The organism is Vreelandella vilamensis, assembly GCF_031451755.1.
Taxonomy (GTDB): Bacteria; Pseudomonadota; Gammaproteobacteria; order Pseudomonadales; family Halomonadaceae; genus Vreelandella; species Vreelandella vilamensis.
In genome coordinates this window covers 173014-268025 of sequence record NZ_JARWAN010000001.1, presented here as the reverse complement: position 1 = coordinate 268025, position 95012 = coordinate 173014, and the positions used below count along the sequence as shown (strand labels likewise).

Annotated in this window: 81 protein-coding genes (1 of these 81 running past the window's edge); 50 read left to right on the top strand and 31 right to left on the bottom strand. The window is 58.0% G+C overall.

The features are described from left to right. Window positions 1-205, top strand: a 205-nt coding sequence (locus QC823_RS01200; RefSeq protein WP_309654530.1) for a hypothetical protein, incomplete at its 5' end; no start/stop codon positions are given. Between the two features lie 48 nt (window positions 206-253). Here QC823_RS01200 and QC823_RS01195 read toward each other — a convergent pair. Continuing rightward, window positions 254-1276, bottom strand: a complete 1023-nt coding sequence (locus tag QC823_RS01195; RefSeq protein ID WP_422823547.1) for a LysM peptidoglycan-binding domain-containing protein — start codon at window positions 1274-1276, stop codon at window positions 254-256. A gap of 258 nt (window positions 1277-1534) precedes the next feature. On the opposite strand from QC823_RS01195, the gene def reads away from it, so the two are divergent. The 8 genes from def to QC823_RS01155 all read left to right on the top strand — a co-directional run bounded on the left by def (window position 1535) and on the right by QC823_RS01155 (window position 9779). Then, window positions 1535-2047 (top strand): peptide deformylase, encoded by a 513-nt coding sequence (gene def, locus QC823_RS01190; protein WP_309654528.1) that lies wholly within the window; start codon window positions 1535-1537, stop codon window positions 2045-2047. 3 nt (window positions 2048-2050) lie between these two features. After that, window positions 2051-3064 carry a methionyl-tRNA formyltransferase gene (gene fmt / locus QC823_RS01185; RefSeq protein WP_309654527.1) on the top strand — a complete coding sequence of 338 codons (1014 nt, stop codon included), beginning with the start codon at window positions 2051-2053 and terminating at the stop codon, window positions 3062-3064. Continuing rightward, entirely contained in the window at window positions 3064-4401 is a 1338-nt protein-coding gene (gene rsmB, locus QC823_RS01180) for a 16S rRNA (cytosine(967)-C(5))-methyltransferase RsmB (RefSeq protein ID WP_309654526.1), read from the top strand. The genes fmt and rsmB overlap by 1 nt, the downstream gene beginning before the upstream one ends. Window positions 4402-4473: 72 nt before the next feature. Next, window positions 4474-4680 carry a dodecin gene (locus tag QC823_RS01175; protein ID WP_309654525.1) on the top strand — a complete coding sequence of 69 codons (207 nt, stop codon included), beginning with the start codon at window positions 4474-4476 and terminating at the stop codon, window positions 4678-4680. A 94-nt stretch (window positions 4681-4774) separates the two neighbouring features. After that, the gene (gene trkA, locus QC823_RS01170) at window positions 4775-6148 is read left to right on the top strand and encodes a Trk system potassium transporter TrkA (protein ID WP_309654524.1); all 1374 of its coding nucleotides are present in this window, start codon (window positions 4775-4777) and stop codon (window positions 6146-6148) included. 13 nt (window positions 6149-6161) lie between these two features. Beyond that, entirely contained in the window at window positions 6162-7610 is a 1449-nt protein-coding gene (locus tag QC823_RS01165; protein ID WP_309654523.1) for a TrkH family potassium uptake protein, read from the top strand. Window positions 7611-7653: 43 nt separating this feature from the next. Then, window positions 7654-8886, top strand: coding sequence for a TraB/GumN family protein (locus QC823_RS01160; RefSeq protein ID WP_309654522.1), 1233 nt, complete (start codon window positions 7654-7656; stop codon window positions 8884-8886). Further along, the gene (locus QC823_RS01155; RefSeq protein WP_309654521.1) at window positions 8883-9779 is read left to right on the top strand and encodes a DMT family transporter; all 897 of its coding nucleotides are present in this window, start codon (window positions 8883-8885) and stop codon (window positions 9777-9779) included. The genes QC823_RS01160 and QC823_RS01155 overlap by 4 nt, the downstream gene beginning before the upstream one ends. Here the strand turns inward: QC823_RS01155 and QC823_RS01150 are convergent. After that, on the bottom strand, window positions 9756-10502 hold the full coding sequence (locus QC823_RS01150; protein WP_309654520.1) for a tRNA-uridine aminocarboxypropyltransferase: 747 nt from the start codon (window positions 10500-10502) through the stop codon (window positions 9756-9758). The two genes, QC823_RS01155 and QC823_RS01150, sit on opposite strands and share 24 nt — an antisense overlap. Before the next feature lie 447 nt (window positions 10503-10949). On the opposite strand from QC823_RS01150, the gene QC823_RS01145 reads away from it, so the two are divergent. Next, the gene (locus QC823_RS01145; protein WP_309654519.1) at window positions 10950-11528 is read left to right on the top strand and encodes an antibiotic biosynthesis monooxygenase; all 579 of its coding nucleotides are present in this window, start codon (window positions 10950-10952) and stop codon (window positions 11526-11528) included. Window positions 11529-11628: 100 nt separating this feature from the next. Here QC823_RS01145 and QC823_RS01140 read toward each other — a convergent pair whose 3' ends face one another. After that, entirely contained in the window at window positions 11629-12210 is a 582-nt protein-coding gene (locus QC823_RS01140) for a TetR/AcrR family transcriptional regulator (RefSeq protein ID WP_309654518.1), read from the bottom strand. Between the two features lie 71 nt (window positions 12211-12281). On the opposite strand from QC823_RS01140, the gene QC823_RS01135 reads away from it, so the two are divergent. Beyond that, the gene (locus tag QC823_RS01135) at window positions 12282-12416 is read left to right on the top strand and encodes a hypothetical protein (protein WP_309654517.1); all 135 of its coding nucleotides are present in this window, start codon (window positions 12282-12284) and stop codon (window positions 12414-12416) included. Between the two features lie 179 nt (window positions 12417-12595). On the opposite strand, the gene QC823_RS01130 is transcribed toward QC823_RS01135, so the two are convergent. Next, window positions 12596-13330, bottom strand: a complete 735-nt coding sequence (locus QC823_RS01130; protein ID WP_309654516.1) for a cytochrome c peroxidase — start codon at window positions 13328-13330, stop codon at window positions 12596-12598. Between the two features lie 213 nt (window positions 13331-13543). On the opposite strand from QC823_RS01130, the gene QC823_RS01125 reads away from it, so the two are divergent. The 4 genes from QC823_RS01125 (at window position 13544) to QC823_RS01110 (ending at window position 15672) form a co-directional block, all read left to right on the top strand. After that, window positions 13544-14095 (top strand): carboxymuconolactone decarboxylase family protein, encoded by a 552-nt coding sequence (locus tag QC823_RS01125; protein ID WP_309654515.1) that lies wholly within the window; start codon window positions 13544-13546, stop codon window positions 14093-14095. A 63-nt stretch (window positions 14096-14158) separates the two neighbouring features. Further along, window positions 14159-14764, top strand: a complete 606-nt coding sequence (locus QC823_RS01120; protein ID WP_309654514.1) for a sigma-70 family RNA polymerase sigma factor — start codon at window positions 14159-14161, stop codon at window positions 14762-14764. A 21-nt stretch (window positions 14765-14785) separates the two neighbouring features. Further along, complete coding sequence (locus QC823_RS01115) at window positions 14786-14986, top strand: zf-HC2 domain-containing protein (protein WP_309654513.1); 201 nt, start codon at window positions 14786-14788, stop codon at window positions 14984-14986. Beyond that, on the top strand, window positions 14983-15672 hold the full coding sequence (locus tag QC823_RS01110; RefSeq protein ID WP_309654512.1) for a DUF3047 domain-containing protein: 690 nt from the start codon (window positions 14983-14985) through the stop codon (window positions 15670-15672). Before QC823_RS01115 ends, QC823_RS01110 begins: the two co-directional genes overlap by 4 nt. A gap of 93 nt (window positions 15673-15765) precedes the next feature. Here the strand turns inward: QC823_RS01110 and QC823_RS01105 are convergent, their stop codons facing one another. After that, window positions 15766-17817, bottom strand: a complete 2052-nt coding sequence (locus QC823_RS01105) for a CocE/NonD family hydrolase (RefSeq protein WP_309654511.1) — start codon at window positions 17815-17817, stop codon at window positions 15766-15768. A gap of 49 nt (window positions 17818-17866) precedes the next feature. Next, window positions 17867-19168: an ATP-grasp domain-containing protein gene (locus QC823_RS01100; protein WP_309654510.1), complete on the bottom strand. Its 1302-nt coding sequence runs from the start codon at window positions 19166-19168 to the stop codon at window positions 17867-17869. 72 nt (window positions 19169-19240) lie between these two features. On the opposite strand from QC823_RS01100, the gene QC823_RS01095 reads away from it, so the two are divergent. From QC823_RS01095 to QC823_RS01065, 7 genes are all read left to right on the top strand, one after another. After that, window positions 19241-19393, top strand: coding sequence for a hypothetical protein (locus tag QC823_RS01095; protein ID WP_309654509.1), 153 nt, complete (start codon window positions 19241-19243; stop codon window positions 19391-19393). Between the two features lie 127 nt (window positions 19394-19520). After that, a complete protein-coding gene (locus QC823_RS01090) occupies window positions 19521-20375 on the top strand; it encodes a cyanophycinase (protein WP_309654508.1) in 855 nt (284 codons plus the stop codon). After that, window positions 20372-23008, top strand: a complete 2637-nt coding sequence (gene cphA, locus QC823_RS01085) for a cyanophycin synthetase (RefSeq protein ID WP_309654507.1) — start codon at window positions 20372-20374, stop codon at window positions 23006-23008. The genes QC823_RS01090 and cphA overlap by 4 nt, the downstream gene beginning before the upstream one ends. After that, entirely contained in the window at window positions 23005-24183 is a 1179-nt protein-coding gene (gene iadA, locus QC823_RS01080) for a beta-aspartyl-peptidase (RefSeq protein ID WP_309654506.1), read from the top strand. The genes cphA and iadA overlap by 4 nt, the downstream gene beginning before the upstream one ends. A 164-nt stretch (window positions 24184-24347) precedes the next feature. Then, window positions 24348-24908 (top strand): LemA family protein, encoded by a 561-nt coding sequence (locus QC823_RS01075; RefSeq protein WP_422823546.1) that lies wholly within the window; start codon window positions 24348-24350, stop codon window positions 24906-24908. After that, on the top strand, window positions 24908-25669 hold the full coding sequence (locus tag QC823_RS01070; RefSeq protein ID WP_309654504.1) for a TPM domain-containing protein: 762 nt from the start codon (window positions 24908-24910) through the stop codon (window positions 25667-25669). Before QC823_RS01075 ends, QC823_RS01070 begins: the two co-directional genes overlap by 1 nt. Before the next feature lie 60 nt (window positions 25670-25729). Then, a complete protein-coding gene (locus tag QC823_RS01065) occupies window positions 25730-26347 on the top strand; it encodes a TPM domain-containing protein (RefSeq protein ID WP_309654503.1) in 618 nt (205 codons plus the stop codon). A 183-nt stretch (window positions 26348-26530) separates the two neighbouring features. Here QC823_RS01065 and exaC read toward each other — a convergent pair whose 3' ends face one another. Then, on the bottom strand, window positions 26531-28051 hold the full coding sequence (exaC, locus tag QC823_RS01060; RefSeq protein ID WP_309654502.1) for an acetaldehyde dehydrogenase ExaC: 1521 nt from the start codon (window positions 28049-28051) through the stop codon (window positions 26531-26533). Between the two features lie 120 nt (window positions 28052-28171). Here exaC and QC823_RS01055 point away from each other — a divergent pair, with 120 nt between their 5' ends. Continuing rightward, window positions 28172-28882, top strand: a complete 711-nt coding sequence (locus QC823_RS01055; protein ID WP_309654501.1) for a response regulator transcription factor — start codon at window positions 28172-28174, stop codon at window positions 28880-28882. Between the two features lie 14 nt (window positions 28883-28896). On the opposite strand, the gene QC823_RS01050 is transcribed toward QC823_RS01055, so the two are convergent. The 5 genes from QC823_RS01050 to QC823_RS01030 all read right to left on the bottom strand — a co-directional run bounded on the left by QC823_RS01050 (window position 28897) and on the right by QC823_RS01030 (window position 35187). Further along, window positions 28897-30279 carry an ATP-binding response regulator gene (locus tag QC823_RS01050; RefSeq protein WP_309654500.1) on the bottom strand — a complete coding sequence of 461 codons (1383 nt, stop codon included), beginning with the start codon at window positions 30277-30279 and terminating at the stop codon, window positions 28897-28899. Further along, window positions 30260-31426, bottom strand: coding sequence for a nitric oxide-sensing protein NosP (gene nosP, locus QC823_RS01045; protein WP_309654499.1), 1167 nt, complete (start codon window positions 31424-31426; stop codon window positions 30260-30262). The genes QC823_RS01050 and nosP overlap by 20 nt, the downstream gene beginning before the upstream one ends. Window positions 31427-31770: 344 nt before the next feature. Further along, window positions 31771-31980 carry a zinc ribbon domain-containing protein gene (locus tag QC823_RS01040; RefSeq protein ID WP_309654498.1) on the bottom strand — a complete coding sequence of 70 codons (210 nt, stop codon included), beginning with the start codon at window positions 31978-31980 and terminating at the stop codon, window positions 31771-31773. Then, window positions 31970-33247: a sensor domain-containing diguanylate cyclase gene (locus tag QC823_RS01035; RefSeq protein WP_309654497.1), complete on the bottom strand. Its 1278-nt coding sequence runs from the start codon at window positions 33245-33247 to the stop codon at window positions 31970-31972. The genes QC823_RS01040 and QC823_RS01035 overlap by 11 nt, the downstream gene beginning before the upstream one ends. Before the next feature lie 131 nt (window positions 33248-33378). Continuing rightward, the gene (locus QC823_RS01030) at window positions 33379-35187 is read right to left on the bottom strand and encodes a putative bifunctional diguanylate cyclase/phosphodiesterase (RefSeq protein WP_309654496.1); all 1809 of its coding nucleotides are present in this window, start codon (window positions 35185-35187) and stop codon (window positions 33379-33381) included. Between the two features lie 769 nt (window positions 35188-35956). Between QC823_RS01030 and QC823_RS01025 the strand changes: the two genes are divergently transcribed. From QC823_RS01025 to QC823_RS00985, 9 genes are all read left to right on the top strand, one after another. Then, complete coding sequence (locus tag QC823_RS01025) at window positions 35957-37564, top strand: methyl-accepting chemotaxis protein (protein ID WP_309654495.1); 1608 nt, start codon at window positions 35957-35959, stop codon at window positions 37562-37564. 166 nt (window positions 37565-37730) lie between these two features. After that, window positions 37731-38690, top strand: coding sequence for a substrate-binding domain-containing protein (locus QC823_RS01020; RefSeq protein WP_309654494.1), 960 nt, complete (start codon window positions 37731-37733; stop codon window positions 38688-38690). Continuing rightward, window positions 38687-40522, top strand: a complete 1836-nt coding sequence (locus tag QC823_RS01015; RefSeq protein ID WP_309654493.1) for a sensor histidine kinase — start codon at window positions 38687-38689, stop codon at window positions 40520-40522. Before QC823_RS01020 ends, QC823_RS01015 begins: the two co-directional genes overlap by 4 nt. Beyond that, complete coding sequence (locus QC823_RS01010) at window positions 40506-40928, top strand: response regulator (RefSeq protein WP_309654492.1); 423 nt, start codon at window positions 40506-40508, stop codon at window positions 40926-40928. Before QC823_RS01015 ends, QC823_RS01010 begins: the two co-directional genes overlap by 17 nt. A 38-nt stretch (window positions 40929-40966) precedes the next feature. Beyond that, on the top strand, window positions 40967-42295 hold the full coding sequence (locus QC823_RS01005) for a GGDEF domain-containing response regulator (protein WP_309654491.1): 1329 nt from the start codon (window positions 40967-40969) through the stop codon (window positions 42293-42295). A gap of 31 nt (window positions 42296-42326) precedes the next feature. Then, the gene (locus tag QC823_RS01000) at window positions 42327-45296 is read left to right on the top strand and encodes a PhnD/SsuA/transferrin family substrate-binding protein (protein WP_309654490.1); all 2970 of its coding nucleotides are present in this window, start codon (window positions 42327-42329) and stop codon (window positions 45294-45296) included. Further along, window positions 45293-46648, top strand: coding sequence for a sensor histidine kinase (locus QC823_RS00995; RefSeq protein ID WP_309654489.1), 1356 nt, complete (start codon window positions 45293-45295; stop codon window positions 46646-46648). Before QC823_RS01000 ends, QC823_RS00995 begins: the two co-directional genes overlap by 4 nt. 12 nt (window positions 46649-46660) lie before the next feature. Then, complete coding sequence (locus QC823_RS00990) at window positions 46661-47086, top strand: response regulator (protein ID WP_309654539.1); 426 nt, start codon at window positions 46661-46663, stop codon at window positions 47084-47086. A 31-nt stretch (window positions 47087-47117) separates the two neighbouring features. Then, window positions 47118-48581, top strand: coding sequence for a sensor histidine kinase (locus tag QC823_RS00985; RefSeq protein WP_309654488.1), 1464 nt, complete (start codon window positions 47118-47120; stop codon window positions 48579-48581). 78 nt (window positions 48582-48659) lie between these two features. On the opposite strand, the gene QC823_RS00980 is transcribed toward QC823_RS00985, so the two are convergent. Genes QC823_RS00980 through QC823_RS00970 form a run of 3 tightly spaced genes read right to left on the bottom strand, consistent with a single transcriptional unit; the run spans window position 48660 to window position 50837 of the window. Continuing rightward, a complete protein-coding gene (locus tag QC823_RS00980; protein ID WP_309654487.1) occupies window positions 48660-49541 on the bottom strand; it encodes a glycine betaine ABC transporter substrate-binding protein in 882 nt (293 codons plus the stop codon). 18 nt (window positions 49542-49559) lie between these two features. Then, window positions 49560-50252, bottom strand: a complete 693-nt coding sequence (locus QC823_RS00975; RefSeq protein WP_309654486.1) for a cysteine hydrolase family protein — start codon at window positions 50250-50252, stop codon at window positions 49560-49562. A gap of 15 nt (window positions 50253-50267) precedes the next feature. Next, the gene (locus QC823_RS00970; protein ID WP_309654485.1) at window positions 50268-50837 is read right to left on the bottom strand and encodes a GbsR/MarR family transcriptional regulator; all 570 of its coding nucleotides are present in this window, start codon (window positions 50835-50837) and stop codon (window positions 50268-50270) included. 188 nt (window positions 50838-51025) lie between these two features. Here QC823_RS00970 and ftsH point away from each other — a divergent pair, with 188 nt between their 5' ends. The 5 genes from ftsH (at window position 51026) to QC823_RS00945 (ending at window position 58192) form a co-directional block, all read left to right on the top strand. Further along, entirely contained in the window at window positions 51026-52978 is a 1953-nt protein-coding gene (gene ftsH / locus QC823_RS00965) for an ATP-dependent zinc metalloprotease FtsH (RefSeq protein WP_309654484.1), read from the top strand. 86 nt (window positions 52979-53064) lie between these two features. Further along, complete coding sequence (locus tag QC823_RS00960; protein ID WP_309654483.1) at window positions 53065-53730, top strand: ABC transporter ATP-binding protein; 666 nt, start codon at window positions 53065-53067, stop codon at window positions 53728-53730. Beyond that, entirely contained in the window at window positions 53727-56222 is a 2496-nt protein-coding gene (locus QC823_RS00955; RefSeq protein WP_309654482.1) for an ABC transporter permease, read from the top strand. The genes QC823_RS00960 and QC823_RS00955 overlap by 4 nt, the downstream gene beginning before the upstream one ends. Then, window positions 56219-57355, top strand: a complete 1137-nt coding sequence (locus tag QC823_RS00950; RefSeq protein WP_309654481.1) for a lipocalin-like domain-containing protein — start codon at window positions 56219-56221, stop codon at window positions 57353-57355. The genes QC823_RS00955 and QC823_RS00950 overlap by 4 nt, the downstream gene beginning before the upstream one ends. A gap of 39 nt (window positions 57356-57394) precedes the next feature. Next, on the top strand, window positions 57395-58192 hold the full coding sequence (locus QC823_RS00945) for an SDR family NAD(P)-dependent oxidoreductase (RefSeq protein ID WP_309654480.1): 798 nt from the start codon (window positions 57395-57397) through the stop codon (window positions 58190-58192). Between the two features lie 47 nt (window positions 58193-58239). Here QC823_RS00945 and QC823_RS00940 read toward each other — a convergent pair whose 3' ends face one another. From QC823_RS00940 to pyp, 6 genes are all read right to left on the bottom strand, one after another. Further along, on the bottom strand, window positions 58240-61764 hold the full coding sequence (locus QC823_RS00940; RefSeq protein WP_309654479.1) for a response regulator: 3525 nt from the start codon (window positions 61762-61764) through the stop codon (window positions 58240-58242). Continuing rightward, window positions 61764-62765: a diguanylate cyclase domain-containing protein gene (locus QC823_RS00935; protein ID WP_309654478.1), complete on the bottom strand. Its 1002-nt coding sequence runs from the start codon at window positions 62763-62765 to the stop codon at window positions 61764-61766. Before QC823_RS00935 ends, QC823_RS00940 begins: the two co-directional genes overlap by 1 nt. Window positions 62766-62919: 154 nt before the next feature. Beyond that, a complete protein-coding gene (locus QC823_RS00930; protein ID WP_309654477.1) occupies window positions 62920-63291 on the bottom strand; it encodes a thiol-disulfide oxidoreductase DCC family protein in 372 nt (123 codons plus the stop codon). Between the two features lie 22 nt (window positions 63292-63313). Continuing rightward, on the bottom strand, window positions 63314-64876 hold the full coding sequence (locus tag QC823_RS00925; RefSeq protein WP_309654476.1) for an HAL/PAL/TAL family ammonia-lyase: 1563 nt from the start codon (window positions 64874-64876) through the stop codon (window positions 63314-63316). A 46-nt stretch (window positions 64877-64922) separates the two neighbouring features. Continuing rightward, a complete protein-coding gene (locus QC823_RS00920; RefSeq protein WP_309654475.1) occupies window positions 64923-66086 on the bottom strand; it encodes an AMP-binding protein in 1164 nt (387 codons plus the stop codon). Window positions 66087-66129: 43 nt separating this feature from the next. After that, window positions 66130-66507 (bottom strand): photoactive yellow protein, encoded by a 378-nt coding sequence (pyp, locus tag QC823_RS00915; protein WP_309654474.1) that lies wholly within the window; start codon window positions 66505-66507, stop codon window positions 66130-66132. A 391-nt stretch (window positions 66508-66898) separates the two neighbouring features. Here pyp and QC823_RS00910 point away from each other — a divergent pair, with 391 nt between their 5' ends. From QC823_RS00910 to QC823_RS00890, 5 genes are all read left to right on the top strand, one after another. Next, on the top strand, window positions 66899-68119 hold the full coding sequence (locus QC823_RS00910) for an ABC transporter substrate-binding protein (protein ID WP_309654473.1): 1221 nt from the start codon (window positions 66899-66901) through the stop codon (window positions 68117-68119). 89 nt (window positions 68120-68208) lie between these two features. Further along, a complete protein-coding gene (locus QC823_RS00905; RefSeq protein WP_309654472.1) occupies window positions 68209-69747 on the top strand; it encodes a fatty acyl-CoA synthetase in 1539 nt (512 codons plus the stop codon). After that, entirely contained in the window at window positions 69744-70898 is a 1155-nt protein-coding gene (locus tag QC823_RS00900) for an acyl-CoA dehydrogenase family protein (protein ID WP_309654471.1), read from the top strand. The genes QC823_RS00905 and QC823_RS00900 overlap by 4 nt, the downstream gene beginning before the upstream one ends. A gap of 48 nt (window positions 70899-70946) precedes the next feature. Next, complete coding sequence (gene bktB, locus QC823_RS00895) at window positions 70947-72134, top strand: beta-ketothiolase BktB (protein WP_309654470.1); 1188 nt, start codon at window positions 70947-70949, stop codon at window positions 72132-72134. A 28-nt stretch (window positions 72135-72162) separates the two neighbouring features. Next, window positions 72163-73815 (top strand): fatty acid--CoA ligase, encoded by a 1653-nt coding sequence (locus QC823_RS00890; protein ID WP_309654469.1) that lies wholly within the window; start codon window positions 72163-72165, stop codon window positions 73813-73815. 12 nt (window positions 73816-73827) lie between these two features. On the opposite strand, the gene QC823_RS00885 is transcribed toward QC823_RS00890, so the two are convergent. Continuing rightward, window positions 73828-74856: an AraC family transcriptional regulator gene (locus tag QC823_RS00885; RefSeq protein WP_309654468.1), complete on the bottom strand. Its 1029-nt coding sequence runs from the start codon at window positions 74854-74856 to the stop codon at window positions 73828-73830. Window positions 74857-75035: 179 nt separating this feature from the next. Between QC823_RS00885 and QC823_RS00880 the strand changes: the two genes are divergently transcribed. Next, window positions 75036-76679, top strand: a complete 1644-nt coding sequence (locus QC823_RS00880; protein WP_309654467.1) for a GMC family oxidoreductase — start codon at window positions 75036-75038, stop codon at window positions 76677-76679. On the opposite strand, the gene trxC is transcribed toward QC823_RS00880, so the two are convergent. From trxC to QC823_RS00855, 5 genes are all read right to left on the bottom strand, one after another. After that, window positions 76656-77096, bottom strand: coding sequence for a thioredoxin TrxC (gene trxC / locus QC823_RS00875; RefSeq protein ID WP_309654466.1), 441 nt, complete (start codon window positions 77094-77096; stop codon window positions 76656-76658). The genes QC823_RS00880 and trxC overlap by 24 nt on opposite strands. 89 nt (window positions 77097-77185) lie before the next feature. Next, window positions 77186-77671 carry a hypothetical protein gene (locus QC823_RS00870; protein ID WP_309654465.1) on the bottom strand — a complete coding sequence of 162 codons (486 nt, stop codon included), beginning with the start codon at window positions 77669-77671 and terminating at the stop codon, window positions 77186-77188. Window positions 77672-77788: 117 nt separating this feature from the next. Next, window positions 77789-78733, bottom strand: a complete 945-nt coding sequence (locus QC823_RS00865; RefSeq protein WP_309654464.1) for a 5-oxoprolinase subunit C family protein — start codon at window positions 78731-78733, stop codon at window positions 77789-77791. A 36-nt stretch (window positions 78734-78769) separates the two neighbouring features. Further along, entirely contained in the window at window positions 78770-79492 is a 723-nt protein-coding gene (gene pxpB / locus QC823_RS00860) for a 5-oxoprolinase subunit PxpB (protein ID WP_309654463.1), read from the bottom strand. After that, the gene (locus QC823_RS00855) at window positions 79493-80272 is read right to left on the bottom strand and encodes a 5-oxoprolinase subunit PxpA (protein WP_309654462.1); all 780 of its coding nucleotides are present in this window, start codon (window positions 80270-80272) and stop codon (window positions 79493-79495) included. 187 nt (window positions 80273-80459) lie between these two features. On the opposite strand from QC823_RS00855, the gene QC823_RS00850 reads away from it, so the two are divergent. From QC823_RS00850 to QC823_RS00830, 5 genes are all read left to right on the top strand, one after another. Then, complete coding sequence (locus QC823_RS00850) at window positions 80460-81212, top strand: SDR family NAD(P)-dependent oxidoreductase (protein WP_309654461.1); 753 nt, start codon at window positions 80460-80462, stop codon at window positions 81210-81212. A 248-nt stretch (window positions 81213-81460) separates the two neighbouring features. Continuing rightward, window positions 81461-82636, top strand: coding sequence for an efflux RND transporter periplasmic adaptor subunit (locus QC823_RS00845; RefSeq protein WP_309654460.1), 1176 nt, complete (start codon window positions 81461-81463; stop codon window positions 82634-82636). Continuing rightward, a complete protein-coding gene (locus tag QC823_RS00840; RefSeq protein ID WP_309654459.1) occupies window positions 82633-85728 on the top strand; it encodes an efflux RND transporter permease subunit in 3096 nt (1031 codons plus the stop codon). Before QC823_RS00845 ends, QC823_RS00840 begins: the two co-directional genes overlap by 4 nt. Then, a complete protein-coding gene (locus QC823_RS00835; RefSeq protein ID WP_309654458.1) occupies window positions 85725-87113 on the top strand; it encodes an ATP-binding protein in 1389 nt (462 codons plus the stop codon). The genes QC823_RS00840 and QC823_RS00835 overlap by 4 nt, the downstream gene beginning before the upstream one ends. 30 nt (window positions 87114-87143) lie before the next feature. Next, entirely contained in the window at window positions 87144-87836 is a 693-nt protein-coding gene (locus QC823_RS00830) for a response regulator (RefSeq protein WP_309654457.1), read from the top strand. Between the two features lie 3 nt (window positions 87837-87839). Here QC823_RS00830 and QC823_RS00825 read toward each other — a convergent pair whose 3' ends face one another. Beyond that, window positions 87840-88787, bottom strand: a complete 948-nt coding sequence (locus QC823_RS00825) for an alpha/beta hydrolase fold domain-containing protein (protein ID WP_309654456.1) — start codon at window positions 88785-88787, stop codon at window positions 87840-87842. 241 nt (window positions 88788-89028) lie between these two features. Between QC823_RS00825 and QC823_RS00820 the strand changes: the two genes are divergently transcribed. Next, on the top strand, window positions 89029-89424 hold the full coding sequence (locus tag QC823_RS00820; RefSeq protein WP_309654455.1) for a hypothetical protein: 396 nt from the start codon (window positions 89029-89031) through the stop codon (window positions 89422-89424). A gap of 214 nt (window positions 89425-89638) precedes the next feature. Then, window positions 89639-91690 carry a choline BCCT transporter BetT gene (betT, locus tag QC823_RS00815; RefSeq protein WP_309654454.1) on the top strand — a complete coding sequence of 684 codons (2052 nt, stop codon included), beginning with the start codon at window positions 89639-89641 and terminating at the stop codon, window positions 91688-91690. A 78-nt stretch (window positions 91691-91768) separates the two neighbouring features. Here the strand turns inward: betT and QC823_RS00810 are convergent, their stop codons facing one another. From QC823_RS00810 to QC823_RS00800, 3 genes are all read right to left on the bottom strand, one after another. Further along, window positions 91769-93982 (bottom strand): ATP-binding protein, encoded by a 2214-nt coding sequence (locus QC823_RS00810; RefSeq protein ID WP_309654453.1) that lies wholly within the window; start codon window positions 93980-93982, stop codon window positions 91769-91771. After that, a complete protein-coding gene (locus QC823_RS00805) occupies window positions 93972-94538 on the bottom strand; it encodes a putative pterin-binding protein (RefSeq protein ID WP_309654452.1) in 567 nt (188 codons plus the stop codon). Before QC823_RS00805 ends, QC823_RS00810 begins: the two co-directional genes overlap by 11 nt. A 134-nt stretch (window positions 94539-94672) precedes the next feature. After that, on the bottom strand, window positions 94673-95012 hold the 3' portion of the coding sequence (locus QC823_RS00800; RefSeq protein WP_309654451.1) for a DUF2189 domain-containing protein. The gene runs 479 nt beyond the window's last position; 340 of the gene's 819 nt are visible here — the last part of the coding sequence; the start codon falls outside the window, past its right edge; it ends in the stop codon at window positions 94673-94675.

The window sequence follows — 95012 nt, the reverse complement described above, 5'->3', positions numbered from 1 at the left end:
GACCGCGCTGAACCTGCTCAAGCTTGAGGATCGACAGCAACAATCAGGCGATAGGCGCGTGATTTCCATCGCCCGCTGGCGAACCCGCAAAGCCAACGCGCATCTGCTGGAGCGCTTTTCTTCTTACTTAGGTCTGGACTTCAATCGCATAAAATCCCGACCCGACTTTGACGAGATGTGCCACTACGGCGCTATCGCGTCATGAAACTGTCCTAACCATTGTTAGACGATCCTTGATAGACGACGTTTGCGCCTAGCGCGAGGTTCTCACGCGATCCCCTACCGCCAGCACGCGGGAGGCTTCCATCACTAAGGCGTAGCTTACGTGGTCATAGGGTTTAAATACCATCAGCGCCCCGGCTTCTTCGGCGGGCAGTTGTAACACCTCTTGAGTGCGCGGGTCGTTCACGCGCTCCCCTTGCTGATCAACACGCAACACATGCCCCGGCTGCAAGCCGTCTTGAGTGCCCAAATCAATCGCCACCACCTGCAACCGGCCAATAAAGCGCACGCCGCCGGGCACCGCAAGAATCACACCGCTCACGTCGTTGCGCGGCGCGCGGGGCGTGAAGGGATCATCCAATAAAAACGATTCCAACGGCAGCACGATGTCATCATTGCGCACCTCCTGCTCAGCACGGCGCACCTCTAGCCGCGCAATATCATCGTCGCGGCGCAGCAGGACGGCCTCTCCTACGCTGATCAACTCAAGCCCCAGCACGTCACCGTCGCCCCCCACATAGGGCTCACCTTGGCGATAGATACCCATCGGCTCACCGCGCACCATCGCGCTTTTATTGCGCGCTTGATCGGTTAAACGCACGTAGATCACATCGCCCGCGCCGCTGATCAACCGTGTGTCGTCGCCGGCAACCACATAGGCAAGCTCGTTCAGTACCTCGGTGCTATCGACAATCCGATGCTTGCGTAAAAACGCCTCAACCGCCTCGCGCGGCAGCGGCTCAATCGCCTCGCGATGGGGTAGCGTGCGTACTTCGGGAGAAAGCTTGACCACTTGCTTGCTGCGCTCAAGCTGGATACATGGCATGCCCTGGCAATCGCGCAGCGTCAACACATCGCCTGGGTAGATAAGATGCGGGTTTTCGATTTGCGGGTTTTCTCGCCACACCTCAGGCCACTGCCAAGGCGCGTGCAAAAATCGCGCGGCGATATCCCAAAGCGTATCGCCCGCCTGAACCGTGTAACGCTCAGGGGCATCGTTGCGTAGACGCTCCCAGGCATTGGCCGGTGCCGCGAGTAATACGCTGACAAGCATTACCCTGAAAAGTAATACACTGATAAGCGCTGCGGGGTGCTTTTGCCATACCCAATAGGCGCGTTGATACCTCGCGTTGTCATCCCTTGCCATGCGCTCTCCCGTTTGATTTGCCTGCGGTGGGCGCCCAATGCTCAAGCGCTTGCTGGCATGATATAATGAACGATAACAATGAACATAGACCATGCGACCAACGCGTCGGTCTTGTTCGCTTTAAACGCCTACATTAACGACTCCACTTAACGGTATTACTACGCCATGGCTATACGTCCGATCCTAGAGTATCCCGACGAGCGGCTACGCACTAAGGCCGCGTCGGTTGAAAACGTCGATGATGAAGTTCGAAAGCTTGTCGATGACATGCTTGACACCATGTACGACGCCCGCGGCATCGGCCTTGCCGCCACCCAAGTTGATGTTCATCGCCGCGTGGTGGTGATGGATGTCAGCGACGAAAGCGGCCAGCCGCTGGTATTAATTAACCCCAGCTATACGCCGCTTGGCGAAGAAAAAGAGCTGCTCTCCGAAGGCTGCTTGTCGATCCCGGAGTACTACGCCGACGTGCCGCGCTATTTAAAAGTGAGGCTCAACGCGCTCGACCGTAACGGTGAACCTTATGAGCTTGAAGCCGATGGCCTGCTCTCACACTGCATTCAACACGAGTTTGACCACTTGGAAGGCGTGCTATTTGTCGATTACCTCTCGCCGCTCAAGCGTAATCGCGTACTGAAAAAAATGCAGAAACGCCACAAACTGGAGCAGGACGCTTAACGCATGTCATCACTGCGCGTTGTTTTTGCCGGCACGCCGGACTTCGCGGCCGCAAGCCTAGAAGCGCTTTTGGCCAGCGAGCATAACGTCGTCGGCGTTTACACCCAGCCCGACCGCCCTGCCGGGCGCGGGCGTAAGCTCACCCCCAGCCCGGTAAAAAAGCGAGCCCTTGAGCACGATCTGCCCGTCTACCAGCCGGCATCGTTAAAAAGCGCTGACGCTCAAGCGGCGCTAGCCGCGCTAAACGCCGACGTCATGGTCGTCGTGGCGTACGGATTATTGCTGCCCCAGGCGGTGCTGGATATTCCGCGTTTGGGCTGTGTCAACGTTCACGCCTCGCTCTTGCCGCGCTGGCGCGGGGCAGCACCGCTTCAGCGTGCCATCGAAGCAGAAGATCGTGAGTCAGGCGTTGCCATCATGCAGATGGACGCGGGGCTTGATACCGGCGCGGTGCTGCGTGAGGCGCGCACGCCGATCACCCCCACCACCACTGGCGGCGAGTTGCACGATACCCTGGCCGCGCTTGGCGCCACCACCCTGATTGACACGCTGGATGCCATGGCCGCTGGCCAGGCGCAAACAAAGCCGCAGCCGGAAGAAGGCGTAACCTACGCGGCCAAGCTCTCCAAAGCCGAGGCGGAACTTGATTTCACCCAGCCGGCTGCGACACTCGCGGCAAAAATCCGCGCCTTCAATCCGTGGCCCGTCGCGTGGTGCGCGCTGGGCGATGAGCGCCTGCGCCTGTTGATGGCCAGCGCCGAAGAGGGCTCTGCCCCTCCTGCTCTCCCCGGCACCCTGTTAGCACCAGGGCGCGACTGCCTGCGCATCGCCTGCGGCGCACACGGCCACGAGGTGCTGCAAGTGACAAAAGCACAGCTCCCCGGTGGCAAAGCAATGCCAGTGCGGGAATTGCTCAACGCCCGCCACACGCATTTAGCCCCTGGCAATGTCCTGGGTAACGATCTTGGCAACGCTCTTGACAACGATGTTAACCACAAGCCGCAAGGAGACACTTGATGAGTTCACCGCGCAGCCCCCAAGCCGGTAGCGGTCAGGAAGTTCGTGCCGCCGCCGCCCGCGCGCTCACACCGGTGCTCAGTGACCAAGGTTCACTTGCCGGGCTGGATGAACACAGTGTGATTACCCGCGATCGCGCGCTGCTTAAAGAGCTTTGCTACGGCACCTGCCGTCGCCTGCCGCGGTTAGAGGCGCTTGCCAATGAGCTACTGAAACAGCCGTTCAAAAAGCGCGACATGGACGTGCAGGCCCTGCTGCTACTGGGGATTTATCAGCTGCTTTATATGCGCATTCCCGCTCACGCGGCAGTGGGCGAAACTGCCGGCGCGGCGCGGCTTATGGGTAAAGAATGGGCAACACGCGTCCTCAACGGCTGCCTGCGTCGCCTTCAGCGCGAAGCCGACGCCCTGCAAGCACATGTCGACCGCGACCCGTATATTGCCTTGGAACACCCGCCGTGGCTTTTGACCGCGCTGCAAGAAGCGTGGCCCGACCATTGGCGCGATATCGCCGAGGCCAATAATCAGCCCGGCCCCATGACACTGCGCGTCAACCAGCACCACAAAGACCGCGAAGCGTATCTAGCCCAACTCGCGTCGCAAGGGTTAGACGCGCATCTCTGCGCCCACGCACCTGACGGCATCACCTTAGAGACGCCTTGCGACGTCAGCACTCTCCCCGGCTTTGCGGACGGATGGGTAAGCGTACAAGATGAAGCCGCACAGCTCTCTGCCGCCCTGTTAGGCCCTGCGATTGCGCCGCGCCCCGGCGCCCACGTGCTTGACGCCTGTTGCGCGCCGGGGGGCAAAACCGCGCATTTACTGGAGCAGTTTGATATTGCTCTGACCGCACTCGATAACGATAACCAACGTCTCGCTCGTGTCGAGGACACGTTAACGCGCCTCGGGCTTGAGGCTGAGCTTTGCCACGGCGATGCCACGACCCGCGATTGGTGGCAAGGCACTCCCTTTGACGCTATTTTGCTTGATGCACCGTGCTCGGGCACCGGTGTGATTCGGCGTCACCCGGATATCAAAAAGCTGCGCCGCAAAGACGATATCAAACAACTCGCGAAGCTTCAGGCGCGCTTGTTAGATAATCTCTGGCCGCTTCTGAACGAAGGCGGCACGCTACTCTATGCCACGTGTTCAGTGCTTCCTGAAGAGAATACCGACCAAGTTGAGGCGTTTTTACAACGCACGCCTGATGCGCGTGTTACCACGCCAACGGGGGTCGCCTGGGGAAGAGAAAGCGGCGCGGGTCGGCAACTTTTTCCGCAACTCAACAGTCACGATGGCTTTTTTTATGCCAGACTAGAAAAGCGTATTGCTAAGTAAAGCCGTGGAGATTTCTCCGCACGGACCAACGCTTTACGAATCAACTCATGTAAGACCGCGAAGGAGGAACGTATGACACATCATACTTACAAGCATATTGAGCTAACCGGCTCCTCAGAGAAAAGCATGGAAGACGCCGTGCAAAATGCCATCGGCAAAGCCGCCGAATCGGTCAAGCACATGCGCTGGTTTGAAGTGGTAGAAACACGCGGCCATATCGACGACGGTCGCGTTGCCCACTGGCAGGTGACGGTGAAAGTCGGCTTCACGCTGGAATAACGCCCTCCCCTGCTTTTTTGCGGCGGCTGGTTTACACTAGCCGCCGCTTTCTATTGCAGCGCAGTGTTTGCGCACTAACGGGGACGGCAACCTGATGAAAATCATCATTCTTGGCGCCGGCCAGGTCGGCGGCACGTTGGCAGAACACCTCGCGCGAGAAGAAAACGACATCACCGTGGTCGACACCGACGCCAACAAGCTGCGCGAGTTACACACCAAGCTTGATATTCGCACTGTGACAGGCGCAGGCTCCTACCCCATGGTGCTACGCCAAGCGGGGTGTGAAGACGCCGATATGCTAATCGCGGTCACCAGCGCCGATGAAATCAACATGATCGCCTGCCAGGTGGCGCATACGTTGTTTCGCACCCCGACCAAAATTGCCCGCGTGCGCGCCACCGCGTATTTGACCCGCAAGGGGCTGTTCGCCCACGAAGCGATTCCCATTGATGTGTTGATCAGCCCCGAGCAGGTGGTCACCGACCATGTTCGCCGTTTGATCGAGCATCCCGGTGCGCTACAGGTACTGGAATTTGCCGGAGGCATGGTGCAGCTAGTGGCGGTGAGGGCCTTCTATGGCGGCCCGCTGGTGGGGCAAGACTTGGCTTTTTTGCGCCGCCATATGCCCAACGTTGACACCCGTGTCGCCGCGGTTTACCGCCGCAACCGGCCAATCATCCCGCGTGGCAGCACAGTGATTGAAGCCGATGATGAAGTCTTTTTTATCGCGGCACGGCGCGATATTCGCGCGGTAATGAGCGAGCTTCGGCGCGTCGAACGCGACTTTCGTCGGGTGGTGATTGCCGGCGGTGGTAACATTGGCGAGCGCCTTGCCGAACACTTGGAGCATAGTCATCAGGTCAAAATCATCGAGCATAGCCTGGAGCGCTGCACCCACCTTTCCGAGCGACTCGACCGTACCGTTGTGCTTCACGGCAGCGCCACCAGCAAGCGCTTGCTTGAAGAAGAGAACATTGAAGAGTGCGATATCTTTTGTGCGCTAACCAACGACGATGAAGTCAATATCATGTCATCGCTTTTGGCCAAGCGTCTCGGGGCGAAAAAAGTTCTCACGCTGATCAATAACGCCGCTTACGTCGATCTCGTGCAAGGGGGCGATATCGATATTGCCATCTCCCCCCAGCAGGCCACCATCGGCAGCCTACTGACCCACGTGCGCCGGGGCGATATCGTCAACGTTCACTCATTGCGCCGGGGGGCGGCGGAAGCGATCGAGGCCATCGCCCACGGCGACAAACAGTCGTCAAAAGTCGTGGGCCGTAGCATCGATGAAATTGACCTGCCTGAGGGCACCACCATCGGTGCTATCGTGCGCGGTAAAGAGGTGTTGATTGCTCACGACAACGTGGTGGTGGCGTCGGGCGATCACATTATTCTGTTTGTCATCGACAAGCGCCGTATCCGCGACGTGGAGCGGCTGTTCCAGGTCGGGCTGACCTTCTTCTAGGGAGTTGAGGTAAATGAGCCTGCGGGTAATTCTGCGTATATTAGGGTTACTGCTGATGCTATTCAGCCTGACCATGATGCCGCCCATTCTGATCTCACTGTGGTTTCGCGACGGCGTGTGGGATGCCTTTTTGATCGGCATCGCGATTACCGTGTTTACCGGGCTTTTGTTCTTCCTGCCTAATCGCAATGAGCGTAAAGAGCTGCGTATTCGCGACGGTTTTATTATCGCGGCCATGTTCTGGACGGTGCTAGCGCTATTCGGTTCATTGCCGCTGATGCTGTTCGGCGACGGCGCGTTGTCGCTTACCGATGCGGTGTTCGAGTCGTTTTCGGGGCTCACCACCACCGGTGCCACGGTGATTACCGGTATCAATTTCCTGCCCGAATCAATTCTCTACTATCGCCAACAACTGCAGTGGCTCGGTGGTATGGGGATTGTGGTATTGGCCGTGGCGATTTTGCCCACACTCGGGGTGGGCGGCATGGCGCTTTACCGCACCGAAATTCCAGGCCCATTGAAAGATTCCAAGCTCACTCCGCGTATTACCGAGACGGCCAAAGCGTTGTGGTACATCTACGCCTCGCTGACGCTCACCTGCCTAGCAGCCTATATGCTCGCGGGCATGAACTGGTTCGATGCGTTAGGGCACAGTTTCTCTACCGTCGCTATCGGCGGATTCTCCACCTATGACGCGAGTATCGGTCACTTTGACAGCGCCGCGATCGAATTGATTTGCATAAGTTTTATGTTAATTTCAGCGTTGAGCTACAGCCTGCATTTCGTCGCTTGGCGGCAAAAAAGCCTCACGCATTACTTCCAAGATCCCGAAGCCCGTTTTTTACTCTTATTTTTGCTCGGGTTAACCACCGTGACCGTGATTTCCCTGTGGTTGACGGGAACGTATGATACCCAGCTCGGCTTGCGCCACGGGCTGTTTGAGGTTGTCTCCGTGGCTACCACGGCAGGTTTTGCCGTCGCTGATTTTTCCGGCTGGCCTGGGGCACTGCCGTTTCTTCTGTTTGTTGCGGCCTTTGTCGGCGGTTGCTCAGGCTCTACCGGCGGCGGGATGAAAGTCATTCGCATTATTTTGATCTTGAAGCAGGGCATGCGCGAAGTCATGCGCTTGATCCACCCCAACGCGGTCATCGCCGTTAAAGTAGGCAAAGTGAGCGTGCCGGATAGTGTTGCCCAAGCGGTGTGGGGGTTTTTCTCGGCCTACGTCATGCTGTTCTTTTTGATGCTGGTCGGCGTCATGGCAACCGGCGTGGATCAGGTAACGGCTTGGTCGACCGTCGGGTCGGCGCTCAATAATTTAGGCCCGGCACTCGGCGAAGCCAGTGCCCACTACGGCGACATGCCGGTGCTTGCCAAGTGGATCTTAGTGCTAGCCATGCTGCTTGGCCGATTAGAAATTTTCACGATTTTAGTGCTGTTTACGCCCGCCTTCTGGCGCCGCTAAACGCTTTTATTTCCCGTTTTACCCTATTTTTATCGAGTGCTGAATGAGCCCAACTGATACCGCATCTATGCTTCCCACGACTAGCGGGCCGCTAAAAACCGTCACCGTTGGGGATACGCGCTATACCCTGCTGGGTACCGCTCACGTCTCCGCTGAAAGCGCGGACGACGTACGCAAGCTCATTGAGACCGGTGAATTTGATGCCGTCGCCATTGAGCTTTGCGATGCCCGCCATCACAGCATGGCCAACCCTAATGCCATGGGCGAGCAGGATTTGTTCCAGGTATTCAAACAGGGCAAGGCCGGCATGGTCGCCGCCAGCTTAGCGCTGGGGGCGTTTCAACAGCGCATTGCCGAGCAATCCGGTATTCAGCCAGGCGCTGAGATGCGCGCTGCCGTTGACGAGGCCAAACGTCTCGATTTGCCGCTTTTGCTGGTTGACCGCGACGTGGGCATCACGCTCAAACGCATCTACCGCAACGTACCTTGGTGGCAGCGTTTTTCGCTTTTCTCAGGGCTTTTGGGCAGCGTGCTGTCGCGCCAAGACGTCGCCCAGGAAGAGATCGAAAAGCTCAAAGAAGGCGACATTCTTGAGGCGACGTTTAGCGAGTTTGCCGCTGAGTCAGAGGCGCTCTACACGCCGCTAATTCGCGAACGCGACCGCTACATGGCGCTGCGCCTAGCCGAAGATGCCCCCCCTGGGCGCTACCAGCACGTGCTTGTGATCCTCGGGGCTGGGCACTTAAAAGGCACTGGCGAGCATTTACAAGCTCCCTTACCTGACTCGCCAACCGCGGAGCGTGAGTCGCTGGAAGCCACACCGCCACCCTCCAAACTGTGGAAAATACTGCCATGGGCGATCACCGCACTAGTACTCATCGGCTTTGCGATTGGCTTTTCGCGCAATACTGAGCTTGGCTGGCAGTTGGTGTTGGAGTGGTTTTTAATCAACGGCGTGCTTTCAAGCGCGGCCACCATCGCGGCATTGGCCCACCCGGTCACCGTCGTCGCGACTTTTTTCGCTGCACCGCTGACATCGCTCAACCCCACCATCGGTGCGGGCTTTGTCGCCGCCGGGGTTGAACTCTATATGCGCAAACCTAAAGTGCGCGATTTTTCGACGTTGCGCCACGATGTCGCGCACCTTAAAGGCTGGTGGAAAAACCGCGTCTCGCGCACCTTGTTAGTTTTCATGCTCGCCACCTTAGGCTCCGCCGCTGGCACTTGGATTGCCGGGTTTAGAATCGCCGGGGCACTGTTTGGCAGCGCGGCGTGAACACCCTGGTACGCTCCCCCTGGCAAGCGGATGCACTGTTATTACTGGTCACGCTGGTGGCCGCCGCGGGCTGGATTTTCTCTAAAGAAGCCCTCGCGGGCATGTCGCCATTGTGGTTTATTGGCACGCGTTTTTTGCTCGCGAGTGCAGTGCTCGCCTGCTTTGCTTGGCCTGCACTGCGCCGCTTACCGGCGCGACAGCTATACAACGGCGCAGCGGTTGGGCTGTTGTTCAGCGGCGCCATTGCCTTTTGGGTAATGGGGCTTGAATATTCTCATCACCTGGGCGAAAGCGCTTTCATCAATAGCCTGGGGATTTTGCTGGTACCAGTAGTGGCACGCTTGCTGTTTGGCGACCTGCCGCCGCGCACGACATGGGTCGCCCTGCCCATCGCACTCTTTGGTTTTACATTACTTTCGCTCAACGCCGGTTTTCGCCTTGAGCCTAGCCAGCTTTTTATGGTCTGCTCGGCGCTACTGTTTGCGCTACTGATCAACGTCAACACCCGCGTGGTGCGCCACCTTCCTGCCCTGCCGCTCACTACGTTACAACTGATGGTGGTGGGCGTGGTACTGACGACGCTTTCTGTGCTGTTCGAACGCGAGCCGCTAGCGCTTTCGCCGGCAATTATCGGCTGGTTTTTGGCCAGCGCCCTGATTGCCAGCTCACTGCGCTTTTTTCTCCAGGTGAAAGCCCAGGGCATGACATCGCCAAGTCATGCGGCGGTTATCTTAATGCTCGAAGCGGTGTGGACCGCGCTTTTGGCCGCCTTCTGGTTTGGCGAAAGCATGACGCTTTTGCAGCTACTCGGCTGCGGGCTGATTTTCACCGCGTTGCTCATCAACCGCTGGTATTGGGTGCGTCAGGTGTTATGGCGTTGGCTGCCGCGCTAGCAAACGTTGCATGGCGTCCGTGGGGGTTTTGATCTTATGGTACTGACGGCTTGCGGCATAGCTTGCGTTAAACGCATCGAAATAATCATCAAGCACATCGGCGGCATCAACATCACCGCCTTGACGCAGAAGCTCGGCGGCAACTTCAGCGGTGCATAAATGCGCTTTTGACGCCGGTTTACGCAGCCGGTAGCGGGTTTCCCGTTCGCTGCGAAGCGGCAACACCGGCAACGCATCGAGATAAGGGCTTTTGCGAAAAATCCGCCGTGCTTGGCGCCAGGTACCATCAATAAGAATATACACCGGCGTTTTACCGCTGGCTTTTGCCTGCGTCACGGCATCAATCGATACCACGCGGTCGGCGTAGTCGGGTTGGTCATCGGGGAAAACCACAAAAGGCGCAAAGCGCTCATCCGCGAGCAGCGCCAGCAAGCGGGGATCCGGTTCGGTGCGGTGCCAGGTAAACACCTCCGTTTGCGCCAGCACATCGCCAATCAAACGCCCGGTATTGGTCGGCTTATAATGCTCAATCCGATGGGTCAAAAGCCACACCTGTGCCTCGCTTTCGGCAGTGACTTTATACGGGCAGAGACAGTTCAGCACCGGTAAATTGCACCCTTCACAGCGCTCAACAAAGCTCCCCCGCGCCTTAAACTCACGCCGCGGTTTTCCCGTCGCCGGGTCAACCTCCGCGGGGGTATGGTTATCGAGTGGCGAAGGCATCTACGCTCCTAGATTGGAAAAACCCGCGAGTATAAAGCAAGTAGCGTGCAAACCGTCACCCCGAACCTGCCCGAATGACCCTTTCTTTTCTAGTTCGGCCTCTGCAATGCCTTTAAATACCCTCATGCGCACTTAAGTGATAATACTTTCACGAGCGCAACCCAGCAAAAACCCTGTCTACCCCATGTCTCGCTCTCTCGGCATTACCCTCGGTTTGTTGGCTGGCTTGGTCGCCCTCGGTCTGCTGTGACAATGGCTCGCCATGCAGGATGTGCTGATCCACGTGCCGCCGCAACAGGCGGCGCAAGCGATTCACTGGCTCCAGGCGGCTTAACCCCAAACGTCCCAACAAAATGGTATAGTTATTGCATAATTTATCACAAGGGCCTACCCGGCCTACGTGAAAGTCGGTGCCTTACCCTGGCGCCACGAACAAGGAGATACATTATGTCACCTAATCCTGTGACGTTAATGGTAGCGCGACGCGTACCCCCCGGCCGTTACCGCGACTTCACCGCTTGGCTGGAAGAAGGCCGTGAACTGGCCAGCGATTTTGACGGTTATCTGGGTTCCGGCGTACTAGAGCCGCCCCCGGGTGACGACGAGTATCAGATCATTTTCCGCTTTCGCGACGCGCAGTCTCTAGCGCTTTGGGAGCACTCGGCTTCGCGCCGGACCTGGCTTACCCGCGGAGAAGGGCTCTATATGGCGCCCCAAGAGCACCGTGCTATTGGTTTAGACGGGTGGTTTCAGGAGGCTACCGGCCAGACACCGCCGCGCTGGAAACAGGCCATCGCGATTTGGCTAGCGTTCTTCCCGGTGTCGTTAAGCTTTCAGATGCTGTTCGGCGGGCTACTTGCCGACTTAGCGATTGTGCCCAAAGTGCTGATCAGCACCTTAGCGCTAACACCGATAATGGTGTTCCTTTTCATTCCGCTTTCCATGCGCCTGCTGGGGCCTTGGTTGCGCGGAGAACAATCCATTATAAAGTGCCTGACTCGAATATTGCACCGAAATAGTGCGTAAAGCACCCGCATGAAACATCATTGCATTGAAAGCCATAACGCCACCGTGTTCATCATGCGGTGGCGATCTTTTACGACTTCCCTCCAGATGCCCGCAAGACTCAGCGTAACCCCTGAAGAATGTGCTCAACCGTTTGTCGCGCCTGAGATTTGGTCGCACCGTTTTTGTTCATAAGCCGTAACCCGGACATGGAAAGGGTTAAGAATTGCGCCGTGCTAGCCGGGTCGTAATCAGCGCTAATACTGCCCTCGCGTTGAGCTCGCGCGATGACTTGGGTGAAAAAAGCGCGAATGTCATCGACGCATTGACGAGCGTGTTGCCCTGGTGGTGAGGCCTCCCCCCCTAACTCGGTGGCCGAGTTAAAGATCAAACAGCCAAGCTCAGCCTGCTCGCTTTGCGCGTCTAACGCGGCCTGGGTCAGCAGGTGATCGATGAATGCCCACGCCGATGGTGCTTGATCAAAAGACGCCGCTAAATTAGCCAACAACTGTTCGCGGTAACGACTCAAAACCGCCAAGAAGAGCGCTTCTTTATTGCCATAAAGCTGATACAACGAGCTACGAGAAATTCCCATCGCCGCGAGCAGATCGCGCAGCGACGCATGGTGATACCCCAACCGCCAAAAGGTGTCCATAGCCGCTGTTAACGCCACATCGGGTTGATGTTGTAAGGGTCTGCCCATTGCCATCACTTATACCCTGCTTGGTCAATTTATGCTCAATCTAACATGCCAGCGTCTCTCAGGGGGAAAGCATGACAATAAGAGATACCGAACACACCCATGGCTTGCCTTTATGGCCACGCGCCCTTAAAACCGCCTTAGTCGTGGGGCCGCTGCTGACCATCATCAATCAATGCGAGGCACTATGGCAGTTAACTGGCCATTGACCATGCCACGGGTGCAGCCGATGAAACCACCAGCCACGGAATACAACAGGTCGACGTCACCCAGGGTGTGATTCGTGATTTAGCGCAAGTGCTGAACGACACCCCAAAAGCGATTACCTCCTAAAAGCGGCCCAAGCGTAAACACGTGGGCCGTTTAAGGTAAAAACGCGTTTTTGCCCTCACATTGTCACGTTGCAGTCGCCATCCGCTTCACCGGCAAAGCGTGCCCTAGCGTGTACCACATACGCCGCGAGCGCAGCCAAATCGTCGGATGCCCAGTCGAGTGGCTCGGCGGCCATGGGCGCGACCATGCAGAGTTGAACCATCTCATCGGCGTGCACGGTTTCCATGCCGAACTGGTTAACGCCCATACTCACCTGATGCGGATACGGCTGATTGAACGTGTCTTGAAAGCCCGACCGGCCATCAACGCCGTGGCAGCTGGCACACGATAGCCCGTTAGTGCTTAACGACGCGTCATTAAACAACGCTTTTCCGCGTTCAATGAGAGATTGCGGGTTATCGCCACTTTCATCGTAACCGGGCTCGTAACCGTCTGGGCGAGATACCAATGCCGTACGCGCGTTAGGCTCTGCGCTCCCTTCCGCTTCGCCCTCACCTTCTGCTTGCGCTTCGCCTTCACCTTCAGCTTGTGCCTCGCCTTCACCTTCAGCTTGCGCTTCGCCCTCGCCTTCTGCCTGCGCTTCGCCCTCGCCTTCTGCTTGTGCCTCGGCGTGGTTGCTGGCCAACAGTAACGTGCTCGGCACCTCACCGGACGTGGCATAAACGCTTTGATCGCTGGCCATCGCCTCTAGCGCGCCGCCGCTTGCCACCAGTACGAGTGCTGGCGCGGTATAACGCAGCTGGCGGCGGAGCTTGCCGAGTAAGTCTTGGCGTTGTTGATAGATCGACATAGTGTTGCCCCATTGGTAGTGGTTGATTGTTCTGTTACTCCACTATGTCAGTGAGCCACACCGCGAACTCCTTACAACGCGACGCCCGCACTTCGTCAGTCGATATCACTGACTCGCACAAGATTTTTCTCATCGCATTTGCTAATTATGGACTTATTGTTCCACAATCAATGAACTCGTTAACGCAACGCGACCATTACTTAGGAGTTTGACATGGCTGATTTCCCCCTTCACACCCTCGATAGCGCGCCGCAAGCGGCGAAAGAGAGCCTGCAAGCCGCGGAGAAAAAAATGGGCTTTCTGCCCAACATCTTCGGCAAAATGGCCGAAGCCCCAGCGCTACTTGAGGCTTACCTCACACTGGACGGTATTTACGCCAACACCAGCTTAAGCCCCGTTGAGCAACAGGCAGCACTGTTGGCCATTAGCGCCGACAATGAGTGTAGCTTCTGCGTAGCCGCGCACACCGGCGGCATCAAACAAGCAGGGGCTGACGATGCGCTGGTCAAAGACCTGCGCGAGCGCAATGCGCCAAACGATGCCAAAGTCGCAGCGGTCACACGCTTTGCTCGCCACCTCAACGCGCAGCGCGGTTGGGCCGAAAAAGCCGAATTAGACGCGTTTTTCAGCGCAGGCTTTACGCAGCAACATGCACTAGAATTAGTCATTGCGTGTGCCTTAAAAACCCTTTCCAACTACACCAACCACATGGTCGAGACCCCTCTTAACGAAGAGCTTAAACCGCTTGCATGGGAAGCGTCCTAACGCGCCCATGGGTGCCAACCAGCCTGTAGCACACGTTACGGGCGCTGATTTTGGGGATTCACCGTGACCACTGCCACGTCCTCTTCTCACGAACCCGCCATTAACGCCCATATCGCGGCACTGCGGCCGAAACTCGTCGCCTTTGCCCGCCTCCAGCTGCGTGACGGTGCGGCGGCAGAAGATGCAGTGCAAGACACCTTAGTCATCGCACTGGAAAAGCACGCCACCTTTGAAGGACGTTCGGCATTTGAAACGTGGGTTTTCGGCATTTTAAAGAACAAAATCCTTGAGCGACTGCGCCAACAAAAACGTTACGCGAACTGGCACGCTTTTGATGACCAAAGCGACGACGACGCCTTCGATACGCTGCTCCAGGGTTCTTTATTCCAACCTAATGGGCGCTGGCAGGCGGCGGCTCGCCCGCAGGCATGGGGTGAGCCTGATCAACTGTTGGAAAACCAAGGGTTTTGGCGCGTGTTGGATGCCTGCTTGATCGCCCTACCCGACAACATTGCGCGGGTTTTTACCCTGCGCGAATTCATGGGCTTCTCAACAGAGGAGATTTGTAAGGAAGTTGGGGTGACAGAAACCAACTGCTGGGTCATTCTGCATCGTGCGCGTTTACGGCTACGTAACTGCATCGAAAAAGGCTGGCTTGACTCCCCCTGACGCCAACGCGAAGAGACCGCTATGATGATCATGTGCCGCGAAGCTACCAAGCTGATGTCGCTATCGCTCGATCGCAATCTGACACGGCGCGAACGCTTAGCACTGCGTGTTCACACCATGATGTGTCGCCCCTGCCGGCGTTGCCAAGCGCAGTTTGAACTGCTCCACCGGCTAGGAGAACAGCCACCGACAACCGACGACGACCCAAACGCCACCCCATGAAGACACTCCTCCCCTCGCCACGCTGGCTTTTCCTCCCCTGGTTAGCCGTTGTCATCAGCCCCGGGATGGTGGAAAGCGCAGGAAGCGACCCCATAACATTCTCGCCTCTCCAAATGGAGCGCTGGCCTACCCGCAGCTTCGCCGGGGAAACCGATTACCGGCTCACCGAGAAAGATGGCGAGCGTGTGCTGCAAGCGCGTGCCAATGGCCAAGCCTCGGCGCTCTACCTGGAGCGTGAAATCGATCTCGCCCAGACGCCTTATCTGAAATGGTGCTGGCAAGTGGACCGTATTTACCCCGGTTTGAATGAAACCACCAAAGCTGGCGACGACTACCCCGGGCGTGTTTACGTCGCGCATAAAACCGGGCTACTGCCGTGGCAGGTGCAGTCGGTTAACTACGTCTGGTCCTCAACGCAAGCCCCTGATAGTACGTGGACCAACGCGTTTACTGACCGCGCGCAGCTTCTTGCCCTACAAGGGGGCGATGATAACGTCGGCCGGTGGGTCGCTGAGGTACGCCATGTTCGCGAGGATTATCAGCGCCTGTTTGGTGAAAGTTACGCCCATATCGATGGCGTCGCCATCATGAGCGATGGCGACAACGCGGGCGGCAATGCCACCGCTTGGTTTACCGGCTTGAGGTTTTCAGCAGACCCCACGCCGCCCGCGTGCCCATCACCATGATAGCCATTTACCCCCCCGAAAGGTTCCCTGAACACTTTGCTCAAGCCAGAACACGGGGCTCAAACAAGGTCATGGTTCAAACAAGATCATGGTTCAAACCAAATCCCGGGGGATTTCTTCGTCCCAACTCTTAGAAAACACCCGGCTATCGCCTTCAAAGGCATCTAGGGTCGCGCGCAGGCGAAAGTTAGTGGCGTTGGACGTCATCAGGGTGCGAGTCACGCTGCGCACTTCCCAGTCGCCGCGTCGGAAACTGCGCTCCCACTCGGTCCAGCCGCTCAGGCTGTCGTAGTTACCGTAGGAATAAGTATAGCGTTCAACGACCCGTGACGAGAGTTCGAGGTCGATGTCATCGAGACGGAAGATGCCTTCGTCATTGATAACTTCGAGCGTGGTCTGATCATTGGCCAGGTCGCGTATCACGCGCCACGCCTCCTGGCTCGGCTGGATCAGGGTCACCGCAAGCGGCGGCGCTGCCTCCGGCGGGGCAAATGCTGGCAGTGCCGCTTCTTCCTGAGGCTGAGGCTCACGGTTAGGCAGGATCAACTGGCAGCTGGCGGGGTGCACGGTCAGCTTGACGGGCACTGGCGACGGCCATGCCAGCGGCCAGTAACTGGTAGAGAGCGAAAGCCGTATGGCGTGGCCCACAGGAAAGTTTTGCGCGATATGTTTAAGCAGTACGCGCACGCGATAACGCTTGCCAGGCTCGAGTGGCTGGGGAAACTCGTCACTGTCACGGTGCGTCAGGTTCAAAAGCCCATAGGTAATCCGGGTCGCCTTATCATCTTCCGCAATATTGCTGAGCCTAACCGCCACCATCGCCACCGGCTGATCGGCTTCGATGTCAAGTTCGACAACGGGCTGCCCGCAAATCTCGATGTCATGATCGAGTCGCGCCGTCTGGAAGATCAGTGAACCGCCGTCCTCGTCACGCTGATCATGCGGCAAATCCGGCGGCGCATTATAAGAACACCATTTACCGGCATACAGCCCGACCGACAGCGGCGAACGCACACTAAGCGGCACTTCATCTTCGTCTTCGCCGGAGACCTGCGCGGCGGGTTTGCGCCCGGTAGGCACAAGATCGTGACCGCTGGTGAGGCGAAAATGCGTTGGTTCGATTCGCGGCGAAGGCCAGCTGGGTTCAGCAATCCAGCGGCCCGGTCGTTCCTCATAACGGGCCGAGGGCGGGACCGAATCCTGCATCCATACCCGCAGCATCGGCTCGTCCATGATCCCCGTTTCCTTGCCCTTCAACCAATGATCCCACCAGCGCAGCGATTCCTGCAAAAAGCCGATGGCCGGGCCCGGAACGCCCAGGTGAGGATACTTGTGCGACCAAGGGCCCACCAGGCCCTTACGTGGCACGTCGAGCCCATCGAGCAACCGGAACACGGCATTGCAGTAACCATCGGCCCAGCCGCTAACGGCATAGACAGGACAACGAATACGTGAGAAATCCTCGCACACCGAACCGTGCTTCCAATAATCGTCACGGCGCTGATGCTGCAGCCAGGTCGCCAGCCATAGCCCACTTCCCTCAAGGCGCTCCCTCCACATTTCTCGCCAGCGCTCACCCACCAGCTGCGGATCGGGGGGGCAAGTATTGCCATCGAACATGGTCGAAGCCCACGACAGGTTATCGCCGAGCAAACACCCTCCCATGTGGTGAACATCATCGGCGTAGCGGTCGTCGGTGGAACACAGCGTGATAACAGCCTTCAGCTCCGGCGGCTGAAGGGCGGCGATCTGCAAGCCATTGAACCCGCCCCAAGAGATGCCGATCATGCCCACATCCCCGGTACACCAAGGTTGCTTACCTAGCCATTGCAGGATTTCAACGCCATCATCGAGTTCCTGTTGCAGGTATTCGTCGGTCAGCACGCCGTCGGACTCACCGCTGCCGCGCATGTCGACACGCACCCCGGCGTAACCGTGGCCGGCCCAATACGTATGTGTTTGAGCATCGCGCATCGCGGTCAGGTCGCGCTTGCGATAAGGCAGGTACTCAAGAATAGCCGGTACCGGGTCGCTCTCGGCATCCACCGGGCGCCAGATACGAATGGCCAACCGGCAGCCATCGGCCAGCGTAATCCAATCTTCCTCCTCCCGTACGTTGCGCGGGAAATCGCTGACGATATGCATGAATTGCTCCTTATGATGTAACGCAATGTTCTTCCGTAACGCGAATACGTCAGCCGACGATATTTTCGAACGCGAAATGGAGCTGTTCGGCAAGACGCGCGTAGTTCTCTTCCAGGGTGACGTCGTCGTTTGCCCCCATCCACAAGTAAGCCAGGGCGTAACTGTAGCTATCCTGCTCGGGTAGGGAGGATAAGCGCATGCCGGCCTCGACCTGGAGCGCGATCACAGTGCCGGGAAAGGCTTGCTGAAGCGTCTCAATCTCTTCGGCACTGGGGACCTGGCTGACGATGGCGTCGGTGAAGAAGACTCGATAGAAGAACTTCCCGGCGACCTTGAAGGCCCCTTGGCGATGCGGCATGTCGGGCCGTTGGCCTAGCGCCAGATTCACCGTTACCTGCTGATGGCTGACACCGTCGACTTTTTCGAAAATGTCACAATGCGACTGTGCCACGCGGGTATTGATCTCCAGCAGCCAGATGCGGTCCTGCACTTCATCCCAGAAGTACTCGATGTTGAAGGCCGCATTGTCATAACCGATATGGGTCATGATCTGACGCGTCAGCTCCTCCATCTTGGCCTGAATGGCCGCGGGGAGGCGGGACGGGTAGCGATAGCAGAAAAAACTCAGCACCTGCGGGTAACGAATCGAATCGACAATACCGTAAGGCACGACATCACCCTGGAACACATAGCCCTCGACCGTACATTGCCAGCCGCCGATAATCTCTTCCGCCATGCAGTGGCCGCCATCCACCGAGCGCACATCGTCAGGCAGGTTGGCGTGATCAAGCACGTAATTGAAAGGCTCTGAAATCGTCCCGATACCGTCGCACAGCCGTTCTACCGCATGGGCAAAATCTTCGGGGCTCTCGATGCGAAACCCCAGTCGTGAGCCTGAGGATTTGATGGGTTTGACGAAAAAGGGCATATAAAGCCCCGCTTCGCCTATACGCTGCAGCGCTTGTGGGTCGAAGGGATCAAAGGCAGTAAAACGGGGAATATAATCGGCCATGACCTCACGCTGAACGAGCCGGCTCCAGTACTTATGCTCGCATTTGAGCAGGCTTTCGAGACTGGTAGACGGCGTGCCGATTCGCTTGCAGAGCAGCGGCAGCATGGTCGAAACGGGAAAATCCATGTAGCCCACGATAGCGTCGATAGGCTCACCAAACGCTTTCAGCTGGGCTTCAGCGCGGAATAGCATGTCTTCGATAGGAAAAATTTCCGTATCATTGACTTCGGCTGGCTCGATCACGCCATGAAACCGATAGTTCTCAGCGCCACGCAAATGCTCCAGGCGTTGACGATTATGTTCATCCATTCCAACAACAAAAATATTCCGCACGCTCATGAACACCTCCCGGTATAAGCCCGGTTGCGTCAGCTATCACTACAAAAGCACAGCCCGCTAGGCGAGCCGCACATGAAGAAAAGCCGTTTATCGCAGTATAGCGGGTTATCGTGGCGGCGCTGGGCCAATATACAAGAGCGCATGCGTGCCGCTGCTCTACCGTGGAAACGCCAGTTGGCGAAAGGGCATGATTCATCTGGCGAGGGTGGTTTTCAGCTGTTATAAGTGAAACACGGGTTGCACATTACGGGTTACAACATTACCGGTTACAACATTGATTGCGCGATACGACATGGCCGCTACGGGTAATGTTGTAGCGCTCCCAGAAGCGTCGCTAGGCGGCGAAAGGAATATGGTCTCTCCCCTTTTCTCGGCATCCGGCCACCTTGTCGCCATCGGCGGTGCCGAGGACAAGACCTCCGATCTTGAGATTCTCAAGAAAGTGTTCTCGCTAGCCCCCGAGGGCAACCAAGAGGTCGCGGTCATTGCCACCGCGAGCAGCATCCCTGATGAAGTGCTACCCGACTACGAGGCGGCTTTTTCTCGCCTGGGCGCTAGTCGTATCCATTCGCTGGGCATCCGCGACCGCCAGGAAGCGGCCGATGCCAATACGGTACGCCTGATCGAACAAAGCGGCGTTATCTTTCTCACCGGCGGTGACCAGTTGCGCCTGACCCACGTGCTGGGCGGCTCGCCGGTACTGACGGCCATCCGCCAGCGCCTCGAAGACGGCGCCGTTGTGGCGGGCACCAGCGCAGGCGCGGCGGCCATGCCCTGCACCATGATCTACAACGGTGCTGCCGCCGACGCCCTGCGCAAAGGCGCCGTCAACATGACCTTTGGCCTGAGTTTTATCGATGACCTGATCATCGATAGCCACTTCCTTGAACGTGGGCGCTTCACTCGGCTGATGGAGGTTGGCGCCAGCAACCCGGAGCATCTAGGTGTCGGGTTGGGTGAGGATGCTGGGGTAATCATCCATCCTCACGGTATTCTCGAAGCCATCGGTACGGGGCATGTGATTCTCATTGATAGCCTCGACCTGGCGAGCTCAAACATCGCCGACCTTGAGATGGGTGAACCAGTGGCCGTCGAGCACATGATTCTCCATGCGCTGGTCAGCGGCAACGGCTTTGACGTCGAGGCCCGCCGCTACCTCGTTGCGGATGAGCTCCAGGCCATGCTCGCGGGGAGGGTTGGGCAGTGAAGATTCTTGAGCATCGGGCCTTGCGTGGCCCTAACTACTACAGCCGGTACCAGGCTATTTTCATGCGACTGGATATCGCTGAGCTCGAAGAGCGGCCGAGCGATCTTGTTCCCGGCATTGTCGAGCGGCTGACAACGCTGCTACCCACCCTGCAGGAACATCGCTGCTCGGTGGGGCGCCCTGGCGGCTTTCTGGAACGGCTTGAGCGCGGCACCTGGGCCGGTCATGTCGTCGAGCATGTCGCTATTGAGCTGCAAAACCTGATCGGGTTTTCGGTGGGCTACGGTAAGACGGTCGACTCCTACGAAACCGGCATCTACCACGTCATCTACCGTTACCGAGACGAAGCTTGCGGCTTAGTCGCTGGCGTTGAGTCGGTCGACCTTGTCGCGCGATTGTTCCACGGCGAGGCGGTCGACTTGCCCGCGATTGTTGAACGCCTAACGCAGGTGCGCGACGCAAACCTGCTCGGCCCTTCCACAGCGGCCATTGTCGAGGCCGCCACCCGGCGGGGTATTCCCCATGCCCGCTTGAGCGAGGAAAGCAGCTACCTCCAGTTCGGTCACGGCCATCGGCAGCAGCGTATTCAAGCGACGGTGACCGGGCGTACCGGCCTGATCGGCTACGGTATCGCCGACGACAAGGAATGGACCAAGCAGATACTCGGCGATGCCGGGATTCCGGTGCCGCGCGGGCAAGTGTGCAGCTCCTTCGACGAAGCGCTCGACGCCGTCCGCGACATCGGCTACCCCGTCGCAGTGAAGCCGGTTGTCGGCAACCATGGCCGCGGCGTGAGCACTAATATTGAAGACGACCAAGCGCTGAGTGATGCCTTCAATATTGCCTCCCGCCGCCATCCCTCCGTGATCGTTGAGCAGCATATCCGCGGCGAGGATCATCGCCTGCTGGTCATCAATGGCAAACTTGTGGCCGCCGCGCGACGTCGCCCGGCCCATGTTGTTGGCGATGGGCATGCAACGCTGCAAGCGCTGATCGACGAGGAAAATCGCGATCCGCGTCGCGGTATCGGCCACGAGAACCTGCTGACCCAGATCCAGCTGGACGAACAGTCGCACCGGCTAATAGCCGACCAGAACGTGACCTTGGCGAGTGTTATCGCGAAAGACAAAATCGTCTATCTGAAGTCCACCGCGAACCTCAGCACCGGCGGCACGGCCACGGACGTCACCGACAATATTCACCCGGAAGTGCGCTACGCCGCGGAGCGCATCGCGCGGCTGGTAGGGCTGGATATTATCGGCATCGACCTGCTGGCCGAGACCCTGACGCGGCCATTGGAAGAACAATCCGCCGCCGTGGTCGAGGTCAACGCCGGCCCTGGCTTTCGTATGCACCTCTCGCCCACCCACGGGGAAGGCCGCGATGTGGGTCATCACGTCATCGAGATGCTCTTTCCCGATAGCGAAGACACCGGGCGAATACCGATCGTCGCGGTCACCGGCACCAACGGCAAAACCACCACGGTGCGGTTGCTCTCGCACCTGCTGCGCCAGGCCGGACGCGGTGTCGGCATGGCCTGCACCGGGGCCATCGAAATCGACAACCACGTCATTTTGCGTGGCGACTATAGCGGCCCTCAAGCGGCCGCGATTGTGCTGAGCGAGCCGACGGTTGAGTGTGCCGTACTGGAAGTCGCCCGCGGTGGCATCATGCGCCGCGGCTTGGGTTTTGACGAGTGCGAAGTGGGAGTGCTGCTCAATATTGCCAGCGACCATCTGGGCGAGCATGACATCCATACGCTTGATGAACTGGCGCGCTGCAAGACGGTCGTCATCGATGCCGTTCGCCCAGGCGGAACGGCGGTGCTCAATGCCGACGACCCAAGAGTGCTGGAAGGTCAGCAGTGGGCTCGGGGCGATATTATCTTCTTCACGCTGGACCCCAATTCTCGCCCCGTCCGTCAGCATGTCCACGAACAGGGCGTTGCCTTTACCGTCCACAACGAACGTATCGTCATGCGCCAAGGCCATGTTGAGGCCGAGGTGATTTCGGTGGTGGACGTGCCGCTCACCTTTGAAGGCCATGCCCGCTTCAATATCGCCAATGCCCTAGCGGCCAGTGCCGCCGCCTATGCGCTAGGTTTGTCGATCCCTGACATCCAAATGGGCCTGCAGACTTTTCTTCCCACACCGGGTCAGAACCCCGGCCGTACCAACCTCATCGACGTCGACGGCATAAAGGTGCTAATCGACTACGGTCATAACGTGCCGGCGCTTGAAGCGCTGAGCGAACTGATCGGCGCCATCCCGGCTCGGCGCCGCATCAGCGTGGCCAGCGCGCCGGGCAACCGCCGCGACGAGGACTTATTCGCCCTGGGCACTCTGCTGGCCAGAGTGCACGACACCGTCTTCCTCTACGAGACTGACCCGCGCGGCCGAGTTATCGGCGAAGCCGCCGGCCTGCTTCGCGACGGCGCCGCGTCAGTGCCAAGCGCTTGCCGAGTGGAAGTCATTATAGAAGAACAGCAGGCTATCGACAGGGCCTTCGATGAGGCCAGCGAAGGCGACTTGCTGGTGTTACTGATCGATGACGTGGAAGGCACCATTGAACGTATCAGAGAGCGCCGCGCCCATTCAGCCACCGCCACAACGCCAAGCGGAGAGCTGCCATGATACCCACCAACCCCCGGAAAGACCCGCTACTGACCCTGCTACGGGTGGGCAGCATTTTCGCGCCGGAGCCTCTTGAAGCCACCGATATTTTGATCGCCGACGGCCGAATTGCCGCCTTGGGGCATGACCTCAAAATTCCCGCAGAGTGGCCGGTGCACGTCGTGGAAGCACGGCATCTCACCGCCGTGCCCGCCTTTATCGACCAGCACGTTCACGTCACCGGTGGCGGTGGCGAAGGCGGCTGCGGTAGCCGCTGCCCGGAAATCACCGCCCACGAGATCGCCTCAATTGGCATTGGCACGGTAGTGGGTGTGCTGGGCACCGACAGCATCAGCCGCTCCCCGGCCGACCTGCTGGCCAAGGTGCGTGGCCTCAAAGCCGACGGCATATCGGCTTATATGTACACCGGTGCCTATCGTGTCCCGCCGCCCACGCTAACCGGCGACCTGCAGCGTGACCTTGCCTGGATCCCTGAGGTGATCGGTCTGGGCGAAATCGCCATTTCGGACCATCGCTCCAGCCAACCGCGCCAGGATGAGATCGAACGCTTGGTCAGCGAGGTACGCGTCGGCGCCATGCTGGCTGGCAAGCGCGGTATCTGCCATTTTCACGTTGGCGACGGTCAGCGAGGGCTTGAGCCGCTGCGCCGCCTGCTCACGGAGACCGAAATTCCCGCTGAACAAGTCATTCCCACTCACGTAAACCGCCATCGTGAACTGCTCAAGGAGGCTGCCGACTACGCGTTGGCCTTCAACGCCAACGTGGACGTGACCGCGTTCGACGACGCCGACGAAGACGATTTGAGCGGCTTTGGCGCGGTATCGCGGTTGCTCCGCCGCGGTGTCCCGGTCGAGCGCCTCACCATGAGTTCCGATTGCAACGGCAGCCTGCCGAAGTTCGACGACAAGGGCGCCTATACCGGCATGCGGGTGGCGAGCAACGCCACCCTGATCGCGGACTGGCAACGCCTGGTTCGCGAAGAGGTGTTACCGCTGGAGCAAGCGCTAGATCTGATATCGGGAAACGTGGCCCGGGTGCTCGGTTTACACGGAAGCAAAGGACGCTTGGCGATCGGCTTTGACGCCGATGTGACGCTGCTTGATAGCCAACTTATACCGCAGCAGACGTTCGTGGCGGGGAAATGTCTCTACGACGTGAACCACACGGAACGCTGACCATCTTGAAAACAGCCGCTCTACCGCCATACTAAGGGGAGGTTCAATGCGCGGCCTGCGAGCCGCGCATTCCTTTTTTCATGCATCCACCTCCGGGGCAGAGCACTATGGGAATCCTTTGCAAACCGTTTCAACGGCGGGCTATTTGGCAGTTGACGTCGCTGATGGCGCTGGTTTTGCTACTCAGTGGCTGTGGGGTTAACAATATCCCCACTTACGATGAGAGAGTCACCGCCGCCTGGTCCCAAGTGGAAAACCAGTACCAGCGCCGCGCCGACCTGATTCCCAACCTCGTGGAAACCGTTAAGGGCTTCGCGGCCCAGGAACAGGAAACCCTGACCGCGGTGATTGAAGCGCGCTCCAAGGCCACGTCGATTCAAGTGGATGAGAGCATTCTTAATAACCCTGAGAAGCTGCAGCAGTTCCAGCAAGCCCAAGGTGAGCTAAGCAGCGCCCTGAGCCGCCTGATGGCCGTGTCCGAACGTTACCCGGACCTGAAGTCGAACCAGAACTTTCTGGCGTTGCAGTCACAGCTTGAAGGCACAGAGAACCGAATTGCCGTCGCGCGCCGGGATTTCATTCAGGCGGTGGAACGCTACAACACCGAACTACGCACCTTTCCGGGTAAAATTTGGCACAGCCTGTTGTATAGCGATCTGGAGCCCCGTGCCAACTTCGAAGCCACCACGGAAAATGCCGACGACGCTCCAGCGGTGGACTTCTGATGGCTATCTTGATTCGCAAAAGCCTGCTGCTGACGTTCCTACTTTTGCTCCCAGTCACCGGCTGGGCCCAGTCAACGCCAGCATTTCCCGAACTGACTGGTCGAGTGGTCGACCAGGCAGAGATGCTCTCTCCCGAAGTGGAAACGCGCCTGACCCAGATGCTTGAAGCCCACGAAGATGCCAGCACCGAACAGGTGGTGGTGGTCACCTTGCCGAATCTGCAGGGTTATCCGATTGAGGATTTCGGCTATCAATTGGGCCGGCACTGGGGGATTGGTCAGGAAGACGAGGATAACGGCGCCCTGCTGATCGTGGCCGAGGAAGAGCGAGCTATCCGCATCGAAGTCGGCTATGGCCTTGAAGGCCGACTCACCGACGCCCAATCATCCATTATCATCAATCAGGCGATCAGCCCTGCTTTCCGCCAAGGCGATTTTGAGGCCGGTATCGTCAACGGCACCGCCGCCATGATCAAAGTCCTCGGCGGCGAGCCCATGGCGGTTCCCGAAGGTCAGCCATCCCGCTCAGCCCAAGAAAAACCCCATGCAGGCCTTGTGGGGCTGTTCTTCTTGATCATGATGGGCGTCGTGTTTTTTATCGGCAGTCGCGGCGGCCGTGGTGCGCGCGGAGGCGCTGCCCTCGTCGGCGCAGCTCTGCTCGGCGCTGCCATGGGCGGCCGTGGCGGCGGCGGTGGCAGTGGCGGCGGTTTTGGCGGCGGCGGTGGCGGCTTCGGCGGTGGCGGTGCCTCCGGTGGTTGGTAACGCCGCAAGGGTATCCGCACACGCTGAGTCTTCACACCTGACAATGAGAAACACACCATCATGACATTACTAAGCAAAAACGATCAGGAAGCCGTTACCGCCGCCATTAACGAGGTGGAACGGGAAACCGACGCCGAATTGGTCACCGTGCTGACGGCCCAGTCTGATAACTACAGTTATATCCCCCTGCTCTGGGCCGGCATCCTGGCGTTGCTGTTGCCAGGTATTGCCAATTATGTCGGCAACTGGTTCGGTGCCGATATCTTGTTGTTAGTGCAGTGGGGCACGTTCGTCCTACTCAGCCTGCTGTTCCGGATGCCGAGCATCAACACCCGCCTGATTCCCCAGCAGGTACGTTACTGGCGCGCCTCCAACATGGCGCGGCGGCAGTTCCTTGCGCAGCGTCTGCACCATACCGACGGCGGCACCGGCATGCTGATCTTTGTCTCGGAAGCGGAACGTTATGTAGAGATTCTGGTGGATCAGGGCATTGCCGATGTTCTGGACAACAAGGTGTGGGAAGACATTGTGGCGGACTTTACCGCCAAGGTGCATCAGGGCGAGACCCGGCAGGGTTTTCTTGACTGCATTGCGGCCTGTGGCAAGCTTTTGAAAGAGCACGTGCCCGCCACCCACGAGCGCAACGAACTGTCCAATCACTTGGTGATTTTGGAGTAACCGAAGCGTCGTAACCTGCTCAAGAGTCACCGAAAAGAGTCACGCACGGTAATGCCGTTGAGTACTGTATTGAAAATCGGCAGAGTCGAGGATGCCAGGGGTAAAATCCGCGAAGCTCCGCTCAGACACTGGGCCTGAGCGAAAGCCATGGTCATGGAAAAATGACCCCCCGGAAGATGGCCCTTAGAAAAAGCCGAGCGGGTTGATGTCGTAGCTGACCAGCAGGTTCTTGGTTTGCTGGTAGTGTTCGAGCGCCACTTTGTGGGTTTCGCGGCCCACGCCGGATTTCTTATAGCCCCCGAACGCCGCATGGGCGGGGTACTGATGGTAACAGTTGGTCCAGACACGCCCTGCCTGAATGCCACGTCCCATGCGGAAGGCCACATTCATATCGCGGCTCCACACCCCAGCTCCCAGGCCGAACTCGGTATCGTTGGCAATCGCCAGCGCTTCCTCTTCGTCTTTGAACGTGGTCACCGCCACCACCGGGCCAAAAATTTCTTCCTGGAAAACCCGCATCTTATTGTTGCCTTTGAGCAACGTTGGCTGGATGTAGTAACCATTATTGATCGAGTCGTCCAAGGCTTCCTTACCACCGCCAGCGAGGAACTCGGCACCCTCTTCACGCGCAATATCCATGTAGGACATGATTTTGTCGTACTGCTCCTGCGACGCCTGAGCCCCCACCTGAACATCAGTATCCAACGGGTTGCCGCGCTTGATGCTCAAGGTGCGCTCGATCACCTTGGCCATGAAGTCGTCGTACATTGACTCCTGAATCAGTGCCCGCGAGGGGCAGGTGCACACTTCGCCCTGGTTGAAAAACGCCAGCACTAGACCTTCCACGGCCTTGTCGATGAATTGTGGCTCGGCATTCATGATGTCGGCGAAGTAAATATTGGGTGATTTACCACCCAGCTCCACGGTAGAGGGTATGATGTTCTCGGCGGCGCACTTGAGAATGTGCGAGCCCACCGGGGTAGAGCCGGTGAAGGCAATCTTGGCAATACGCTTGCTGGTGGCTAGCGCCTGCCCTGCTTCAGCGCCAAAGCCGTTGACGATATTGAGCACGCCAGGGGGCAAAAGATCACCCACCAGTTCGGCCAGCTTGAGGATCGACGCCGGTGTTTGCTCAGCAGGCTTAAGTACCACGCAGTTACCGGCAGCAAGCGCTGGCGCGAGTTTCCATACCGCCATAAGGATGGGGAAGTTCCAGGGAATAATCTGGCCCACGACGCCCAGCGGCTCGTGAAAATGGTAGGCCACGGTATTGGCATCAATATCCGCCGCGGTCCCTTCCTGAGCGCGGATACAACCTGCAAAGTAGCGGAAGTGGTCGACCGCTAGGGGTAAATCAGCATTGAGGGTTTCGCGAACCGCTTTGCCGTTGTCCCAGGTTTCCGCCACGGCGAGCATTTCCAGGTTCTGCTCCATGCGATCAGCGATCTTGAGCAGAATATTGCTGCGCTCCCCAGCGGAAGTTTTCCCCCAGGCCGGAGCCGCTTGATGTGCGGCATCCAATGCCTTATCGATATCTTCGGCACTGGAACGGGGAATCTCACAGAAAACCTTGCCGTTGACGGGGCTAATGTTGTCAAAGTACTGGCCTTTTACCGGCGCGACAAATTCGCCGCCGATATAATTACCGTAACGCTTTTCGAACGAGACGACGGAACCGGATTGACCGGGATTGGTATAGATCATGGCAATGCTCCTGAGTATTATCATTATTGGATGAGGTGCTACACCAGTGTTGGTTAGATAAGCGCGTGGCGACATACCTCAATGGGAGGAAATGCCCTCGTCCCTTGGTAGGAGGCAAACATGTATACCCTGATGGTGGCGGATGACCATCCGCTGTTTCGAGATGCGATAAGCGCAGTGATAACCACTGGGTTGCCCGGTAGTCACTTGCTGGAAGCCGCGAGCCTTGCCCAGGCAGTGGCGCTGGCTGAGGACAATCAGGCGCTGGATTTACTGCTTCTGGATCTCGGCCTTCCCGATGCCGAAGGCTTAAGCGGCCTGGAGACCCTTCGCCAGCGGCTTCCCGGTTTGGCGGTGGTAATCGTTTCCGCCCAGCAAGAGCGCGGACTGGTACTGGATGCCATCACGATGGGAGCCGTGGGATACATTCCAAAATCAACGCCACGCCAGGAGCTACTCGCCGCCATCGGTCAAATACTTGAAGGCCAGGTCTACTTGCCGCCGGATATCATGCGCCAACCAGCCAAGACGCCATGCGAGTCGGCCGTACCGTCACCCGATACCCTGTTGCGCCAGCGTTTGGCCTACCTGACGGCCAAGCAACTGGATGTACTCAGCTGCATGACGACCGGCATCTCCAACAAGCTGATTGCACGTGAATTGAACATTGCCGAAACCACCGTCAAGACACATGTCTCCGCTATCTTGCGTAAACTCGACGCTGCCAGCCGGGTTCAGGCGATTGTCATGGCGGCTGAGGCGGATCTCAACGGCTACATGCGGCAGCGGCACCAGGATGAAGGCCGCCGTCAAACCTCTGGGGTAGAATAAAGCCGAGACACGCGCTAGGCGAAGCGCTCTTCCAATAGGTTCGTTAGTAACATACGCAGCCGCAACGGTTTCAATGGTTTGAGCAAGCAATTCATGTCTAGCTCGCGCGCATGGCGTTTGAGCTCGGCATCATGATTCGCGGTAATCACCACCACTGGCAGAGCCGGGTAACATCGCCTCAGACGCAAGGCAAGCGCCACCCCATCCTCTCCCGCATTACCCAGATGATAGTCCACCAATAGCACGGCCGGTTCTTCACCATCACTCGCCGCTTCCAAAGCGCTTAACGAAGCAGCCGTTCTCACACGACACCCCCAGCCTCTCAGTAGCGCTTGCATCCCTTCGAGAATCGCCGGATCGTCGTCGATCACCCAGACAACCGCCCCTTGCAACGGCCCTTGCCCAACTTGAGCGGCATCCACGGTGAGTTCCGACGAGCGCTGAGCAAGCTGGCCGTAGGGCACCTTAATGGAAAAAATCGCCCCTTGCCCTGAGAGCGATTTCAATAAAACTGAGTGATCAAGCATCGTGCTGATGCGATCCACGATAGCTAACCCCAAGCCTAGCCCGCGGCTATGTGATTCATGGCTCGGTTGAGCACGGCGAAACTCCAGAAAAATCGCCTTTTGCTGAAGCTCAGGAATACCTGGGCCGGTATCTCCCACCATGATTTCAAGCCCATCAGCCCGCCGCCGACACCCCAAAAGCAGATGGCCCTGCTCGGTATAACGCACGGCATTACTGAGGAAGTTGCGAATCACCCGCGCCAGCAAAGTAAAATCGGAAGACACGACCACGCTTGAAGGAACGTAGTTCAACGTCAAGCCGCGAACCCCCGCTACCTGACGGTATTCCTCGGCCAAAGCATCGAGTAAGCCATTGACCTGAAAGGGCGCAATATCCGCCTTGAGAATCCCCGCATCCAGGCGCGACATATCCACCAGGGTGCCCAACAGCGCCTCGACATCCTTGAGCGAACGGCCGATATGCCCCACGAGTTGCGCCGAATCCTGTGGCAGGCGGTGCTCTTCCAGGGCGCTGGCAAATAACCTTGCCGCATTTAGGGGTTGCAAAAGGTCATGCGTGACAGCGGCAAGAAACTTGGTCTTGGAAAGGTTGGCGGCCTCGGCGTCCGCCTTGGCCTCGTGTAGCTGTGAATTGGCCTGGCCCAATTCATCCAGGGTGCGATGCAAAGCTTCCGTACGCTCACGCACTTGTTCCGCCAACAACACGGCATGTTCGAAGGCGGCATAAGGCGCGCCGTTAGCGGCGCCTCCCGATTCCACCCGCTCCATCAAAGCATGGCAAATACGCCGTAGCCGCCGGTTTTCCTCCGCCAACGCTTGCTCGGAAGGTGTCTCGGGAACAATGTCTGGGCTATTGCGTAAGAGATCCAAAAGCCACCCCGGTAAAGGTTTGGTTGACGTGCATGCCGTGATGCTGTTCGCCGTAGGTATTGAACCCCACCACGCGGGAACGCTTCAACAATTGCGACGCCTGGCCCAGTTCTCCCAGCCCCTCAAGCTCCAGACGTCTCAAGAAGCAGTCACAGCCGATCACCAAACTGGGTACGCCCAACCGTTGATGCAGAGCATCAAGCATGTGATGCAAGTCATGCAATAAAGGAGCGGGTCGCATGGCGGTGAGCACGATGCCATTTTCCACCGCACAGTAAAAACTCAGGCTGGCATCCTCGTTGACCCGCTGTATGGAGCGAATATAGTGCTGATCGCCCAACCGTACCGCCATGGGGTGGCGAGCAAACACCCTCGGCTCTAGCGCCGCTTTGGGTACGCCGACCATTTCCGCGTAAGCATCGGCGGCGGGCATGGCATTGAGTTCCAGCACGCGCCGGCTTTCACGATCCGCGTGCGTCACGACCAGCTTATGCTCAAGCGGCAGTAAATGATGGGTGGAAAAAACCTCAAACGGTAACGGCGTGTTGATCATTATCACCACGGCGGCGCGGGCGTAAAAATGCCCTTGAGCATACACATGGGTGTGCGCCAAGCGGTTATCGTCTCCTGCCGAGCCACCAAAGCTGGGGATACGTCCCAAGGCGGCATCCAGAGTCGCCAATACCTGCTCTTCACTGCTGGAAAGGCCATCTAACAACGTCAGGGCAAAACTATGCTCATTGATCGACGCAAGTGACCGAGCGCGGCAATTCTCCAGCAACTGCTCCACCAAGCGCTGAGCACGCAAAAGATCAAAACGCTCCAAGTCCTCGACCAAGGCGTAATCCACCGCAAAATAACGCCGATCAAAACCGATGGCGACCACGCACCCCCGATCATAACCGTGCGGTGTGATTTCTCCTGCCGTGGTGCAACCGCTAACCTTTACAGCGGCAAATGCCGATTCCAGTGCGCCCCCCAACGCTGCAAGGGGGTATTCAGCACTACAGAAAAACAGCACGAAACCCAGTTCCTCATGCTTGAGGTGTCTAGCTAACTCTTCAGCGGCACATTCCGGGTCGTGGCTACGACTGGCTGCCGTAAGAACCGGCGCAGTCGTTGCAGAAGTGGCAGCTGAAATATCCAATAGTGGCTCCCGTCGTAGAAGACTGGTTCCTTGACATAAGTGGGTTTACCCACCCATGTCACTTTCACACACAACCCGGAACCAGCCAAGGGCGCCCCATCCAGTATGATCAACCCCATTTCGCTAGGCAGCGCCCGGGCCACCTGCAGTAGATGACGATAAACGCCCTCGCGTACGCAGCATTCCTAGATCGCCCCCGGGCAGCCCCTGCTTGGCATAGACAGGGAAGACCTTAACCGGCGTTGGAGCAAGGCTCAGCGGCATCAGTGGCTCGTCCGTGCCTTGAATAGGAATGCGGCTGACTACCGGCCAATCCGGTTCCGGCATTATGGGGCTAGAAATAGCTAAAGCACGTCATCGTCACTGCCGGTGCGAACGCTTTCCAGTTCGCCGCTGATCGGCGAGACATCGACCGCCACTTGGATTGGCGCACAGCATTGGTGGCAGTCTTCCCAGGTGATATGGCTACCCTGAGAGGTGTCGATTAGAAAGGTCAAAGGGCTGTCGCAATAGGGACAGTGAAAGTCGTAAGGAACCAGCGCTTCATCGTGCATGTTGCCCCCCTTTTACTGCCATGACTTGGTTACGTCCTGCCGCCTTAGCCTGATAAAGCGCTAAATCGACACGCTTTATCACTTGTAGCATAAGCTCATCATGGTGTGCCTCAATCACGCCGAAACTGGCCGAGATTTTTTGCCCTACCACAGGAAACTCTGTTGCGACGATCGCCTCGCGTAGCTTTTCCGCAAGCTGACGGGCTTGGAAAATCGCCGTTTCGGGCACCAGCACAATAAATTCTTCTCCACCCCAGCGGGCACACAGATCGGTCATGCGCAAGTTTTCCCGCAACACATTGGCCAAGTGAACCAGCACTTGATCGCCGACGTCGTGGCCGTGGGTGTCGTTAATCGGTTTAAAATGGTCGATATCGAGCATGATCAGCGACAACGGGCGCTGGTAACGTTGGGAACGCGCCATTTCCAACTCCAGACGCCGATCAAAGCTCAGGCGGTTGGCTAACCCTGTCAGGATATCGGTATTGGCGAGGCGTTCAAGTTCCTGCTCATGCTTTACCCGCTGAGTGATGTCTTTACCCACGGAGAGATAGCGGAAAATACGCCCCTGCTTATCTTTGATGGGGCTAATCGTTTGCTCAATATAGCGGTGCGCACCATCGCGTGTTTGGTCCAAAAACGTATCGCGAAAGGTCCCACCGTTTATCAGGGTATTCCACATGTTGCGATAAAATTTGGCCGAATGATGCCCCGATTTGAGCAGCCGAGGGTTTTGCCCGATTACCGCGTCGCGCGTGTAACCCGTATAGCGTTCAAACGCCCGGTTGACGTATTCGATATCACCCGTCGCGTCGGTGATCGTCACACTATCCGATGACATCTCCAGCACACTGGACAACAGCTGCCTTTGCCGCTGATCTTCTACCGAGGAGGTAATATCCCGCTGGATCGACACGAAATGGGTAATAGTCCCCGTCTCATTGCGTACCGGCGAGAGGTTCCACTCCACGTCATAGGGAGAACCGTCTTTGCGGTAGTTCACCGTGATGGCATCAAAAGATTCCCCGGCGTTCAGCGACTCTCGCAGGCGATCGAGTGTTTCACGGTCGGTCTTTGGCCCCTGCAACAAACGCGGCGTGGCACCCAGCAACTCTTCCCGGGTATAACCGCTCATGCACGTCATGGCCGCATTAACGTAGATAATAGTGGGCCCGGGAAGGTCAAGGTCGGCCGTGGTGATCACCACAGCATTGAACGAGTGCTCCATCGCGGTTTCCAGTAACCGCAGGTAATCGATGTCTTGCATAACGCTCTCTGACGTTGTTAGACCGCTACGGTCTCTCGCCACCCTATGACAACAGGGTTAACGGATGAATAGGGGGTTATAGCGAGCTCCCATCGCGTTACTGTTTAACGTCAATATGAAGCTGTTTGCTTTTAGGTAAAGCCGCTGCAAAAGATATCGGGCATGGCTTCAAGCGGCCCCGGCCGGGCTAATAGAAAGCCTTGCACGTAGGCGCAGTGTTGCTCACTTAAAAAGGCCAACTGATCCCGCGTTTCCACGCCTTCAGCCACGACATGCAGCTTGAGCGTTTTGGCCAGCACGATCACCGACTCCGTGATGGCCGCATCCTCGGCGTCGTGGGGTAAGTCACCGACGAAGGCGCGATCAAGCTTTAATGTGTTAACCGGGAAGCGCTTGAGATAACTTAATGACGAATAGCCGGTGCCAAAATCGTCAATGGCCAGTTCCACGCCGAGATCGCGCAGGGCCCGCATGGTCTCAATCGCGCTTTCAACGTCATCCATTACCATGCTTTCGGTAATTTCCAGCTCCACCTTTTCGGGCGGGATAGCGCTTGCCTCAATGGCGTCGCGCACCGCGTCAAGAAGGCCTGGCTGGCGAAACTGGCGAGCAGACAAGTTAATGGCAATGCCTGGCACATAGCCAAGCTGCTGTCCCAACGTCATGGTATCCATACAGGCGCGGCGCAAGACCCACGCGCCTAGCGGCACGATCAGGTTAGTTTCCTCGGCGAGGGGAATGAAGTCGGCGGGTGACACCATTTTATCGCCCTGCGGCCAGCGAATGAGCGCTTCCATGCTGGTAAAACGATGGGTGGTGACATCAAGCTTGGGCTGGTAATAAAGCGTGAAAGCCTCTTCCGCCACGGCCCGACGCAACTCACTTTCCAGGCGCAAACGGGCGGCACTATTTTGATTCATGCGCTCAGAGAAAAAGCGAAGCTCGCCGCCGCCCTCTGCCTTGGCCCAGGTCAGCGCGGTTTCTGCTGACCGCACCAGCGCATCAACGCTCGCGGCATTATCGGGAAAAATGCTAATGCCAATACTGGCCTGGAGAAAAATATCGTCGAGCGTTTCCGAGCCCGCTTGCAACGTGAAGGGCGCGCTTATTGCGTCAAGGATACGCAACGCCGCGAGCGTGGCATTCTCAGGCGTTTTCAGGTTATTGAGAATCACGGCAAAATCGTCCCCACCCGTGCGCGAGACAACGTCGGGGTCACGTTCAGGCGCATACGGTTGACGTGCGACGAGATCGGTACGGCGCACCGCGACAGCGAGGCGTTCGGCAACCTCCACCAGCAGTTGATCCCCCACGGGAAAGCCGAAAAAATCGTTGACCTGCTTGAATCGGTCCAGGTTAATCAACATGACGCCCACACACGTTTGTTGCCGGCGGGCAATCTCGAATTCGTGCTGGAGGCGGTGGCGAAACAAAGAACGGTTGGGCAGTTGCGTGAGCGAATCGTAATACTGTAGCCGCTCAATTTCTGCTTCTGACGCTTTTTGCTGCGAAAGGTCGTAAAACATCGCCACGAAATTGCGTGTTTTCCCCGCTTCGTCCACTAACCGATCAATGCTCAACAACTTGGGAAAGATACTGCCATCCTCGTGGCGATCCCAGATCTCGCCCTCCCAATGCCGGTCTTGATCCAACGCGGCCCACATCTCGCGATAGAATTGAGACCCGTGTCGGCCAGACTTAGAGATCGAGGGTTTTTTGCCCATCACATGCGATAGCTTGAAGCCGCTCATCTTTTCGTAGGCGGGATTAACATAAAGAATGCGGTTATCCGCATCCGTGATCACCACCGCATGAGAAACGCGCTCAACCACGCGGTTGACCAACTCCAGTTGCTCAATCGTCTGCTGGTGGCGTTTGATTTCTTGCGCTAGCGCTGCCGCGTTGGGGGTGGTGTCTCTTTTTGAACCCACTGCGTCCATGACGTCCTCTTCTTGCCACTTATTACTCTCTATTTCTTGCCAGGATGCTCGTGCTTTCCCGTTAAATAGCCACACCAATGGGCCTAACGTTAGGCGTAAATAAACGAGGAAAAAGCATCAAAGACAAACACGTACCATGTTGGAAAAAGCCCCAAGAGCAGCGTGGCTTCTTGACTATTCGTCAGGTTCCACTCACTTCACGACAATAATTGCCCGCATCTTATACCACTCTTGTAACTGAAGACAGTGCTATGGATATAGATACATCATCTAAAAACGTGGGGCATGATAGAAAATGATGGCCTTTTCACAGGCGGCAACGTGCCACAAGACGCCATAAGCAACTCATTTCCCAGTGGTTAGCGCTTCAAAACAGAAACATGCAATACCGCTGTGCACCACGAGACGCCGCCGACTTGCGCCAAGCAAAACATGTACTCCACTTGACTTAAGTCAAATAGAGAATTTTCTAGTAGTTCTTTTTAGGTAACACTCTCTTACGTTAAGGCATCATTGTGTAAGCTATTTGCATTATTTAGCAATTATTGTCTCGCTTAGGTGTACGTCTACGACATGTTTACCCAGTTAGCGAACGCTAAACCCGCAAAACTCACTCTTCTGCCTGTTACACCACTAAAGCCCTTTGGAAAAAAGCCATGCGAAACGATTAAGCATAAATTATGATTTTATTGTACAAGGCCTGTACGGTTGGTAATATACTCACATAACGAAAGACATCATAAATGGGAATGGGAACAGGAACACTGACATGTGGAAATTTTCGCGTTTAAAAGTGCGCAATCGTCTAATGATAGGGTTTGGGGCACTTCTGGTTATTTTTAGTGCACTCACGGTTGTCGGCATTGACCGTGTCAACACGATTGACCAGCGGTTGTACATGATCAATGACATTAACGGGCAGATGATGCGCCACGCGATTAACTTTCGCGGCAGTGTGCATGACCGGGCGATTGCATTGCGCGACATTACCCTGGTGAATGACACCCAAGAGGTTAACGAACTGGTAGAACTTCATGACCGTCTGGCGAACAATTATCGCCAAGCTGAAAACAGCCTGAACGCCATGTTCGAGAACTATCCCGAGACCATTACCGAGCGCGAGCAAGAAATGCTCGCCAACATTGATAGCATTGCCCAGCGCGGCCGCGATTTTGCTCAAGAGATTATTAACGAGCGCCGTGATGGAGACTTCATTTCCGCCCGTGAAATAGCGGTTGGCGAAGGCGGTGATACGTTTGCCGAGTGGCTCGATGCCATCAATGTTTTCATCGACTACCAAGAGGCGGAAAGCGCCGCAGACACCACCGTCGCCCGTAGCGTCGCCGATAACTTTAGCCGCCTGATGATCACCCTAACCGTGATCGCCTTAGTATTAGGCATTGGGATTGCCGTGTTTATTTCTCGCCAACTGGTCAAAGAGCTTGGCGCAGAGCCGAAAGAAGTGCGCGCCTTTGCGCAAGCCGTGGGACAAGGCGATCTTACCGCCAAACCCCACGTCGCCGAAGGGGACACCAGCAGCATTATGGCCACGTTGTCCGGCATGGCTAACCAATTACGCGATCTTGTGACCCAGGTGCAGCATTCAGCAAGTACCGTGGCGAGCAGAAGCCAGCTAATCGCGGAAAACAACAACGGCATGGCCTCCAGCATGGAGCAGCAGGCAAGTGCGCTTGCCGAAACCGCTTCCGCCATGGAGGAGCTACACAGCACCGTTGAGCAAAACGCAGATAACTCGCAACAGGCAAGCAAAGAAGCGAACGGCGCGACGACAACGGCTAGGCGCGGCGGTGAATCTGTCAATCAGGTCACGGAAACCATGAAAGCCCTGAGCGAAAGCTCACAGGAAATTGCCGGCATTATTTCCACCATTGACTCGATTGCCTTCCAGACGAATATTCTTGCGCTTAATGCCTCTGTTGAGGCAGCGCGGGCGGGCGAACACGGGCGTGGGTTTGCGGTGGTTGCCCAAGAAGTCCGCAAGCTTGCCCAGCGCAGTGCCGAAGCCGCGAGCGAGATTACCTCGCGCATTACCAGCAACCTTGAACGCGTCAAGGATGGTGATAAACAGGCAGAAGAGGCCAGCCAAGCCACGGAAGAAATTATCGACGCCATTGAGCGTGTCACCAGCATCATGCAGGAAATCAGTAACGCCAGTGCAGAGCAGAGTAAAGGGGTTGGCGAGGTTAACGATGCCGTCACCGACATGGACCGCGTCACGCAACGCAATGCGCTTAATATTCAAGAAGGTGCCCAGTCCGCAACACAGCTTCAAGACCACGCAGACGACCTATTGAGCGCAGTGGAAAGGTTCAAACTTCCTGAAGACCGTCAGGCCCCTGCTCTCCCCGTAAGCTAAGGCGCCTACCCCTCTCGGCGGGTCAAGGCGAGGTTATCGCCGCCCTTATCACTACCGTTTCACAGGATAGTGGTAAGGGCGGATTTTTGTTGTCGATCACCCCCATAATGCTTAAGGTTTAACCTGTTAGCACCACGCCATTAGGACGCGGTTAAAAGGAAATCCCATGATACGTGACATGCGCCAGCACTGGCGTTTCTCCTTCTGGTTTCTGACACTGATCTCATGCTTACTGTGGCCCGCCACCACGCTGTTGGCTTCTCAGGAGGGCACGGAGGAAAAAACGGCGCGTGTGGGCTTTGCTCAAGACACACTCGCCAATGATTGGCGGCTACAGCAGGTAAAAGACGTCGAGGCCGAGCTGGCATACTATCCCGAGATCGAGTTTGTCTATACTAACGCCAACGAAAGTGTGGCCCAGCAAGCGTTGCATATTCGTCAGCTCGCCGGTGACGTTGATGTGCTAGTGGTCAGCCCCCGCGTTAAATCGGTGCTAAGCCAGGTGATTGCTGACGTCCATGACGCCGGCGTGCCCGTCATACTGGTCGACCGAGGTATCGACGGCCCTCATTACACCAGCTTTATCAGACCCAACAATACTGCCATCGGCCGTGCCGCGGCCCAGCATCTCGTCAATGCCTTAGACGCCTCCGGCACGGTGTTGATGTTGGAAGGCGTCGCGGGTGCCAGCGTTACACAACAGCGCGCCCAAGGCTTTACGGATGTGATGAAGCGCCACCCTAATATCCATATAGTGGCCAGAACGGGAAATTTCTTACGTGCAGATGCACTGCGCGCGGTGCAACACGTGATTGAGGATGGCATCACTTTCGATGCCATTTTTGCGCAAAGTGACAGCATGGCCACCGGCGCGCGTATGGCCATGGTCGAGGCGGGCCTCGACCTCTCGCACATCCCCATTATCGGTATCGATTACATAGAAGAAGCGAAAGCCGCCATTTTAGACGGTACGCAGTCGGTGAGTTTCACTTACCCAACAGGCGGCAAAGAAGCGGCGGAACTGGCCGTGCGCCTGCTGCGCGGCGAATCGGTACCGAAAAACGTCATACTGCCTTCCGTTAAAGTCACCATCGACAACGTCAAAGACGTGGAGGCGCTCTTTTGATACGCCTCAATTCCCTCGCCTTTAAGTTACCGGCGTTTGTGTTGGTGGCAGTGGTCGCCTCCCTTTTGCTCAGCGCTTACTTGATTGACCAAAAAATGATGAGCTACCACCGACAATCCGCGATCGAGTTGATCGATGAAAGCGCCGCACGGATCAAAGACAGGCTGTGGCAGGCAGAAACAGCCCTCTTTGAGGAAGGCCAGCGGCTGTTACAAAACGAGAACTTGCGTGCCACCTTAGCACTGGTCAACCAATTCCAAACGGTGGAAGACTATCAGTCCTTTGTGTTTGACCCTGAAAAACAACAAACGGCAGAACACTTACTCAACACGGTACAAAACGCCACGGCATCGCATGCTTTTCTGTTTGACCGTCACAATGCGCTGATCAGCTATGCCAAACAAGAAGACGGCCATGCGGAATCTGGCTTTGTCAGCTATGAAAACGCCCAGCCTAAACTCGTGACCCACCGCGTCAATAGCGAGGCGCCCACGCTGCGTTACCCTCAAGAGATAGCCCCCTGGCAACCACAGCAAGTGTTAAATGAACGCTATTATTTTGTCGATAACACGCCTTTTCTGGTTAAGTCGTATCGCAACTTTGGGGATCAAAACGCCGTTGGCACCCTTATCATTGCCAGCCGACTGACCCACGAGACATTCCGCACCATTTTGCCCGGTAACGTTCAAGCGTATCTTTACCACCCAGGGCAGAACACTTTCATGGACGCGGGCCAGGCAGTAAAGGCCACACAGAAAGACGCCTCAACGCGCTGGCAACAAGACGACAGTGGCTTTTGGCGGCGTATTACCGTCGCCAACACCCATACCGATGGCCTTAGTTTTATGCTGCACTACCCAACCGAAAGCTACCGCCTTGAACAGCAAGCCACCCGCGAAGGGGTGCTTTTTGCGGTGGCTATCACCGCATTATTGATCCTACCGCTGAGTTTTTGGCTGGTGCGCCGCTTTATGGTGGCCCCGCTTAACCAACTGATGCATGGCGTCGACCGTATCAGCCATGGCGACAAACGCCCGATGACAGATCGCTTCCCCAGCAATGAGCTAGGCCAGCTGGCCGATGCCGTTAACGCGATGTCCTCAACGCTTAAACGCCGGGATACGCGTCTGACCCGCTATGCGCATGAAATGGAGCGTTTAGGTTATGTCATGACGCACCATTTTCAAGAGCCTTCACGGCGTTTAATGCTCTTTTCCGGGCAGCTTCAAGCATCAAAAACCTGCCAGGGCGAAGACCGCCAGACCGCTGACTTTATTCATCAACAGTCAACGCGTCTTTCAGCACTGGTCGATGGCGCGCGGCGTTACCTGGAGCTATTGCGGACACCACCGCGCCTTGAATCGATTAACCTGAATAGCGTAATGAAAGAGGTGCTAAACGAGCCCACCATGCAGGAACGCATGAACGCATTACGTGCTGACATCCACGTGGCCACCCTGCCCAACGTACAGGCGGATGCTCAGCATATCCGATTACTCTTTCATCACATGCTGGATAACGCCCTTTGCTATCGCCACCCAGAACGTTTACCTTTTATTCACATTTGGTCAATAGAAGATACCCAAACGCATAAGGTATACATACAAGATAACGGCGTTGGGATGGTGGCCGAGCATCATCCACAAGCGTTTTCACTGTTTGGGCGCCTGGTCACGAGCGATGATTACCCCGGTATTGGCTTGGGGTTAACCCTGGCCCGCCAAATCATGCGCCAACTGGAGGGGGATATTACCGTCGAAACCAGTGGCCCCGGCGGGTCCGTCTTTCTTTTACTGTTTCCCAAGGATACGCACCATGAGTCAGGCACATAGCGTGCTATTGGTCGAAGACGATCAGGCGGATGCCTACATCACGAAAAAAGTATTTCGCGATATTGCCGAGGATATCGCCCTTTCGCATACGGAAACCGGTGAAAGTGCCATGGAGTGGCTAGCGACGCACCAGTCACAGAACGCGCTGCCCGATCTTATCCTGCTGGATCTCAACATGCCGCGGATGGATGGCTTTACCTTTCTTGAAAAGGCCAAAGGGCAAGCGGCGTTGCGTTCGATTCCGGTGGTGGTATTGACCACCTCGGCATCGCAAGGGGACGTGGATCGCGCCTACGCGCTCGGGGCCGCAGGCTATGTCGTTAAGCCCAACAGCATTGATGACTTTACCCACTACATGCAGCGGTTGGTCAGCTACTGGTTCAGTCTGGTAAAGCGGCCCGATTAGGGCAAAGGCTAGGGCAAAGGCTTTCATAGGTTAAGATTATGCAAAATTTATCGATCGTATTAGTCGAGGATGAGCCAGGCGATGCCGGTTTAATCCGCTACAGCCTAAAGTTCAGCGGCAACGAGCACGACGTTCACTGGGTCAGCAGTCTGGAGGCGCTCGACACGCACCTTCGCGCGGCAGCGGCGTCGCCTGACGTGATTCTTCTCGACCTGAACCTACCCGACTCCAGTGGGCTCGACACGATCTCACGCTGCAAGGCAATGGCCCGTGAGACCCCTATTGTGGTACTCACCGGCCACGATGATATGAAATTCTCCCTTAAGGCCTTGGAAGCCGGTGCCCAAGATTACCTGATCAAAGACGGCGTCGAAGCCGAGGCGCTGTTGCGTGCCATACGCTACGCCATGGAGCGCCACCAGCTTGAAAAGCGCTTGCAAGAATCCGAAGAGCTGATGATGGCCGCTATTGAAGGCGGGAGCCTTGGCATCTGGGAGTGGAACCTGATAACGGATGCCTGCTACACCAGTGAGCGCCTGCTAAAAAACGTCGGATTCGACGCCGATGACGACGCGGCGCCGGTTACCTTATCCCAGTGGTTGGCACTTACACACCCTGACGACACCTCAGCGGTTGAGCAAGCGCTCAACCGCCATATCAACGGCGAGGCGCCGCGTTATCAACACGAGTTTCGACTCAAACATAAACAAGGCCACTGGGTGTGGGTATTTGAGTCCGGCCATTTAGTTGGCCGCGATGCAAAAGGCAACCCAGAACGCATGGTGGGTATCCAACAAGACATTTCCTCGCGTAAAGAAATGGAAGAGCAGCTACGCAACCTAGCCATGCACGACCCGCTAACGGGGCTTTTCAACCGCCGTAGCTTCATGGAAGCCATGGATAGCGAATATGGACGCGTTAAACGGCGTGATCACTATCACACCAGCATATTGATGCTGGATATCGATCATTTTAAGCACGTCAACGACACCTACGGCCACGCGGCGGGCGATGATATTCTCAAAACCTTTGCCCACACCATTGCCGACAACTTGCGCGAAAACGACGTTTTTGGCCGTTTAGGCGGGGAAGAGTTCGCCATTTTGCTGCCGGATACCGACCAAGCCGGCAGCGACCATGTGGCCGAAAAGGTCCGCGCCGCCATTGAAGCCATGCGTGTGCAGGCGGCAGGGGTCACGATTAAGATCACTACCAGCGTCGGCGTCGCCATGCTATCGGCCAACGATAATCGGCCAGACGGCGCCCTCGCCCGTGCGGATGCCGCCCTCTACCGCGCTAAGGAGAGCGGTCGTAACCGCGTTGCGCATGCGGAAATCTCAACAGAGCCGCCCACTGCAACGGCTTAAACGCTGTATTAAAGCACCCGAAAGGACTCGCATGCCCTTATCTGTTTGTTACCGCTCGCTGATTCGGTGGTTATTGGCTACCACGCTGGTAGTGTCGCAGGCCGCCATGGCCACCGCCTCAACCACGTTAGGGGTATTTGCCTACCGCGATGTTGAAACCGTCCGCGAGCAGTTCGCCCCGGTCAGGGAGGCGATGCAACACGCGCTCCCCGGTAATGAGGTTCGCTTGGAGGTGCTCTCGCTTGAGGCGTTAGACAGCGCGCTTGAAACAGGCGACATTGATTTCATCCTCACGAATCCGCGCCATTTTTTGGCCGTGCGGGAGCAACATGATGTCAGCGGCGCGCTGGCAACCCTTAAGAAAACTCAAGGGGGCCGTCACCTAAGCTCGCTTGCCGGTGTGATGCTGGCCCCTGCCGACACCAACATCAACACGCTTGACGCATTAGCGGGGCGCACCATCGGCATCCCGGGCAAACGTTTTCTGGGCGGGTTTCTTACCCAAGCCTATGAAATACATCTGCAGGGATACGACCCCGAGCGCTTTGCCGACTACCAAGCATTAGGCTCTCACGACGCGGTCATGCAGGCACTGCTAAACGGCGAGGTTGACGCCGGCTTTGTACGCAGCGGCATTTTGGAAGACTGGATAATCGGTGGGCGCCTTGCGCCAGGCACTTTTAAGGTCATTTCCCCGCAAGCGGTGAAGACGCCCAGAGACTTTCCTCTCGCCCACTCCACCCGGCTTTATCCGGAGTGGGCACTGGCCGCCATGCCCCACGTGCCGATGGAAGACATTCGCCGAGTCAGTAACACATTACTTCACCGGGAAGGCGTTTTCCCCACGGGAGAGCATTCGGTTAGCTTCGACCCGCCGCATGATTATCTTTCCGTTGAATTGGCAGCGCGCGCGCTTGGCGTGGCGCCTTTCGCGGCCCCGTCTCAAACCCTATGGCAACAGCTAAGCGCTCGCTTTGGCCGGGCGATATGGATACCGATAGTCCTGGCGGTGGCATTCGTGTTGTTGCTCGCGCTTTTCGTGGGGCTCTATATACGCAAATCTCGTCTGTTCGAACGCTTTAACGCGCTGTTCTACTACTCGCCCAGTGCCAAATTACTGTTTCACGGTGACGAGCAGGGGCGTTTTGTCATTGGTGAAAGCAATTATGCCGCGGTGACGCTATTTAAGGCACAAAGCAGTGATGACTTGCGCGGCAAAGACGTGGTGGACCTCTCACCTGAGACACAACCCGATGGGCAACGCTCTGCCGACCTCGCGACAGAGTGGATAGCACGGGCGGACCAAACGCGTCAGCGATTTATCTGGCAGCACCAAGACCTGCAAGGCGAGCCGATTCTGGTCGAAGTCACGTTGATAAAGTTTGCCCGCGGTTCGCTGCTGGGCGCGCTGGATCAAAAACCAACGCTTTTGGTCGCCTTGCACGACATTACCGAGCAAGAGCGCGCCCGTCTCGCGCTGGAAGAAGAACGCAACGCGCTGAAAAATATCCTGTGGGGCACGGCGGCCGGCACCTGGGAGTGGAACGTACAAACCGGCGAAACACGCTTCAACGAACGCTGGGCCGAGATGGTGGGGTATCGTCTTGATGAGCTCGCCCCGACCACCATTGACACCTGGATGTCGCTTTGTCATCCCGGCGATCTTGCACATTCAGAGGCGCTATTAACCGAGCACTTTGAAGGCAAGCGTGACGCTTACGATTGTGAAGTACGCATGCGCCACCGCGACGGGCACTGGGTTTGGGTGCAAGATCGTGGGCGGGTGGTATCACGCAACGAGGCCGGTGAGCCGCTTTGGGTCGCCGGCACGCACACTGACATCACCGCACGCAAGGCGGCAGAGGCCCGCGCCAACGCCTCCATGGAACAAACCCGCAAACATGCCGCGCTATTGCCGGGCATGCTGTATCAGTTCTGGCAACACCCTGATGGCCGCAGCGCCTTCCCGTATGCCAGCGCCGGTATTGAAGACCTTTACGGCATCTCCCCCGAGGACGTACAAACGGATGCCAGTCCGTTATTTGATGTTATCGTCCCGGAGGACGTCCCGGCGATGATCACTAGCATTGCGACCTCCGCCGCCAACTTAACGACGTGGCGCCACACATGCCGGATTAACCACCCTGACGGCCATCAACTCTGGGTCCAAGGCATTTCCACCCCTGAGCGGCTAGACGATGGCAGCACCCTGTGGCACGGCTACTTGCGGGACGTCACGGACGAGCACGACACACAGCAACAGCTTGAGCAGTACCGTGAATCCCTTGAGCGCTCCAATAAAGAGCTTGAGCACTTCGCCTACGCCGCCTCGCACGACCTTCGCCAACCGCTACGAATGGTTACCAGCTACGCGCAACTGCTTGAGCGCCATCTCGGTGGGCTCGATGAAGACGGCGAGATGATGCTGCATTATATGCGCGACGGCGCCAAGCGAATGGACGATATGCTGCTCTCCTTGCTGGACTACTCTCGCGTGGGGCGCAAGGGCCAGCCAATGCAGGAGATGCCGCTAAAAGACGCCCTTGATGAAGCGCTGCACTTTTTGACCCCGGATATCGAGCAAACCCATGCCGCGATCACGGTGACGGGGGATTGGCCTACCCTTCATGCCAGCCCCGATGAGATGACGCGGCTCTTCCAAAACCTGATCAGCAATGCCCTGAAATACCGCTCAGCCGACAACACTGCCGTCGAGATCATCGTCCATAGCGAAGCGCTCACCGATAGGCAGCAGTGGCAGATCAGCGTCACGGATAACGGCATCGGCATCGCGCCGGATCAAATAGAGCGCTTATTCAAAGTGTTTCAACGCCTACACACCCGAGAGCAATACGAGGGCACCGGCGTGGGCTTGGCCGTATGCCGCAAAATTGTCGATCGCCACGGGGGGCAAATTTGGGTGAAATCCGAAGGCGAAGGCAAAGGCAGCACCTTCACGTTAACGCTCCCCATGACACGCACCACCGAAGGGGAAGCATGATGCGGCGAACAGGGCGTTTATACCGTGCCATGTGGGCGATCATTCTGATGTGGCTGCCCATAACCGCCTGGGCCATGCCGGACTTCGAGACGTTTTTCGAGCAACACCCGACCCCCATGTGGATGATCGCGGTTGAGAGCGGCGAGATAGTAAAAGCCAATCAAGCGGCCAAAACGTTTTACGGTTTCGAGCGCCTTGAGGGCATGGATATCGACGAGATCAATATGCTCACCCCTGAACAGGTTGAACAGGAGCTACGGCGTGTCGCGCTCGCGGATCGCAATCACCTGTTTTTTCGCCATCGTCTCGCGAATGGAGAGGTAAAAGTCATGGGGGTTTACTCTGACCGCTTTGACGTGGAGGGCCGGGAGGTATTGATCTCGTCGCTTTACGACACCAGCGACTTTGACAGCTCCGCCGAGCGCCACTACGTAGCGCGCGTCGAGGAACAGGTCGACCTACAGACGCAGCAGCTTCAAGACGCCAGACAACGGGAGTTTTGGCTAGGGATTGGCGCCACCCTACTGCAACTTGGCGTTATTGCCATTTTGGTGGTCATTCTGCTGCGTTTGCGTCGCGCGCAGCGAGAAAACCGCCGGTTGATCGACGAACTTTCCTTTCGCAACCAAGAGCTTGAGCGCTTGAGCCAAGTGATGGCGCATCACTTTCAGGAGCCCAGCCGGCGGCTGGTTAGCTTTGCCCAGCAGCTGTCTCAACAGCTGTCTCAACAACCGTCTCAAGAGCCGTCTCAACGCGATGCTCGTCTGATGACCGACGAGGATAACGACGAGATGTTGATGGCCGTGGGCTTTATCGAGCGCCAGGCCAAACAGCTCAAGGAGCTGGTCAGTGAGATTCAGCGCTACCTCAGCCTCGACGTGAAGCCAAAGCCAGAGACCCTAGACTCTGGCCAAGTGATTGAAGTGGTCTGCCGTGATGCCCCAGAACTTGCAGAGATGCGCCGTGAAGCCACCGTGGAAATCCCCCAGCGATTGCCGCCGGTAACCGCTGATGTCCGCCAGTTCAAATTGATTTTCCGCGCGCTATTGCACAACGCCTGGCTTTACCGCGACCCGGAACGCCCTCTCAAGATACGCATTACGGCACGCACGCTCGATGAGCGCGTGCAGTTTCGCGTCGAGGACAACGGCAGCGGGATTGCCCCTGAGTATCGCGAACAAGTATTCGATATATTCTCGCGCCTGGTGCCGCACAGCGACCAATACCCAGGCACCGGGATGGGGCTTGCCCTGGTGGTCAAAGCCCTGCGCAATTTCGATGGCCATATCGCGATTGAAGACGGCATCTCAGGCGGCACCGCCATTGTGTTTGATCTCCCACTAGCAAGGTGATGTATTTTGGAAATGGAAAGCGATTTTACCGTGCTTCTTGTCGAAGACGAACCGGCTGACGTCCACCTAACCAAGACGGCATTCAAGAAAAGCCGCCTCCTGGTCAACGTGTGCGATGTCGGTGACGGCGTGGAAGCCTTGGCGTTTTTGCGTCGTGAAGGCCAATATCAGGATGCCCCGTCCCCGGATATTATCCTGTTGGATCTCAACATGCCGCGGATGGACGGCAAGACCTTTCTCGATCATGTAAAACAGGACGAAACGCTAAAACGTATTCCGGTCATTGTCCTGACCACCTCTGAGGCGGAATCCGACATTGTGGAATCTTACGACCTTGGCTGCGCCGGTTTCGTGACCAAGCCCGTGGACCTCACGCAGTTTCTGAGGGCCATTCAGAACGTTGAAGATTACTGGCTAACACTGGTCAAACGGCCCTAAAACCCTAGACAACCCCACCTCGAGAAGAGCGATGAGCAATAGCCCCGAGCACGCCGATTACGCCATGCTGGTTGAGCACCACCCGTTCATGCTCAACCGCTTTTTGCCGGATAGCACACTGGTGTACGTGAACCAGGCCATGGTCACCTTTTTTGACGCCGAACCGGACGCATTGGTCGGCAAGCGCTGGCTGGAGATGGTGGGCGAAGCACAACGCCGCCAGTGGCACGAGCACTACGCCCAGTTTACGCCAGAGGCACCGCGCCATCAGCTGATCAACTGTGTGAAAGGGCCAAAGGGCGAGCCGCACTGGGTAGAGTGGACTAACACCGCGTTTTTTGACGACAACGGCGCGCTGACGTTCATTCAAGCCGTCGGGGTCGATGTAACCTCGCGCATGGAGGCCCGACTCGCCCTGGAAATCAACCAAGAGCGATACGCGCTAGCGCAGCAGGCCGCCGGATTCGGCGTCTGGGAATGGCATCCCCAGCGCGATGAAATTGTTTGGGATCCCCAGTGCTACCGCATGCTCGGCCTGTCGCCCTCTGATAAACCCCTCACGTTCGCCCAGTGGCAGTCACGATTGCATCCCGACGATGTTGAACGCTGTAGCAAAGCGGTTAACGAACAACTGCTGGAAGGAAATGAGTTCGTCATTGAGTTTCGTTATCAATCGGCAAATGGCTATTTCTGGGTGCAGGGGCGCGGCCAAGTGTTTGAACGCGATGCCACCAACGCACCATTACGCCTGATCGGTACCCATCTGGATATTCAATCGCTCAAAGCCGTACAACAAGAGCTGACTCGCTCCAATCAAGAGCTTGAGCAGTTCGCCTACGCGGTTTCGCATGATTTACGTCAACCGCTGCGGATGGTTAACAGCTACCTGCAGCTTTTAACCCGCGAGCTTGGCAACGACTTAAGCCATGACGCCCAAGAGATGATTCAGTTTGCCCGTGACGGCGCCGAGCGCATGGACAACATGATTCTGGGGATTCTCGACTACTCACGCGTGGGGCGTAAAACCTCGCCAATGGAGTGGATCGACAGCCGCGCCGTGCTAAACGACGTGATGGGATTTCTTAAGCCCATGCTGACGGAAAGCGGGGGCGAAGTTAACATCGAAGGCGAATGGCCCGAGGTCTACGCCAGCCGCGACGAACTCACGCGACTTCTGCAAAACCTGTTGGATAATGCATTGAAGTACGTAGACCAGGGTAAAACCCCAGAGGTCACCATCACCAGTCGCCCGCACGCGGATGACTGGCAAGTCGACGTGCAAGATAACGGCATCGGGATCGCACCGGAACAACAAGATCGGCTCTTTGGTGTGTTTGCGCGTTTACAACCGCGCAGCCGCTTTGAAGGCACCGGCATAGGGCTCGCTATCTGTAAACGCATCGTCGAACACCACGGGGGTACCATTAGCGTTTTTTCTTCCGGCGAAGGCCACGGCAGCCGCTTCACCTTCACCCTGTCGCTAACGCAAGCGTAGCTCAGCGGCTAAAGCCGCCACTCACCCACGTGCTAGCACGTGGGTAAGCTATTCAGGACAAGCCGTGCTTAAGCCGGCTCAGTACCCCAACATCTGATCAACGCGCTCGCGGTTTTCTTCGATCCAGGCAGCGGCAGATGCCTCAAAGGACGTATCGTCGTCTTCGTAGGCAGCCATCATCGCTTCCAGCTCGGCGACGCTGATGTGCCACTGAGACATGATGTCATAGGCACGCGGATACTTGTTTTCGATGCCTTGGTACGAGAGCACGAAAACGCTGTCGTACTGGAAGTGGCCCTGCGTGTCCTCCAGAAACTTCAGGTCGTACTTAGAGAACATGGAGTGCGGCCGCCAACCGGTAATGATGAACGGCTCTTTGTTGGGCATTTTCTCCCGAATCACCCCCATCATGGCGGCTTCGCTGGTGTAGGCATGTTCATATCCATCAAGGTCATAGGCGTCATCGGCCATCACCTTTTCAGAAATATCCACCATGCCGGCACCGACACCGATGGTAACTACCTGTCCACCGAACTTGTCCGCCTTGCCCGCCAGGTCGCCGATGGTTTCCTCCTCGACATAGGCAGGCACGACCCAGCCGAGTGGCACATCTTTGTAGCTGGTGGCCACTTTTTGAAGATCATCCTGATATTCTTTCCAGCGAGCCGCTTCGGTGTGCGGTAGCCAGGCATCCATGAAGAAGTCGATCTGCTCGACCTGCATACCTTGGAAGATGGCGGGTTGAGCAAGCAGCTTCGTCTCAACCGTGTAGCCCGCCTCTTCCAAAATCTGCGCGGCGATAGCGGTCGGCGCTTCAGTGCTGGTCCAGGCCGGCATCCCAAAGGTGATGGTCGTGTCATCGACCCCCTCGCCCGTCAGCGGCGGCTGATCAGCGGCATGGGCACCTGCGGCGATCAAAGCAGATACAAAAAACGTGGTAGATACGTTGAGGAATTTCATACGTACTCCTTTGCTGTTTTACTGTTGCGTTGACGTTGGTGACGACGAGGACGGTGCGGTTAGCTTGCCAAAGGTGGCGCGCAGGTTTTCCGGGGTAAACGGTAGTGCATCGACCTTGTCCGCCTGCCAGGCGGCGTAGTCTTGGCCTTCCAGGCATTGGATCATGTTGTCGGTATCCAGCACTTCGAGGGCGTAGACCCAGTTAGCCATGATCGTTAGCGCGGCCATGTGGGCACCCTCGCTGGAGGTGGTACACATATCGTGTACCAGTTGAATGCGGTAATCGCGGAAGTAGGCGTCAAATACCGAGGTCATTAAGCATCCGTCGGTGACCACACCGCCGATGATGAGGTGCTTCACGCCGAGGCTTTTCAGCATCAAATCCAGGCTGGTATCGAAAAACGCGCTCCAACGGTATTTATCGATCACGATATCGCTGTCTTGCGGCTTAACCGCCTCCACAATCTCGATATTGTCGCGGTTGTCGGCGTAGAACTGCGGTTCACCGTTGGCGTGGCGCGGCTCGTCAAGCGAGAGGCCCACCCCATCGTGGCGATTGATCTGGCGGGTGTAGATCACGGGGATACCCGCCGCGCGGCAGGATTCGATCATGCGCTGGGTGTTGCGCACCACGCTATCCAACCCAACAAGGCCAAAACCACTTTCTTTTTGCAGGTCGATCACCACCAGGGCGGTTTCACTTTTCTTCATCGTCAATACGTTCTCTCAGTTGGGTTCATGGTCCGATGGACGTTCGTCGCGCTCGGGCCGGGGGACGTGTTCAAAGATATCGCCAGACTCCATGGCATTGGCCAGCTGCATGATCCAGCGCAGGTAGGGTTTCGAGCCGTTTATCAGCGCCTGATCCTTGGCGGCGAGTGCTCTGATCTCGCTGTCGGCTCCACTCTGTGCGATCTCACGCATGATGGGCTCGGTCTGCTCGACCGCCTTGTGCATGATGCCGCGCTCGAGGCGCAGCATTTTGACCATGAAGCTCAGGAAGTTTTTGAAGAAGTCCTTTTCGGCGATGTAATGATCCTTGCGATCACCTTTCTTCCACACTTTCACCACCATGCCGGTATCGATCAGCTCACGAATGCCGGTACTCACGCTCGCCTTGCTCATCGCAACTTCATCTTTGACGTCGTCCAGCGTTAGCGGCGATTCAGCAAAATACAGCACGGCGTAAATCCGCCCTACCGAGGGCGTCACACCGTAGGCCACCATGCTCTGCGCAATGGCGCTCATCATGACATCGCGGGCCTCGTCTAGGCGCTGGGTATCGGTTTTTTGCATGGATTTACCTCTATTCAATTTGTATTGAATATTTTGAATAAAATAAACAAAAAGATAGTTACTGTCAAAATCGGCGGCAGAACGCAGCGAATCATGCGGTGTGTATGCGTTGATTCACCTGTCTTGCCCTTGTAATACTTGTTGATAAGTATCACCTTAAAGAAAAGTTTATTGCCAACGAGCCTGCGATGACCCAACCACACCTTTCTTCGTCTAACACGCCAAACGACTCGAACCGTGCCTCCAGCGATTCAGACCGCCCCAAGGACCCTTTCTCCATTCGCAAAAACCCCCAGGGCACGCCCCAGAATCAGTGGGCGATGTTTCTCTGGATGACACTGGCCATTTTGCTGGTTTTTTATTACCTGCAAGGCATGGAACAGCAAACCCAGGTGGATCTCGCTTATTCCGATTTTCTCCAAGCCGTGGAAAGCGAGCACATTGAAGCCGTCACCCTGCGTGGCCAATCGGTAGAGGGGCGCTTCACCGAATCCGGCCGTGAGGCCATGAACGCGGGCGAGGCGGAGACCTTTGAAACCACGCGCCCGGTCATTGAGAGCGAGCGTCTTCTCGAACGCTTGGAGCAGTACGGCATTCAGGTGTCCGCTCGCCCGGTAGAGCCGCCCTGGTGGCAGCAGATACTCGTCAGAGCACTCCCCTGGATACTGATTCTGGGGCTTTTATTCTGGTTTTGGGGCCGTATGCAGCAGCGCATGATGGCGAACGGCGGCGGCCCCTTCAGCATGGGCAAATCTCAGGCGCGCAAAATACAAAGTGAAGACAGTAACGTGCGCTTGGATGACGTGGCCGGCTCGGAGAATGCCAAGCGCGAGATCACCGAGGTGGTCGACTTCCTCAAAAACCCTGAACGCTATCGCGCCCTAGGCGCGCGAATTCCCCGCGGGGTACTGATGATGGGGCCACCGGGCACCGGCAAAACTCTGATGGGTAAAGCGGTGGCCGGCGAAGCCGAAGTGCCCTTCTTTTCCATCAGTGGCTCTGAGTTTATTGAGATGTTCGTTGGGGTGGGGGCTTCCCGTGTGCGCGACTTATTCAAGGAAGCCAAGAAGCAGGCACCTTCGGTGGTGTTTATCGACGAGCTGGATTCCATCGGTCGCGCCCGTGGCGCGGGCATGGGCGGCGGCCACGATGAGCGTGAACAAACCCTCAACCAGATTCTCGCTGAACTCGACGGCTTTGAGAAAGACGCTTCGGTCGTGGTGCTAGCCGCCACCAATCGGCCCGACGTGCTGGACAAGGCGCTTCTTCGCCCTGGCCGCTTTGATCGCAAGGTAACCCTGGAAAACCCACACCGCGACGCCCGCCGGCGTATTCTTGAGGTACACACCCGTAACATGCCCCTTGCCGACGACGTGGACCTTGAACGGCTTGCCGAGATGACCGTGGGCTTTTCCGGCGCGGATCTTGCCAATCTGGCCAACGAGGCCGCCCTGGAGGCCGGGCGCAACAAGCAGGATAAAATTGACTGGGACTGCTTCTCGGACGCCCGCGACCGCGAGCTTCTCGGCGAGGCCAAGGACGTGGGGTTATCCAGCGCAGAGCGCCACATCGTTGCCTATCACGAAGCGGGGCATGCGCTATTGGCTTATCTACTGCCAAAAGCCGACCCCCTTGAAAAAGTCACGGTACTGCCGCGCAGCCAGGCGCTTGGGGTAACCGCCCAAATGCCTAACGAGGAACGCTACAACCTGGGCGAAGCCTACCTGCGCGATCGAATCACGGTCATGTTCGGCGGCCGGTTGGCCGAGTCGGTGGTGTTTGATGAAGTCTCAAGCGGCGCTGAAAACGACATCGAGCAGGCCACTCAGCTTGCGCGGCGTATGGTCGCCCGCTGGGGGATGAACCGGCGCCTTGGCCCTGTCACCTTCGCTCAGAGCCAGGAGCACGTTTTCCTAGGCAAGGAGATGGGCCAGCAACGGGAGTTCGGCGAGGCTACCGCAAGCCTTGTCGACGAAGAAATCCGCGAGCTGCTCAATAGCCTGGAAGACCGGGGGCGCAAACTCCTCAAGGAAAATCGCAAGGCATTGGATGCCTTGGCGTCAGCCCTGGAAAAACACGAGACCCTGGAAACCAACGACATTCGTGAGACGCTTGCAGGCTTGGTACCGGAAAGCAAATAGCGATACAAAAACGTCACAATCATATCGACGCGTACAAGCATTTTGTGCTTTGCTGTAGTGGACGTCATTAGTCACAGGAGACACTCATGCTAGCCCTGCAGCAGGTTTATAAAACGTTTAGCACGCCGCAGGGGGAGCTGCCGGTCCTCAACGGGATCGACCTGACGCTCGACCAGGGCGATAGCCTCGCTTTAATGGGCGAGTCCGGCAGCGGCAAATCCACGCTGCTGCATTTGGCGGCCGGTCTCGACGTGCCCGACCAAGGCCACATCGAGATCGACGGCCAGGTGCTCTCCACCTTGGATGAACCCGCCCGCGCCAAGCTACGTCGCCAGCGTCTTGGGCTGGTGTTTCAGCAGTTCCATCTGGTGCCCAGCCTGAACGTCATCGATAACCTGCGACTGCAGGCACGCCTGGCAGACCGCGAGGACGCACAGTGGACTGCCCACCTGATGGCACGCCTTGGGCTTGCCGGCCGCGAGGCCTATTTCCCTGAGCAGCTTTCCGGTGGCCAACAACAGCGCCTAGCGATTGGCCGAGCGCTGGCCGTTCGCCCCAGCTTACTGCTAGCGGATGAACCCACCGGCAACCTTGACGAGCAAAGCGCCGATACCGTCCTTGCGCTGCTACTTGAGCTAGTGGCAGAAACCCGCTGCGCCCTACTGATGGTGACTCACAGTGCCCGTGTCGCAGCGCCGCTTAATCGCCTGGTGCATCTGCATCTTGGCCGCCTGCAGGATGACGGCACATGATGATCCTGCGCGTACTCATCACCTTGCTGGCCCACTATCGTCGCCATCCGGGGCAGTTAGCCATGTTGTTGCTGGGGCTTTGGGTCGCCAGCGCCCTGTGGAGCAGCGTGCAAGCCGTGAACGCCACGGCAAAAGACAGCTACGCCCGCGCTAACGCACTATTTAGCGCGGATGTTGACCAGTTAACGCGCCGCGATGGGCAGTCGCTCACCCGCGAGGACTACCTGACGCTGCGCCGTGCGGGTTTACCGGTTTCGCCGATGCTGGAAGGTACGCTGCCAATCGGCGAGGAACGCTTGACCCTCATTGGCATTGACCCATTAACCTTGCCAAGCGACAACACCCTAGGCGGTAGCGGCGACGCGTTGACGGCGTTTTTAACCCCACCTTGGCAAACCCAGCTCGCCCCGGAAACGCTGGATGTATGGGGCCTTTCACGCCAACAAGCGCCAGGGGCGACGCCCTCCGTCAACAATAACCAACGGCTGCCGCCATTAGCGCTGCGCCCGGCGCTGCCGCCGGACACCTTGGTGATGGATATCGCCGCTGCCGCCGCGCTGCTAGATCGGGGTAACACGCTGAGCCAACTGGTTACCGCCCCTGGCGCGCTGTCTCAGGCTCCCGACGGGTACCGGCTCAACCGAGCCGCTACGTTGGCATCGCCCGAGCAACTAACGGATAGCTTTCACCTTAACCTCACCGCGCTGGCGTTGCTGTCGTTAGTGGTGGGGCTTTTTATCGTGCAGGCCGCGCTGGGGCTTGCCATGGAGCAGCGCCTGACCACGCTGCGCACCCTGCGCGCGCTCGGCGTGCCCGCCTTTACCCTTACCATGGCGATTTTGCTGGAGCTTCTGGTGTTCGGCGTGGTGGGGTCAGCGCTTGGGCTTGTCAGCGGCATTTGGCTCGCCGGCCAGTTATTGCCCGACGTGGCGACCACGCTCTCGTCGCTTTACCAAGCCGATGTGCAGCGCAGCCTAGTGTTGCCGTGGCACTATTGGGTGGGCAGCCTCGCCATTACCTTAGGCGGCCTGCTGCTGGCAGGGAGCGGCGTGCTATGGCGCGCCGCACGGCTGGAGGTATTGGCGTTGGGCAACTCCCAAGCATGGCGGCGGGGCTATCAACGCCAGCTAAAACGGATGACACAAGGCGCTGTCGTGGTCGCCCTTATCGCCCTCGGTCTAGCGCTATGGCTTGGCCGCCTGCCGTCCGGTCAAGGGGTTCTGGTTAGCTTTGGGTTTGTCGCCGCCCTACTGTTAACCAGCGCGCTCTTTCTTCCACCGCTGATTAACGGCGTACTGCGCTTGTTACAGCGCCTTTTGCATCGCTATCCACTGGCTCACTGGGCAGTGGCGGATATCCAGCTACAGCTACCGCGCCTGTCACTCGCCATGATGGCGCTGCTTATTGCCTTGGCGACTAACCTAGGGGTGAGCAGTATGGTCGGCGGTTTTCGCCTGACGTTTCTGGATTGGCTGGATCAGCGGTTAGCCACGCCACTTTACATCAACGCATCGCCGTCGACGTTAACGCCGATGCTGGATTGGCTTGACGCCCGCCCTGACGTTGCTGAAACACTGCCCACCGCCCGTGGCAGCGTCGATTTACTGGCACAGGGAAATACACAAGGACAAGAGGCGACCCGCGAACGCATGGCGCTGTTTGGGCTTACCCCTGCACCGACGATCACTAACCGCTGGCCGTTACTCGATATGCAAACAGGGCGCGCTGACGCTTGGGCGGCACTATCCGCCGAGAGCGTCTTCATTAACGAACAGATGGCCGTGGCAAAGCAGCTTGCCCCAGGTGATGTCATCACGTTGAAAACACCGCAAGGCGCGATGCCGTTCGAGATCGCTGCGGTTTACCCTGACTACGGCAACCCGCGCCAGCAGATACTCATGCCCACCGATGCGCTCATCCAGCGCTTTGGCGGTGATGTTGCCTCGATAGGGCTGGTGGTGGATGAAAACGCCGACCGTCAGGCCTTCCGCCAAGCCCTGGCGGATACCTTTGATGTCTCCCCTGATGCCCTTATCAACCAGCAGGAAATCAAACGGCTGGCCACGCAAATTTTCGAGCGCACCTTCACCATCACCCGGGCGTTAAACGGCTTGACCTTAGGTGTGGCAGCGTTGGCACTTTTCGCTACGCTCTTGGCCCAAGCTCAAGAGCGGCAGCGCCAGCTGGCGGTGCTTTGGGCACTTGGCGTGCCGCGCAAAACGCTCGCGCAGCTGCCGCTCATTCAGTTGGGTGGGTTATCTCTGCTCACTGGCGTGGTGGCGCTGCCACTGGGTATCGCGATCACCTGGACGCTAGTCGCCATCATCAACGTGGCCGCGTTTGGTTGGCGGCTGCCGTTACACCTTTTCCCCGGGGACATCTTCATCACGCTACTGACCGCGTTAGGGGTGGCGCTAGCCGCCGCCGCGTTGCCCTCGCTGAAACTATGGCGATCATCACCACGGGCAATGCTAACTGAGGGGGCCGCATGAGTCGTCAACGCCGACAAATTCTGCTTATTACGCTAGGCTGCTTGGCCCTTATGGGGTGTCAGGAAGCGCCCCCGACCGCCGAGCCTCAAGGATTTGCCGGGCTCGGGCAAGACGCGGCGGCGTTTGCTCAGGCGGATGCCTCATCGCCGCTTCGCTTTCCGCAAGACCATGGCCCGCATCCTGATTACCGCATCGAATGGTGGTACCTCACCGCCAACCTGGAAGACGACCAGGGCGAGCCGCTCGGGCTGCAATGGACGCTATTTCGCCAAGCACTCACCCCGCCGGACGAGCGCCCTGCGCCGTCGCCGTGGGCCGTGGATCAAGTGTGGATGGCACATTTAGGCGTTTCCCAGGGCGAAACCCACGTTGCCGCCGAGCGTTTTGCGCGCAGCCATAGCGAACAAGCCAACGGGCAAGCGGGCGTCAAGGCAGCCCCGTTTCAGGCCTGGATCGATGACTGGACATTAGAAAGCCCGGCCGATGCCAACTTTCAGACGTTTTCGCTCAACGCCCATAGCGGCGAAGGCAATGAGCGATTTGGTTACGAGCTCACCCTCAGCGCGCAAGGCCCGCTTGTCTGGCATGGAGAAAACGGCTTTAACGCCAAAACCGTGGAAGGCCAAGGGTCACACTATTACAGCCAGCCTTACTTACAGATCAGCGGCCGCGTCACGCTAAACGGCAAGACTCGCGACGTTAGCGGCCAAGGCTGGCTGGACCGCGAATGGAGCAGCCAGCTGCTTACCCCTGAGCAAACCGGGTGGGACTGGTTTTCGCTACACCTGGCAGACGGGCGCAAGCTGATGACCTATCGATTAAGAGGCGGTGGCCATGGTGGGGATGACTACGTGTTTGCCCATTTGCTTTCCGCGGATGGGCATACCGAGCTTATCGGGCCTGATAGCGTCACGCTTACGTCGCTGGCAACTCAGGCAGTCGCGGGCCGAGATATTCCCACGCGCTGGTCACTCACGCTACCCGACGCCGATATGCAGCTTGTCGTTGAGGCGCGCCACCCTAACCGCTGGATGCCCACCTCGGTGCCTTACTGGGAAGGCGATGTGGTGGTCCGCCAGGCAGAAACGCAGGAAAACATCGGCGTCGGCTATCTAGAGATGACCGGGTATTGAGGTTTAGTGATCTCATGTTGACTTAGCAGGAGACACGTTATGTCGCACGAAACGTTAACACCGGGCGGCGCTATGGTGATCACCGGCGCGAGCAGCGGGATTGGCAGGGCCACTGCCGAGCGGTTCGCCGCTCAGGGAGTACCGCTTTATTTACTGGCACGGCGCCAGGCGCCGCTTCAGGCATTGGTTGATGAGTTAACTCAGCGCCACCCAGAGGGTGAGTTTATCGCCATCGCCGGCGACCTTGCCGCGCACGAAGAACGCGACCGCGTGATCCAGATGCTGACGCAAGCATTCGATAAACGTAACTTACCGCCAGGTGCTTTCGTCCACTGCGCAGGGATCGGCACACCCGCCGCCGACCTCGCCCACTGGGATCCTGACGACTTAAACGCGGCATTACAGCTCAACGTCGTCGCGCCATTGGCGTTGATTCGCGCGCTGATGCCTCACCTGGAACGTCGCTACCCTCCATGCAGAATCGTGCTGGTCGGGGCAGGCATTGATCGCCACGCGCAACCAGGTACTGGCACCTACGGCGTGAGTAAAATGGCCTTACGCCGCCTGTTTGAACAACTCACCCTGGATCTCACGCCTTACGCCGCGAGTGTCGCGCTTTTTCAACCCGGCTTGGCCGATACCCCTGGCTTACGCGACCACCTAAACGTGGCCGCTGAGCTGTCGCTGCCTCATGCGCAATACCTGCAACAGCGGCTCGACCAAGGCCATTATTTAACCGCGGACTCGGTGGGAATCGCCTTGGTATCGCTACTAAGCGACATCCCGTCAGAGCATTTTAATGGCCAGGAGTGGCATGCCACTCAATTACTGGAGTAGCGGCTTAATGTGCATCAGCGCTTGTTTTAGCCGCTCGTCGTCAATTATCACGTGTCATCACCCGACGTCTCATCGGCCGTGACCACGCTTGCCAGAATACGGCTCGCCAACGGGTAGTCGAGTTGCGACATGGCCGCATCCAACTGACCCAGTTGTTTGGCGTTGAGCTTGCCTGCAAGGGCGGGGCGCAAGCGGTTGAACAAATCCAATGCCGAGAAATCGTTGCGTTCCAAGAGCGCCTGAAGCTTGGCCACCTGTTCATGGGTAACGGTCACCCCGGCACCGGCAGGCGACTCGGGGTCGCGTTGGGTCAAGCACTCACGAATGGCGGGGAAAGTGATATCAAGTTGGTGCCACAGCGCCTCAAGGGCCTTTGCTGTTTCGCTAGTGCTGCCTTCTTTAATAGCGGCCTCAGCGTTGAAGGTGGCAGCGGCAATGGCGTTGGCACCCAAGTTACCGGCGGCTCCCCGTAGGGCGTGCAGGCGCTGGAGAGCCTCCTCGGGGCGGCCTTTGGCCAGGTCGGCTTCCACCTCATCGGGGGCCTCGGCAAAATCGTTCACTAGGCTGTGCAGAAGCTTCCATAAAAGCGGCTTTTTACCCCCCAAGCGCTGCAAGGCCGCTTTTTGATCGATACCTGGAATCCCGCTTTCGGGTTCAGCGTCTGCCTCATCAGCGTTTAACAACGCCTCCTTGGGCGTGTGGCCCGTGACGTCGAGAAGGGTCGCCACCATCTGCTCCACATCCAGGGGCTTGGCCAGATGGGTGTTCATGCCTGCCTGGAAGCATTCTTCACGGTCGGACTCCAGCACATTAGCCGTCATCGCCACAATGGGCAGACGGGAGAAGCGCGCATCTTTTCTTAACCTGCGAGTGGCTTCGAGGCCATCCATCTCCGGCATTTGCACATCCATCAGCACGGCGTCAGGCAGGGTTGCCTCCGTGGTCAAAATATCCACCGCTTCACGCCCGGTGGTGGCAACGATAACCTTGGCACCTTCCTGTTCGAGAATATCGCGGGCAACTTCTTGGTTGATCGGGTTATCCTCGGCCACTAATAGACGAAGGCCTGCCAGGCGCATGACTCGCCCCGACGGCTCAACGGGTAGCTGTTGGGCCAGGGCGGCACGCAGAAGCGAGGGTGTCGCCGGCTTTGAAATAATGCCGTCAAGGATATCGTTATCGGTCTGATGGAGAATCATTTCACGGCTATAGGCGGTTACCACCAGCACAATCATGGGGTCTTCAGCGGACTGGCCTGAGCGCATTCGAGTGGCCGCTTCCAGGCCATCAAGCCCCGGCATCCGCCAGTCCAGCAGGACGACCTCAAAGGGCTTGCCCGCGTCTCGGGCGGCTTGGTGCAGCGCCACCGCCTCCTCGCCGGATGCGGCTGTTGTCACCTCCCACTCTAAGCGGCGACACGTTTCGGCAAGCGCTTCCCGGGCAAGATCATTATCATCCACCACCAGGGTGCGGTAGGCGCCTACCAGGGGTGGCCCTAGCGGCGCCTCCTGCCCGTTTTTTTGTTTTTTGACAGGGACGCTGAAAGCAAAGCAAGAGCCTTTACCCTCTTCGCTTTCCACGCTGATGTTGCCGCCCAGCAGCTTGACCAACCGCTGACTGATGGCAAGCCCTAGCCCCGTGCCACCAAAGCGGCGCGTGGTCGAGGCATCGCCCTGCTGGAAAGCACGAAACAAACTCAGCTTCTGCGCCTCACTCATCCCAATGCCGGTATCGGTAATACGAAACTCAAGCATGAAGTCATCATCGTCGGCCGAGACCTGATTTACCTCCAAGACCACTTGGCCCTTTTCCGTAAACTTGATGGCGTTGCCCAACAGGTTGGTCAGCACCTGCTGCAAGCGCAGGTCATCGCCCCACAAATAATGCGGCACCTCGGGGTTAACGCGAAAGAGCACCTCAATGTCCTTTTTCTCGGCCGTCGTCGAGACCACCGTGGCCAAGGTGCTGAGTAGCTCATCCAGATTAAAATCCTCCGGATTGAGCTCCATCTTGCCAGCCTCGACTTTTGAGTAATCGAGGATATCGTTAAGAACCGCCAAAAGCGCACGGGCCGCGATGCTTATCTTGTGCACGTAATCACGCTGCGAGGGGCTCATCTCGGTGTGTTCGAGCAAGTGCCCAAGGCCCATGATGGCCGTCATGGGCGTGCGGATCTCGTGGCTCATGTTGGCAACGAATTCGCTTTTCATGCGACTGGCCGATTCGGCGGCCTCACGTGCCTCACGCATGACGGTATCGGCGTGGATCTGGGCGGTGATATCGATGCCAAACGAAACCTGGCTCACCACGTACTCTTCAGGCTCGAAGAAGCTGTTGCGCCAGGAGATAATGCGCTCTTGATTATCCCGTGTGAGCAGCATGCTCTGCTGGCTCTGAGGCGCATCAGGCAGAGGCAAGGCGGCGACGTCACCTGACATCAACGTATGCCAATGCTTGCCTTTCACCTCGTCGCGGGAATAGCCGGTGAGTCTTTCCGCCGCTTCGTTGAAGATGAGAATGGCCCCGTGTTGATCTAGCCCCAGCACCATGACATTGGCGCTTTCGATCAGGTTTTCGGCAAAGTCTCGGGCGGCGAGCACTTCACGATCACGGCGGCGCAGTCGCGCCATAATCAGCAAAATCAAGATAACGAAGCCAAGCCCCGCCAGCGTCTTGACGATAGAACTCTGACGCCATTCGGCAAGCACCTCTGTCGTCGTGCGACTGACCGAAATCAGCATATTGCCCTGCTCGACATTGCGCAGCACGATAAGCCGATCATGGCCATCCAGAGAGGGGTTTTCACGAACGCGACTCACCTGCTTTCCCGAATCACGGTGCTCTATAACGTTCGAGCGCTCGCTAGTATCCTCTCCTACCAACGCTTCCAAATGGGGCTCTCGCGCAAGAATTCTTCCCTCTGGGCCAATAAGCGCGGCAAAGGCATCGGGTGACGAAAGCAGTGAGGCCAAGCGCGCGGAAAAATAGCTGGGTAATAGCGATGCGAGGACCACGCCATCAAGTCTGCCGATATCGGCGCCATTCCCGAAACCGCGAGCAGCGAAAATGGCCAGATTGCCACGCGTCGTTAGAGTGGGGGGCGTTGTGATCATGGCCTCAGGGCCGGCTTCCCGCGCAGCCAGAAAATAAGGTCGCTGCGAGGCATCAAACCCCTCTATTTCGGCCAAGGAGCTGAACCGGATAATGCCCGCAGTATCGGTGACAGAGAAGTGATTGACCTCGGGAAAAGCGCTTGCTCGCGCCTTCAAAAAGAGGTGTAGGTCATCGGCCTCGGCTTGCATGAGCGGCCTTTCCACTTCGTGGGCAATATCCTGCAAGCTGATCGCCACCGCGCGCAAACTATTGGTAACCTGGCCGTCGGCAATACGCGCCAGGTTTTCCAGGTTCTGGTAGGCGTTGTCCAGCGCTTTGTTATGCTCACGCCAGATATCCACCACAATCAACACAACGGCGACCATGATGGTGCTCAGGCCTAGCAGCACGAAACGATCAACGCCGCCTTTCTGCTTTAAGGAGCGCGGGAGGTCGCTGCGCTGAGAGAGCTCGGACATCACGATATTTCCTCATTGGCGTCAGGCGGTTCAGAGGAAGCCAGAGTTTTTGAATACAAAGTTTTTGAACACACTCGATTGCGCCCGGCTTGTTTCGCTTCGTAGAGGGCTCGGTCAGCCAGGGTTAGAAGCGACTTTTGAGACGCCTTCGTCGGTTCCACGGCGGTGGCGACCCCAAGGCTTAAGGTTAGGCAGGGCGCATCGGGCGAGGCCGCGTGTGGAATGGCCAGAGCCTCCACGGCATGACGAATGCGCTCGGCGACCTCCTCTGCACCCTCCAAAGGCGTCTCTGGCAGAATGCAGACAAACTCCTCGCCGCCGTAGCGTGCCGCGATATCCGTCGGTCGGCGCATCTGGGCTTTCAACGTCTGGGCGACGGCGCGCAGCGCCGTATCGCCATCACCGTGGCCGTAGTGATCGTTATAACCCTTGAAATAGTCGATATCGGCCATGATCAGCGAGAGCGGCGCGCCCTGGCGCTGGGTACGGCGCCATTCGCGGTCGAGGGACTCATCAAACTGGCGCCGGTTAGCGATGCCGGTCAGTCCATCGACCAGCGCGATGCGGCGCAGTAAATCTCGTTGGTGTTTGAGTTCAAGATGGGTGCGTACCCGGGCGCGTACGACGGGCGGGCTCACAGGTTTGGTTATATAATCCACCGCCCCCACCTCGAAGCCTCGGGTCTCGTCTTCCACCTCACCCATGGCGGTGACGAAAATGACCGGCGTGTCGCGTAACAGAGGGTCTTCCTTAAGCCGAGTGGCAACAGTGAAACCATCAATGCCCGGCATCATCACGTCGAGCAAGATCAAATCCGGCTCGCGGGTCGCGGCGATGTTTAAGGCCTGCTCTCCGGAGGTGGCAAAAAGAACGCGATAGTCCTCTTTGAGAATATCGGCCAGTATCTGGATATTGGTGGGTACGTCGTCAACGATCAGTACGACGGTCTCGTCCTGAGCCTCAGGGTCAACTGCTGCCGAGAACACGTCGGGCTGTTGCATTTACTACTCCTTTTTTCTTGCCTCCTTGCGCCGAAAACCGAAAAATACGGTTAAAAATCAAGCTTAACAAGTAACCTATTTAAGTGAACATGGGCCGAAGGTTCATAGGCGTCAAAGAGACCAGCAGGAAATTGGCAAAGGAAAGCAGCGCCAGTTACGGTAGACGCCCTTCACGTTTTAAGCGCCGTTTCACCCAATAATCATAGCCAAATCGCAGCACCGGTTTGAGCACCGGCAACCCGATTAGCCACGCAAGCGGTTTCAGGCGGGGAACGCGCCGCATCAGCGCGATATAGGCTTCTATTCCCTCACGAATTTCGCCTTTTTCGGTTTCGACATGCAGCGAGAGTAACGCCGCTTGCGGGTCAATGCCTTTGGCGCGCAAGGTCTCATGGTTTTGGTTTAAGTCACACCACTTAACGCCGCTGCCGGCTTCACCCGCCCAGCGTTCATAGCGGGTACGGTCACGCTGGCACACCGGGCAGGCGCCGTCGTAAAAGACCTTTAGGCGAGATTCATTCGGCATATTGTCACCATTTTTTCCCGACTCAGGGTAGCGTACTTTCCAGCGGGGCTAAAAGTGGTGCCACTTGATCAGGGTCCATCAGCGCTTGCGCCACGGCCTCAATGTCATCGGCCAAGGGGCGGTCGCCGTCCAAGGCGGCGGCGTGTTGGCGTACCCATTGATGCAGCGCTTGCGTGGCGGGGCTTAAGGACTCACGGCCGGCGATCTCAACACCTTGTGCCAGCACTAACGCCTCAATCGCCATTACCTGATAGAGCTGGGTAATGCTGGTGCTAACGCGCCTAGCGGCAATGGTGCCCAGCGGCACGATGTCCTGATTATCCGCGTTGGTGGGTATCGATTGAATGGACGCGGGCATGGCGTGGCTGCGAAGCTCCGCTACCAACGACGTGGCGCTGACTTGGGCGCCCATAAAGCCGCTGTGTAGCCCGGTATCGCGCGGCTGCATAAAAGCGGGAAAGCCTTGGTTGCGCGCCGGGTCGGTAATGCGGGCGATACGCCTTTCACTGTAGAGCGCCATCTGTATCACGGCGTTATTCAAGTGGTCGCTGGCAAAGGCAAGGTGCTGCCCAAAAAAGTTACCGCCATGCAGAATCGCGCTTTCATCGGGGAAAAGCAGGGGGTTATCGCTGACGGAGGAAAGTTCGGTTTCGACCGTTTTGGCGTGCTGCGTGCAGACATCCCATACGGCGCCCAGCGCTTGCGGAGCACAGCGCAACGTGTAAGCGTCTTGCGGTAGCGCCTGATCGCGCGAGACACTTTGCAGTGCGCCGGGCAGCGTTGCCACCTCCAGCGGTTTAAGCGCTTGGCTTTCGGCCGATAGTTCCCACAGCCAGTGATGAAGTTGCTGCTGCCCAGGATGCGGGCGCACGACCCCAATGTGGGGATGAAACGCTTCGCGGTGCCCCTCTAACAACTCGGCATAAAGCAATACCAGCAGCGTGCTGAGTTTCACCGCCCGCTGCGCTCGCACCGCATTGAGCGCGGCAATACCGGCTGTGACCGACGTGCCGTTGACCAGGGCAATGGCATCTTTATGCGCGAGTATCAGCGGGGCAATACCCAGCTGTTGGTGTGCTTCTGCGCTCGCGATCCACGGGCCGCCGTTCACGCTTACGCGCCCTTCTCCGCTAAGCGCTCTGGCAAGGTGTGCCAGCGGCGTTAAGTCGCCGCTGGCGCCGACGGTACCCCGCGAGGGGATTTCCGGCGTGACGCCCTGCTCCAACCACCACACTACCCGCTCGACCAGCGCGGAGCTCACTCCCGAGTGACCCTGGCACAGGCTGATCAAACGAGCCGTCATCAACGCGCGCGCTTGGTCGGTCGTTAACGCCTCCCCCACGCCACTGCAGAGGTGGTATACCAAATTTTGCTGCAACAGCGCTGATTGTTCCGGGGCGACATAGGTACTGGCTAACGGACCGTAACCGGTAGTGACGCCATAAATACGTTGACGCGAGGCAATACGTTCGAGCAGAAACGCATGGGCTTTTTCCACTCGTTGGCGCTCTGCCGGCGAAAGGGTGACGGTGTCGCGCGCTAGCGCCACAGCTTCAAGTTGCTCAAGCGTGAGGGAGGTCAGCATGCAATGTCCTGGTTGTCGTGCCGTTACGGGCGCAGCGTGAGCAAGGCTACCAATCGGTTAACTTGCCCATGGCATTGGTGGGTAGCGCATCACCATAGGTAATAGCGATTGGGCGCTTGGCGGCAGGCCACGCGTCAAGCGTGGCGTCAATGTGCTCGGCGATATCGCGTGAAGGGTCGGTGGGTACCACGAAGGCCTTGAGACGAACCTGACCATTGCCGGCTTGGGTGGGCCTTACCGCGCACTGGCGCACCTCGGGAATAGCTTCTATCTCGCGGGCAACGGCGGCGGGGCTGACATTAACGCCGCCAATCGACACCACATCATCGTGTCGTCCCGCTAAGGTAAAGCGGCGCGTATCTTCCCATACAACGCGGTCAGGCAAATTCACCGCATGATCGCGCGCGTCTGCCGCAGTCAGCGTATCGGCTGTCGCTTGTTGCCAATGGGAAAGCAGGGTAAAAGGCGCGTCATGGTGAAAGCGCGTGGCCACGCCGCCGGTTTCTGAACTGCCGTAAATTTCCATCACCGCGGCTATGCGTTGTTGTGAAAGACTTTGCTGTGACAGACTTTGCTGTGACAGACGTTCTGCGACGTCGCTCGGTAGCGGCGCTGTTGAGCTCACCCCCAGCACACTCGAAGGCCAATCGGTACGCGTCTTGGCAAGATAAGTCCAACGTGGCGGCACGGTGACCACGACATCACCTTCCTGCAGCGTGGGTAGCGTTTTGTCAGCCACCACCATCTCCACATCATTGAAGGCGGGATAGGCGACGCCCAGCATAAAACCGTAAAGATGATGCAAAGGAAGCCACGCCACAACGCGCTCAGGCGTGATGCGCTCGCAAATACGCTGATGCAGCGCTTGCGCTTCGGCTTCAATATCCGCCCAGCGGTGGTGGCAGGCTTTGGGGTCGCCAGTACTGCCCGAAGTGCGAAACACCAAGCCGGAGGTATATGCCACCGCTTGTGCAATGAGTTCTGTCCACGCGTCCACGCCCTCTTTCATCAGTAGGCGGTCTTCGGAACCCGTTTCGTGCAGGCAGAAAAACTCCGCTACGCTGGAGGCCAAATAAAGACGCTCCAGCGAATCAATCGCAGGAGCGTCAGAAATGGCAGAGAGTGGAACACCCCGATAGGCGCTGAGTTCAGACTGTAATAGCGAACGCAGCAACGGGTCGATCAGTTTTGGGGTCATCCATGTTGGCACGGATTACGTTCCTTCATCACCATTTAATAGCAGTAAACGTATTTTATACTCGCTTGACAAAAATCCAATACGTATCGCCAGAAATGGCTTTCTTCATGTGGATTTTTACTTTGGTGGGCTGCATTTGATAGTCAAACACATACTCAAACATGGTATTGAGGTTGCCATTTTTCACGCCGTCTTTAAAGCGACCCTCAAACTCTTTGCCCTGTGTGCAGGGGGCGACTTGTTTAAAGAAGTTTTTGCCAATCACGCTCTTCGGGTCGCGACCGGTGATACCGCCTTCTGCGGCGTTGTACTGAATAATCTTGCCGTCTTTATCAAGCTGAATTGCGCCAAAGGCCAACTCATCCAGCTTTTTATCGTCCATGCTCGCTAAGCTGTTTTCGATATCATCGCTACCGAATTTCACCATTTCCATAACTAACTCCTTGCTCAATTCTAATTAATTACAACGTTGTAATTTTGGTTACCGAAATAACCATAGCAGCGTATTTGTAAATGCACAACACAACGCTATGTACAACTATTGCATAATAAAAATCAGCTTTCCTGGTGACGGCTCCCTAGCGGCTTTGCCTTATTTTTTAGGCGCGATGTCCTAAAATGTGGCTTTTTCTTCGACAATCCACTTTACGCAAACGGCTAACCGCCAAAAGTTGGCATGAATTGCAAAAAAAATGACCGGATCAGTCAACTTAGCGGGTGCGTTTGTTTCTAGCATGGTGTGACAGCCTGTCAACAATGGCGGCTAAATACCACAGCTGAAGACTACATCAGCTTCCTACAATAACAACAGCTAAGGCTTCACAATGAAATTAACGCAATGCCTCACCCTCAGCACCCTCGCCGCTTCCGTCATGCTGGCTAGCCACGCCGGCGCCAATGAGATGACCGACAACGAAATCCGCATCGGTTACTTAGCCGATATGAGCGGTGCCTACCGCGACCCCATCGGCCCGCTGGGCCAAGACGCCATTGAGATGGCCATTGAAGACATGGGCGGCAGCGTCGCCGGGGCTGAGATTGCGCTATTCAGCGCCGATGATCGCAACAGCCCCGATGTTGGCTCCAGCGTGGTACGCGGCTGGATTGACGAGCAAAACGTGGACATGGTGACAGGGCTTGTGGCTTCTTCTGTCACCCTGGCCGCTGTCAGGTTACTAGAGGAAGAAAACCGCCTTGGGTTGGTCAACGGTGCGGTTTCCTCCGGGGTGACAAATGAAAGCTGCTCCCCCAACCATATCCACTGGGTCTACGACACCTGGGCGATGTCCAACGGCACCGCGAGCGCTATTACGCAAGAAGGCAATACCGACTGGTTCCTGCTCAGTGCCGATTATTCCTTCGGCCATGCGCTTGAGCGCGATGTCACCCGCGTGGTGGAAGAAAACGGCGGCAATATCGTCGATAGCATCCGTCACCCCTTCCCGAGCAATGATTTCTCCTCTTTCATGCTACAGGCGCAAGCGTCCGGCGCGGATGTCATTGCGCTTAATAACGCCGGCTCCGATACCACCAACGCGATTCGCACCGCGGGCGAATTCGGCATCACCCAAGCGGGTCAGATTTTGGCAGGCATGGTGCTGTTCAGCACCGATGTACGTAGCTTAGGCCTTGAAGCCGCCCAAGGGCTTCAGTTCACCACCGCTTGGTATTACGATTTAAACGAGGACGCACGTGCCTGGGGTGAGCGCTTCAAAGAACGTACCGGCAGCATGCCCACTCAAGTTCACGCTGGCCTTTACTCCAGCACGCTGCACTACTTGCAAGCGATTGAGGCGATCGGCACCGATGAGGCGCAGGCGGTGCGCGAGCAGATGGCGGCCACGCCGATTAACGATATTTTCGCCAGCGGCGGCTATATCCGTGAAGACGGCCGCATGGTTCACGACATGTACCTGGTCGAAGTGAAATCACCTGACGAGTCGACTGGCGAAGACGACCTGTTCCGGCTGGTGCGCACCATTCCCGCTGAAGAAGCTTTCCGCCCCCTCAGCGAAAGCGACTGCCCTTTGGTGAACAACAGCTAACCCGTCTCCTTAACGTTCTCACGTTTTAACGCTCTAGCGTTATGACAACAACACTATGACAGGACACTGTTACAGGAGATGGTATCACCATGCAGAGCCGCATCCAGCAAAACACCATTGGCGCCGCCCTTGCCCGTAGCGCCAGCAAAAATGCCAGCCGGTTAGCGCTGGCGTTCAATGACCGCCAGTGGCATTACGCCGAGCTGAACCGGGCCGTCAACCGGGTCGCTAACCGCCTTTTGGACCAAGGCCTCAAGCCGGGCGATCGTCTGGCCGTTTACGGCAAAAACTCCGATGCCTACGTGATCGCCTGGCTGGCCGCCACCCGCGCCGGTTTGGTGCATGTGCCGATCAACTTCGCCCTGAGTAGCGAAGAGCTCAGCTATATTCTTGAGCAATCCGGCGCCAGCGGGCTATTAAGCGATATCAGCCTGGCCGATAAAGTCGACGCCGCCTGCCGCTCGGTGAAACTCACCCTCTCCGGCACGCTGCACGCCCAAGAGAGCGAAGGCTTCGATGTGCTTCAGATAGCCCTAGCGGAAGGCGACGACGATGAGCCCGAGATAGCACTCGAAGGCCAGGACCTGGCGCAGTTGCTGTATACCTCGGGCACCACCGCCGCCCCCAAAGCGGCAATGATGACCCATCAGGCGCTGCTCGCCGAGTACATGGCCTGCATGGTGGCGCTAGACATCAAGAACGACGAGCCCATGCTCGCCGCCCTGCCGCTTTACCACTCGGCGCAAATGCATGTCTTTTTAATGCCCGCGCTGCTGCTCGGGGCGCCGGTACACCTGCGCGAAGCGCCCACGCCGGATGACTGCTTGGCGCAAATCGAGCGTCACGGCACTGTCTCGTTCTTCGCCCCGCCCACGGTGTGGATCAGCCTGTTGCGCCACCCCGATTTTGACCGCCACGACTTAAGCCGCTTGAAAAAGGCCTACTACGGCGCCTCGATCATGCCAGTGCCGGTGCTCGAAGAGCTACGCCAACGCATCCCCGGTGTGGAGCTCTACAACTGCTACGGCCAAAGCGAAATTGCCCCGCTTGCCACGGTATTAAGACCCGAGGAGCACGACGACCGCCCGGCCTCAGCTGGCCGCCCGATCCTGACCGTCGAGACGCGCATCGTCGACGCCGAGATGAACGACGTCCCCGCAGGCGAGCATGGCGAGATCGTCCACCGCTCGCCGCAGCTACTCACCGGCTACTGGGACAAGCCCAAGATGACCGAAGAGGCGTTTATCGGCGGCTGGTTTCACTCCGGCGACGTGGGTTACGTCGACGAGGCGGGATATCTCTACGTGGTCGACCGCATTAAGGACGTGATCAATACCGGCGGCATTGTGGTGGCTAGCCGCGAGGTGGAAGAAGCACTGTTCCAACACCCCGCCGTCTCCGAGGTCGCCGTCATCGGCCTGCCCGATGACAAATGGATCGAGGCAATCACCGCCGTGGTGGTACTCAAAGAAGGGGAAGAAGTGAGCGAAGCCGCGCTGATCGAGCACGCCAAAGGCCTCATGGCGCACTACAAGGTGCCCAAGCAGGTGCACTTCGCCGACGCCTTGCCCAAGAGCACCGCCGGCAAAATTCTCAAACGCCACCTGCGCAAGGAGCTTGACGCGTGAGCCTCAATACGCAAGACGATGAACTGACCTCGCTGTTTCATGACATGATCTGCCGCTTTCTGGAGCAGGAAGTCGCGCCCCATTACGACGCCTGGGAAGAGGCCGGCGAGGTGCCGCGCGCACTGTGGCAGCGCATGGGCGAAGCGGGGCTATTGGGTATCGATATGCCGGACGCCTTGGGCGGCGCCGGGGCTGATTTCACCATTACCCAGCTTGCCATCGAAGAAATCTCGCGGCGCGGCTTTGGCGGGCTGGCAAGCGCTTACAATATCCACGCCAATATCGTTATGCCGTACCTGCTGCATATCGCGACACCCGCGCAGCAAGAACGCTGGCTACCGGCCATGGCCAAGGGTGACGTAATCGGCGCCATCGCCATGACCGAGCCCGGCGCCGGCAGTGACATGGCCGCCATGAAAACCCGCGCTCAGCGCACCGAGCGCGGCTGGCAGCTAGACGGCAGCAAGATTTTCATCACCAACGGCCAAGTGGCGGATTTGGTGATTGTCTGCGCCAAAACCGACCCCAGCGCCGGGGCCAAAGGCGTCTCGCTGTTTTTGGTCGACACCTCCCTACCCGGCTTTTCCCGCGGTCAGCCGATCAAGAAAATCGGCCAGCACGCCAGCGACACAGCGGAGCTGTTCTTCGATGGCATGGAGCTACCCGACGAGGCGCTGCTTGGCGAAGAAGGGGCAGGCTTTGCCTACCTGATGCAAGAACTGCCTCGCGAACGCCTGGGGGTCGGGGCGCAGGCACTCGGCGCCATGGAGGGCTCGCTCGCGCTGACCTTGGAATATGTCAAAGAGCGTCGCGCCTTCGGCCAGCGGATCGGTGATTTCCAAAACACTCGCTTCACCCTCGCCGAGGTGCAGGCAGATATCGAGATGGGCCGCGCCTATTTAGAAAAGTGCATGGCGCAGTATCGTCACGGCAAGATGGGCCCCACCGAGGCGGCGGTGCTCAAGCTGCGCTTAACCGAGATGCAGTGCGCTACGGCCAATACTTGTTTGCAGCTATTTGGCGGCTATGGCTATACCCGAGAGTACCCCATTTCACGCTTCTACCTTGATGCTCGCGTACAGACGATCTACGCCGGCACCTCGGAAATCATGAAAGAAGTGGTGGCCCGTTCGCTACTAGGCAAAGCCTAATCTCTGACTCCAATTTAGCCCCTATTTCGCTACAGAAGGATTACTCGCATGCGTCTTGATTCCGTTGTCATCCTGGGCGGCGCCCGCACGGCCATTGGCAGCTTCGGCGGCAGCCTCTCGGGGCTTGCGCCGTTTGAGCTCGGCACCATTACCGCCCGAGAAGCCCTAAGCCGCTCAGGCGTTGAGGCCGACGCCATCGACCACGCGGTCTACGGCCATATCATCACCACCGGCCCGCAGGATGCCTACCTCGCCCGCCATATCGCTCGTGAGGCGGGCGTGCCCGACGGCGCCGGCGCGCTAAACGTCAACCGCCTGTGCGGTTCCGGCGTGCAGGCGCTGCTCTCCGCGGCCCAACAAATCACCCTGGGCGATAGCCGCTTTGCCCTGGCAGGCGGCGCCGAATCCATGAGCCGCGGCGCCTATTTGTTGCCGCCGCAGGCGCGCGCCGGGCTGCGCATGGGCCACGCGACCGTCACCGATTTAACCCTTGGCATCTTAAGCGACCCTTTTGGTAGCGGCCATATGGGCTGCACCGCCGAGAATATCGCCAGCCGCTACGGCATAAGCCGCGAGGCGGTGGATCGTTTTGCCATGGAGAGTCACCACAAAGCGGCGCGCGCCATTGCCGAGGGGCGCTTTGCCGAGCAAATTGTGCCGGTGACAGTGCGCGAGGGCAAAAAAGAGCGCGTGTTTGACCAAGACGAACACGTCCGTGAAGGCGTTTCGCTAGACGATCTGGCGCGGCTCAAACCGGCCTTCCAGAAAGACGGCATCGTCACCGCCGGCAACGCCTCGGGGTTAAACGATGGCGCCGCAAGCTTGGTGCTCGCCGACGCTGACGAGGCCAAGCGGCGCGGCTTAACACCCCGAGCACGGCTGCTGGTGGGCACTTCCGCCGGGGTCGAGCCGCATTTGATGGGGCTAGGGCCGATTCCTGCGGTAACCCGCTGTCTCTCGCAGGCCGGGCTTTCTATCGGCGATATTGACGTGATTGAATCCAACGAAGCCTTTGCCGCCCAGGCCATCGCGGTGGCTGACGAACTCGACTTCCCTGCCGAGCGACTCAACCCCAACGGCGGCGCTGTAGGGCTTGGGCATCCGGTCGGTGCGACTGGCGCTATCCTGACGCTAAAGGCGCTGGCCGAGCTTGAGCGCACCGGCGGGCGCTACGGGTTAATTACCTTATGCATCGGCGGCGGCCAAGGCATTGCCCTGCTGATCGAGCGCAGCTAATTCATACGCAAAAAAAGGACACACAACAATGACGACCGTCACGCCCAAAATTCTGCCGCCCACGGCTTCAGCAACCAATCCGCCGCTTTTAATCAGCGAACTGTTGGAAAGCGGCGTGCGCATGGCGGGAGACAATCAAATCATCTACCGCGACCTAAGCCGCCACAGCTACACCCGCTTTCAAGAGCGGGTTCACCAGCTGGCTCACCTGTTAACCACGCAAGGCGTGCAGGCCGGCGACGTGGTCGCGGTGCTCGACTGGGATAGCCACCGCTACCTGGAAGCTTTTTTTGCTGTACCGATGATCGGCGCGGTGCTGCATACGGTGAACGTGCGCCTCTCCCCCGAGCAGGTCCACTACACCATGGAGCACGCCGAAGACGCCTTCGTGCTTATCCATCCGGATTTCGTGCCGCTGTTAGAGCCCCTTCACGAACGCCTCCCGATGATTCGTGGCTACCTGCTCTGCCAGGATGAGCCAGGCGAGCTCAACACAACGCTGCCCGTTGTCGGTGAATACGAAGCGCTATTGGCCGAGCAACCCACCGACTACGACTTCCCCACCTTCGATGAAAACGCGGTGGCCACGCTTTTCTACACCACCGGCACCACCGGCAATCCTAAGGGCGTTTACTTCACCCACCGGCAACTGGTGCTGCACACCCTGACCGAGGCCAGCACGCTACAGGCACCCGGTTTTGAGCTACTCAATCGCGACAAGGTGTACATGCCGATCACGCCGATGTTCCACGTTCATGCGTGGGGCGTCCCCTATAGCGCGACGTTGCTCGGTGCCACGCAAGTCTACCCTGGGCGCTATGAGCCTGACATGCTGATCAAGCTGCTGGTCACGGAAAAGGTCGATTTCTCGCACTGTGTGCCAACGCTGCTCGGCATGGTGGTCGGCGCCGAGGCCATCGACTCAGGCAAGGTCGATCTTAGCGGCTGGAAAGTCCTGGTCGGCGGTAGCCCGCTCACGCAAGCATTGTCGCGCCGCGCGTGGGAGCTGGGCATCGATACCCGTACTGCTTACGGCATGTCGGAAACCTGCCCGCTGCTTACCGCCGACATTCTGCCTCAAGACATCAACGACGCCGATTTCGACACCCAGTTGCCGTGGCGCTGCAAGGCGGGCGTGCCCATTCCGCTGGTGCATATGCAGGTGGTTAACGAAGCCGGGGAACCACTGCCCCACGATGGCGAGAGCGTCGGTGAAGTCCGCGTGCGTGCGCCCTGGCTGACCCAGGCGTACTACAAAGAAACCGAGCGCAGCGAAGCGCTGTGGCAATACGGTTGGCTTCATACCGGCGATGTGGCAACGCTCGATGCGCGCGGCTTTCTGCAGATCCGCGACCGCATCAAAGACGTGATCAAAACCGGCGGGGAATGGGTCTCGTCGCTTGAGCTTGAGAACCTGATTGCCCAGTGCCCCGGCGTTGCGGAAGTCGCGGTGATTGGGGTAACAGACGACAAGTGGGGCGAACGGCCCGCCGCGCTTGTAGTGCCTAGCGATCTTAACGCCCCACCCGAAAGCGATGACATCCAGGCGTTTCTCAACCAGTTTATCGAACAAGGCAAGATTAACCGCTGGGCGCTGCCGTCTTTTATCCGTTTCGTTGATGAGATCCCGAAAACCAGCGTCGGCAAGCTCGATAAAAAACGCATTCGCCAAGAAGTGTGAGGTTAGATGCCCTTACGGTGAGAGCGTCGGCATCACGGTCGCCCGCCGGTACGCGGCGGGCGAATTACCGGTCCAGGCGCGAAACGCGCGGCTAAAACAAGCCTGATCTTCAAAGCCTAACCCTTCGGCGATGCTCACCAATGGCTCGTTGCTGCGGGTCAGCGCCTCAACTGCCATATCCCGACGAAGCTCGTCCTTGACCGCCTGAAAGTGCGTGCCTTCGACGGTCAAGCGTCGCGACAGGGTTCGCACCGATACATTCAGCGCCTCCGCCACCTCTTTTACGTTTGTCGGCATGCATTGTTGACGCACCACATATTCTTTCACCACGTACTCTTTCACCAGATATTCTCGCACTCGGTGCGAGAATAAACGGTCTTCAAAGGAGACGTAAAACCAGTCGGCCGGTGCTCGCTTGAGAAACGCGCCCAAGTGGCGTTTGGTTTGGCGAATGGGCTCTTCCAGCAGCGACCGGTCGAAATAGAACACTGTCTGCGGGCAATCAAACGCGACTTTCCCCGGATAGAAGTACAAATAATCCGCGCTATGCGGTGGCTGCGCGTAGGCGCACTCCATCATCGCCGGGGGGATTTTGCGCGCAATCAGCCACGAGGCAATGCCGTGAAAAAGCTTGAGCATTAACTCGTGGATCAGCACGCGGTTGCCGTTTAGCGGTTGCTTTTCGACCAGGGCGATACGCGCCAGATCCCCTTCCACGCGGTAGTCGTAGGCAAAGTCGTCGAGCAGAATGTGGAAAAACAGCGTATAGCGATGCAGCGCCACCTTGAGCGTCGGCGCCTCCAACACGCTCAAACACAGCAGCTTGAGCGTGCCCCCGCGCAGCGGGCGGGCAAAGAAACCCGGCGTTTCGTCATCGCACTCATTGACCAACAGCCGATACAGCGTGGCAAATTGCTCAACCGTTACCCGGCCGTGCGATGAGCCCAGCAAAAACGGCGAGATCCCCGCGCGCTTGAGCCAACGCTTTTGCCACGCGGCCTCCTGCGGCAAGCCATCAAACAGTGACCTGACAAAGTGCATCGAAATAGTCGCTGTCAGAGCGCGCCCCCTAGTCTTCCCGTTTTGCCATTAACGATTTGCCATTAACCAAATGGTGTTTTTTATCAACGCTGTTTGGTTCGCATTTTAATACCAGCTATGGTCAAAGAAGCGCAATAGCCGACTGGTCTAATACAAAAAACAGCAACGGAATCAAAATAATGGATTATGTCATCATCGGGGGAGGCGCCGCGGCGTGCGTACTTGCCGAGCGTCTTAGCCGCCACCCGGCTTGCCAGGTTTGCCTTCTCGAAGCCGGACCCACGGATACCAACCCGCTCATTCGCGCTCCAGCGGGCATTCTGCCGCTAATGCATAGCCGCCAGCTAAACTGGGCGTTACACACCACCCCGCAATCAGCGCTCAATGGCCGGCGTCTTTTTTGGCCCAGAGGCAAGACCCTCGGTGGCAGTAGCGCCATCAACGCCATGTGCTGCACGCGAGGCCAGCCGCAAGACTATAACGCGTGGGCGGCGGAAGACGAGGCGCTTTCCGGCTGGGACTTTCCATCACTGCTGCCATATTTTCGGGCGATTGAAGATCACCCGCTAGGCCCTTCACCCCTGCACGGTGAAGGAGGGCCCATCACCGTCAGCAAGCTGCGTAGCACTAACCCTCTCAGCCATGCGTTTATCAAGGCAGCGCAAGAAGCGGGCCTACCGGCCAATAGCGATTTCAACGGCGCACAACAGGAAGGCGTGGGGTTTTACCACGTGATGCAGCGCGAGGGGCAGCGTTGCAGCAATGCCCACGCGTTTTTGCAGCCGGCGCTTGAGCGCCCCAACCTTCACGTGCTGACCGGCGCCCAGGTGCAGCGTCTGGAAATGACAGGCCAGCGCTGCACCGCCGTGCACTATTTGAGCCGTGGCAAACACCACCGCGTGCCGGTAACGGGTGAAGCCTTGCTGTGTGCCGGGGCGATTCATACCCCGCAGCTTCTCATGCTCTCGGGAATTGGCCCTGAACAGGAGCTCACACAGCACGGCATTCCCGTAAAGCTGGCCCTGCCCGGCGTGGGTCACAACTTGCAGGACCATCTTGATATCAGCGTGATCTGGCACGAGCAGCGCCACCACAGCATTTCGCTGCACCCACGTTATTGGCCCCGAGGCTACCGAGCGTTAAAAGCGTATCTCAATCAGCGTCAAGGTGAGCTTACCTCCAACCTGGCCGAAGCCGGTGGCTTTGTCGCCACCAACCCCGATAGCGCTCGCCCTGATGTGCAGCTGCACTTCCTTCCCGCCGTCGAGGTGAAACACGGCCGCCAGCTAGGCCCCACGATACGCTATTTCGGCTATACCCTGCGCGCTTGCCTGCTACGCCCGGCTAGCCGCGGCCAGATTGGCCTATCATCAGCCAATCCCAGTGATAGCCCACGGATTGACCCGCGCTACCTGAGCGAGCCTCAAGACATGGCGGGGATGCTGCGGGCGCTGGAGACCGCGCGCGAGATCATGAACCAGCCCTCTCTTAGCCAACTGGGCAAAAAGGAATGGCAACCCGGCCCCAGCGTGACGGACACAAGCGCCCTAAAGCGAGACATTCGTCACCGCGCCGAAAGCATCTACCACCCTGTGGGGACATGCCGCATGGGCAGCGACGCAATGGCCGTGGTAGACCCTGAACTGCGGATACACGGATTGGAAAACGTGCGCGTGGTGGATGCGTCGATTATGCCGCGGCTGATCAGCGGCAACACCACCATGCCGGTCACTGCCATCGCCAGCCGCGCCGCCGACTTGATTCGCCAAAAGGGCTTTGAGAACGGCTGGAATAACAACCTATTCAATCAAATGGGGAGTTAGCCATTGGCGTAGCTGGGCCTGCTGCATGACGCCAGCCTGGCGAGCCACTTCGCGACCATTTTTGAACACGATAAGCGTAGGAATGCTGCGCACATTAAAGCGCCCGGCAAGCGCTTGCTCTGCCTCGGTATCGAGCTTGGCGAAACGTATACGCGGTTCCAGTTCGCGAGCCGCGTCGGCAAAAATCGGCCCCATCATTTTGCATGGGCCACACCAGCTCGCCCAGAGATCGACCACGACCGGCATTTCGCTACGCTCGACCAACGCATGGAAATTGGCAGACGTCAGCGTCACAGGCTCACCGGTGAACAGTGGGGTTTTGCATTTGCCGCAAGTCGGGTTATCCGTTAACCGTGTGCGGTTAACACGGTTAATCGCTAGGCAGTTTGGACAACCAAGCGTTAGTGCATCAGACATAAATTTCTCCGGAAGGCATAAATTTCTGCACAAAATATTGAGTGTCAGGGCGTACGCGGCGAACCCAATACACGACTAACCACATGGCGCTAGCGGAAAGAGAGTAGCGCCTTGAGTTCGTCTACGTGATTCACAAAACGTATGTGTGACACGGTGCCGTCCGCAGTCAGCGTTAACACGGTGACGCGGCCTTCTTCGCGCGGAATGTGGGCAAGCGTACTTTCATCTCTTGCCAATAATACGCGGAAGGGATAATCACGTAGCGATGGAACAGCGATGAAGCGTGCAATAAGGCCGGGCATACCACTGATATCGGCCGCATAGGCTAGGCCTGCGGCCGTGAATTCGCCTTTATCCAGGCCGCCAAATGCCTGCTCCATCAGTTCGTTCCCGTCCATATCGTCGCTGAATAAAAGATAGCGAAGACCAGGGTAAGGGATCTGATACTCATTGCCGTGAGCATCGGGTAGCGTCGCTTCAGAAAGCGCGTCTTCCACGGCTAACGGCGTCTGAGCCCAGCTTACCGCCGAAAACAATAGGCCACTGAGTAAAATGCAGCGTAAAACATAGCGCATAGTCGTTGCTCCCAACCGAATTGACGGTGTCTTTTAGCACCCCATCATCAATAATAAATGAATAATAATATTCTATAAATACATATCAGACATTAATCGCGCAGCCGGCTCGCCCAGCTAGGTGGCGAAACAATGCCTAAAACGTCGGTGCGACATCAGGGCGTGTTCACTTGAAATAGCGCTAAGCCGCACCTCCTGACCGGGCAAGCATTGCGCTAGGCGCGCGGCGGAGAGCGGCGTCAGCGCGCCTAGGCGTGGGTAGCCGCCGATGGTTTGGCGGTCGTTGAGCAAGGCGATGGGCTGGCCATCCGGCGGCACTTGAACGGCGCCGAGGCCAATGCCTTCGGAGATCATCGCGCCAAGGCGGCATTCAAGCCTTGGGCCGGTCAAACGCACGCCCATGCGGTCGGCGCGATCATCCACTTGCCACGCCTGGTTGAACGCGGCATAAAGGCTCGCGCCGGTAAAATCACTTACCTGCGCGCCGGGCAACAGCGCAAGCGTTGCCGGCGTGCGGTAGTCGATACGGTCAATATCAGGCGCCTGAGTGGGCTTTATTGATTGACCAGCCTTGTCGCTCACCGTTAAACGATCGCCCTCGGCGAGCTTGCTGCCGTGGCCGTCAAAGCCGCCGAGTTCCTCGCGTGAAACGCAGCTCACGCTTCCCAGCACCGGCTCGGCGCTAAAACCGCCGGCGACCGCCAGATACGCGCGCAGGCCATTCATCGGCGAGCCAAAGCACAGCGTTTGCCCTTCACCCACCTTGACCGGCTGCCAAAGCGGCAGCGGTTTGTTATCCAGGGTCACCCCCAAGTCGGCGCCGGCTACCGCAATGGTGAGATCGCGCTGTGCTTTTAGGGTTAATCCGCCGAAGGTGACCTCAAGCGCGGCCGCCCCCCACGGGTTTCCGGCGAGGCGATTGGCCCATGCCCAGCCGTGTAAATCCGCCGGGCCACCTTGCGTCACGCCCAGGCGGCGCACGCCAAAACGCCCGGCATCCTGCAAAAGCGCCAGTGGCCCCGCGCGCTCGACACGAAACCCCACGTGGTTTGTCTCTGTCATAGGCCTACCTCACTCATTCGCTTTCCTTACGAGTCGCTAGGTGTCATCGACGGGGGTGGTATCGCCGCCCTTGCTGGCGAAGGTATCTCGATCCACCGGCACAAAGCGCACGCGATCCCCCACGTTTAACAAGCTAAACCCCTCCCGCTCACGGTCGAAGAGCTTTGCCGCTGTGCGCCCGAGGATATTCCAGCCGCCCGGTGTGGCCGCAGGGTACGCCGCCGTCTGGCGCCCGGTAATCGCCACGCTGTTCACCGGCACGCGCTGACGCGGGGTGTCGAGCCGTGGGACTTCCAGCGTTTTATCCAACAGCCCCATAAACGCAAACCCCGGCGCAAAGCCCAAAGCAAACACGCGATACGTCGTACTAGCATGACAATCAATCACTTGCTCAACGCTTAAGCCCGCATGTTGAGCAACGCGTGCTAGATCGGGGCCAACGCTTGGGTCATACCAGGTCGGTAGCTCGTGCACGTTACCCGCCAGTGCGGCGTCGTCGGGCTTTAGCTGGCCGAGCCGTTGGCATAAGCGCTGTCGTGCGGCTGGCGGGGTTAGCTGCATAGGGTCGAATACCACCAGCAGCGTGGTGTAAGACGGCACCAAATCGATAAGCGCGGACCCGAACGCCGCTTCGCACTCGCGCGCCAGCGCGCTGATCCAGGCGAGGTTGTCTTCGTCGATACGCTCGAATAGCCGCACCAGCCAGCCATCCAAGCCGGCTGCCTCAAGTCGGGGCAGGTGTTGACCGTTTGCACTCACTTATCTGTCTCCTATCTCTGCCTCCTGGCGAGCGTGGTCGGTGAGCGCCTGGCGAATGGCTTTCACGGCCGCAATAGATTCCGGGTTATCGCCATGCACACACAGCGTGTCCGCCTCAAGTATCAGCTCGCTGCCATCGCAGGCGGTTAGCGGCTGCCCCCGGGCGATGCGCACTGCCTGATCGACAATCACGTCCGGGTCGTGATGCACCGCCCCCATTTCACGCCGCGACACCAAGCGCCCTTCTTCGTCGTAGGCGCGATCGGCAAATGCCTCGAACCACAGCGTGACGCCGTGTTCGGCGGCCAGCGCGCGAGCAGATTGCGTATCGCGGGTCGCCATGGTCATTAAAGGAAGCGACGCATCAAAGGCCAGAATCGCCCGTATAACGGCAGTCATGATTTCCGGATCGCGGGCCATGTCGTTATAGAGCGCGCCATGGGGCTTAACGTAGCCGATCGTTAATCCTTCGGCGCGACACACCCCCGCTAGTGCCCCGAGCTGGTAGAGCACCAGGTTCTCGACTTCCTCCGCCGAACACGAAAGCGAGCGGCGGCCAAACCCGACCATATCCGGATACGCCGGGTGCGCTCCCACCGTGACGCCATGCTTGCGCGCCAGGCGCACCGTCATACGCATTACATCGGGGTCGGAAGCGTGAAACCCGCAAGCCACGTTAGCCAGATCGATATGCGGCATCACCTCGTGATCCATCCCCATGACCCAGGGCCCGAAGCTCTCGCCCATATCGGCATTGAGCAGTAACGAATGTGACGGCATATAGCTCTCCTTGACGTTATCTATGCTGACAATTTATCAACATTGTCGCAGTAAAACCCTTCGCAGCGAAAAACCGCATGTGCTTGACACGCCATATTCAGCTATACATCTTAGAGCTTGGGCTAACCCTGTCTGGAAAAATGCCGAAAGGCAAAGCCAAAGAAATTGATCCAAGGAGTGACACCTTATGCGACTACACGAAAAAAATGTCATCGTGACCGGCGGTGCCAGCGGTATTGGCTTGGCAAGCGTTAAGCGCTGCCTGGAAGAGGGCGCGAGCGTGGTGATCGCCGATATAGAAAGCAGTGACGGCGCGGCCCACGCTCAAAAGCTTGACGATCAATACAGCGGCCGCTGCTTGTTTAAGGTGTGCGATGTCACCGAGACCGCCCAGGTCGATAAGCTCTTTGAGGAGACGGTGGCCGAGCTTGGCAGCGTCGATGCCGTGTTCAATAATGCCGGGATTGGCGGGCTTTGCCCCTCTGATGAAGTCAGCGATGACGAATACCTGCGCATCATCGACATCAACCTAAATGGCGTTTTTCGCGTCGCCCGCGCCGCACTTAAGGTCATGTATCGCCAGGGCAGCGGCAGCATCGTTAACTGCGCCTCCATCCTTGGTGTGTTCGGTCAGTCGCAAACCGCCGCCTACACCGCGGCCAAAGGCGGCGTGGTCAATATGACCCGCACCCTTGGTATCGAAGCCGCGCCAAAAGGCGTACGGGTCAACGCGATTGGCCCAGGTTATATCGACACGCCGCTACTGGAAGCGCTCGACGACGACTTGATTCAAGGGTTAATCCAGCTGCACCCCATGGGGCGCCTCGGTCGCCCGGAAGAAATCGCTAACGCTTTTTTATTCCTCGCCAGCGACGAAGCCAGCTTTGTCACCGGCGCGCACCTACTGGTTGATGGCGGCTTTACCGCCGGTAAATCCTAAGCGTTTTACTCAGCCTTTGCGGCGGGCTCTTAACGCCCGCCGACGCATTCCCTGCCAGGTAACATCGCTAGTTGCACAGACTTTCCACATTGTGTGCCTTCTCGCGTCACTGACACTGGCGATACTACACACTGCGCTTTACAACGCTTTCGCCTCTCGTCGGCTTTTGACATTGCCGTCGTTTTTTATATTGGGAATAACGCTATTCTCTTGGATGCTTTCTACGCCACAGGGACGCTGCCACGTACATGATTGACTCTCGCTTTCGCTTTTCTCGCCAAACGGGCCGCTTTCACCTCGGCGCGCTGGCGGCGTTGTTGGTACTTGTCGGCGGGGCCACGCTAGCATGGTGGCTACTTAATCAGCCGCCGCGCATCGAGCGTCGCCCGCCGCCAGAGCCCACCCCGCCGCTGGTGGAGGTCATTCACACCCAACGCGTTGAGCAAGCGCCAACGTTAGAGGCGTTTGGCCGCGTGGAGGCCGAGCAGCAGGCCAATATCGCTAGCCGCGTGGCCGGCGAGCTAACCCATTTCGGCCAGGACGTGGTGCCTGGTGGCGTGGTGGAACAAGGCGCGACACTCGCGACCATCGACCAGGCCGATTTACGCCTGGCACTAGAGGACGCCGAGGCTGAGCTTGCTAACGCCCAAGCGCAGTTAGCGCTTGAGCAGGGCGAGCAGCAGCGCGCGCGCAGCGAATATCAGTCGTTTGGTCGTGAGCTTTCGCCTGAGCGCCGGGCACTGGTGCTGCGCGAGCCGCAACTACGCCAAGCCCAGGCGGGCGTTACCCAAGCCCGCGTCGCCCGCGATCAGGCCGCGCTGAACCTGGAACGCGCCACGCTCACCACGCCTTGGCGCGCCATGGTGCGAGAGCGTTTAGCCGGTGCCGGTAGCCTGTTAAGCCAGGGTAGCGAAGTGATTCACTTGGTCGGCGTTGAACAGTTTTGGGTGCGCGCTTCCCTGCCTGGGGAATGGTTAGGGTGGCTCGCAGTCGGGGATCGCGTCACCTTAACCAGCCGAGGCTGGCCAACAGGTGAGCAACGCGAGGGCGAGCTGGTATCGATCCTGCCTAACCTGGAAGAAAACGGCCTGCAGGCGCAGGTTTTAATCGCCGTGGAGGACCCGCTAGCACTTGAGAGCAGCGGCCCGGCGCTGCGTTTAGGCGACATCGTGCGCGCGATACTTCACCCCAAACCGCGAGAGGCGCTAATCGCCCTGCCCTCGTCAGCGCTTAGGCCGGGTGATGTGGTATGGACGCTTGATGACGATGACCAACTGCGCCAAACCACGGTTACCCTTGCCTACCGCGGTGAAACGCAGGCGCTGGTGCGCACCGGCCTTGACGCGGATACGCGCGTGGTCGTCGCGGGCTTGGCTCAGCCCAGTGACGGCCAGCGCGTGCGCGTGCGGGAGGCCGCACAATGACTCGCCGTGGCCCGCTGGCATGGATGGTCGACCACGGCGTCGCGCCAAACTTACTGATGATCCTGCTGATTGCCGGCGGCCTGATAACGTCGCTTGCGATCAAAAAAGAGCTCTTCCCCGATTTCGAAATGGAAATCGTCACCGTCAGCATCAGCTACCCCGGCGCCACTCCGGAGGATATCGAGCAGAGCCTGCTGCTCCCCGTGGAGGCCGCGCTTGCCGATGTAGAAGGCATCGATGAGTTTACCGCCACCGCCAACGAGGGCAGCGGCCAAGTGCGCGCCGAGCTCACCGATGGCGTCGACGTGATGCGTGTTTATCAGGATATTCAGCAGGCGGTAAACGCCATCACCATTTTACCCAGCGCCGCCGACCCGCCGCGCTTTACCCTGTCGGGTCGCTCGCGCAGTGTGCTGAGCTTGCAAGTATACGGCCACGTAGGGCTACAAACCCTTCACGACGCGGCCGAAGACGTACGCGCCGAATTACAGGCCACCAGCGGCATTGCCCGCGCGGAGCTCTCCGGCAATCGCGCCCGCGAGATTCAAGTGCACTTAGACGCCGAAGCCATCGAACGCTTCGGGCTGGATCACCAAGCGCTTGCCACGCGCATTGGCACCGAGGCGTTGGATTTGGCCAGCGGCCAACTGACAACTCAGGAAGGCGAGTGGCTAATTCGCTACCAGGGCCGCCGCGACAGCGTTGAGGCCTTTGCTGACCTGCCCGTCATCACCAGTACCCAAGGCGCGCCGGTCCGCCTTGGCGATATCGCGAAAGTCAGCGCGGGCTTTGCCGAAACCGACCGCGAAATTTTCTACAACGGCGAGCCCGCGCTGTCGGTGAATGTGTATCAAATCGGCAACCAAACGCCCACCGGGATCTCTGAGGCTGTCCAAGGCGAGCTTGATCGCCTGCGCGCGGGGTTGCCCGAGGGCGTGAGCCTGGATATCTCCCGCGACACCTCCGAGGTGTATCAAGGCCGGGTGGATCTGTTGCTGAAAAATGCCTGGCTAGGCTTGGCGCTTGTATTGGTATTGATGGCACTGTTTTTAGAAGCGCGCCTGGCGTTTTGGGTAACGCTCGGGATTCCCACCGCTTTCTTGGGCGCCATGCTGTTTCTGCCCTGGCTTGGCGTGTCGATCAACATGATATCGATGTTTGCCTTTATTATTGCGCTCGGCATTGTGGTGGATGACGCCATCATGGTGGGGGAAAATATCTACAGCTATCGCGAGCAAGGCTATTCGCGGCGCGATGCGGCGGTACGCGGCGCGCGGGAAATTGCCACCCCGCTAACGTTTGCGATTCTTTCCAATATCGTCGCGTTTTTGCCGCTGCTGTTTCTCCCCGGCTTTTTAGGGCTGATTTTTGCCACCGTGCCCTTGGTCGTGGTGACGGTATTTTTGATCTCCTGGCTGGAGGCGCTGTTTATCCTCCCCGCTCATTTAGCCCATGCCCACAAGCCGCGCCAAACGCCTGCCTGGCAGCGCCCGCTTGAAGCCGTGCGCCAGCGCATGCAGGCAGGGCTTCATCATGTGACGTATCACCAGTTTGAGCCGTTTTTGCAACGCGCGCTTAACCAGCGCCTGCTCACCGTGGCGGTAGGTATCACCGTGCTGGTGGTCACACTGGCCTGGGCGATGAGCGGCCGACTGGGGTTTTCGCTCATGCCGCGAGTAGAGTCCGACCAGGTACAGGCCAGCATTACGGTGCCCATCGGCAGCCCAATCACCCTCAGCCGTGATTTAAGCCAGCAACTCCTTGACGCCGCCGAGGCGCTAGCCGAGCGTGAAGCCGGGCTTGCCTTTAGCAGCACGCGCACCCAGCTTGACGGCGAAAGCCTACGCGTGCGCCTGGACATCGCCCGTGACAGCTTGGATGACTGGCCTCCCTCACGGATCGCCCGCCAGTGGCGGGAGCTAAGCGGTGACTTGGTCGGCGCGCAATCGGTGCGCTTTGAATCTGACGCTGGCGGCCCCGGCAGCGGGGCGGCGCTGAGCTTGCGCCTCTCACACCCGAGCACCCCGGTGTTGGAAAACGCCGCCAACCGCTTGGCCGCGGAACTTGGCGACTACGGCTTGATCGACATCGACAGCGGCCTAGGTGATGGTAAGCCGCAGCTGGAAATGCGCTTGTCCAACGAGGGGCGCGCGCTGGGCCTTACCGGCCGCGAGTTAGCGCAAGCGCTGCGCGGCCCGCTGCAAGGCGCTACCGCCGTCGAGCAATTTGTCGGCCGCCATGAAATCAGCGTGGACGTGCGCCTGCCGAAAGAGGCGCGCGACAGCTTGAGTGAACTCTACCGCTTACCGGTGCGCACCCCCGATGGGTTGAGCGTGCCGCTTTCGCGGGTCGCGGATATAACGCTAAGCCAAGCCTCAAGCAGCCTGCAACGCATCGACGGGCGGCGCATTATCACCGTCACCGCCGATACCCAAGGCGACACGGCCATTAACCAGGTGCTCGCCACCGTTGAAGAAGACGTGTTCCCGCGTTTGAAAGCCGAGTTTTCCGGGTTGGACATCAGCTTAGGCGGGCGCCAGCAGGACACGGCGGATAACCTCGCCGCATTACGCACGGCCATGTGGCTGATGCTCGGTGCGCTCTATGCCCTGCTGGCGATTCCGTTTCGCAGCTACACCCAACCGCTTTTAGTGCTCGCCGCGATTCCGTTCGGCATCGTCGGCGCCATTGGCGGCCACGTGATCCTGGGCTTTGGCCTCTCGATTATCAGCCTACTGGGGATGCTGGCACTCTCGGGCGTGGTGATTAACGACGCCCTGGTGCTGATCGACTACGCTAACCGCAAACGCCGCGAGGGCTTGGCCGCCCGCGAGGCCATCGTGGCCGCCGCGACCCGCCGCTTGCGGCCGATCATGATGACCACCTTAACCACCTTTCTGGGGCTTGCGCCGATGATGCTGGAAACGTCTCGCCAAGCGCGTTTTATGATCCCGATGGCGATCTCGCTTGGCTTTGGCATGCTGTTCGCGACGTTGATTTTGCTGGTGCTGGTGCCATGTCTCTACCTTGGCCTTGAAAACCTACGCGAGCGCTTCCAACTCACCCACCCAATCCCCAAGGTCACCCCATGAGCAAGACATTCGCGTGGCGGCCATCGCGGCTCGGGCTTAAGCTTTTCGCGATCATTTTAAGCGTCAACGTGGCTATTTCCGCCGGCGTGTTCATGGCGGTGTCTTACAGTATCGACCGCGGCTTTCTGGATTACCTCAACCAAGCCCAGGAGCGCCGTGCCCGCGTGCTAGCAGATGGATTAGTCAACCGTTGGCAGTATCACCAAAGCTGGGAATGGTTAGCGCGCGAGCCTGAGCGCTGGCCCGCTGTGGTGCGCCACGCGTTGGGCCAATCGCACCGCGAGCGCCCCTCGCCGCTGGGGGAAGCGCGGGATTTTGCCCTGCGTGCCCGCGATGGCCGATTTATCATCCCTCAGCAAGCGCAGCGCGCCGGTGATTGGCAGTGGTTGGTATTAAAAGTGGATGAGCACGTGATCGGCACGCTAGGGTTTCGCCCGCCGCAGCAAATGATGGAGCGCATGGAGAGCCGCTTTTTAGAGCGACAGCAACGCAACCTGTTGATTATTGTGCTCTCGCTGGGCCTTGCCTCGTTACTGCTCGCCGGCGGGCTGTCGTGGTGGCTTGGGCGACGCGCGCGGGCGCTGGCCGGCGCCACGCTGCGCTTAACCCGCGGCGACTACCACACCCGTTTGCCCGAACGCGGCCGTGATGAACTGTCGCGCCTGGCGCGGGATTTCAACGTCCTTGCCGCGACGCTGGAAGCCAGCCGCGATGCCCGCGCCCGCTGGGTATCGGATACCGCTCACGAGCTGCGCACGCCGCTTGCCGTGCTGCGCGGCGAGATCGAAGCCATGCAGGATGGCATTCGCCCGCTCAACCAAGAAAACCTAGGCTCGCTCGCCCAAGAGGTTGAGCAGCTGGAACGGTTAGTGGCCGATTTACGCCTGCTCTCGCAAAGCGATGCTGGGGCGTTGGATATTCACCTATCCCCGCTTAATTTAAGCGACAACCTGCAAAACCGCCTCGCCGACGCCGAGCGCTGGCTGAATGACCGCGGGCTTACCTTACATACCAACATTGAAAGCAACGTGACCATTCAGGGCGATGCCCAGCGCCTGCGCCAGCTTTGGAGCAACCTGCTGGATAACAGCTGCGCCTATACCGATAACCCCGGCCACCTTCGCATCACGCTTAAACGCCAAGGGCAACAGGCGGTGCTCACCTGGGAAGATAGCGCCCCTGGCGTACCAGAAAGCGAACTTTCTCGTCTTACCGAACGTCTCTACCGGGTGGAAGGTTCGCGCAGCCGCGCCAGCGGCGGCAGTGGCCTCGGGCTATCGATTGCCAGTGCCCTGATACACGCCCACGGTGGCACACTAGAGGCCAGTAACTCACCGCTTGGCGGGCTACGCTGGACGCTGTTCTTCCCGCTTTTATCGACATAAAAGACCAACACCGCAAGAGACAAACACCGTATGTCCAACGATGCTTCTTTATTAATTGTGGAAGACGAGCCTAAGATTGCGCGTTTGATGGCAGATTACCTGCAAACTCACGGCTTTACGGTGACCACGCTGGAAGACGGCGAGGCGGTGATGCCGTGGCTTGAACAGCAAGCGCCTGCGTTGATTCTGCTCGATTTAATGCTGCCGGGCGTTGACGGCTTAACGCTGTGCCGCGAGATCCGTCAGCACTACCCGGCTATCGCCATCATCATGGTGACCGCCAAGGTGGAAGAAGTCGACCGGCTGCTTGGGCTCGAACTCGGCGCCGACGACTACATTTGCAAGCCTTTCAGCCCGCGGGAAGTGGTGGCACGCGTTAAGGCGGTGCTGCGCCGCAGCCAGGCGACGGATACTGCCGCACAGCCCCCAGCCTCACCGGTCACGTTGAACGAAGATGGCTGGCAAGCGCTCGCTAACGGTCAGGATATCGGCCTGACCGCGGTGGAATTTCAGCTACTGCGGGTGATGATGCACGCCCCGGGGCGTATCTTTAGCCGCGAACAACTGATGGATCACATGTACCGCGATAACCGCATCGTCTCGGAACGCACGGTCGACAGCCACGTTAAAAAGCTGCGCAAGAAAATCGCTGACGTACTGCCCGAGCAAGACATCATCCGCTCGGTTTACGGCGTGGGTTACAAATATGAGCCCGAAGGCTAATCGTCAGCGATTCCCGACCTGCCGATTAAGAAAGGCAATACCGGCCTCAATCGCTTCGTCGTTAAACAAAAAACTGGCGAAGTGCCCACGCCCGCGCAGCAGGTAAAGCTCGCTTTCCACGTCGTGAGCGAGCAGCGCCTGATAAAAATCGGTGGCATGATCCACCGGCACGAGCCGATCCCACGTGCCATGGTAGAGAAAATGCGGCGGCGCGGCCCCTGTCACCTGCCGTGCCGGGGAGGCCCGCACGTAAGCCTCGCGTTTTTGTGCTCGCGTGCCGCCGATAAAATCCACGACTAAGCGGCCATCGTTGAATTTAAGCAAATCGCTCGGCAACCCGCCCGCGAGTACCGCCGCAAGCCGGGCATGCTCGCCACCATACGGCTCGGCCAGCGGCCCTTCAGCCCCTGCCACGGCTAACAGGCTTACCAAGTGCGCACCGGAAGAGAACCCCACCCCCACCATGCGCTCGGTATCCACTTGCCAATCAGCCGCGTTAGCGTGAAGCCATCGCATGGCTTGTTGAAGGTCGTGAAGTTGCGCTGGAAAGTGGTGCTCAGGGGCAAAGCGGTGCTCGATATTGACGGTGACATAGCCCTGCGCGGCAAGCGCTTTGGCAATTTGCTCCATATCTTTCCGGCCGCGGTTGCGCCAGCCGCCGCCGTGCACCACCAGCGCCGCCGGGCGCAGCGGCTCGCCTGAGGTTTCCGGCAGGTAGACATCTGCCCGTAAGACCTCGGGCCAATCGTCGGGCGTGAATCGCCGCGCGGCTTGACGGCTAAAGGGCACTGGTTCGCGCAGCGCCTCTTGCGTTGACGCTGGCTTGCCTTCGCTTGCTTGGTGGGTAACCCCGCAACCACTCAGCAGCAACATTAACGCGCCAATGCCGCTACAGCGCCAGACGGTACGCGCAAGTTTCGCTGTCGGTCTCGTGTGTTGACTTGGTTTCATCGTGGTCGGCTCCTTAACCGTCAAACATCCCCTCCCCTTGGTTAGCTAGTATCCACGCCAGGAACTCAGGCGTCACCCTTAACGTCGTAAAACCCTAAAGCATAACGTCACGTTTATTGCACACTCTCTGCATACGGTTTGCACGCCGACCGGCAATACTTTCAATATCAACTAACCCTCAACATCAACATGACGCTCGGCGTCAACATAGCGTCCAGCGTCTAAACATAAGGAGTTCACCATGAAACTGACACGTGCGTTTTTCGCCTCAGCTTTACTTGCGGCCGCCTTCATTCCCTTCGCCGCCACGGTTAACGCCGACCACCACGGCAATAAAACCGGTGAGCGCGGCAATGTGCCGGAACGTATGCAAGAGCGTATGGAGGAGCGCCGCCAAGCGGTTTACGAGCAGGCGGGCATCAGTGAAGAGAAGCAAACTCAGCTCAACGAGGCACGAGAATCTCACTACGATGCCATGCGCGAAGTGCGCGAAGCGCACTACGGCCGCATGCAGGAAATTCTGACCGAGGATGAGCAAGCCGCGTTGCAGGAGGCAATGCGCGACATGCATAAGGAGTCTCGCGATAAGCGTGGTTATCACGGTGAGCGTGGCATGGCGCCTGACACCAGCGAATAATTCCGCTGAGCTCACTTTTTATTAGTGCCACTTAACGCCCGGTTTTCCGGGCGTTTTGTCGTTTATTACCGCCCTCATGTCGTTTTCCATTCGCTGTTTGTCTCCCCCTTCGCTTGAAGCGTCAGCGTAAACCGCGTATTTTATTTGAACGTTCATTTAAAAAACGTTTATTCAAAATAGACACGCACCGATACGGCTACAGGAGGCCGCCTTTATGGCGAACGACACGTTAACGCCCCCTTCACGCGACCGACTAAACCCCGTGGTTTTCCACGGCAGTGTCGCGGGGATTCTGGTTTTTCTCGTACTCACGATGCTTTTTACCGAGCAAGCGGGGGCCTTTTTTGATGCTGGCCTCGCCTGGGTGAGCAAAACCTTCGGCTGGTATTACATGCTGGCAATTGTGGCTTACTTGGTCTTTGTCGTGTTGATCGGCATGTCGCGCTTTGGCAGCATCCGCCTGGGGCCGGATCACTCGCGGCCGGAGTTTTCGCTGCTTTCCTGGTCGGCCATGCTGTTTGCCGCTGGCATCGGCATTGACCTTTTGTTCTTCAGCGTCGCCGAGCCGGTGGCCCACTACCTGGCCCCGCCCGATCTCACGCCAGAAAGCCAAGCCGCCATGCGCAACGCCGTGGTTCAAACCTATCTGCACTGGGGGCTCTCCGGCTGGGGGCTTTACGTGTTGATGGGGATGGCGCTGGCCTACTTCAGCTACCGCCACCGCCTGCCGTTGGCCATCCGTAGCGCGCTTTACCCGCTATTGGGTAAGCGCATTCACGGGCCGATCGGCAATGCCGTAGACATCACCGCCGTGATATCGACGGTCTTCGGCATCGCGACCAGCTTAGGTATCGGCGTGATGCAGCTCAATTACGGCCTGAACTATATGTTCGACGTGCCGGAAAACCTCTCGGTGCAGATTATTTTGATTGCGCTGGTGGTGGTGTTGGCGACAATTTCGGTGGTGAGCGGCGTGGAAAAAGGCATCCGCCGGCTGTCGGAGTTCAACATGCTGTTGGCGCTTTGCTTGATGTTGTTTGTGCTTTTCGCCGGCGACACCTTGGGGCTTTTGGATAAAGTCGTAAACAACGCAGGCGACTACCTGTCCGGCTTCGTGGCGGCTAGCTTCAATACCTATGCCTATGACGGTGAGGGCGCTCAAGAGTGGAAAATGTGGTGGACGATCTTCTTCTGGGGCTGGTGGATCGCCTGGACGCCGTTTGTGGGCTTGTTCCTGGCGCGTATTTCCCGCGGCCGCACCATTCGTGAATTTGTCGCTGGCGCCTTGTTTATTCCGCTCGCGTTTATGATGGTGTGGATGTCGGTATTCGGGAACAGCGGCATCGACCTCGTCGCCAACCAAGGGGTGACAGCGCTGGGTGAACAAGCGTTGAGCACGCCACAAACCACGCTTTACACACTGCTTGAGTACTATCCGCTGGTCACCATTACCGCCGCTGTGGTGACGGTGTTAGGCATTGTCTTCTTTATCACTTCGGCTGATTCCGGCGCCCTGGTCCTGGCTAACTTCACCTCTATTTTGAGCGACGTAAACCACGATGCTCCGGTGAAACTGCGGATTTTCTGGTCGGCGGTCATTGGCTTAATCACCATTGCCTTATTGATGGCCGGGGGACTTGCCGCGCTGCAAAGTGCCGTGGTGATTACCGCGCTGCCGTTCTCCCTGGTGATTTTTGCCATCATGGTGGGCATGTATAAAGCGCTTAAGCTTGAAGGCAGCAAAGCCGATGCGCGCCGTATGATTGCGGGCAGCGCCCCCGGCGGCGACTGGAAAGAGCGTTTGGACCGCGCGCTGGATACCTCCAACCGCGCCGGTGCCGCCGCGACCATCGAGCATGCGATTCGCCCGGCAATGACGCAATTTGCCCAAGAGCTTGAAAGCCGTGGCCAAAGCGCCAATGTCACCGAAGATACCCTAGAGAATGAGTCACTGCCGCGCTTAACGCTGCAGGTGGATTTTGGCGAAGCTACTAGCTTTGTCTATCAAATCTGCCCGCACCGCCTGCGCACACCAAGCTTTATCCCCGCCGACGATGACTACTACGTGCGCTTGGATGTGCACCTTGCCGAAGGGGGGCAGGATAAAGACCTCAATGGCTATACCCGCGGGCAAGTCATTGGCGATCTGGTCGCTGAGTACGAGCGCCACCTGCACTTTTTGGCCCTCGCCGGCCAGCAGCTTGGCAACGTGCAAGCGATGCCCGGTACCATTGGCGAGCCGCCCGAAGAGGCACAGCAAACATAAGCGGCTTACTGAAAACCGGTTAAGCCATTTATAATCTGATAATCCCGGCCGTCAAACGCCGGGATTTTTGTATCCAGATTAAAGCAAGCTGCGCTGACTCAGCGCGTCATAGGTTTGGTTGGCCACCTCGGTGAGCGCTTGCCAGACGGGGGTCAACGGGGCGTATACCACGGCTTGGCGCTCCATGTTCAAGGCGGCATCGGCCAGGGCGTGCGCGCCAATGCTCGCGGCTTCCCCGCGAAGCTGATGGGCTAAATACGCCACGCGCGCGGGGTTCTCAAGCGAGGCGCTAAGCGTTTGCAGGTAGGTTTCAGCCTGCTGTCGAAACAGGGCGATGAGTTGCTCAACGCTATCGTGGCCTAGCGTGGTCTCTAGTTGCTGCAGGACACGGCTATCGACCAGCGGGGCAGTGGTCATTGAGGGAGGTTGTTCACTCGTTGGCGGGTTGTTTGTGCCTTCGTTAGCCCCTAACTCGTTACCCCCTAGCTGGCGCTTGAGCATTTGGCTTAGCGCATCAAGCGAAAGCGGCTTGGTCAGGTAGTCATCCATGCCCGCCGCCAGGCAGCGCTGGCGATCGCCTTCCATACCGCCCGCGGTCATTGCCACAATCGGCACGTCGGCAAGCCATCCACCGCGCCTGCGCAACGTCTGGGTGAGGGCCAAACCGTCTTGGTCGGGTAGCTGAATGTCCATCAAAATCGCCGCGACACTGCCCTCCTCGACCATACGTTGCGCCTGCGCGGCGTTTTCAGCACAGCGAACGTCGGCGCCTAAATGCTGCAGCATGCCAACGGCGACCTTGCGGTTGACCGCATTATCCTCCACCAAAAGAAGCGATACCCCGCTCAAGTCATTTCGGGGCGTGGTGGGCATGGTCACATCCAACGGCGTGGAGGGCACTAGCGGCAGTTCGCACCAAAAAGTACTGCCAACTCCGAGCTCGCTGTCAACGCCAATACGCCCCTGCATGGCATGGCAAAGCCGTTTACAAATCGCCAACCCAAGCCCAGTGCCGCCGTAGCGTCGGGCCACGCTGGCATCGGCTTGCTGAAACGGTTCAAACAGACTCTGTTGCTGTGTGTGGCTTATGCCACAGCCACTATCTGCAACACGGATGAGTAAGCGCTGAGAGGTAGCCTCGAGCGTCACCGTGACGCTGCCATGGTCGGTAAACTTCACCGCATTCGCCATCAAGTTGAGCAAAATTTGCCGCAACCGAGTAGCATCAATGTGGATCCAAGGCGGTACATCAGCGGCAATATGCGTTTTCAACGTCACGCCCTTGGCGCTCGCGCGGGGCTCGAATAGCGCCACCACCTGCTCAAGCAGGGTAGCGAGTTCAGTTGGCACGGGGTTAAGCGTTAAATGTCCTGCTTCAATTTTGGAGAAATCGAGAATTTCGTTGATCATCTCCAGCAGTTGGATGGCGCTATCGTGAATCGTGCGCGCGTAGTCTTTAAGCTGCGGGCGAGTCAGAGGCTGGCTGAGCATTTCACTCAGGCCGAGCACACCGTTAAGCGGGGTGCGAATCTCGTGGCTGACCATGGCCAAAAAGGCCGATTTTGCCTCGTTAGCCGCCTGCGCCTGCTTGGCGGTCGCTTCCAAACGCTGGCTTAATTGCTCTTGTTCGCGCCGCGCGGCGGTGCTTTCGCGCATCTCTCGTATCAAAAAGAGAATGATTAACAGCGCCGCTAAGCTCATCCCCACAATCAGCGCGAGCAAGAGAGGGTAAAGCTGACGAAGGCGAGCGCGCTCTTCGGTCGCTGACTCAGCCAAGTGCTTGTTGGTGGTAATAATCAAACGTTCGGTGAGCTGCGCGAGCGCCATCAATTCATCTTTGATCACCACAACGGGGAGCGGCGACATGTTCTCATGCGGCTCAAACATTGGGTCGAGGACATCTAGTTGCGCTTCAATGCGGGACAATAACGCACGGGCGGAAGGCATTTGCTCAAGCAAACCACTGATTTCGCCTTCGTTAAGCACCTTTAAGCGGCTGTAAAGCAATTCGAAATGCAGGTTAAGTGTGTCTTGGGTTGCCGGCGCCACTGGGCCGGAAGTCGCCACTAGCAGCTGATTCAGCAGCTGTACGGTATCGCGGTCGAGCTTGTATATCACCCAAGAGACATCTTCGCGCAAACTTTGGGTCAAGTGGTCTTGTCGCCAAGCGGCCAGCGTAGCGACTACCAAGGCAGACGCCAGCAGCAGCACCGCCACAATCGCGACCACGGTCAATCGCCGTGGATAGCGTAACAGGTGGCCTGAGCGCGGGAATAACACCTTAGAGAACATCGATTCTCATGACTTGCCACACCGCGCGAAAACGCATTTTCTCGCTTAGCAGTTCATTATGATAATCAAAAGGATACAGTACCCAGAGTGGCCCATATTCGCGGATGGGCATCGGCTTACCGTCGCTCTCCATCGCTAGTAAGACGTCATACGCGACAAAATCATCCGTAGGGATTTGCACATCGTAGCCATTCAGTGCAGCCACGAAAACATGCTCACTCTGCGCGCCGACATGCGCTAACAGCTCGCGCATGAGTGGTCCACGATAATCGTGGGCCTGATCAGTCCAGGGCGTATCCGTGCGGATGTCGTGCTGCGGCAGCGCCTTGAGCATGGCGCGATCAAAGTGCGCTTCATCGCCGACATTGGCACGGTCGAGAGCCCCGGTGATGGTCAAAATTACCGGACCTTGCGGCAATGGGAGTGCATTGGCATCGCTTTCTTCGTGCGCCAGCCCCTGCGACGTGCTGAGCATCAGCACAATAACGCCCCATCCTAACGTTTTTCCCACAACTGTTTTTAACACAGACGCTTTCAACACAGACGTTTTCAACACAAGCGTTCTTACCACAGCCCCTCACTTTCAGCTTTAACATGCTGACAATAAAACGAGATGACGTTAATAGTACGTCATCTCGTCATTAAGGTCAGTTAGAGAAAATGGGCAAACCGGGTAAGGAGGCCTTGAAATTACGGCTCGATTTTTTCCACCGGTTCGCAATGTACCAAATCTTCGTAAGCGTGCCAGCTGGCATAGCCCAACATCGGCAATATCAACGCCAAGCCAATGTAGAAGGTCAACACGCCGATAATCACACAGCCGGTGAGCATCGCCGCCCACAGCAGCATTGGACGAAAGTTACGCGCCACACTGCGAATACTCGCTTCAATCCCTTCCATAAAGGTTAGGTCTTGATCCATGAGGGTCGGAATCGCCACAGCGGTAATCGCGAAAGCACCAAAGGCCAACACGCCACCGGCTGCCATACCCACGGCCAGCATGCCGAGTCCTTGGGGTGTCGTGAGCAGT

Bases quoted from the DNA above. Each gene is read 5' to 3' on its own strand.
- QC823_RS01075 (WP_422823546.1), top strand. From the start codon at position 24,348: ATGGCGCTGGTTTTGCTACTCAGTGGCTGTGGGGTTAACAATATCCCC.
- QC823_RS00950 (WP_309654481.1), top strand. From the start codon at position 56,219: ATGAGTCGTCAACGCCGACAAATTCTGCTTATTACGCTAGGCTGCTTG.
- QC823_RS01175 (WP_309654525.1), top strand. From the start codon at position 4,474: ATGACACATCATACTTACAAGCATATTGAGCTAACCGGCTCCTCAGAG.
- QC823_RS01070 (WP_309654504.1), top strand. From the start codon at position 24,908: ATGGCTATCTTGATTCGCAAAAGCCTGCTGCTGACGTTCCTACTTTTG.
- ftsH (WP_309654484.1), top strand. From the start codon at position 51,026: ATGACCCAACCACACCTTTCTTCGTCTAACACGCCAAACGACTCGAAC.
- QC823_RS01125 (WP_309654515.1), top strand. From the start codon at position 13,544: ATGGCTGATTTCCCCCTTCACACCCTCGATAGCGCGCCGCAAGCGGCG.
- QC823_RS00825 (WP_309654456.1), bottom strand. From the start codon at position 88,787: ATGAAACCAAGTCAACACACGAGACCGACAGCGAAACTTGCGCGTACC.
- QC823_RS00880 (WP_309654467.1), top strand. From the start codon at position 75,036: ATGGATTATGTCATCATCGGGGGAGGCGCCGCGGCGTGCGTACTTGCC.
- rsmB (WP_309654526.1), top strand. From the start codon at position 3,064: ATGAGTTCACCGCGCAGCCCCCAAGCCGGTAGCGGTCAGGAAGTTCGT.
- QC823_RS00980 (WP_309654487.1), bottom strand. From the start codon at position 49,541: ATGAAATTCCTCAACGTATCTACCACGTTTTTTGTATCTGCTTTGATC.
- QC823_RS00955 (WP_309654482.1), top strand. From the start codon at position 53,727: ATGATGATCCTGCGCGTACTCATCACCTTGCTGGCCCACTATCGTCGC.
- QC823_RS00905 (WP_309654472.1), top strand. From the start codon at position 68,209: ATGCAGAGCCGCATCCAGCAAAACACCATTGGCGCCGCCCTTGCCCGT.
- QC823_RS00940 (WP_309654479.1), bottom strand. From the start codon at position 61,764: ATGTCCGAGCTCTCTCAGCGCAGCGACCTCCCGCGCTCCTTAAAGCAG.
- trkA (WP_309654524.1), top strand. From the start codon at position 4,775: ATGAAAATCATCATTCTTGGCGCCGGCCAGGTCGGCGGCACGTTGGCA.
- fmt (WP_309654527.1), top strand. From the start codon at position 2,051: ATGTCATCACTGCGCGTTGTTTTTGCCGGCACGCCGGACTTCGCGGCC.
- QC823_RS00810 (WP_309654453.1), bottom strand. From the start codon at position 93,982: ATGTTCTCTAAGGTGTTATTCCCGCGCTCAGGCCACCTGTTACGCTAT.
- QC823_RS00840 (WP_309654459.1), top strand. From the start codon at position 82,633: ATGACTCGCCGTGGCCCGCTGGCATGGATGGTCGACCACGGCGTCGCG.
- QC823_RS01090 (WP_309654508.1), top strand. From the start codon at position 19,521: ATGGTCTCTCCCCTTTTCTCGGCATCCGGCCACCTTGTCGCCATCGGC.
- QC823_RS00930 (WP_309654477.1), bottom strand. From the start codon at position 63,291: ATGCCGAATGAATCTCGCCTAAAGGTCTTTTACGACGGCGCCTGCCCG.
- QC823_RS00985 (WP_309654488.1), top strand. From the start codon at position 47,118: ATGAGCAATAGCCCCGAGCACGCCGATTACGCCATGCTGGTTGAGCAC.
- QC823_RS00885 (WP_309654468.1), bottom strand. From the start codon at position 74,856: ATGCACTTTGTCAGGTCACTGTTTGATGGCTTGCCGCAGGAGGCCGCG.
- QC823_RS01040 (WP_309654498.1), bottom strand. From the start codon at position 31,980: ATGCACGATGAAGCGCTGGTTCCTTACGACTTTCACTGTCCCTATTGC.
- QC823_RS00845 (WP_309654460.1), top strand. From the start codon at position 81,461: ATGATTGACTCTCGCTTTCGCTTTTCTCGCCAAACGGGCCGCTTTCAC.
- exaC (WP_309654502.1), bottom strand. From the start codon at position 28,051: ATGATCTATACCAATCCCGGTCAATCCGGTTCCGTCGTCTCGTTCGAA.
- QC823_RS01150 (WP_309654520.1), bottom strand. From the start codon at position 10,502: ATGCCTTCGCCACTCGATAACCATACCCCCGCGGAGGTTGACCCGGCG.
- QC823_RS01000 (WP_309654490.1), top strand. From the start codon at position 42,327: ATGCCCTTATCTGTTTGTTACCGCTCGCTGATTCGGTGGTTATTGGCT.
- QC823_RS00890 (WP_309654469.1), top strand. From the start codon at position 72,163: ATGACGACCGTCACGCCCAAAATTCTGCCGCCCACGGCTTCAGCAACC.
- QC823_RS01020 (WP_309654494.1), top strand. From the start codon at position 37,731: ATGATACGTGACATGCGCCAGCACTGGCGTTTCTCCTTCTGGTTTCTG.
- QC823_RS01095 (WP_309654509.1), top strand. From the start codon at position 19,241: ATGAAGAAAAGCCGTTTATCGCAGTATAGCGGGTTATCGTGGCGGCGC.
- QC823_RS00850 (WP_309654461.1), top strand. From the start codon at position 80,460: ATGCGACTACACGAAAAAAATGTCATCGTGACCGGCGGTGCCAGCGGT.
- QC823_RS01005 (WP_309654491.1), top strand. From the start codon at position 40,967: ATGCAAAATTTATCGATCGTATTAGTCGAGGATGAGCCAGGCGATGCC.
- QC823_RS01025 (WP_309654495.1), top strand. From the start codon at position 35,957: ATGTGGAAATTTTCGCGTTTAAAAGTGCGCAATCGTCTAATGATAGGG.
- QC823_RS00910 (WP_309654473.1), top strand. From the start codon at position 66,899: ATGAAATTAACGCAATGCCTCACCCTCAGCACCCTCGCCGCTTCCGTC.
- QC823_RS01110 (WP_309654512.1), top strand. From the start codon at position 14,983: ATGAAGACACTCCTCCCCTCGCCACGCTGGCTTTTCCTCCCCTGGTTA.
- QC823_RS00945 (WP_309654480.1), top strand. From the start codon at position 57,395: ATGTCGCACGAAACGTTAACACCGGGCGGCGCTATGGTGATCACCGGC.
- bktB (WP_309654470.1), top strand. From the start codon at position 70,947: ATGCGTCTTGATTCCGTTGTCATCCTGGGCGGCGCCCGCACGGCCATT.
- betT (WP_309654454.1), top strand. From the start codon at position 89,639: ATGGCGAACGACACGTTAACGCCCCCTTCACGCGACCGACTAAACCCC.
- QC823_RS01055 (WP_309654501.1), top strand. From the start codon at position 28,172: ATGTATACCCTGATGGTGGCGGATGACCATCCGCTGTTTCGAGATGCG.
- QC823_RS00835 (WP_309654458.1), top strand. From the start codon at position 85,725: ATGAGCAAGACATTCGCGTGGCGGCCATCGCGGCTCGGGCTTAAGCTT.
- QC823_RS00925 (WP_309654476.1), bottom strand. From the start codon at position 64,876: ATGCTGACCTCCCTCACGCTTGAGCAACTTGAAGCTGTGGCGCTAGCG.
- QC823_RS01145 (WP_309654519.1), top strand. From the start codon at position 10,950: ATGTCACCTAATCCTGTGACGTTAATGGTAGCGCGACGCGTACCCCCC.
- QC823_RS01195 (WP_422823547.1), bottom strand. From the start codon at position 1,276: ATGCTTGTCAGCGTATTACTCGCGGCACCGGCCAATGCCTGGGAGCGT.
- QC823_RS01115 (WP_309654513.1), top strand. From the start codon at position 14,786: ATGATGATCATGTGCCGCGAAGCTACCAAGCTGATGTCGCTATCGCTC.
- QC823_RS01065 (WP_309654503.1), top strand. From the start codon at position 25,730: ATGACATTACTAAGCAAAAACGATCAGGAAGCCGTTACCGCCGCCATT.
- def (WP_309654528.1), top strand. From the start codon at position 1,535: ATGGCTATACGTCCGATCCTAGAGTATCCCGACGAGCGGCTACGCACT.
- iadA (WP_309654506.1), top strand. From the start codon at position 23,005: ATGATACCCACCAACCCCCGGAAAGACCCGCTACTGACCCTGCTACGG.
- QC823_RS00820 (WP_309654455.1), top strand. From the start codon at position 89,029: ATGAAACTGACACGTGCGTTTTTCGCCTCAGCTTTACTTGCGGCCGCC.
- QC823_RS00960 (WP_309654483.1), top strand. From the start codon at position 53,065: ATGCTAGCCCTGCAGCAGGTTTATAAAACGTTTAGCACGCCGCAGGGG.
- QC823_RS01140 (WP_309654518.1), bottom strand. From the start codon at position 12,210: ATGGGCAGACCCTTACAACATCAACCCGATGTGGCGTTAACAGCGGCT.
- pyp (WP_309654474.1), bottom strand. From the start codon at position 66,507: ATGGAAATGGTGAAATTCGGTAGCGATGATATCGAAAACAGCTTAGCG.
- QC823_RS00970 (WP_309654485.1), bottom strand. From the start codon at position 50,837: ATGCAAAAAACCGATACCCAGCGCCTAGACGAGGCCCGCGATGTCATG.
- QC823_RS01105 (WP_309654511.1), bottom strand. From the start codon at position 17,817: ATGCATATCGTCAGCGATTTCCCGCGCAACGTACGGGAGGAGGAAGAT.
- QC823_RS01010 (WP_309654492.1), top strand. From the start codon at position 40,506: ATGAGTCAGGCACATAGCGTGCTATTGGTCGAAGACGATCAGGCGGAT.
- trxC (WP_309654466.1), bottom strand. From the start codon at position 77,096: ATGTCTGATGCACTAACGCTTGGTTGTCCAAACTGCCTAGCGATTAAC.
- QC823_RS00990 (WP_309654539.1), top strand. From the start codon at position 46,661: ATGGAAAGCGATTTTACCGTGCTTCTTGTCGAAGACGAACCGGCTGAC.
- QC823_RS00975 (WP_309654486.1), bottom strand. From the start codon at position 50,252: ATGAAGAAAAGTGAAACCGCCCTGGTGGTGATCGACCTGCAAAAAGAA.
- QC823_RS00830 (WP_309654457.1), top strand. From the start codon at position 87,144: ATGTCCAACGATGCTTCTTTATTAATTGTGGAAGACGAGCCTAAGATT.
- QC823_RS01160 (WP_309654522.1), top strand. From the start codon at position 7,654: ATGAGCCCAACTGATACCGCATCTATGCTTCCCACGACTAGCGGGCCG.
- QC823_RS00865 (WP_309654464.1), bottom strand. From the start codon at position 78,733: ATGACAGAGACAAACCACGTGGGGTTTCGTGTCGAGCGCGCGGGGCCA.
- QC823_RS01165 (WP_309654523.1), top strand. From the start codon at position 6,162: ATGAGCCTGCGGGTAATTCTGCGTATATTAGGGTTACTGCTGATGCTA.
- QC823_RS00855 (WP_309654462.1), bottom strand. From the start codon at position 80,272: ATGCCGTCACATTCGTTACTGCTCAATGCCGATATGGGCGAGAGCTTC.
- QC823_RS00870 (WP_309654465.1), bottom strand. From the start codon at position 77,671: ATGCGCTATGTTTTACGCTGCATTTTACTCAGTGGCCTATTGTTTTCG.
- QC823_RS01130 (WP_309654516.1), bottom strand. From the start codon at position 13,330: ATGTCGATCTATCAACAACGCCAAGACTTACTCGGCAAGCTCCGCCGC.
- QC823_RS00995 (WP_309654489.1), top strand. From the start codon at position 45,293: ATGATGCGGCGAACAGGGCGTTTATACCGTGCCATGTGGGCGATCATT.
- QC823_RS00935 (WP_309654478.1), bottom strand. From the start codon at position 62,765: ATGCAACAGCCCGACGTGTTCTCGGCAGCAGTTGACCCTGAGGCTCAG.
- QC823_RS01030 (WP_309654496.1), bottom strand. From the start codon at position 35,187: ATGGACGCAGTGGGTTCAAAAAGAGACACCACCCCCAACGCGGCAGCG.
- QC823_RS01035 (WP_309654497.1), bottom strand. From the start codon at position 33,247: ATGCAAGACATCGATTACCTGCGGTTACTGGAAACCGCGATGGAGCAC.
- QC823_RS01100 (WP_309654510.1), bottom strand. From the start codon at position 19,168: ATGAGCGTGCGGAATATTTTTGTTGTTGGAATGGATGAACATAATCGT.
- QC823_RS01135 (WP_309654517.1), top strand. From the start codon at position 12,282: ATGACAATAAGAGATACCGAACACACCCATGGCTTGCCTTTATGGCCA.